This is a genomic window from Streptomyces sp. NBC_01433, assembly GCF_026340105.1.
GTDB lineage: Bacteria > Actinomycetota > Actinomycetes > Streptomycetales > Streptomycetaceae > Streptomyces.
The window spans coordinates 5,840,889-5,955,155 of sequence record NZ_JAPEPM010000001.1 but is presented as its reverse complement, the minus strand read 5'-3'; the positions used below and the strand labels follow the sequence as shown (position 1 = coordinate 5,955,155).

General features: G+C 70.5%; 104 protein-coding genes, 4 pseudogenes and 3 riboswitches (2 of these 111 running past the window's edge). Of the genes and pseudogenes, 62 read left to right on the top strand and 46 right to left on the bottom strand.

What is annotated here, in order from left to right:
- From OG413_RS26705 to OG413_RS26690, 4 genes are all read right to left on the bottom strand, one after another.
- Positions 1-373, bottom strand: the 5' portion of a protein-coding gene (locus tag OG413_RS26705) for an iron ABC transporter permease (RefSeq protein WP_266809453.1). Its footprint begins 650 nt before the window's first position; only the first 373 of its 1,023 coding nucleotides appear in the window; the start codon lies at positions 371-373; its stop codon lies beyond the left edge, outside the window.
- On the bottom strand, positions 370-1,368 hold the full coding sequence (locus tag OG413_RS26700; protein WP_266809452.1) for an ABC transporter substrate-binding protein: 999 nt from the start codon (positions 1,366-1,368) through the stop codon (positions 370-372). Before OG413_RS26700 ends, OG413_RS26705 begins: the two co-directional genes overlap by 4 nt.
- Before the next feature lie 104 nt (positions 1,369-1,472).
- A complete protein-coding gene (locus OG413_RS26695) occupies positions 1,473-2,324 on the bottom strand; it encodes a siderophore-interacting protein (protein WP_266809450.1) in 852 nt (283 codons plus the stop codon).
- Complete coding sequence (locus OG413_RS26690) at positions 2,321-2,560, bottom strand: phosphopantetheine-binding protein (RefSeq protein WP_266809448.1); 240 nt, start codon at positions 2,558-2,560, stop codon at positions 2,321-2,323. Before OG413_RS26690 ends, OG413_RS26695 begins: the two co-directional genes overlap by 4 nt.
- A gap of 559 nt (positions 2,561-3,119) precedes the next feature.
- Here OG413_RS26690 and OG413_RS26685 point away from each other — a divergent pair.
- Both OG413_RS26685 and OG413_RS26680 read left to right on the top strand, forming a co-directional pair.
- Complete coding sequence (locus OG413_RS26685) at positions 3,120-3,713, top strand: hypothetical protein (RefSeq protein ID WP_266809446.1); 594 nt, start codon at positions 3,120-3,122, stop codon at positions 3,711-3,713.
- A gap of 337 nt (positions 3,714-4,050) precedes the next feature.
- Positions 4,051-4,509, top strand: a complete 459-nt coding sequence (locus OG413_RS26680; protein ID WP_266809445.1) for a hypothetical protein — start codon at positions 4,051-4,053, stop codon at positions 4,507-4,509.
- A 111-nt stretch (positions 4,510-4,620) separates the two neighbouring features.
- On the opposite strand, the gene OG413_RS26675 is transcribed toward OG413_RS26680, so the two are convergent.
- The 6 genes from OG413_RS26675 to tsaD form a co-directional block, all read right to left on the bottom strand.
- Positions 4,621-5,403, bottom strand: a complete 783-nt coding sequence (locus OG413_RS26675) for an enoyl-CoA hydratase (RefSeq protein ID WP_266809444.1) — start codon at positions 5,401-5,403, stop codon at positions 4,621-4,623.
- Positions 5,400-6,329, bottom strand: coding sequence for a 3-hydroxyisobutyrate dehydrogenase (gene mmsB / locus OG413_RS26670; RefSeq protein WP_266809443.1), 930 nt, complete (start codon positions 6,327-6,329; stop codon positions 5,400-5,402). Before mmsB ends, OG413_RS26675 begins: the two co-directional genes overlap by 4 nt.
- Positions 6,326-7,393: an enoyl-CoA hydratase/isomerase family protein gene (locus OG413_RS26665; RefSeq protein ID WP_266809442.1), complete on the bottom strand. Its 1,068-nt coding sequence runs from the start codon at positions 7,391-7,393 to the stop codon at positions 6,326-6,328. The genes mmsB and OG413_RS26665 overlap by 4 nt, the downstream gene beginning before the upstream one ends.
- Positions 7,390-8,538: an acyl-CoA dehydrogenase family protein gene (locus OG413_RS26660; RefSeq protein ID WP_266809440.1), complete on the bottom strand. Its 1,149-nt coding sequence runs from the start codon at positions 8,536-8,538 to the stop codon at positions 7,390-7,392. Before OG413_RS26660 ends, OG413_RS26665 begins: the two co-directional genes overlap by 4 nt.
- 5 nt (positions 8,539-8,543) lie before the next feature.
- A complete protein-coding gene (locus OG413_RS26655; RefSeq protein ID WP_266809438.1) occupies positions 8,544-10,043 on the bottom strand; it encodes a CoA-acylating methylmalonate-semialdehyde dehydrogenase in 1,500 nt (499 codons plus the stop codon).
- A gap of 223 nt (positions 10,044-10,266) precedes the next feature.
- Positions 10,267-10,452: riboswitch (cobalamin riboswitch) on the bottom strand.
- 263 nt (positions 10,453-10,715) lie between these two features.
- Positions 10,716-11,786 (bottom strand): tRNA (adenosine(37)-N6)-threonylcarbamoyltransferase complex transferase subunit TsaD, encoded by a 1,071-nt coding sequence (tsaD, locus tag OG413_RS26650; protein WP_266810375.1) that lies wholly within the window; start codon positions 11,784-11,786, stop codon positions 10,716-10,718.
- A 229-nt stretch (positions 11,787-12,015) separates the two neighbouring features.
- A riboswitch (cobalamin riboswitch) is annotated at positions 12,016-12,233 on the top strand.
- 162 nt (positions 12,234-12,395) lie between these two features.
- On the opposite strand from tsaD, the gene metE reads away from it, so the two are divergent.
- Positions 12,396-14,714 carry a 5-methyltetrahydropteroyltriglutamate--homocysteine S-methyltransferase gene (metE, locus tag OG413_RS26645; protein WP_266809436.1) on the top strand — a complete coding sequence of 773 codons (2,319 nt, stop codon included), beginning with the start codon at positions 12,396-12,398 and terminating at the stop codon, positions 14,712-14,714.
- Positions 14,715-15,181: 467 nt separating this feature from the next.
- The gene (locus tag OG413_RS26640) at positions 15,182-15,772 is read left to right on the top strand and encodes a TetR/AcrR family transcriptional regulator (protein WP_266809434.1); all 591 of its coding nucleotides are present in this window, start codon (positions 15,182-15,184) and stop codon (positions 15,770-15,772) included.
- 14 nt (positions 15,773-15,786) lie between these two features.
- On the opposite strand, the gene OG413_RS26635 is transcribed toward OG413_RS26640, so the two are convergent.
- Positions 15,787-16,842, bottom strand: coding sequence for an SMP-30/gluconolactonase/LRE family protein (locus OG413_RS26635; RefSeq protein ID WP_266809432.1), 1,056 nt, complete (start codon positions 16,840-16,842; stop codon positions 15,787-15,789).
- A 202-nt stretch (positions 16,843-17,044) separates the two neighbouring features.
- Between OG413_RS26635 and OG413_RS26630 the strand changes: the two genes are divergently transcribed.
- Positions 17,045-18,853, top strand: a complete 1,809-nt coding sequence (locus tag OG413_RS26630; protein WP_266809430.1) for an NAD(P)/FAD-dependent oxidoreductase — start codon at positions 17,045-17,047, stop codon at positions 18,851-18,853.
- Between the two features lie 311 nt (positions 18,854-19,164).
- Entirely contained in the window at positions 19,165-19,725 is a 561-nt protein-coding gene (locus OG413_RS26625) for a hypothetical protein (RefSeq protein WP_266809429.1), read from the top strand.
- An 85-nt stretch (positions 19,726-19,810) separates the two neighbouring features.
- Here OG413_RS26625 and OG413_RS26620 read toward each other — a convergent pair whose 3' ends face one another.
- The 3 genes from OG413_RS26620 to OG413_RS26610 all read right to left on the bottom strand — a co-directional run bounded on the left by OG413_RS26620 (position 19,811) and on the right by OG413_RS26610 (position 24,237).
- Positions 19,811-22,066, bottom strand: a complete 2,256-nt coding sequence (locus OG413_RS26620) for a serine/threonine-protein kinase (RefSeq protein ID WP_266809427.1) — start codon at positions 22,064-22,066, stop codon at positions 19,811-19,813.
- 1,196 nt (positions 22,067-23,262) lie between these two features.
- Complete coding sequence (locus OG413_RS26615) at positions 23,263-23,682, bottom strand: FKBP-type peptidyl-prolyl cis-trans isomerase (protein WP_323137901.1); 420 nt, start codon at positions 23,680-23,682, stop codon at positions 23,263-23,265.
- A 132-nt stretch (positions 23,683-23,814) separates the two neighbouring features.
- Positions 23,815-24,237: a YjbQ family protein gene (locus tag OG413_RS26610; RefSeq protein ID WP_266809426.1), complete on the bottom strand. Its 423-nt coding sequence runs from the start codon at positions 24,235-24,237 to the stop codon at positions 23,815-23,817.
- Between the two features lie 92 nt (positions 24,238-24,329).
- Here OG413_RS26610 and OG413_RS47145 point away from each other — a divergent pair, with 92 nt between their 5' ends.
- The 6 genes from OG413_RS47145 (at position 24,330) to OG413_RS26585 (ending at position 29,787) form a co-directional block, all read left to right on the top strand.
- On the top strand, positions 24,330-24,413 hold the full coding sequence (locus OG413_RS47145) for a putative leader peptide (RefSeq protein ID WP_353962292.1): 84 nt from the start codon (positions 24,330-24,332) through the stop codon (positions 24,411-24,413).
- A gap of 196 nt (positions 24,414-24,609) precedes the next feature.
- Positions 24,610-25,509: an ABC transporter permease gene (locus tag OG413_RS26605; protein ID WP_266809424.1), complete on the top strand. Its 900-nt coding sequence runs from the start codon at positions 24,610-24,612 to the stop codon at positions 25,507-25,509.
- The gene (locus tag OG413_RS26600) at positions 25,482-26,249 is read left to right on the top strand and encodes an ABC transporter ATP-binding protein (protein ID WP_266809422.1); all 768 of its coding nucleotides are present in this window, start codon (positions 25,482-25,484) and stop codon (positions 26,247-26,249) included. The genes OG413_RS26605 and OG413_RS26600 overlap by 28 nt, the downstream gene beginning before the upstream one ends.
- 57 nt (positions 26,250-26,306) lie before the next feature.
- On the top strand, positions 26,307-27,335 hold the full coding sequence (locus OG413_RS26595) for an ABC transporter substrate-binding protein (protein ID WP_266809421.1): 1,029 nt from the start codon (positions 26,307-26,309) through the stop codon (positions 27,333-27,335).
- Entirely contained in the window at positions 27,332-28,540 is a 1,209-nt protein-coding gene (locus OG413_RS26590; RefSeq protein WP_266809420.1) for an LLM class flavin-dependent oxidoreductase, read from the top strand. The genes OG413_RS26595 and OG413_RS26590 overlap by 4 nt, the downstream gene beginning before the upstream one ends.
- Before the next feature lie 143 nt (positions 28,541-28,683).
- A complete protein-coding gene (locus OG413_RS26585) occupies positions 28,684-29,787 on the top strand; it encodes an NAD(P)-binding domain-containing protein (RefSeq protein WP_266809419.1) in 1,104 nt (367 codons plus the stop codon).
- 47 nt (positions 29,788-29,834) lie between these two features.
- Here OG413_RS26585 and mltG read toward each other — a convergent pair whose 3' ends face one another.
- Positions 29,835-30,683, bottom strand: a complete 849-nt coding sequence (mltG, locus tag OG413_RS26580; RefSeq protein WP_266809417.1) for an endolytic transglycosylase MltG — start codon at positions 30,681-30,683, stop codon at positions 29,835-29,837.
- Between the two features lie 368 nt (positions 30,684-31,051).
- Positions 31,052-32,857 carry an ABC transporter ATP-binding protein gene (locus OG413_RS26575; RefSeq protein ID WP_266809415.1) on the bottom strand — a complete coding sequence of 602 codons (1,806 nt, stop codon included), beginning with the start codon at positions 32,855-32,857 and terminating at the stop codon, positions 31,052-31,054.
- A 122-nt stretch (positions 32,858-32,979) separates the two neighbouring features.
- Between OG413_RS26575 and OG413_RS26570 the strand changes: the two genes are divergently transcribed.
- From OG413_RS26570 to OG413_RS26560, 3 genes are all read left to right on the top strand, one after another.
- Positions 32,980-33,423: a MarR family winged helix-turn-helix transcriptional regulator gene (locus OG413_RS26570; RefSeq protein ID WP_266809413.1), complete on the top strand. Its 444-nt coding sequence runs from the start codon at positions 32,980-32,982 to the stop codon at positions 33,421-33,423.
- Positions 33,424-33,481: 58 nt separating this feature from the next.
- A complete protein-coding gene (locus tag OG413_RS26565) occupies positions 33,482-36,412 on the top strand; it encodes an FAD-binding and (Fe-S)-binding domain-containing protein (RefSeq protein ID WP_266809411.1) in 2,931 nt (976 codons plus the stop codon).
- 407 nt (positions 36,413-36,819) lie between these two features.
- A complete protein-coding gene (locus OG413_RS26560) occupies positions 36,820-38,262 on the top strand; it encodes a Gfo/Idh/MocA family protein (RefSeq protein WP_266809409.1) in 1,443 nt (480 codons plus the stop codon).
- Between the two features lie 50 nt (positions 38,263-38,312).
- Here OG413_RS26560 and OG413_RS26555 read toward each other — a convergent pair whose 3' ends face one another.
- Positions 38,313-39,011, bottom strand: coding sequence for a hypothetical protein (locus OG413_RS26555; RefSeq protein WP_266809407.1), 699 nt, complete (start codon positions 39,009-39,011; stop codon positions 38,313-38,315).
- 194 nt (positions 39,012-39,205) lie between these two features.
- Between OG413_RS26555 and OG413_RS26550 the strand changes: the two genes are divergently transcribed.
- From OG413_RS26550 to OG413_RS26540, 3 genes are all read left to right on the top strand, one after another.
- Positions 39,206-41,059 (top strand): ABC transporter ATP-binding protein, encoded by a 1,854-nt coding sequence (locus OG413_RS26550; RefSeq protein WP_266809405.1) that lies wholly within the window; start codon positions 39,206-39,208, stop codon positions 41,057-41,059.
- Positions 41,056-42,837 (top strand): ABC transporter ATP-binding protein, encoded by a 1,782-nt coding sequence (locus OG413_RS26545; protein WP_266809403.1) that lies wholly within the window; start codon positions 41,056-41,058, stop codon positions 42,835-42,837. The genes OG413_RS26550 and OG413_RS26545 overlap by 4 nt, the downstream gene beginning before the upstream one ends.
- Before the next feature lie 162 nt (positions 42,838-42,999).
- Complete coding sequence (locus OG413_RS26540) at positions 43,000-44,361, top strand: NAD(P)/FAD-dependent oxidoreductase (protein ID WP_266809401.1); 1,362 nt, start codon at positions 43,000-43,002, stop codon at positions 44,359-44,361.
- Positions 44,362-44,450: 89 nt separating this feature from the next.
- Here the strand turns inward: OG413_RS26540 and OG413_RS26535 are convergent, their stop codons facing one another.
- Together OG413_RS26535 and OG413_RS26530 are read right to left on the bottom strand one after the other, a co-directional pair.
- Positions 44,451-45,986 carry an ATP-dependent DNA ligase gene (locus OG413_RS26535; protein ID WP_266809399.1) on the bottom strand — a complete coding sequence of 512 codons (1,536 nt, stop codon included), beginning with the start codon at positions 45,984-45,986 and terminating at the stop codon, positions 44,451-44,453.
- 157 nt (positions 45,987-46,143) lie between these two features.
- Positions 46,144-46,935, bottom strand: a complete 792-nt coding sequence (locus OG413_RS26530) for a metal-dependent hydrolase (RefSeq protein ID WP_266809397.1) — start codon at positions 46,933-46,935, stop codon at positions 46,144-46,146.
- A 138-nt stretch (positions 46,936-47,073) separates the two neighbouring features.
- Between OG413_RS26530 and OG413_RS26525 the strand changes: the two genes are divergently transcribed.
- Together OG413_RS26525 and OG413_RS26520 are read left to right on the top strand one after the other, a co-directional pair.
- Positions 47,074-49,587 (top strand): RNA helicase, encoded by a 2,514-nt coding sequence (locus OG413_RS26525; protein WP_266809395.1) that lies wholly within the window; start codon positions 47,074-47,076, stop codon positions 49,585-49,587.
- Between the two features lie 61 nt (positions 49,588-49,648).
- Positions 49,649-50,521 (top strand): acyl-CoA thioesterase II, encoded by an 873-nt coding sequence (locus OG413_RS26520; RefSeq protein ID WP_266809393.1) that lies wholly within the window; start codon positions 49,649-49,651, stop codon positions 50,519-50,521.
- Positions 50,522-50,546: 25 nt separating this feature from the next.
- On the opposite strand, the gene OG413_RS26515 is transcribed toward OG413_RS26520, so the two are convergent.
- Positions 50,547-50,801 (bottom strand): DUF6011 domain-containing protein, encoded by a 255-nt coding sequence (locus tag OG413_RS26515; protein ID WP_266809391.1) that lies wholly within the window; start codon positions 50,799-50,801, stop codon positions 50,547-50,549.
- A 101-nt stretch (positions 50,802-50,902) separates the two neighbouring features.
- On the opposite strand from OG413_RS26515, the gene OG413_RS26510 reads away from it, so the two are divergent.
- Together OG413_RS26510 and OG413_RS26505 are read left to right on the top strand one after the other, a co-directional pair.
- The gene (locus OG413_RS26510) at positions 50,903-51,496 is read left to right on the top strand and encodes a helix-turn-helix domain-containing protein (protein ID WP_266810372.1); all 594 of its coding nucleotides are present in this window, start codon (positions 50,903-50,905) and stop codon (positions 51,494-51,496) included.
- 14 nt (positions 51,497-51,510) lie between these two features.
- Positions 51,511-52,104, top strand: coding sequence for an N-acetyltransferase (locus OG413_RS26505; protein WP_266809389.1), 594 nt, complete (start codon positions 51,511-51,513; stop codon positions 52,102-52,104).
- Here OG413_RS26505 and OG413_RS26500 read toward each other — a convergent pair.
- The 3 genes from OG413_RS26500 to OG413_RS26490 form a co-directional block, all read right to left on the bottom strand.
- A complete protein-coding gene (locus tag OG413_RS26500) occupies positions 52,074-53,324 on the bottom strand; it encodes an amidohydrolase family protein (protein WP_266809387.1) in 1,251 nt (416 codons plus the stop codon). The two genes, OG413_RS26505 and OG413_RS26500, sit on opposite strands and share 31 nt — an antisense overlap.
- A gap of 53 nt (positions 53,325-53,377) precedes the next feature.
- Complete coding sequence (locus tag OG413_RS26495; protein WP_266809385.1) at positions 53,378-54,811, bottom strand: MFS transporter; 1,434 nt, start codon at positions 54,809-54,811, stop codon at positions 53,378-53,380.
- Between the two features lie 94 nt (positions 54,812-54,905).
- Positions 54,906-56,465: an amidase gene (locus tag OG413_RS26490; protein ID WP_266809383.1), complete on the bottom strand. Its 1,560-nt coding sequence runs from the start codon at positions 56,463-56,465 to the stop codon at positions 54,906-54,908.
- A 151-nt stretch (positions 56,466-56,616) separates the two neighbouring features.
- On the opposite strand from OG413_RS26490, the gene OG413_RS26485 reads away from it, so the two are divergent.
- Both OG413_RS26485 and OG413_RS26480 read left to right on the top strand, forming a co-directional pair.
- Positions 56,617-57,627: an Lrp/AsnC family transcriptional regulator gene (locus OG413_RS26485; RefSeq protein WP_266809381.1), complete on the top strand. Its 1,011-nt coding sequence runs from the start codon at positions 56,617-56,619 to the stop codon at positions 57,625-57,627.
- A 32-nt stretch (positions 57,628-57,659) separates the two neighbouring features.
- Entirely contained in the window at positions 57,660-58,148 is a 489-nt protein-coding gene (locus OG413_RS26480) for a glutathione peroxidase (RefSeq protein WP_266809380.1), read from the top strand.
- 98 nt (positions 58,149-58,246) lie between these two features.
- Here the strand turns inward: OG413_RS26480 and OG413_RS26475 are convergent, their stop codons facing one another.
- The gene (locus OG413_RS26475; protein WP_073718814.1) at positions 58,247-59,476 is read right to left on the bottom strand and encodes an acyl-CoA dehydrogenase family protein; all 1,230 of its coding nucleotides are present in this window, start codon (positions 59,474-59,476) and stop codon (positions 58,247-58,249) included.
- A gap of 175 nt (positions 59,477-59,651) precedes the next feature.
- On the opposite strand from OG413_RS26475, the gene OG413_RS26470 reads away from it, so the two are divergent.
- Positions 59,652-60,302, top strand: a complete 651-nt coding sequence (locus tag OG413_RS26470; RefSeq protein ID WP_266809377.1) for a TetR family transcriptional regulator — start codon at positions 59,652-59,654, stop codon at positions 60,300-60,302.
- A gap of 101 nt (positions 60,303-60,403) precedes the next feature.
- On the opposite strand, the gene def is transcribed toward OG413_RS26470, so the two are convergent.
- On the bottom strand, positions 60,404-60,949 hold the full coding sequence (gene def / locus OG413_RS26465) for a peptide deformylase (RefSeq protein WP_266809375.1): 546 nt from the start codon (positions 60,947-60,949) through the stop codon (positions 60,404-60,406).
- Between the two features lie 114 nt (positions 60,950-61,063).
- Between def and OG413_RS26460 the strand changes: the two genes are divergently transcribed.
- From OG413_RS26460 to OG413_RS26430, 7 genes are all read left to right on the top strand, one after another.
- Entirely contained in the window at positions 61,064-62,302 is a 1,239-nt protein-coding gene (locus OG413_RS26460) for a MurT ligase domain-containing protein (RefSeq protein ID WP_266809373.1), read from the top strand.
- Between the two features lie 34 nt (positions 62,303-62,336).
- Entirely contained in the window at positions 62,337-63,065 is a 729-nt protein-coding gene (locus OG413_RS26455; protein WP_073718811.1) for a type 1 glutamine amidotransferase, read from the top strand.
- 140 nt (positions 63,066-63,205) lie between these two features.
- Positions 63,206-64,231, top strand: a complete 1,026-nt coding sequence (locus OG413_RS26450; RefSeq protein ID WP_266809370.1) for a 6-phosphofructokinase — start codon at positions 63,206-63,208, stop codon at positions 64,229-64,231.
- A 109-nt stretch (positions 64,232-64,340) separates the two neighbouring features.
- The gene (locus OG413_RS26445) at positions 64,341-65,294 is read left to right on the top strand and encodes a cytochrome c oxidase assembly protein (protein WP_266809368.1); all 954 of its coding nucleotides are present in this window, start codon (positions 64,341-64,343) and stop codon (positions 65,292-65,294) included.
- 66 nt (positions 65,295-65,360) lie between these two features.
- Complete coding sequence (locus OG413_RS26440) at positions 65,361-65,519, top strand: hypothetical protein (RefSeq protein ID WP_266809366.1); 159 nt, start codon at positions 65,361-65,363, stop codon at positions 65,517-65,519.
- A gap of 298 nt (positions 65,520-65,817) precedes the next feature.
- Positions 65,818-66,528 carry a 1-acyl-sn-glycerol-3-phosphate acyltransferase gene (locus tag OG413_RS26435; protein WP_266809364.1) on the top strand — a complete coding sequence of 237 codons (711 nt, stop codon included), beginning with the start codon at positions 65,818-65,820 and terminating at the stop codon, positions 66,526-66,528.
- 64 nt (positions 66,529-66,592) lie between these two features.
- Positions 66,593-67,642 (top strand): NAD(P)-dependent oxidoreductase, encoded by a 1,050-nt coding sequence (locus tag OG413_RS26430; RefSeq protein ID WP_266809352.1) that lies wholly within the window; start codon positions 66,593-66,595, stop codon positions 67,640-67,642.
- Between the two features lie 145 nt (positions 67,643-67,787).
- On the opposite strand, the gene OG413_RS26425 is transcribed toward OG413_RS26430, so the two are convergent.
- The 9 genes and pseudogenes from OG413_RS26425 to OG413_RS26385 form a co-directional block, all read right to left on the bottom strand.
- Positions 67,788-69,368, bottom strand: a complete 1,581-nt coding sequence (locus OG413_RS26425) for an alpha/beta hydrolase (RefSeq protein WP_266809351.1) — start codon at positions 69,366-69,368, stop codon at positions 67,788-67,790.
- A 157-nt stretch (positions 69,369-69,525) separates the two neighbouring features.
- Complete coding sequence (locus tag OG413_RS26420; RefSeq protein WP_266809350.1) at positions 69,526-70,311, bottom strand: urease accessory protein UreD; 786 nt, start codon at positions 70,309-70,311, stop codon at positions 69,526-69,528.
- Complete coding sequence (gene ureG, locus OG413_RS26415; RefSeq protein ID WP_266809348.1) at positions 70,308-70,985, bottom strand: urease accessory protein UreG; 678 nt, start codon at positions 70,983-70,985, stop codon at positions 70,308-70,310. Before ureG ends, OG413_RS26420 begins: the two co-directional genes overlap by 4 nt.
- 27 nt (positions 70,986-71,012) lie before the next feature.
- Positions 71,013-71,675, bottom strand: coding sequence for an urease accessory protein UreF (locus OG413_RS26410; RefSeq protein ID WP_266809347.1), 663 nt, complete (start codon positions 71,673-71,675; stop codon positions 71,013-71,015).
- Between the two features lie 15 nt (positions 71,676-71,690).
- Complete coding sequence (locus OG413_RS26405; RefSeq protein ID WP_266809345.1) at positions 71,691-73,412, bottom strand: urease subunit alpha; 1,722 nt, start codon at positions 73,410-73,412, stop codon at positions 71,691-71,693.
- Positions 73,405-73,716, bottom strand: a complete 312-nt coding sequence (locus tag OG413_RS26400) for an urease subunit beta (protein ID WP_266809343.1) — start codon at positions 73,714-73,716, stop codon at positions 73,405-73,407. Before OG413_RS26400 ends, OG413_RS26405 begins: the two co-directional genes overlap by 8 nt.
- A gap of 15 nt (positions 73,717-73,731) precedes the next feature.
- Positions 73,732-74,034, bottom strand: coding sequence for an urease subunit gamma (locus OG413_RS26395; RefSeq protein WP_266809341.1), 303 nt, complete (start codon positions 74,032-74,034; stop codon positions 73,732-73,734).
- A gap of 138 nt (positions 74,035-74,172) precedes the next feature.
- Positions 74,173-74,325: pseudogene (locus OG413_RS26390) on the bottom strand (TetR/AcrR family transcriptional regulator); the annotation flags it as partial.
- 181 nt (positions 74,326-74,506) lie between these two features.
- On the bottom strand, positions 74,507-74,791 hold the full coding sequence (locus OG413_RS26385) for a type II toxin-antitoxin system Phd/YefM family antitoxin (protein WP_266809339.1): 285 nt from the start codon (positions 74,789-74,791) through the stop codon (positions 74,507-74,509).
- Between the two features lie 461 nt (positions 74,792-75,252).
- On the opposite strand from OG413_RS26385, the gene OG413_RS26380 reads away from it, so the two are divergent.
- From OG413_RS26380 to OG413_RS26360, 5 genes are all read left to right on the top strand, one after another.
- A complete protein-coding gene (locus OG413_RS26380; RefSeq protein WP_266809337.1) occupies positions 75,253-76,035 on the top strand; it encodes an MFS transporter in 783 nt (260 codons plus the stop codon).
- Positions 76,036-76,619: 584 nt separating this feature from the next.
- Positions 76,620-78,128 carry a hypothetical protein gene (locus OG413_RS26375; RefSeq protein WP_266809335.1) on the top strand — a complete coding sequence of 503 codons (1,509 nt, stop codon included), beginning with the start codon at positions 76,620-76,622 and terminating at the stop codon, positions 78,126-78,128.
- Positions 78,129-78,683: 555 nt separating this feature from the next.
- A complete protein-coding gene (locus OG413_RS26370; RefSeq protein ID WP_266809334.1) occupies positions 78,684-79,076 on the top strand; it encodes a hypothetical protein in 393 nt (130 codons plus the stop codon).
- A 220-nt stretch (positions 79,077-79,296) separates the two neighbouring features.
- Complete coding sequence (locus tag OG413_RS26365; protein WP_266810371.1) at positions 79,297-80,235, top strand: MerR family transcriptional regulator; 939 nt, start codon at positions 79,297-79,299, stop codon at positions 80,233-80,235.
- 85 nt (positions 80,236-80,320) lie between these two features.
- Positions 80,321-81,337 carry a transposase gene (locus tag OG413_RS26360; RefSeq protein WP_266809332.1) on the top strand — a complete coding sequence of 339 codons (1,017 nt, stop codon included), beginning with the start codon at positions 80,321-80,323 and terminating at the stop codon, positions 81,335-81,337.
- 339 nt (positions 81,338-81,676) lie between these two features.
- On the opposite strand, the gene OG413_RS26355 is transcribed toward OG413_RS26360, so the two are convergent.
- Complete coding sequence (locus OG413_RS26355; protein WP_266809330.1) at positions 81,677-81,832, bottom strand: hypothetical protein; 156 nt, start codon at positions 81,830-81,832, stop codon at positions 81,677-81,679.
- An 800-nt stretch (positions 81,833-82,632) separates the two neighbouring features.
- Here OG413_RS26355 and OG413_RS26350 point away from each other — a divergent pair.
- From OG413_RS26350 to OG413_RS26320, 6 genes and pseudogenes are all read left to right on the top strand, one after another.
- Positions 82,633-83,244: a hypothetical protein gene (locus OG413_RS26350; RefSeq protein WP_266809328.1), complete on the top strand. Its 612-nt coding sequence runs from the start codon at positions 82,633-82,635 to the stop codon at positions 83,242-83,244.
- Between the two features lie 288 nt (positions 83,245-83,532).
- A pseudogene (locus OG413_RS26345) lies at positions 83,533-84,258 on the top strand (transposase); the annotation flags it as partial.
- An 848-nt stretch (positions 84,259-85,106) separates the two neighbouring features.
- Positions 85,107-85,247 (top strand): annotated as a pseudogene (locus OG413_RS26335) (IS5/IS1182 family transposase); the annotation flags it as partial.
- 189 nt (positions 85,248-85,436) lie between these two features.
- Positions 85,437-86,072: an ATP-dependent Clp protease proteolytic subunit gene (locus tag OG413_RS26330; RefSeq protein ID WP_266809326.1), complete on the top strand. Its 636-nt coding sequence runs from the start codon at positions 85,437-85,439 to the stop codon at positions 86,070-86,072.
- A 7-nt stretch (positions 86,073-86,079) separates the two neighbouring features.
- Positions 86,080-86,388: a hypothetical protein gene (locus OG413_RS26325; RefSeq protein WP_266809325.1), complete on the top strand. Its 309-nt coding sequence runs from the start codon at positions 86,080-86,082 to the stop codon at positions 86,386-86,388.
- Between the two features lie 477 nt (positions 86,389-86,865).
- A riboswitch (cyclic di-AMP (ydaO/yuaA leader) is annotated at positions 86,866-87,052 on the top strand.
- 3 nt (positions 87,053-87,055) lie between these two features.
- The gene (locus tag OG413_RS26320; RefSeq protein ID WP_266809323.1) at positions 87,056-87,526 is read left to right on the top strand and encodes a C40 family peptidase; all 471 of its coding nucleotides are present in this window, start codon (positions 87,056-87,058) and stop codon (positions 87,524-87,526) included.
- Between the two features lie 18 nt (positions 87,527-87,544).
- Here the strand turns inward: OG413_RS26320 and OG413_RS26315 are convergent, their stop codons facing one another.
- Entirely contained in the window at positions 87,545-88,186 is a 642-nt protein-coding gene (locus OG413_RS26315) for a LysE family translocator (protein WP_266809321.1), read from the bottom strand.
- A gap of 72 nt (positions 88,187-88,258) precedes the next feature.
- On the opposite strand from OG413_RS26315, the gene OG413_RS26310 reads away from it, so the two are divergent.
- Positions 88,259-89,176, top strand: a complete 918-nt coding sequence (locus OG413_RS26310) for a LysR family transcriptional regulator (protein ID WP_266809320.1) — start codon at positions 88,259-88,261, stop codon at positions 89,174-89,176.
- Positions 89,177-89,197: 21 nt separating this feature from the next.
- Here OG413_RS26310 and OG413_RS26305 read toward each other — a convergent pair whose 3' ends face one another.
- Positions 89,198-89,629 carry an ATP-binding protein gene (locus OG413_RS26305; protein ID WP_266809318.1) on the bottom strand — a complete coding sequence of 144 codons (432 nt, stop codon included), beginning with the start codon at positions 89,627-89,629 and terminating at the stop codon, positions 89,198-89,200.
- Between the two features lie 236 nt (positions 89,630-89,865).
- On the opposite strand from OG413_RS26305, the gene OG413_RS26300 reads away from it, so the two are divergent.
- Both OG413_RS26300 and OG413_RS26295 read left to right on the top strand, forming a co-directional pair.
- A complete protein-coding gene (locus OG413_RS26300) occupies positions 89,866-90,723 on the top strand; it encodes a helix-turn-helix transcriptional regulator (protein WP_266809317.1) in 858 nt (285 codons plus the stop codon).
- An 86-nt stretch (positions 90,724-90,809) separates the two neighbouring features.
- Positions 90,810-91,016, top strand: coding sequence for a DUF397 domain-containing protein (locus OG413_RS26295; protein ID WP_266809316.1), 207 nt, complete (start codon positions 90,810-90,812; stop codon positions 91,014-91,016).
- Here the strand turns inward: OG413_RS26295 and OG413_RS26290 are convergent.
- Positions 91,009-92,169, bottom strand: a complete 1,161-nt coding sequence (locus OG413_RS26290; protein ID WP_266809314.1) for an 8-amino-7-oxononanoate synthase — start codon at positions 92,167-92,169, stop codon at positions 91,009-91,011. The two genes, OG413_RS26295 and OG413_RS26290, sit on opposite strands and share 8 nt — an antisense overlap.
- A 143-nt stretch (positions 92,170-92,312) precedes the next feature.
- Between OG413_RS26290 and bioB the strand changes: the two genes are divergently transcribed.
- The 4 genes from bioB to OG413_RS26270 are packed head-to-tail and all read left to right on the top strand — an operon-like array spanning position 92,313 to position 96,283.
- A complete protein-coding gene (gene bioB, locus OG413_RS26285) occupies positions 92,313-93,482 on the top strand; it encodes a biotin synthase BioB (RefSeq protein ID WP_266809312.1) in 1,170 nt (389 codons plus the stop codon).
- The gene (locus OG413_RS26280) at positions 93,475-94,827 is read left to right on the top strand and encodes an adenosylmethionine--8-amino-7-oxononanoate transaminase (protein WP_266809310.1); all 1,353 of its coding nucleotides are present in this window, start codon (positions 93,475-93,477) and stop codon (positions 94,825-94,827) included. The genes bioB and OG413_RS26280 overlap by 8 nt, the downstream gene beginning before the upstream one ends.
- A 1-nt stretch (position 94,828) precedes the next feature.
- Entirely contained in the window at positions 94,829-95,527 is a 699-nt protein-coding gene (gene bioD, locus OG413_RS26275) for a dethiobiotin synthase (protein WP_266809308.1), read from the top strand.
- Positions 95,528-95,587: 60 nt separating this feature from the next.
- Entirely contained in the window at positions 95,588-96,283 is a 696-nt protein-coding gene (locus OG413_RS26270) for a class I SAM-dependent methyltransferase (protein WP_266809306.1), read from the top strand.
- A gap of 155 nt (positions 96,284-96,438) precedes the next feature.
- Here OG413_RS26270 and OG413_RS26265 read toward each other — a convergent pair whose 3' ends face one another.
- Positions 96,439-96,810 carry a fic family toxin-antitoxin system, toxin component gene (locus OG413_RS26265; protein ID WP_073718785.1) on the bottom strand — a complete coding sequence of 124 codons (372 nt, stop codon included), beginning with the start codon at positions 96,808-96,810 and terminating at the stop codon, positions 96,439-96,441.
- Positions 96,807-97,034, bottom strand: a complete 228-nt coding sequence (locus tag OG413_RS26260; protein ID WP_073718784.1) for an antitoxin — start codon at positions 97,032-97,034, stop codon at positions 96,807-96,809. Before OG413_RS26260 ends, OG413_RS26265 begins: the two co-directional genes overlap by 4 nt.
- Before the next feature lie 244 nt (positions 97,035-97,278).
- Here OG413_RS26260 and OG413_RS26255 point away from each other — a divergent pair, with 244 nt between their 5' ends.
- From OG413_RS26255 to mug, 7 genes are all read left to right on the top strand, one after another.
- Entirely contained in the window at positions 97,279-98,160 is an 882-nt protein-coding gene (locus OG413_RS26255) for an LLM class F420-dependent oxidoreductase (RefSeq protein ID WP_266809302.1), read from the top strand.
- Positions 98,161-98,371: 211 nt separating this feature from the next.
- A complete protein-coding gene (locus OG413_RS26250; RefSeq protein WP_266809300.1) occupies positions 98,372-98,797 on the top strand; it encodes a GNAT family N-acetyltransferase in 426 nt (141 codons plus the stop codon).
- A gap of 218 nt (positions 98,798-99,015) precedes the next feature.
- Positions 99,016-100,353, top strand: a complete 1,338-nt coding sequence (locus OG413_RS26245; protein ID WP_266809298.1) for a hemolysin family protein — start codon at positions 99,016-99,018, stop codon at positions 100,351-100,353.
- A complete protein-coding gene (locus tag OG413_RS26240) occupies positions 100,350-101,369 on the top strand; it encodes a hemolysin family protein (protein WP_266809296.1) in 1,020 nt (339 codons plus the stop codon). The genes OG413_RS26245 and OG413_RS26240 overlap by 4 nt, the downstream gene beginning before the upstream one ends.
- Positions 101,370-101,541: 172 nt before the next feature.
- Positions 101,542-102,387, top strand: a complete 846-nt coding sequence (locus OG413_RS26235) for an SGNH/GDSL hydrolase family protein (protein ID WP_266809294.1) — start codon at positions 101,542-101,544, stop codon at positions 102,385-102,387.
- Positions 102,388-102,605: 218 nt separating this feature from the next.
- Complete coding sequence (gene purB, locus OG413_RS26230) at positions 102,606-104,048, top strand: adenylosuccinate lyase (protein ID WP_266809292.1); 1,443 nt, start codon at positions 102,606-102,608, stop codon at positions 104,046-104,048.
- 19 nt (positions 104,049-104,067) lie between these two features.
- Positions 104,068-104,622, top strand: a complete 555-nt coding sequence (mug, locus tag OG413_RS26225; protein ID WP_266809290.1) for a G/U mismatch-specific DNA glycosylase — start codon at positions 104,068-104,070, stop codon at positions 104,620-104,622.
- A gap of 112 nt (positions 104,623-104,734) precedes the next feature.
- Here the strand turns inward: mug and OG413_RS26220 are convergent, their stop codons facing one another.
- From OG413_RS26220 to OG413_RS26210, 3 genes are all read right to left on the bottom strand, one after another.
- Positions 104,735-105,172, bottom strand: coding sequence for a hypothetical protein (locus OG413_RS26220; protein ID WP_266809289.1), 438 nt, complete (start codon positions 105,170-105,172; stop codon positions 104,735-104,737).
- Between the two features lie 121 nt (positions 105,173-105,293).
- The gene (locus OG413_RS26215; protein ID WP_266809288.1) at positions 105,294-106,037 is read right to left on the bottom strand and encodes an ABC transporter permease; all 744 of its coding nucleotides are present in this window, start codon (positions 106,035-106,037) and stop codon (positions 105,294-105,296) included.
- Positions 106,034-106,972, bottom strand: a complete 939-nt coding sequence (locus OG413_RS26210) for an ATP-binding cassette domain-containing protein (RefSeq protein ID WP_266809287.1) — start codon at positions 106,970-106,972, stop codon at positions 106,034-106,036. The genes OG413_RS26215 and OG413_RS26210 overlap by 4 nt, the downstream gene beginning before the upstream one ends.
- A gap of 108 nt (positions 106,973-107,080) precedes the next feature.
- Between OG413_RS26210 and OG413_RS26205 the strand changes: the two genes are divergently transcribed.
- The 3 genes from OG413_RS26205 to OG413_RS26195 all read left to right on the top strand — a co-directional run bounded on the left by OG413_RS26205 (position 107,081) and on the right by OG413_RS26195 (position 110,171).
- Positions 107,081-108,256: a sensor histidine kinase gene (locus OG413_RS26205; protein WP_266809286.1), complete on the top strand. Its 1,176-nt coding sequence runs from the start codon at positions 107,081-107,083 to the stop codon at positions 108,254-108,256.
- A gap of 4 nt (positions 108,257-108,260) precedes the next feature.
- Complete coding sequence (locus OG413_RS26200; protein WP_073718773.1) at positions 108,261-108,911, top strand: response regulator transcription factor; 651 nt, start codon at positions 108,261-108,263, stop codon at positions 108,909-108,911.
- Positions 108,912-109,013: 102 nt separating this feature from the next.
- A complete protein-coding gene (locus tag OG413_RS26195; protein ID WP_266809284.1) occupies positions 109,014-110,171 on the top strand; it encodes an ROK family transcriptional regulator in 1,158 nt (385 codons plus the stop codon).
- A 117-nt stretch (positions 110,172-110,288) separates the two neighbouring features.
- On the opposite strand, the gene OG413_RS26190 is transcribed toward OG413_RS26195, so the two are convergent.
- On the bottom strand, positions 110,289-111,056 hold the full coding sequence (locus tag OG413_RS26190; RefSeq protein ID WP_266809282.1) for a GntR family transcriptional regulator: 768 nt from the start codon (positions 111,054-111,056) through the stop codon (positions 110,289-110,291).
- A gap of 283 nt (positions 111,057-111,339) precedes the next feature.
- The gene (locus OG413_RS26185) at positions 111,340-112,224 is read right to left on the bottom strand and encodes an RNA polymerase sigma-70 factor (RefSeq protein ID WP_266809281.1); all 885 of its coding nucleotides are present in this window, start codon (positions 112,222-112,224) and stop codon (positions 111,340-111,342) included.
- A gap of 122 nt (positions 112,225-112,346) precedes the next feature.
- On the opposite strand from OG413_RS26185, the gene OG413_RS26180 reads away from it, so the two are divergent.
- Positions 112,347-113,177 (top strand): alpha/beta fold hydrolase, encoded by an 831-nt coding sequence (locus tag OG413_RS26180; RefSeq protein ID WP_266809279.1) that lies wholly within the window; start codon positions 112,347-112,349, stop codon positions 113,175-113,177.
- A gap of 72 nt (positions 113,178-113,249) precedes the next feature.
- Here OG413_RS26180 and OG413_RS26175 read toward each other — a convergent pair.
- A pseudogene (locus OG413_RS26175) lies at positions 113,250-114,095 on the bottom strand (DMT family transporter); the annotation flags it as partial.
- Positions 114,096-114,241: 146 nt separating this feature from the next.
- On the opposite strand from OG413_RS26175, the gene OG413_RS26170 reads away from it, so the two are divergent.
- On the top strand, positions 114,242-114,267 hold the start of the coding sequence (locus OG413_RS26170) for a PLP-dependent aminotransferase family protein (protein ID WP_266810370.1). Its footprint extends 1,543 nt past the window's final position; the window shows 26 of its 1,569 coding nt (coding positions 1-26); its start codon is at positions 114,242-114,244; its stop codon lies beyond the right edge, outside the window.

Genomic DNA, 114,267 nt, shown 5'->3' with positions numbered 1-114,267 from the left:
CGGCCAGTCCGAGCGCCGAGCCGACGGTGACGGCGAACCCGGCGCCCGCGGTGACCCCGAGGATGCCGGGCTCGGCCAGGGGGTTGCGGGCCAGCGTCTGGATCATCGCGCCGGCCACCGCGAGCGCGGCGCCCACCGCGATGGCCAGCAGTGCGCGCGGCGCCCGGACGTCCCGCACGATCACGTGGTCGTCGGTGCCGTGGAAGTCCAGGAACGCCCGTACGACCTCGGCGGGCGGGACCGGGCGGGCCCCGACCCCCATGCTGAGCACGGCGACCGCTGCCAGCAGCACCAGTCCGCCGATCAGCAGTCCGGTCCGCGGTACGGCCCGTTCGGTTCCCGCCGCCCCGGACGCGCGGCCCGCGACGGTCACCGGTTCAGCAGCGGGGCGAGCGACTTGTCGATCGCGTCCAGGGTCTGCATGCCCTGCCCATAGGTCGCGGCCTCGGTGTAGCGGAGCGGGAATGCCTTCCCGGCCTTGACGGCGGGCAGGTTCTTCCACAGCTTCGAGTCCATGACGTACTGGACCGGCTTGGGGATGCTGCCGTCGGCGTTGACCGAGTACGTCATGACGTCGGCCTCACCGAACGCGGCCGGGAGCTCCTCGACGGACGGGTACTCGCTGACCGAGCGCGAGCCCGGACCGGACTCCTTGACCTTGCCGTAGTACTTCGCGCCGAGGTCCTCGGCGATGTTGGTGCCCCACGAACCGCCGAACTCGCGCTGGAAGGTGCCCTTGGCGACCTCTCCGTACGCGCCGACGTGGCCCAGCTTGAGCTGGGGCAGCACGTCCTTGTACTTCGTGGCCAGCTCGGCGGCCTTGGCCTCGTACGTGCCCTTCGCGGCGTCGAACCGCTTGAGCGCGCCCGCGGCGTCGGCCTGCTTGTGGGACAGCTCGCGCCATGCGGAGGGTACGGTCGGGCCGATCGCCACGACCGGGGCGATGGACTCCAGCCGCTTGATGTCGATGTCGCCGAGCACCGGGGCGGGCACCCCGATGACGATCAGGTCGGGTTCGGCCTCGGCCACGGCCTCGTAGTTGGTCTCGGCCGCCTGCTCTCCCGCCACCTTGGGGAGCTTCTTGTACGCGGCCAGGTCCTTCTTCGACATCATCGGCTCACCGCGCTTCCACGACGAGATCCCGACCAGCGGCGCGTCGGCCTCGATCATGACGGGCACGGCATAGCCGGTGGCCACCACACGCTTCGGGTTCGCCGGGATGGTGATCTTGCCGTTGTCCGCGGCGAACACCCGGGTCCCGCCGTCCTCCGAGGCGTCCGACCCGCCCTCCGAGGAGAACCCGCATCCGGCCAGGACGAGGGTCAGCGACACCGCGCCGACCAGGCCGAACGATCTGCGTATGGACATACGATTACCCCTTGATAGTTAGGTAAGGCTCACCTTAGTTGATGGCCTTTCGGCGGGACAAGTCAGGGAGCGGGCGTAACGCCCGCCCCGGTCCGGCCGGTTGATCAGTGGTCGTCCTCGTCGAAGTCGGCGACGCCGCGCTTCCAGTAACCGGAGATGTCGCTGTCGGTCTTGCCCAGGCACAACTCGTCGCGGACCCAGCGGCGCAGCGGCTTGATCTGTCCCGCCTCACCCGCGGCCCACACGTACACCCGCTCGCACTCGGGCACGGTCACCGACATCACGGCCCGCGCCAGCGCGTCGCCGGTTCCCGCCGGCAGGCCGCCGCGGTGCAGCCAGCGCACCTCGACGCCCTCGGGCGCGGACAGCGCGATCTCCTGTGCGGCATCGGCGACTTCGACGAACGCCCAGCCCTTCGCACTCCTGGGCAACTCCTCCAGCCGACGCGCGATCGCGGGCAGTGCCGTGATGTCGCCCGCCAGCAGATAGCGGTCGTAGGCGTACGGGACGATCAGCCCGCCGGGCGGCCCCGCGATGTGCATGACGGAGCCCGGCCGGGCCGCAAGTGCCCAGTCCGACGCGAGACCGCCGTCGTGCGGCGCGATATCGATGTCGATCTCGCCCGCGACGGGGTCGTAGCGGCGCACGGTGTACTCCCGCGAGATGAGCGCCGGGCGCGGCCAGCGCAGCATCGCCCCGTTCGGCTCGGGCAGCCGCAGTGAGCCGTCCGGATCCGGGAAGATCAGTTTCACGTGCTCATCCGGCGCGTGGGCCTCGAACCCCTCGGTGCCCGCCCCGCCCAAGGTCACCCGCAGCAGGCCGGAGCCGACCATGGCGGTACGTACGACCTCGGTCTCCCGGATGCCGATCGGGTAGCCCACCTTCTCGGCATGACGGCCCGCCCGGACCTCCGCCATCCGGTCCAGGTGCCGGTGCCGGTGATCGACGCGGCTCACGCGGCACAGCCCGTCAGCAGCGCGGTCCAGTGAGCCAGTTCGGGCTGCTCGGCCAGGTCGGGAAACTCCAGCGCGGCCGCCCCTGCGGCACGCCAGCGCTCGACCAGGATCATGATCCGCACCGAGTCCAGGCCGAGGTCGACCAGGTTCTCCTCGGGCGCGATGCCCGCGGGGTCGCGGTCGAGCAGCTCGGCGACGTCGGCGCGGACGCGTTCGGGCGACAAGGTCTGGTTCATCGGTTCGCTCCTGCGGGGATGTGCGCCGACAGCGCGGTCAGCGCGTCGACGGTGATGGTGGTGACGACGCCACAGCACTGGGCGACGCACACGCACGCCCGGTCATGGCGGACGCGGGAGAGACGCCTAGGCCCGTATCCGTGCGGGGCATCTCAGTGGTGGCGACGGGGGAAGGTGTCCGCGCGGCCCTCGACGACGTCGGCGCCCAAGCCCCGGCCCCTCACGTTCCAGGCCACCCCGAACCCCCTCCCACGTTCAACCAAGGCAAGGCTAACCTAACTTATGAGTGATGGATGCGTGAAAGCGGAATGGGCGCCGAACGACCTCGCGCGACGTGGCTGCACTTCGCATGACTCCCCGTCATACCTCTGTGAGGTCCCGCCGATCGCTCCCTTCCGGAGCGGCGGCGCACTCGACCACCAAGCCCGCCCACACCGCCGGGACGGACCTGCTTCAGGGCGAGGTGGCCCATGACCTGTCCGGAAGGAGTGCGCGGGTGGGATGCTTTGCGCAATGGATCGCGGGGCAGGGGGATGCCGTGAGTGCGGTAGGTGCACGTGTGGTCGTAACGCCGGACAATTCCGTCTATCGGCGGCGGTTGGCGATGTACGGGGTGATCGGCGTTCCCGCGCTCTGCTCCCTGGGGGCCATGACGATCGGCGAGTTCGGGCTGGGCTGGCTCGTACCGTTCGTGGTGCTGATCCTCCTGCCGGCGGTGACAACCCTCGTGATGATGGCCTTGCGCTCCTCCATGGCCCAGATCACGGTCATCGATGACGAACTCCGGATCGACAACGCCGTCGGAGTGAACCTCTTCAGCTCTCCCCTGGAATTCCTGACCGCGCTGCACCCGATCACGTTCGGCGCCGGCCCCTTCACCCCCACACCAGGACGCGTGGTCATCGCCTCGCAGTCCACCCGCCCCTATGTGCTCGACCTGCGACTGTGGCGCGCAGCCGATGTGGAGCGGTTGTCACGCCGACTGCGGGACATACCCGTGATGGACGAGCGGACTTTCTCGCCCAAGGAACTGAAGAGGCAATTCCCCCACGTGCGGCTGCCGTGGCGGCACGCCCGCCCCTGGGCCACCCTGCTCCTGCTGACCGCGTCGACGGTCACCTACTTCACCCTCGTGGGCCTGCTGTTCATGTGACACCAGCCGCACATTCCGCCACCGACGGAAGTCCTGGCGGCGCCGGACATGCGACGCACCGACCACGCCCGAGCACCATCGACCGACGAGACCGGCGTGCCGTCCGGACCGACCGCGGCAGAGCCGGGCCACAGGTCCCATCGGCGGTGGTCCGTACGCGACACACCCCGGTCAATTGACCGTTGCATGTCAAAAATCATGGCGGTGTGTCTTGTTGCCTCAAGGCGACCATGTCTCAATGGGGGACCACCTTGCTGACGGCTCGTCAGTAAGTTGGTTCCGGCGCGGCACGCAGCCCCGGCGCGCCGGCAGTCCCCCCACATGAAGGGCAAACATCATGAGGCACGGTTTACGGCGACTCGGTGTCTTTTCCGCCCTCGCCGCGGGCACGCTCGTTCTGGCCCCCACGGCCGGCGCGGTCGCCCCCACCACCGCCACCATCTCCTTCGACTGCGGCTCGTACGGCTCGGGCAGTGCGACCCTCACTGCCGCCCAGAACGGTACGGCCGCGACCATCAACGTCTCGACGTCCGCCATCACCGCCCCCATCAGTATCGGCGCGAACTCCGTCAAATCAACGCTTACGCTCACCAACAAGGGTGCGGGCTCGGTGACCTTCACCGGTAACGCGAACCCGGCCATCCCCGCCGGAAGTCCCGTGTCCACGGGGCCGCTCGGCGGGACGGTCGCTTCGGGAGACAGCCTGGCGGCCACATCCCTCAAGGTTGTGGTCTTCGGCATCACCGCGACCTGCAACGCAACCTCCGCGCAGTCGCCCGGCCCGTTCGTGTTCTGAACCGGTCCGAACTGACCGACGTGTCGGATCGGGACAGCGGATCGACGTGTCGGTGCGGCCGGACCGTGCCACCCGTCTTCAGCGGGTGGCACGGTCCGGCCGCCCCTTGCGTCAGGAGTGAGTGAAGCCGGGCTGTCGCTTGTCGACGAAGGCGGTCATGCCCTCCTTCTGGTCCGCGGTCGCGAACACGGCGTGGAAGAGCCGGCGTTCGAAGCGGACCCCCTCCGCGAGGGTCGTCTCGAAGGCCCGGGACACCGCTTCCTTCGCCATCATCGCGACGGGCAGGGACATCCCGGCGACGGTCTCGGCGACGGCGAGCGCCTCGCCGATGAGGTCGTCGGCGGGTACCACCCGCGAGACGAGACCGGCCCGCTCCGCCTCCGCGGCGTCCATGGTGCGGCCGGTCAGGCACATCTCCATGGCCTTGGCCTTACCCACCGCACGGGTCAGCCGCTGGGAGCCTCCGATACCGGGGATGACGCCCAGCTTGATCTCGGGCTGTCCGAACACGGCGGTGTCGGCGGCCAGCAGGATGTCGCACAGCATCGCCAGCTCGCATCCGCCGCCGAGCGCGTATCCGGAGACGGCCGCGACCGTCGGAGTCCGCAGCGCTCCGAGCCGGTCCCAGGCGGTGAACCAGTCGCTGAGGTACATGTCCATATAGCTGTGGGGCCGCATCTCCTTGATGTCGGCTCCGGCCGCGAATGCCTTGGGCGATCCGGTGAGGACGATGCAGCCGATGCCGGGGTCCCGGTCCAGGTCCGCCGTCGCGGCGACGACCTCGTTCATCACCTGGACATTGAGTGCGTTGAGGGCCTTGGGGCGGTCGAGCGTGAGAAGTGCGGTACGCCCCGTGCGTTCGACCCGGATCGTCTCGTAGGGCTCTGTGGTCATGCGCCGTCTCCGTCCCGGACCGTGTGCGGTGCCGACTTCTCCCTGATGGTTCCGACGATCCCGGAGAAGTCCCGGCCCGTCCCGGCCCCCTCGGCATAGGCCGCGTACACCTCTGCCGCTCTCATGCCGAGTTCCGCATGCACACCACCGGCCCTGGCGGCGTCGGCCGCGAGTCCCAGGTCCTTGGCCATCAGCTCGGCGGCGAAGCCGGGACGGTAGGCGCGGTTGGCCGGGCTGCCCCGGACGGGACCCGGCACGGGGCAGTTGACGGTCAGGGCCCAGCACTGGCCGGACGCGGTGGACGCCACGTCGAACAGAGCCTGGTGGGACAGGCCCAGGCTCTCGCCGAGGACGAACGCCTCGCTCACCGCGATCATCGAGATGCCGAGGATCATGTTGTTGCAGATCTTCGCGGCCTGCCCGGCGCCGGGCCCGCCGCAGTGCACCGCCCGCTTCCCCATGATCGCCAGCAGCGGGTCCGCCTCGGCGAACTCGGCCTCGCCGCCGCCCGCCATGAAGGTCAGGGTGCCGGCCTCCGCGCCGACCACTCCCCCGGAGACCGGGGCGTCCAGTGCCCGCATCCCCGCCGCGACCGCGGTCTCGTGGGCGCTTCGCGCGTCGGCCACATCGATGGTCGAACAGTCGATGAACAGGGTGCCGGGCCGGGCGGCGGCCAACGCCCCCTCCTCCCGGTAGAGGCCCAGGACATGGCGCCCCGCGGGCAGCATGGTGAGCACCACGTCCGCCGTCGCGGCTGCCTCCGCCGATGATCCGGCCGGTTCCACCCCGTTCGCCACGGCCGTGCTGAGCAGTTCGGGCATCAGGTCGTAGCCGATGACCCGGTGGCCGGCCCGGACGAGGTTGGCCGCCATCGGGCCGCCCATGTGGCCGAGGCCGATGAAGCCGATCGTGCGCCTGCTGTTCACCACGGCACCTCCTGTGCGGTTGCGGCCAGGTGGAGTCCGCCCCCGGCGGGCGGGGCGAAGTAGCGCGCCACGTCCGCGCCGGAGACCTCGGCCAGGGTGGCCGGTGTCCAGTGGGGGCTGCGGTCCTTGTCGATGACCTGCGCCCGGATCCCCTCCGCCAGGTCGTGCGAGGCGAGTGCGGCGCAGGAGATCCGGTACTCCTGCTCCAGAACGCGCTCCAACGGGCCGAGCCTCCGTGCCCGGTGGAGCGCGGCGAGCGTGACCTTCAGCGCGGTGGGCGACTTGGCGACCAGGGTGTCGGCGCTCTCCGCCGCGGCACGCGAGCCGTGGGCGCGCAGCCGGACAAGGATCTCCTCGACGGTGCCGGCCCGGTAGCAGGCGTCGATCCAGGGCCGGTGACCGGCCAGTTCGCCCGGCGGCGCCTCCCGCACGTACGAGGGGAGCACGTCGCGCACCGGTCGCGTGGCGAGGTCGCCGAGCAGCCGGGGCAGATCCGCGGAGGGAACGAAGTGGTCGGCGAGCCCGCACAGCAGCGCGTCGCCCGCGCCGATCCGCGCGCCCGTCAGCGCGAGGTGGGTACCGAGTTCGCCCGGTGCGAGGGCGAGCAGATAGGTGCCGCCCACGTCGGGGACGAAGCCGATGCCGGTCTCCGGCATCGCGATCCGGGAGCGCTCGGTGACGATGCGGACGCTGCCGTGCGCGGAGACCCCGACGCCGCCTCCCATCACGATTCCGTCCATCATGGCGACGTACGGCTTCGGGTAGTGGGCGATGCGGGCGTTGAGCCGGTACTCGTCCCGCCAGAAGCCGGCCGAGGCCGTGTTCCCGGCGCGCACGTCCTCGTAGATGGAGCGGATGTCGCCGCCGGCGCACAGGCCGCGTTCACCGGCACCGGTGATGATCACGGTCTCCACCGCCGGATCGTGCTCCCAGACGGTCAGTGCCGCGTCGATGCGCCGCACCATGGTGTGGGTGAGGGCGTTGAGCGCCTTCGGCCGGTTGAGCGTGAGGTGGGCCGCGCGGCCCTCGGTACGGAGCAGCACGTGCTCCTCGGCGGCGGTCACCGGAACGCCTCCGTCAGTCCGCGGGCCACGATGACGCGCATGATCTCGTTGGTTCCTTCCAGGATCTGATGGACCCGGAGGTCGCGGACGATCTTCTCGATGCCGTACTCGTTCACGTATCCGTAGCCTCCGTGGAGTTGGAGGGCACGATCGGCGACGGAGTAGCCCGTGTCGGTGGCGAAGCGTTTGGCCATCGCGCACAACTGCGGGGACTGCGGGTCTCCGCGGTCCAGGGCCTCGGCGGCCTGGTGGAGCAGGGCGCGGGCGGCGGCGAGTTCGGTCGCCATGTCGGCAAGGCGGAACTGCAGGGCCTGCTGGTCCAGCAGCCGGGCGCCGAACGCCTCACGGCCCGCGAGATACGACAGGCTCCTGCTGAGGGCGCTACGGGCGCCGCCCAGGGAGCAGGCGGCGATACCGAGCCGGCCGCCGTTCAGGCCGTTCATCGCGATGCGGAAGCCGTCGCCCGCCCGGCCGAGCAGCCGGTCCGCGGGCACTCGGACCCCGTCCAGGACCACCTGGCGGGTGGGCTGGGCGTTCCAGCCCATCTTCTTCTCGTTCGGCCCGAACGAGAGGCCGGGATCGTCCCGGTCCACGACGAACGCGGAGATGCCGTCTGGGCCAGCTCCCCCGGTGCGTGCCATGACGACGTACACCTGGGATGCGCCCGCTCCGGAGATGAACTGCTTGACGCCGGTGAGGAGGTAGTCGTCCGCGTCCCGCACCGCGCGGGTGCCGATCGCCCCGGCGTCCGATCCCGCGCCGGGTTCGGTGAGGCAGTAGCTGCCGAGGTCGTCCATGGCGCACAGCCGGGGCAGCCACCGTGCGCGTTGCCCCTCGTCGCCATAGGTGTCGAGCATCCAGGCGACCATGTTGTGGATGGAGAGGTAGCCGGCGATGGACGGGCAGCCGGAGGCCAGGGCCTCGAAGACGAGGACACCGTCGGCGCGGGAGAGGCCGCTGCCGCCCGCGTCCTCCCGTACGTACACGCCGCCGAGCCCGAGCCCGGCGGCCTTGCGCAGCGTGTCGAGCGGAAAGTGCTTGTCCTGGTCCCACTGGACGGCATGGGGGGCCAGGTGGTCCTGCGCGAAGTCGAGGGTGGTCTCGATCAGGGCCTGTTGGTCCTCGGTGAGCGATGTGGTGGTCATGGCGCTCATCCCATGGTGGGGAGGGTGAAGCTCGCGCCTTCCCTGGCGCCCGAGGGCCAGCGCGAGGTGACGGTCTTGGTGCGGGTGTAGAAGCGGATGGCGTCCGGGCCGTGCTGATTCAGGTCGCCGAAGCCGGATCGCTTCCAGCCGCCGAAGGTGTGATAGGCGACGGGGACCGGAATGGGGACGTTGACGCCGACCATGCCGGTGTTCACCCGGCGGGTGAAGTCGCGGGCGGTGTCACCGTCCCTGGTGAAGATCGCGACCCCGTTCCCGTAGGGGTGCTCGCTGGGCAGGCGCAGGGCCTCCTCGTAGTCGGCGGCCCGTACGACGCACAGGACGGGTCCGAAGATCTCCTCCCGGTAGATCCGCATCCGTGAGGAGACCCGGTCGAAGAGGGAGGCCCCGGCGAAGAACCCGTTCTCATGGCCGGGCAGGGTGAAATCCCTTCCGTCGACGACGAGTTCGGCGCCCTCTGTGACGCCGATGTCCACATAGCGGCGGACCCGTTCGAGGGCGTCCTGGCTCACCAGGGGGCCGAAGTCGGCCTCCGGGTCGTCGGAGCGGCCGATGCGGAGTGTGCCGATGCGTTCCCTGAGCGCGGCGACGAGCCGGTCGGCGGTCTCCTCGCCGACGGGCACGGCCACGGAGATCGCCATGCAGCGCTCTCCCGCGGATCCGTATCCGGCGCCGATGAGCGCGTCGACGGCCTGGTCGAGGTCGGCGTCCGGCATCACGATCATGTGGTTCTTGGCGCCGCCGAAGCATTGGGCGCGCTTGCCGTGGGCGGCGGCGGTGGCATAGATGTGGGCGGCGACGGGAGTGGAGCCGACGAAGCCCAGCGCACCGACCCTGGGGTCCTCCAGGAGGGTGTCGACGGCTTCCTTGCCGCCGTTGACCACGTTGAGGACACCGGGCGGCAGACCGGCCTCCAGGAACAGCTCGGCCAGGCGCAGCGGCACGGACGGGTCCCGCTCCGACGGCTTGAGGACGAACGCGTTTCCGCACGCGAGAGCGGGCGCCGCCTTCCACAGCGGGATCATCGCGGGGAAGTTGAACGGGGTGATTCCCGCGACCACTCCGATCGGGGAGCGCAGCGAGTGCACATCGATTCCGGTGCCCGCGTTGTCGGTGAACTCACCCTTGAGCAGATGCGGGATTCCGGCGGCGAACTCGACCACCTCCAGGCCGCGTTGGATGTCGCCGTGCGCGTCAGCCACGGTCTTGCCGTGCTCGGCGGACAGCATCCGTGCCAGGGATTCGCGCTCCGTCTCGACGAGCTGGAGGAAGCGCAGCAGGACGCGGGCGCGCCGCTGCGGGTTCCACCGGCCCCATTCCCGCTGCGCGTTGACCGCCTCGGTGATCGCGATCCTGGTGTCGGTATGGCCCGCGAGCGGTACGCGTGCCTGGACGGCGCCGGTGTTGGGGTCGTACACGTCGCCGAAGAGGCCGGACGTACCGGTGGTGTGCTTGCCGCCGATGAAGTGGGTGAGTTCACGGACCATGGATGCCTGCTCTCGTCAGGTGAGATCCGGGGATGGCACGGCGGGACGCCGTCGGGCGCACGGGTGGGCGCACCGCCGGGGAAGGCCGTGGGACAGCGAACAGCGGGGCCGGGGGCCTCGGAGGTCTATGAGCGCACGGTGGTTCGGGTACGCTCCGCCGGATCACCAGGGTCGTGGGTATGCGTACGGACCGGTGCCATGCGTGTCTGCTCCATCCTCGTGGAAACACGGAACATTCCGCGGCCGGTATCCTGACTCCCGGATCCCCGCGTGCTGCCCGCCTTCCCGGCAGACCTCGCCAGTGGCGTGTGGATGGCAGCACACTCCCCGGTCACAGTGGCGGGACCGTGCCGGATTCACACCGGCTTCCCTGCACCGCGGACCTTGTGCCACGAACATATAGTTGGACGTCCTAGTAAGTCCACCCCTCCACTCCCCGTGTCGTGACCGGCCGCTCGAACAGCCTTCCTGAGCAGCCGACTTGTGCCGTGACCGCGCGCCGGGCGCGCCTCGGAACCGGAGGGACCCGAGAGGGCGGAGGGGGCGGAGGGACCGGAGCGGGCGCGTGATCCACCCGGGGGCGAAACCGGCGACGTCCGCTCCTCTCGGCGCGCGGGACACCGGCGTGCGCGAGCAGTTACCCGCCTCGGAGAATCCTGACGCGGGCAGCCATCAGGCGGCCCTCGCCGCGGCCGCCCCGGGGGTCAGTGCCGCGTATTCCAGGGGCGCGGACGGGTCGATCGACACGTCGAGGGGGGCGGGCTCGGCTCCTGCTCGTACGAGGAGGTCGCCGACAGCCGCGATCATCGCGCCGTTGTCCGTGCACAGGGTCATCGGGGGCACGCGCAGTCGCACGCCCGCGGCCGCGCACCGCTCCTCGGCGAGCGCGCGCACCCTTGAGTTCGCGGCGACACCGCCGACCACGACGAGGGTCCTGACGCCGTGGTCCCGGCAGGCGGCCAGCGCCGTGCGGGTCAGCACATCCGCGATCGCCTCCTGGAGCGAGGCCGCGCCGTCGGCCACCGGCAGCTCACGGCCCCGGTGTCCCTCGGCCCAGCGCGCGGCGGCGGTCTTGAGACCGGAGAAGGAGAACGCGTAGGGGTCCCCCTTCCGCCCGGTCAGCGGGCGGGGGAAGGCCACCGCACGCGGATCGCCTCCCCGGGCGGCGCGGTCGATGGCCGGGCCTCCCGGATACGGCAGGCCGAAGACCCGGGCCACCTTGTCGAAGCACTCTCCGGCGGCGTCGTCCAGGGTGTCCCCCAGGTGCGTGATCGGATCGCGGGCCAGGTCCCGTACGAGCAGCAGGGAGGTGTGCCCGCCGGAGACGATCAGCACCACACAGGGATCGGGCAGCGGGCCGTGCTCCAACGTGTCCGCGGCGACATGCCCCGCCAGGTGGTGCACCCCGTACAAGGGGGCGTCGATCGCGTAGGCCAGGGCCTTCGCGCCCGCGAGGCCGACCTGGAGCGCCCCGGAGAGGCCCGGCCCCGTGGTGACCGCCACCGCGTCGATGTCGGACAGCCGCAGACCCGCCTGGTCGAGGGCTTGCCGGACGACAGGGGTGAAGGCGTGCAGATGCGCCCGTGCGGCGATCTCCGGGACCACGCCGCCGAACCTGGCGTGCTCGTCCATGCTGGACGCCACCGCATGAGCGAGCAGACGGCCCTGCGAGACGATCCCCGCGCCCGTCTCGTCGCACGACGACTCGATCCCCAGCACAATGCCCCCCGCCGCCACCGGCATCTCCTTCACAAACAGGCTTTCCGCACATGCAGTGTAATTGCAACTCATACGCAATAAGCCCGCCGGGCCGGGACGGTTTCGCGAGGGGCCCGCGGTGCGTGGAGAGCGGGGCGTGCGGCAGACAGCGGCCTGCGGCACGCTCCCTCCGGCCTGACCCGTCGGGCGGATCCCGTGTCTCACGTCACGTTCCGGATGGTGAACATCGGTGCCCCGGAGGTGGCCCGCCCTCTACTCTGGCGGTGCAGCTGGTTCGCCCTGTCCGCCAGGCAGACGCGTCGTAAGAGGGAACCCGGTGGGAATCCGGGACTGCCCCGCAGCGGTAAGTGGGAACGACCGCCGTCATACGCACTGGATCCGGTCGGATCCGGGAAGCGACGGCCACTAGGAATCTGCCCCCGGCAGATGTGCCCGCGAGTCCGAAGACCTGCCCGTTGCCCGTACGCGACCCCTCGTGTGCGGATATCCCGGTGACCTCGTGGGCGGGTCGGCGTACATGCCAGACGGAACTCCACGCCGGTGGCGTGCGCAGGATCCGTCCGGTTCGTCACCCCTTCGCGTCCGTGTCCCGTCTCCGGGATCTCAAGGAGTCATCTCGCGAAGGAGATTTCCGTGACAACCGAGCCCGCAGCCGCGGCAGCACAGGCCACTGTGTACGGCTACCCCCGCCAAGGCCCGAACCGGGAACTGAAGAAGGCGATCGAGGGCTACTGGAAGGGCCGCGTCGACGCCGACACCCTCCGCACCACCGCCGCCGACCTGCGCCGCACTAACTGGCAGCAGCTCACTGAAGCCGGCATCCACGAGGTCCCGACCGGCGACTTCTCGTACTACGACCACGTCCTCGACACCACCGTCATGGTCGGCGCGATCCCCGAACGCCACCGGGCCGCCGTCGAACTCGACGCGCTGGACGGCTACTTCGCGATGGCGCGCGGCACGCAGGAGGTCGCGCCGCTCGAAATGACCAAGTGGTTTGATTCGAACTACCACTACCTGGTGCCCGAGTTGGGCCCGGACACTGTCTTCACCACCGACTCCACCAAGCAGGTCGCGGAATTGAAGGAGGCCCTCGCCCTGGGCCTGGCCGCCCGCCCCGTCCTGGTCGGCCCGGTCACCTACCTCCTGCTCGCCAAGCCCGGGCCCGGTGTGCCCGCGGACTTCGATCCGCTCACCCTCCTGGACCGCCTGCTGCCCGTGTACGCCGAGGTCCTCGCCGACCTGCGCGCGGGGGGCGCGGAGTGGGTCCAGCTCGACGAGCCCGCGCTGGTCCAGGACCGCACCCCGGCCGAACTGAACGCCACCACCCGCGCCTACCGCGACCTCGGCACCCTCACGGACCGACCGAAGCTCCTGATCGCCTCCTACTTCGACCGGCTCGGCGACGCGTTGCCGGTGCTGGCGAAGGCTCCGGTGGAAGGCCTCGCACTGGACTTCACCGAGTCCGCCGCAGCCAACCTGGACGCCCTCGCCGCGGTGGGCGGACTGCCCGGCAAGCGGCTGGTCGCGGGCGTGGTCAACGGCCGTAACGTCTGGGTCAACGACCTCACCAAGTCCCTTTCCACACTGGGCACGTTGCTCGGTCTTGCCGACCAGGTCGACGTGGCCGCGTCCTGCTCGCTGCTGCATGTACCGCTCGATGCCGCAGCCGAGCGGGACATCGAGCCGCAGATCCTGCGCTGGCTCGCGTTCGCACGGCAGAAGACGAGCGAGATCGTCACGCTCGCCAAGGGATTGGCCCAGGGAACCGATACGATCGCCGCCGAACTCGCCGCCAACCGCGCAGACTTGGCCTCCCGCTCCGGCTCGGGGCTCACCAGCGACCCCGCCGTACGGGCCCGTGCCACCGCCGTCACGGACGCCGACGCTCGCCGCTCCCAGCCGTACACGGAACGGACGACGGCCCAGCGCGCGCACCTCGGGCTGCCTCCGCTGCCGACCACCACCATCGGGTCGTTCCCACAGACCGCCGAACTACGCACCGCGCGGGCCGACCTGCGGGCGCGGCGGATCGACACGGCCGGTTACGAGGAGCGGATCAGGACCGAGATCCAGGAGGTCATCTCGTTCCAGGAGAAGACCGGCCTGGACGTCTTCGTGCACGGCGAGCCCGAACGCAACGACATGGTCCAGTACTTCGCCGAGCAGCTGACGGGCTACCTCGCCACACAGCACGGCTGGGTCCAGTCCTACGGCACGCGGTACGTCCGGCCGCCGATCCTGGCCGGCGACATCTCCCGCCCCGAACCGATGACGGTGCGCTGGACGACGTACGCCCAGTCCCTCACCTCACGCCCGGTCAAGGGCATGCTCACCGGGCCGGTCACCATGCTGGCCTGGTCCTTCGTCCGCGACGACCAGCCACTCGGCGACACCGCCCGCCAGGTCGCCCTCGCCCTGCGCGACGAGGTCAACGACCTGGAAACGGCAGGGACTTCGGTCATCCAGGTCGACGAGCCCGCCCTGCGCGAGACGCTCCCGCTGCGGGCGGCCGACCGCCCGGCCTACCTGTCGTGGGCCACCGAGTCGTTCCGTCTCACCACCAGCGGCGTGCGTCCGGACACCCAGATCCACACCCACATGTGCTACGCCGAGTTCGGCGACATCGTCCAGGCCATCGACGACCTCGACGCCGACGTCATCAGCCTGGAGGCCGCCCGCTCGCACATGCAGGTCGCCCGCGAACTCGCCGCGCACGGCTACCCGCGCGAGGCGGGACCGGGTGTCTACGACATCCACTCCCCGCGCGTACCAAGCACGGCCGAGGCAGCGGCCTTGCTGCGCAAGGGACTTGAGGCCATTCCGGCGGAGCGGCTGTGGGTCAACCCGGACTGCGGCCTGAAGACGCGCGGCTGGCCCGAGACCAAGGCGTCCCTGGAGAACCTGGTCGCCGCGGCCCGCACGGTCCGCGGTGAGCTGCCCTCGGCCTGATCGGGAAGATCCCCGAGGGGCCGGGGTGCCGACCAGCACCCCGGCCCCAACGGGCGGCGCCCCGGGCCCGGCCCGACTAACGGCGCGCGGCGCGCGGCAGCGGAGGCGGAGGCGAAGGCGAAGGCGGAGGCAGCATCCCGTCGGGTCAGGACCGCCATGGCTTCAGGGTCGGACTGATCGCACGTACCGAGGCGAAGCTGGACGCCCTGGTCGATGAGCCGGCCGCGCCGGGCGTCACCGCCGCGGCCTTCCCCGCCGATATCCGCGACGGCACGTCCTGCCGGAGACGCGCGCCCGTGGCGAGCGCACGCCGCCGCTGACCAAGGACGTTTCCTCGACGGTCCCGGCTCCCTTCCGGGCCCTCGTCGGCCGGCGGGTCCGCGTGGCGCCGGACACCGCGGGTTCCGACGGCGGCGCACACCATCGGCAGGCCCGAGCCCGCTCCGTCCGGCCGGTACGCTTCCGGGGTGACGCAGCACCCCATGCCGGACGAACGGCGACCCGCGAACGACGGGCCGAAGGCCGCCGCCCGCAACCGGGCCGCTCTGGTCACCGCCGCCCGGGAGATCTACGCGGAGTACGGTCTGGACGCGCCGCTTTCCGCGATCGCGCGCCGGGCCGGGGTCGGACAGGGCGTTCTGTACCGGCATTTTCCCGACCGGGCCGCCGTGGCGACCGCCGTTCTGGAGGAGAACGTGCGGCAGGTCGAGCAGGCAGCCGCGGCCGAGGACGCGACCCTGGCCGACGCCCTCGGTGTGATGACGTGGCACCTTACGGAGTCGGCGGCTTTCATCGGCCTCTTACACGTTGAGGGAGCGGGCGGTCGCTCCGACATCCACGCGCACGCCCTGGCCCTATCCGAGCGGGTCGAGCGTGGTCTGCGGGGTCACCTGACGGATGGTCACCGACTGAGTGCGTCGGACGACCTCATGCTCGCGGTCGCCATGGTCTCCGGCGCCGTCACCGGCCCGACCCGTGAGGATCGGGAACGCCGAGCGCTGGCTGCCTGGCGGCTGCTCGGCGTCGAGGTGGGACCGGTGCGGCCCTTCAACGGGTGAGTGCGGGAGCGGTGTCAGCCGCCGTTGGACTGCCGGATGCCTTCCGCCGGGGCGTCGAAGGCGTACAGGTAGCCCCCGGCGGGCCCGCTGACGGTCATGTACGCCGTGGTTCCGCCGGGCGTGATCGCCACGTTCGTCACCGACTCAAGCCCTGTGTCGCGGGCGGGTATCTCGACCGTCGCCAGACGCTCACCGTGCTGGTCGTACACGACCATCGCGGCCCGGCCGTGCAGTCCCTGGTACAGGTTGCCGTCCGCGTCCACGGCGATCGAGTCGGTCTGCGCGATCCCCCCGTCGACGCGGACAGCGGTGTGCTGGGAAGCGACGCCTCCCTGCGCGTCGAGGCGGAGGTAGGAGATCCGGTTCTGTGTCAGCTCGCTGATCCACAGCCCTCGGTAGTCCGCGTCGAACGAGATGCCGTTCGTCGCGGCCAGATCCTCGGCCAGGACGGTGGCCTTCCCGCCGTCGCGCTCGATCCGCACCACACGCCCGTGCGCCTCGCCCTCGGCCAGGCCGCGTGAGTCGCTGACGTACAGGTCGCCCTCCTCGTCGAAGGCGATGTCATCGGGGTTCATCCGCGCTCCGTCGACCTTGCCGGAGAAGAAGGTCCGCGGATCACTGCCGTCCGGGGCCAGGCTCACGACCTCGCCGTGGGCGTAGTCGGTCAGGTAGAGCCGTCCGTCGTACGGGCTGAACTGTGCCGAGGTGTAGGCCCCTCGGCCGTCGGTGTGGACCGCCCGCGACGTCTTCTTCTCGACGTCGACGCATATCACCTTCGGCTTGCCCGCGGGGGCGGTGACGTCGACGACGAACAGGTGGCCGTCCTCGTCGAAGGTCGGACCCTCCAGCAGGGTCATCCCGGTCTCTTCGTGCACCCGCGTCAGCCGCATGACCTTGTGCGCGCGGATGGTCCTGTCCGCGCCGGTGAGGGCCGCTCGGTCGCTGACGTCACTGGGGCCACTGGGGCCACTGGGGCCACTGGGGCCACCCGGGTCCGTACCGCATCCGGTGAGCGCCAGCGCGCCCATCGTGGCGAGCACGGCAAGGGATCGGATCGGGAGTCGTCGCATGGGGGATCACTCTTCCTGTCCGCTGTGTGCGGGTGCCGCGGGCCGGGAGGTTCGCATGCGCCCCGACCGGGCGCGTGGACGTGTTCCGGCCGAGTGCCGCGGTACGCCCGCGCTTCAACCGGACACCGCTGTCCGGTAGTTGCTACCGTAGCGGACGGCCGTTCACTCCGGGGCGGCCCGATCGGCAGGATCGAGGCCCCACATGACACCCCCTCAAGCGTCGGCTCCCGACGACCTCACCGCGCTGAGGCAGCGATACCGCCTCGAACGCGAGCGGCGCGTACGGCCCGACGGCGCCCGCCAATACCGCGACGCCGAGACCGAGTTCGGCTACTACGCCGCCGATCCGTACGCGGGAGAGCCGGCCGCGCGTGATCCGCTGCGCGACACCGTCGATGTCGCCGTGGTCGGCGGTGGATTCGGCGGGATCCTCGCCGGGGCGCGGATGCGGCAACAGGGGGTGACGCGCGTCCGGATCGTGGAGAAGGGCGGCGACTTCGGGGGCACGTGGTACTGGAACCGGTACCCGGGCGTCCACTGCGACATCGAGTCGCACGTGTACCTGCCGATGCTGGACGAGACCGGATACGTACCGGAGTGGAAGTACGCTCCCGGTGAGGAGATCCGCCGCCACGCGGTGCGGGTGGCACGGCAGTTCGACCTCTACCCGGACGCCCTGTTCTCCACCGCGGTCACCTCGCTGACCTGGGACGGGGAATCCGGGACATGGATCGTGGCCACCGACCGCGGCGACGCGTTCCGGGCCACGTACGTCGTCACCGCCACCGGCACTCTCTCCGAGCCGAAGCTCCCCGGGATACCCGGCATCGAGGACTTCACGGGCCACACCTTCCACACCTCGCGGTGGGACTACGCCTACACCGGCGGCACCGCGGACGGCGGCATGACCGGCCTCTCGCGGAAGCGGGTGGGCATCGTCGGCACCGGAGCCACGGGCGTCCAGGTCATTCCCCTGCTGGCCGAGGACGCCGGACACGTCTACGTCTTCCAGCGCACCCCCTCCACCGTGGACGTGCGCGCCAACCGCCGCACCACCGCCAGGGACGTCGGCGCCGACCACGACGGCTGGGCACGCGAGCGCCGCGAGAACTATCTCCGTATCGTCTCCGGCGAGAGGGCCGAACAGGATCTCGTGGCGGACCGCTGGACCACGTCGGCGGGGCTCCTGGAGAAGCTCCTGCCGAGCTTCCACCGTCAAGGCGACCGGACAGCCTTCGAGGCCGCGTACGAGACGGCCGACGCCGCCAAGATGAACGAACTCCGCGCCCGCGTCGAACAGACCGTCACCGACCCGGACACGGCGGAGAGGCTCAAACCCTGGTACCGGTACGCCTGCAAGCGCCCCACCTTCTCCGACAGGTACTACCCGGCGTTCAACCGCGACAACGTCACCCTGGTCGACACGGCGGACACCCACGGCATCGAGCGCATCACCGAACACGGCGTCGTGGTCGGCGACACCGAATACGCGCTCGACTGCCTGATCTTCGCCACGGGATTCTCCGTCGGGACCTCCGGCATCCTCTCCGGCAAGCTCCCCGTCCACGGCCGGGGCGGCACCCCACTGCTGCACGCGTGGGCGCTACAGGGTCCGCGCACGCTGCATGGCTTCACCAGCAACGGTTTCCCGAACCTGATCCTGATGGGATCCCTGCAGAACGCCAGCAGCGTCAACTACACGCACATTCTGGACGAGCAGGCTGTCCATGCCGCCGCCCTCGTCGCCGCCGCCGAAGCCGGGGGCGCCCTCATCGAACCGTCCCGCGAGACCGAGGACGCCTGGATCGCCGCCCTGGCCGAGGACGCCCCCGACCACGAGTGGTTCCACGCCGAGTGCACCCCCGGCTACTACAACCGCGAAGGGCGCGGCCGGCCGAACGGCCCGTTCGCCTACCCCCACGGCGCGTGCGCCTTCCACGACCTCCTGAGGCGATGGCGCGAGGAGTCCATGGACGAGATCCTCCGGACCAGGACTCCCGCTCGTCCCTAGCGATCGGCCCGTCCTGGGCGCTCTTCCGGGCTGTGCGGCACACACCGGTCGCGAGTGGGGCGGTCATCGGCACTCTGCACCGGGACTCGTCCCGCAGGAATCTGTCGCCGATGCCCTCGGCGAGGGCCAGGACCGGGCCCAGGTCTGCTCGCACTTCTTCGCGGATCGTCGGGACACCGGTGAACCCGGCATTGGCACCCCACCCCCTCACGCAATTCGGCATCCACTCTCCCGGGCCTGCCGCCCCATCGTGCCGCCCGCCGGAACGGGGCGCTTCGGCGTTGTCCGAGGTTGCGGTTACGATCCCGGCCATGCGTCTTGAAGATCAGCTGGACATGTTGGCGGAACTGGGGCTGCCGCTCGCGACCGGCCGGACCGTGGAAGAGCTGCTGCACGCGTGGCCGCGGGAGGAGTACGAACTCAAGCCCTTCGACCTGGCGCTGTTCGCGCTGGGCTGCGCGGTCCAGGCCGAGCCGTGGGAGCGGTGGTTCTGCGACCGGGCATGGCACTTCGACACCGAGTGCGTCCGCGGGCCCGGATCGTACGTGGCGATCGCCCGGCAACTGTGCCGGATCGCCGGCCGGCCGGACGCCCTGTCCGGTCTGCGGGACCACGTCGACCTCGACACGGAGGAGGCGTGGATCGAGTACACGGCCGACGGCCGACGGGTCAACTGGCCCATCGATGTCAGGGACGACTGGGCCGACCTGTTGGTGGTCGGCTATCTCATCGACGAGTTGGAATACGGCGACCGGCGCTTCCATGTCCGGCACAACGGCCAGGCCATGACGCTCTTCTTCCTCGACGCCGACGCGGCCGCCCGGATCGACGCGCTGGCCGGCGGTCAGGCGGTCGCCCCGTTCCCCGGATAGCGCCCCCGCTCGCACCGGCCGGGTGATGGCCTTGTTCACGAGTCGGCACGGCAGGGAAGGCGGCCGACGGCCGGTTCCGCCGGGGTCAGCCCGACTTCGGCGGCTTCTGAGCGTCGAAGGCGAAAAGAGTGTTCTTGGCCGCGGCGACGATCACCGCACGCCCCGCGACGGTCACGCGCGGGCTTGCGCCCTGCTCGCCCGTCAAACCATCGGCCTGCGGATCCGTTGTCCACAGGGGTTCGCCATCGTACGGCGACAGCGCGACCACCCGGCCGGTGGCCGAGCTGAAATACACCGCGCCGGCTCCCGTCACAGGACCCGACGCGCCCTCCACGCCCGTCTGCCGGGACCACTTCTTCCGGCCGGTCGCGGGGTCGAGCGCCGTGATGAGACCGGTCTGCCCGCTCACGTAGATGGTGCCGTCCGCCATGCCGGGCGTCCCCGCGTATGTCTTGGCCAGCCGGGAGTACGTGACCTTCCGCGAGGCCGGGTCGACCCGCGCCACCCCGTCGTAGCCGGCCAGTGCCGTTCCCTCCATGTGCCTCTGAAGGAGTACGAGCCTGCCGTCGCCGACGCCCATCGGCACGGCGGGGCCGTTGACCGCGATGGGCCTGCCCAGTGTCCCCGAGGCGCGGTCGACCGTGTACAGGGTGGGGCGGCGAACCTCCAAGGCGTCCACCTCCGTGTCCGTCGCGCACATCGCGTAGAGCTGCGCGCCCGCCGGAACGGGGGCGCACCGCGTGCCCGCGGGGAACGGCGTCCTCCAGGCGACCTTGCCGCTGTGCGCGTCCCGGGCCTCGAAGCGGGAGTTGGAGGAGTCGACCGTCACGACGGCGGCGCCGACCACCACGGCGTCCTGGGTCCGCCCCGTAACAGCCGTCGACTGAGCGCCGGAGGGCACGGACCACAGCTCCCGGCCATTGTCCGCGTCGATGGCCACCACCTCACTGGGCGGGCCCTGCGGGGCGTCCTGGGCGGCGAAACGGTAACCGAGCACCGTGTCGTCGGTGGCGCCCACCAGGTGCATGCCCTGGACGGGGACGCCCGGACTCTTCGCCGTCCACGCCCGCGAGCCGTCCTGGGCGCTGATACGGGTCGCCACGACTCCGCCGCCCCCGCAGAACAGCGCGTCGCCGCGCGCGACGCAACGCAGCTCGTCGGGGATGTCCTCGCTGCCGCCCCGCACGGTCTCGCGCCACGGTGTGAAACCGGCCGGAAGCGCGGCACCAGGCGTCGCGACGCTGTTGCCCTTGTCGACGCCGTCGTTCCCCCCGAAGCTGTCGGCCGTCACCGCGGCGACCCCGCCGCCGATCGCTGCCACCGCGACCGCGGCCGCGAGCACGGGACGCCATCGGCGACGCAGACGGCGGCCGACCGGGGTGCCGGTGCTCCCTGTATCGGGACCGGCCTGGGCGGTGGCCGAGTCGGTGGCCGGGGCAGTCGGCGCCGGGGTGTCCGGCGTCGCGAAGTGATGCTGCGTGATCATGTCGCGGGTGCGGCCCGCGCCAACCGCTTGCGCGTCGGTCCCGCCGAGGTCGACCGGCAGGTCCCGCAGCAGCACGAGGAGTTCGTCCGCCGAGGGGCGCCCCTCGGGCTCCTTGTCCAGGCACGGCTCGACGACCGCGCGCAGAGCCGACGGCACGGCACCCAGCGACGGCTCCTCATGCACCACCTGATACGCCGTCAGGTACGGGCTGTCCGCGTCGAAGGGCCCTTGCCCCGTCGCCGCGTACACCAGCAGTGTCCCCAGCGAGAAGACATCGGACCGCGGCCCCACACCACGCGGCGCCTGCAACTGCTCCGGCGACATGAAGGGCGGCGTACCGATGACCCGTCCCGTCATCGTCAGCGTCTGCTGGTCCACGGCGCGCGAAATGCCGAAGTCGATGACGCGCGGGCCCTCGGGCGAGAGCACGACGTTCGAGGGCTTCAGGTCACGGTGGACAACCCCCACCCGGTGGATGTCGCGCAGCGCCTCCGCCAGCCCGATGGCGAGCCTTCGCAGCTCGGCTCCGTTCAGCGGGCCCTCCGCGGCGATGCGCTGGGCGAGCGTGTGCCCCTCGATATAGGTCGTCGCCATCCACGGCTGCTCGGCCTCGGGGGCGGCGTCGACCACGGCGGCGGTGAACGCGCCGCTGACCCGCCTCGCCGCCGCCACCTCCTGCCGGAAACGGATGCGGAACTCGTCGTCCCCCGCGAACTGCTGGTGGATCAGTTTGATCGCGACAGGTCGCCCCGAGCTCGTACGGGCCAGAAAGACCGTGCCCATGCCACCCGAGCCGAGCCGCGCCTCAAGCGGATAACCGCCGATCTCGGCTGGATCACCTCCGCGCAGCGACACTCTTCCCGACCTCCTGTCCCCCGTGCACCTCTGCCACCACGGGCCTGCGTATCCGTCCTGCACACAAACTAGTCGCAAGGCAGTACAGCAGAGCAAAGCGGGTGACGAACAGGGAGCCCGGGGCCGCTCCCGTGCCCACCATGCCGCACGCACACTTCTCATTCAGCACGGCCGGACCACCCCCGAGGTCCCACCGGACCGCCCCGCGGTCCCACCGAAGCGGCCCGCTGACCGCCGGCCGAAGAAGCTCAACCGTACCCGGCGGTGGGAATTGTCCACTTCGGTATCGGCCATCCTCCGTTAGAATCAGAGGAAACCGCAGGTCAGGTCCAGTCTTTCGTCTCCGCCCGGAGGCCACCGGGCGCGCAGAGCGTCACATGGGCATCACGGTGGAGAAACAATGGCGCGGTGACCCGGCAGGGAGTGCGCCAGACCCTGCCAACCGTGGTCAGGTTCAGCCTTGGCGCTCACACCGGAGAACGATGAGTCTCGGCCGCGGACCCACCCATCCATGTGGGCGATCTCGTCGGCTCCCCCGTAGATCGGAGCCACGGTGGTGACCTCGACATCAGCTTCGTCGAGGGCACGTCCAGTCCCGCGGGCGGCCGCGCGCCTGGGCTCATGGAGCGGATGACGTGCTTCTCTCCTCCTTCGTTCCGGCGACCGGAAGCACGTACTGACCGGCGAGACGCGTCAGGTGCAGCGGGAGGGGCCGCGGTCCGGTGGACGCGCGGGCCGAAGTGACATGGCGACCTCCAGACGACATCGCATCCACGGGGACGTCTGCCCAGTTCCTGCCGTGTGATGGCAACGGACCGGGCAGGATGGTCGAACTGCTCACCCGTGTGCCAACGCCCTCATCTGCATTGACTCAGCCACCAGGAGTCCGGGGCGCCAAGGTCGAGCAGTAGGCAGGGGAACGTCGTGCTGATCGTGTCCGTCAGGTACCGGACACAGGGTTCGGGCTGCGGGTCAAAGATGGGGTGCATCAGCTTTCAGGCGCGGAGGTGAGGTCGCATTACAGAAGCGAGGTTCACACCCGCGGCTCGATCGTGGTCGCCACGAACAAGACCCGCCCCCTTGTCCACTGAGCTCCCATGCGCCTACACCGCGAGGCTGAGGCATCGCACCCCGGTAAGTGCCACGTGGGGCGAGCCGAGCGACAGGGCATCACCGGCCCCTCAGGAGCGCCACGTTCAGACCGGGCCGGTCAAGCCTGACCTCGCTCCGGCGGGCCCGCCCGCAACGCTGAGCAGGTCCACGACGAAGATCAGCGTCGAGCCCGCCGGGATCAACGGAGAGGGTGACTGCCTGCCGTAACCGAGACGCGGCGGAACGATGATCTCGCGCCGGCCGCCGACCTTCATTCCCCTCACCCCCCGGTCCCAGCCCTTGATGACCCTGCCACCGCCCACGGAGAACTTGAACGGTCTGTCCCGCTCCCAGGAGGAGTCGAACTCCCTTCCGGACGCGAACGTGACCCCTACATAGTGAACCTGGACGACCCTGCCCGGCTGCGCCTCGGGTCCGTCCCCAACCACGAGGTCCCGGATCGTCAGCTCGGTTGGCGCGTCACCCTCCGGAACCTCGATCCTGGGCTTCGTCAGTTCGCTCATCACGTGTCCCATCACTCGCCGCCGGAATACCTCGCACGGGCCGGCCGGTCACATGGACATTCCATGCGGCAGGCGATCACGCTACCGGCAATGCCTGTGCACCGATAAGCCGCGCCGTGGGAGTGATCTTGATCAGCCCAGAAAGCTCAGCCGAACCTGACGGTTGACATTAGAGATGTTGGTGTCGACCAGGCACACCGACTGCCACGTCCCCAGCTCCAGGCGTCCGCCGATGACCGGCAGTGTGGCGTGCGGTGGGACGAAGGCGGGGACGACGTGGTCGCGTCCGTGGCCGGGGGTGCCGTGGCGGTGCTGCCAGCGGTCGTCGGCGGGCAGCAGCGTGTGCAGTGCGGCGAGGAGGTCGTCGTCGCTGCCCGCGCCGGTTTCCAGGACGGCGATTCCGGCGGTGGCGTGGGGTACGAAGATGTTGAGCAGCCCGTCCCGGCCGACCGCGTTGCGGGTGAGGAACTCCTCGCAGTCGCGGGTCAGATCGGTGACGGTCTCCGTCGCGCCGGTGGTGACGTGGAGAACACTCGTGGTGAAGGTATCGGCCATGCCCCCATCCTGCCGCCCGCACGGCGAGATGGCGCGTCCACGTGCCGAGACACCATTGACCCGTTCCGGACCGCGTCGCTACGTTCGGCGACATGTTCCGATCAGCTCTGCTCACTGCGCGCGGTCACATCGACCTGCTGCGGGTGGCTTCCGCCGCGTGTTGTCGCGGCTGCTGACGTTCTCTCAGCCCATGTGGCGCCCGGTCCGACCGGGTTCGCGCCACTGTGCCGTACGTACCCCCGCGTCGCGGTTCACCGAACCCGTGGCGTGAGTCCCGTGCCGCTGCCGTAGTCGGCCGGCGGGCGCGTGCGGTCCCGGCGGCGTCATGCCGCCCTTCCTCGCTCCCTTCCGTGGACTGCCCGTGGAGCCCTCATGACCATCGGCCATGCCCCCGCATCGTCCCCGCCACCCGGCATCACCGTCGAATCAGGAAAAACGCCCGGTCCATGGCCGCGGGTGCTCGACCTGGAGCCCGTCGTTCCGGCGTCCGTGCGCACCGCGCGCCTGCCCTCCGTACCCCGGTGGCTTCGCCGTACGATCGGTCCGCTGCTGCTCCTCGCGCTGTGGCAGGTGTTCAGCGCCACGGGTGTGCTGCACCCGGACGTGCTCGCCTCGCCCGGCACCATCGCGCGGGCCGGGTCCGGCCTGATCGCCGACGGGACCCTGCCCTCCGCCATGGCCGTGTCGCTCCAGCGGGTGGCCATGGGGCTGCTGCTCGGCGGGATCGCCGGGACCGTACTCGCGTTGGTCTCGGGACTCTCCCGGCTGGGCGAGGATCTCGTGGACGCGACCGTACAGATGCTGCGCACCGTCCCCTGGGTGGGGCTCATTCCGCTGTTCATCATCTGGCTCGGCATCGGTGAGGCGCCGAAGGTGGCGCTGATCGCTCTCGGGGTCGCCTTCCACCTGTATCTGAACGTGTATGCCGGTATCCGGGGCGTGGATGCCGAACTCATCGAGGCAGGACAGTCGTTGGGGCTCGGCCGGTGGGGGCTGGTGCGGCATGTGGTGCTTCCGGGGGCGTTGCCGGGCGCCATGACCGGGCTGCGGTATTCCCTCGCCACCGCCTGGCTGGCACTCGTCTTCGGCGAGTCCATCAACGCCGACGCCGGAATCGGGTTCCTGATGAACCAGGCACGGGAGTTCTTCCGCACCGATGTGATCGTCGTCTGCCTGGTCGTCTACGCCTTCCTCGGTCTCAGCGCCGATGTCATCGTCCGGACTCTCGAAAGGCTGCTGCTGCAATGGCGACCGACCTTCACGGGCCAGTGACCGCCCGTTTCCCGACGCCGCCCGAGGAACCGGAGGCCGCTGTACGGGTCCAGGGGCTGACGCGCGCCTTCGACGGCCGGCCGGTGATCGACGGGCTCGATCTCACCCTTCGGGCCGGGGAGTTCACCGCTCTGCTGGGGCGCAGCGGTTGCGGGAAGTCCACCCTCCTGCGGGTGCTGGCCGGACTCGACCGGGAGATCAAGGGCACCGTTCTCGTACCCCGACGGCGTGCCGTGGCCTTCCAGGCACCGCGGCTGATGCCCTGGAAGCGGGTCTGGCGCAACGTACTGCTCGGACTGCCCGGCAAGCCCGAACGGGCCGTGGCGGAGAAGGCGTTGGCCGAGGTCGGGCTCGCCGAGCGGGCCGGGGCCTGGCCCAGGACACTCTCCGGCGGCGAGGCCCAGCGGGCGTCCCTGGCCCGCGCTCTCGTACGCGAACCGGATCTGCTGCTGCTCGACGAACCGTTCGGCGCACTGGACGCGTTGACCCGGATCAGGGCGCAGCGGCTGGTGGCCGAGCTCTGGCAGCGGCGCGGCTGCGCGGTGCTGCTGGTCACCCATGACGTCGACGAGGCCCTGCTGCTCGCCGACCGGGCGCTGGTGATGCGGGACGGGGAGATCGCGTACGACACTCCGGTCGCCCTGGACCGGCCGCGCGGTCCCGGCAGCCCCGGGTTCGTCGCCCTGCGCTCCCGGCTCCTGGCCGAGCTCGGTGTCGAGGCCCCGGACGTGGCCGCCTGAGTCCCGCACGCACCGTCCCTCCGCTCTCCTTCCGCACGGACCCACTGGAGAAAGATCATGAGACGCCGCACCCTGCCCGGCCTGCTCCTCCCCTTCGCCCTGCTGCTCACCGCCTGTGGTGGCGCCTCGTCCGCGAACACGGCGGGCAACACCGACGGGAAGGGCGGTGTCGTCCTCGACATCGGTGACCAGAGGGGAGGTTACGAAGCCATCCTGCGGGCTTCCGGAGAGCTGGACGATCTCGACTACCGCGTCACCTGGTCGACGTTCACCTCCGGGCCACCGCTCCTGGAGGCTGTCAGCGCCCGGGCGGTGGACCTGGGCGGGGTGGGGAACACACCGCCCGTCTTCGCCGCGGGGTCCGACTCGAAGATCGTCGTGGTGGGTGCCACGCACGGTTCGTCGGCGGGCGAGGCGATCGTGGTGCCGGAGGACTCCCCGCTGAAGAAGCCCGCCCAGCTCAAGGGCAGGTCGATCGCCGTCGCCCAGGGCAGCTCCGCGCACTATCAGCTGGTGGCCTCGCTCAAGAGTGCCGGACTCCGCATCTCCGACGTGAAGTTGAACTACCTTCAGCCCGCCGACGCGCTCGCCGCGTTCAGCCGCGGCAAGGTCGACGCCTGGGCGATCTGGGATCCGTACACCTCACAGATCCTGCGGACCGCGAAGGCCCGGGTGCTCACCACGGGTGAGGGGGTGGTCAACGGGCTCGGGTTCCAGGTGGCCTCGCCCGCCGCGCTCAAGGACAGGAAGAAGTCCCGGGCCATCGGCGATCTGCTCATCCGCCTTCAGCGCGCACAGGAGTGGGTCTTCGAACACCCGGAGGCCTGGGCGAAGGTCTGGGCGAAGGAGACGGGCATGCCGTACGAGGTGGCGCTGGACGCCGTGAAGCTCACCCACGGGACCCGTGTCCCGGTGGCCGTCGACGCGGCCGCCATCGCCTCCGAGCAGCAGATCGCCGACACCTTCGCCGAACTCGGTCTGATCCCGCGCCGCTTCTCCTTCGAGGACTACGTCGACACCCGTTTCAACCGCGACCTCCCCGCGTCGTCCGCGGCTCCCCGCTCGTACGGAAAGGCTTCCTCGTGAACGTTCATCTGCACTGGTTCCTGCCCACCGGCGGTGACGGCCGCACCCTCGTCGACCGGCACGCGTACACCGACGGCGGTATCAAGCGTGACCGGATCACGCCGGTGAGCGGGGTGCGCGCTCCCGACATCGAGTATCTGGCGCAGATCGCGAAGGCGGCGGAGCAGCTGGGTTTCGAGGCCGTGCTGACACCCACCGGGACGTGGTGCGAGGATGCCTGGCTGACGACGGTCGCGCTGGCCCAGCACACCGACCGGCTGAAGTTCCTGGTGGCGTTCCGGCCCGGTGTGATCTCGCCGGTGCTGGCCGCCCAGATGGCCGCGACGTATCAGCGGATCACGCGTGGACGGCTGCTGCTCAACGTGGTGACCGGCGGCGATTCGACGGAGCAGCGACGGTTCGGTGACCATCTGGACCATGACCGGCGCTACGCGCGGACCGCGGAGTTCCTGTCGGTGGTGCGGGGCGCGTGGAGCGGGCGGCCGTTCGACTTCGACGGCGAGCACTATCAGGTGGAGGGCGGGCTGACGGCCCTGCCGCCGGACCCGTTGCCGGACATCTTCTTCGGCGGCTCGTCGGCGGCGGCCGGTCCGGTGGCCGCCGCGCACGCCGATGTCTATCTGACCTGGGGCGAGCCTCCGGCGGCCGTGAAGGAGAAGATCGACTGGATTCGCGGGCTGGCGGAGGAGCGGGGCCGCACGGTGCGGTTCGGCATCCGGCTGCACACCATTTCGCGGGACTCCTCCCGCGAGGCATGGGCGACGGCCGACCGGCTGCTCGGCGATCTCGATGCGGAGACGGTCGCGGCGGCGCAGCAGGCGCTGGGCCGGAGCGAGTCGGTGGGTCAGCAGCGGATGCTGGCGCTGCACGGCGGCTCCCGCGACAAGCTGGAGATCGCGCCGAATCTCTGGGCGGGCGTCGGTCTGGTGCGGGGTGGCGCGGGCACCGCGCTGGTCGGCAGCCATGCGGAGGTCGCCGACCGGATCGAGGAGTATCACGAGCTGGGCGTGGAGCACTTCGTGCTCTCCGGGTATCCGCATCTGGAGGAGGCGTACTGGTTCGGCGAGGGCGTGACTCCTGAGCTGGCGGCGCGTGGGCTGCTGTCGACCGTTCCGGCGTCTCCGCTGCTGGGGGTGCCCGCGGTCAATGGCCGTCCGGCGTCGGCACCCGGCGGGGCGCCGCTGCTGTTCGCCGGGGGGCGCTGAGGCGGACGCGCTCAGCCGGGGCCCGTGAGCCGGGGTGCTCAGCCGGTACGCGAAGGCGACAGGCGGGCCGCGTGGGTCTCTGGGCTTCCTTCCGGGCGGGAAGATCCGGGAAGATCCAGGAACCCCCCGCAGTTAGTAGAAGCGTGAATTACTTTGGGGTGCGCGAGCTGGACGTGGTCGTGATCGGCGCCGGGCAGGCGGGCCTGTCCGCCGCCTACCACCTGCGGCGCTCGGGGCTGGAGCCGGACCGCGACTTCGTGGTTCTCGACCACGCGCCCCGCCCCGGCGGCGCCTGGCAGTTCCGCTGGCCCTCGCTGACGTACGGGAAGGTCCACGGGATGCACGCGCTGCCCGGCATGGAACTGGCCGGCGCCGACGACAGCCGGCCCTCGTCCGAGGTTATCGGTGAGTACTTCGACGCGTACGAGCACCGCTTCGGCCTGCGGGTGCACCGTCCGGTCGAGGTGAGCGCCGTACGCGAGGGGGACGGTGGGCGACTGCTCGTCGAGACGTCCGAGGGCGGGTATGCCACGCGCACGCTGATCAACGCGACGGGCACCTGGGACCGGCCCTTCTGGCCCCGCTACCCGGGGCAGGAGACCTTCCGGGGGCGGCAGCTGCACACGGCGAACTACCCCGGACCCGAGGAATTCGCCGGGCAGCGGCTGATCGTCGTCGGAGGCGGCGCCTCCGGTACACAGCATCTGATGGAGATCGCCGATGTCGCCGCCGCGACGTACTGGGTGACGCGACGCCCCCCGGTCTTCCGGGAAGGGCCCTTCGGCGAGGAACAGGGACGGGCCGCCGTGGCGATGGTGGAGGACCGGGTACGACGCGGACTGCCACCGCAGAGCGTCGTGAGCGTCACCGGCCTGCCGGTCACCGACGCCGTCCGGCGCGCCCGTGAGCAGGGGATTCTCGACCGGCTCCCGATGTTCGACCGGATCACTCCGACCGGGGTGGTCTGGGACGACGGACGGGCGGTCGAGGCCGACGCGATCCTCTGGGCGACCGGCTTCCGGGCCGCCGTCGACCATCTGGCGCCGCTGAAGCTCCGCGAGCCCGGGGGCGGCATCCGGGCCGAGGACACCAGGGCCGTACGGGACGGGCGCGTGCATCTCGTCGGGTACGGGCCGTCTGCCAGCACCATCGGGGCCAACCGGGCTGGACGGGCGGCGGTCCGGTCGGTCCGGCGGCTGCTGGACTCGGCCGGGCGTCAGGAGACCCCGGCGTCCGTTCCGGCCTGACCGCGGCACGGTGATTCCTCGGGGCCGATCGGGCCGTGGCCGCGCGGTCAGTTCGACGTGGCGGCGCGGCGGTTGCGGTTGAACTCCTCGACGTTCTTCAGCTGCTCCGCATAGTTGTCGGTGAAGCGGGTGTCCCCCGGTGCGACCGTGACGAAGTACAGCCAGGGGCCGGGCGCGGGGCTGATCGCCGCCCGCATGGCCTGTTCGCCCGGATTGCCGATGGGCGTCGGCGGGAGCCCCTTGCGCTCATAGCTGTTGTACGGGCTGTCGATCCGGGTGTCGCCGGTGGTGGTGTCCAGGGTGGAGCGCTTCAACGCGTAGTTGAGCGTGGAGTCCATCTGGAGGGGCATGTCCCGGGCCAGCCGGTTGTAGACGACGCGGGCCACCTTGCCCATGTCGGAGGCGGTGTCGGCCTCCGCCTGCACCACGCTGGCGATCGTGACCGACTGGTAGACGGAGACGCTGTTGCGTTGCGCCCCGGCGGTGATGTGGTCCGCCCCGAACCGATTGAGCGCGGTGTCCACCATGTAACGCAGCAGGCTCTTCGGGGTGGTGGCGGAGCCGACGGGATACGTGGCCGGGAAGAGATACCCCTCCGGGTTGCCCTTGGCCTCGGCCGGGAGGGCGAGGTCCGCGGACGGCACCGCCCTCTCGATGGTGCCTGCCGCGACGCCGAGGGACTTGTCGGCCGCCGCGTACACCTGGGAGGCCCGCAGACCTTCGGGGATCAGCAGTGACCGCGTTTGCTCCTTCTCCCCCTTCGTCCCGCTGATCAGCAGGGGAACCACCACCGCTGCCGCCACGACGAGCATCGCGCCGATGATCAGGGCCAGTCGTCCGCGACGCGTCGGACGGAGTCTGCGGCGGGGCCGGACGTCCGGGGACTCGTTCACCATGCGGGCACGTTAACCCGCGCCGCCACCGCGGTCCGGTAGCCCGACATCGGCGACACGCGCACCGCCGAGCAGAACCAGAACACACGAACAAGGGATCGGGTGTTCGCTGGAACGCGTGATCGTATCGGTTTTCGTTGCTCATCACCCGTACGAGGCCTGATGATTACAGAGCGCAGGCAACGGGCTGCAGACCGCGACTGCGCAGTCCCACAGATGCACCACGCACAAGGAGAAAGCACCAGATGAACTTCCTCACCAACCTGCTCGCCGGCGTCATCCACTTCGTGGGTTGGCTCGTCTGACGATCGCATCACCTGACGCCGTCGCTCCCCGTCCCACGGGAGCGGCGGCGTCGCCGTGTGCGCCGCTCACGGGGCCACCGGGACCAGTCGGGCGTCACGGCGGACCAGGGCCGCGTATCGGCCGTCCTGGCCGAGCAGGTCCTCGTGCGTGCCGCGCTCGGCCGTGCGTCCGCCGTCCAGGACGACGATCTGGTCCGCGTCGCGGACCGTGGAGAGCCGGTGGGCGATGGTGATCGTCGTGCGCCCCGCGGAGAGGGCGTCGATCGCCTGCTGCACGGCATGTTCGGTACGGGTGTCGAGGGCGCTCGTCGCCTCGTCGAGGATCAGTACCGGCGGGTCCCGGAGGATCGTGCGGGCAATGGCCAGCCGCTGCTTCTCGCCCCCCGAGAAGCGGTAGCCGCGCTCCCCGACCAGCGTGTCGTACCCATCGGGCAGGGACGCGATGTGGTCATGGATCTGCGCGGCGCGGGCAGCGTCCTCCATCTCCTGGTCGGTGGCGTCCGGCTTGGCGAAGCGCAGATTCTCGGCGACCGAGGCATGGAAGAGATAGGTCTCCTGCGAGACCACGCCGACGGCCCGCGCGAGGGTGTCGAAGTCCAGGTCCCTCACGTCGACCCCGTCGAGCGTGACCCGGCCTCCGGTGACGTCGTACAGGCGCGGCACCAGATAGCTGAGGGTGGACTTGCCGGAGCCGGTGGGTCCGACGACGGCCAGACTGCCGCCCGCCGGTACGGCCACATCGATTCCGGAGAGCGTCGGGCCGCTCTTCTCGTCATAGCTGAAGTCGACGTCCTCGAAGGCGATCTCGCCCCGGATCTTCTCCAGCCGTACGGGCTTCTCGGGCTCGGTGATGTCCACGTCCAGGTCGAGATACTCGAAGATCCGCTGGAAGAGCGCGAGGGAGGTCTGCATCTGCACACCGGTGGAGAGCAGACTCACGACCGGACGGAACAGGCCCTGCTGGAGCGAGACGAACGCGACCAGCGTGCCGATGGAGACCGCCGTGCCGCCGGACTGGAGGGTGAGCCCCGCGGCCCAGTAGATGACGGCGGGCATGGCGGCCATGACGATGCCGATCGTCGACATCCGCCACCGCCCGGCCATGTTGGAGCGCACTTCGAGGTCGACCAGTCGCTCGGACTCCTCGGCGAAGCCCTTGGTGAGGGAGTCCGAGCGGCCCATGGTGCGGCCGAGCAGGATGCCGCTGACCGAGAGCGATTCGGTGACCGTGGCGGCCATGGCGGCCATCTGCTTCTGACGCTGCGTGGTGATCTTCTTGCGCTCCCGGCCGACGCGTCGGCTGATCCAGACGAACACGGGCAGCAGGAGCAGTGAGACGACGGTCAGCCGCCAGTCGAGCGCGAGCATGGCGACGACGGTGGCGATGACCGCGGTGAGGTTGGAGACCAGCGACGTCGCGGTGGAGGTGACCGTCGCCTGCATGCCGCCGATGTCGTTGGCGATGCGGGACTGCACCTCGCCCGTGCGGGTCCTGGTGAAGAAGGCCAGCGGCATCCGCTGCAGCTGGGTGTAGACGGCGGTGCGCAGATCGTGCATGACCCGCTGGCCGACCGTGGTCGATATCAGGGTCTGCAGGACGCCGAAGACGCTGTTCATCACGGCGGTGAGGATCATGCCGAGGGCGAGCAGCGTGAGCAGGCCGGTGCGCCCCTGCGGGATGGCGGTGTCGAGGATCTCGCGGAGCAGGAACGGAGAGGCGACCGATACCAGCGACGAGGCGCCGACCAGCAGCCCGACCAGCGCGAGCCGGCCGCGGTACGGATGGAAGAGACGGAAGATGCGGCGCAGCTCGGCGGGCGGCTGGGCGGCATCTCGGGGCGGGGGTGTCCACGTGGGTTCGTCGGGTTTCATGTGCTCCTTCGCCGGGCGTGAGGTGGCGGACATGCGATCACGGAGAAGCATGCCGAACTTTTGAGAGCATAGCTCATTGTTACCTATACTCACAATGAACAAGGTCCTGTTATTGTTCTCTCATGGACTCCCCCGACTCCGACGGCCTGCTGGCCGAGCAACTGCTGCGGCTGACGCGCAGGCTCCACCGCATCCAGAGCCGCCAGCTGGAGCCGATCGGCATCACGCCCGCGCAGTTCCGGCTGCTGCGCACCGTCGCGCAGTACGACGCCGCGCCCCGGATGGCGGATCTCGCCCAGCGCCTGGACGTCGTGCCGCGCGCCGTGACCACCGTGGTCGACGCCCTGGAGGCGAGCGGCCGGGTGCGGCGGGCCCCGGATCCGGACAGCCGCCGGGTGGTGCGCATCGAGATCACCGATGAGGGGCGCGCCACGCTCCGGTCCCTGCGCAGCGCGCGGCGGGCCGCCGCGGAGGAGATCCTGGCTCCATTGACCGCCGATCAGCGCGAGGTGCTCGGCGGGCTGCTGTCCGCCCTGGTCGACGGAATGCCGGAAAGACATTGCTGACATGCTGAAACCGAACGGGCGCGGTGTACCGCGCCGAGCCGCTTGAGGGGACCCTGACATGCCGTTGCTGGAGCCGAACCCGGAATCCCTTCGTCCCGGTACGGCGCGTGAGCCCTCGCCCGACCGGGTACCCGACCGGAACGCGCAGGGCACCCCGGAGCCGCTGCGCTCCGATCTGACCGCGCTGCTCGGCGCCGACAAGGTGCTGTGGAAGGTCTCCGACCTCGTGCGGTACGCCTCCGACGCCAGCCCCTACCGGTTCCTCCCGCAGGTCGTCGTCGTCCCCGAGGACATCGACGACGTCTCGGCGATCCTGTCGTACGCACACGGCAAGGACCGCGACGTCGTCTTCCGGGCGGCGGGCACCAGCCTGAACGGGCAGGCGCAGGGCGAGGACATCCTCGTCGACGTACGGCATCACTGGACGGGGATCGAGGTCCTGGACGACGGGGCACGGGCCCGGATCCGGCCCGGGACCACCGTGATGCGAGCCAATGCCACGCTCGCCCGGCACGGGCGCCTGCTGGGTCCCGACCCGGCGAGCGCCATCGCCTGCACCGTCGGCGGTGTCGTCGCCAACAACGCCTCCGGGATGACGGCCGGGACGACCCGCAATTCGTACCGCACCGTCTCCTCGCTCACCTTCGTCCTGCCGAGCGGCACGGTCGTCGACACGGCTGATCCCGATGCCGACGCGACGCTGGCGCACGCCGAGCCGGGCCTGTGCGAAGGACTCCTGGCACTGAAGGCGGAGATCGAGGCGGACGACGCGCTCACCGCCCGGATCCGCGCCAAGTACGAGATCAAGAACACCAATGGCTACCGCCTCGACGCGTTCCTCGACGGCTCGACGCCCGTGGAGATCCTGCGCGGGCTGATGGTCGGCTCCGAGGGCACGTTCGGCTTCATCTCCGAGGTCGTCTTCGACACCCTTCCGCTGGACCGCAGGATCTCCTCGGCGCTGCTCTTCTTCCCGTCCCTGACCGCCGCCGCGGCGGCCGTTCCGCGCTTCAACGACGCGGGCGCCATCGCGGTGGAGCTGATGGACGGCAATACGCTGCGCGCCTCGGTCAGCGTCCAGGGCGTTCCTGCGGACTGGGCGGCGCTGCCGAAGGAGACCGCCGCGCTGCTGGTGGAGTTCCGTGCCCCCGACGAAGCCGGCCAGGAGGAGTACGAGCGGGCGGCGGACGCGGTCGTCGCGGGTCTCGACCTGGTCGCACCGGCCGCCTCCGTCACCAATGAGTTCACCCGGGACACCAAGGCCATCTCCGGCTACTGGAAGGCCCGCAAAGCCTTCGTCACCGCGGTCGGCGGCTCCCGCCCCTCGGGTACGACACTGATCACGGAGGACTTCGCGGTCCCGCCGTCCCGGCTCGCCGACGCCTGCGAGGCCCTCCTCGGGCTCCAGGCGGAGCACGGCTTCGACGCCGCCGTCGCGGGCCACGCGGCGCACGGCAACCTGCACTTCCTGCTCGCCTTCGACGCCGCGCAGCCCTCCGACGTCGAGCGGTACGCCGCGTTCATGGAGGATTTCTGCACCCTCGTCGTGGACCGTTTCGACGGGTCGCTGAAGGCGGAGCACGCCACCGGCCGCAATATCGCCCCCTTCCTGGAACTGGAGTGGGGGCCGAAGGCCACGGCGCTGATGTGGCGAACGAAGCAGATCATCGACCCCGCCGGGGTCCTGGCTCCCCGTATCGTCCTCGACCGCGACCCCCGGGCCCATCTGCGCGGCCTGAAGACGATCCCGAAGGTGGAGGCGGTCGCCGACCCGTGCATCGAGTGCGGCTTCTGCGAACCCACCTGCCCCAGCCAGGATCTGACCACCACACCGCGCCAGCGGATCGTGCTGCGCCGGGAGATGATGCGGCAGCCGGACGGCTCCCCGGTGGAGACCGCGCTGCTCGACTCGTACGGATACGACGCCGTGGACACCTGCGCCGGCGACTCCACCTGCAAGCTGGCCTGCCCGGTCGGCATCGACACCGGCGCGATGATGAAGGACTTCCGCCACCGTCGGCACTCGCCGCGCGAGGAGCGCGTCGCCGCCCTCACCGCGAAGAACTTCAAGTCCGTCGAGGTCTCGGCACGGCTCGCGGTCGCGGCGGCCGACAGGATCGGTGACCGGCTGCTGGAGTCCGTGACCGGGCTGGCCCGCAAGGCCGTGCGCCCCGACCTCGTACCGGAATGGCTTCCGGAGATTCCCGGTGCCGCCGCCCGGAAGCTGCCCCGTACGGCGCGGGTCGGTGCGAGCGCCGTGTACTACCCGGCGTGTGTGAACCGCATCTTCGCGGGCCCCGACCGGCACCGGGAGCCCTCGCTGCCCGAAGCCGTCGTAGCCGTGTCCGCCCGCGCCGGAAAGCCGGTGTGGATCCCGGAGGACGTCGCGGGGACCTGTTGCGCGACGATCTGGCACTCCAAGGGGTACGACGCGGGCAACGCGGTGATGGCCAACCGCATCGTGGAGGCGGCATGGGGCTGGACGGCGGGCGGAAAGCTGCCGCTGGTCGTCGACGCATCGTCGTGCACGCTCGGTATCGCCCATGAGGTGGTGCCGTATCTCACCGAGGACAACCGGGAGTTGCACCGGGAGCTGACGGTCGTCGACTCCCTGGTCTGGGCCGCCGATGAACTGCTGCCGGAGCTGACGGTGCTGCGAAAGGCCGGTTCGGCGGTCCTCCATCCGACGTGCTCGATGGAACACCTGGGCGACGTCGAACAGTTGCGCACGTTGGCCGAGGCGTGTGCGGATGAGGTGGTCATTCCGGACGATGCCGGATGCTGTGCCTTCGCGGGCGACCGAGGCATGCTGCACAAGGAGTTGACGGATTCGGCGACCGCGAAGGAGGCCGCCGAGGTCAACAGCCGGGAGTACGACGCCTATCTGTCGGCGAACCGGATGTGCGAGATCGGGATGGACCGGGCGACCGGCCGCGAGTACTACTCGGTGCTGATGGAGCTGGAACGGGCCACCCGGCCGTCCGCCTGAGCGATCGACGGCCGCCGGGCGGGCGGGGTGGAGCCGAGGTCGGCCGGGTGACCGTGGTGGGTCCCGGCATCGGGTGAACGTAGCCGCACGCCCGTGCACCGGCACACTCCGTACACCGGTGCACCCCGTACGACCGTGCCCTCACGCCGGTGCGCCCGCTCTGTGGCGCACCGGCCTTTCGTGCTGCGCGCACGCATCCCGTTCGTGCCGCGCGCACGTATCCCCTACGGCGTAACTGCCCGCCGCCGGGACGAAAGTCCATGGTTTCGGCGCGAGAGTCCAATTGCCTCTCTTGCGCATCACCAGCCTCACCGTCCAGGGTCCTTACCGAGGTTCGGCCCCGTCGCACAGCCGGGTTCCGGATCCGCACGCGCACCGTCAGAACCCCCACCCCACCTGGAGGCTCGATGAACGACGACGCACAGCACGAGAACGATCCGCAGGAAGCGAACGGTGGCTCACCGAGCCGCCGTTCGGTGCTCTGGACCACGGCGGGAGTGGCCGGTGCCGGGCTCGGCCTCGGCGGCCTGGGCGGCGGTACCGCGTCCGCCGCTTCCGCCACCGGATCCCGGGGCCCGGAAGCCGGTGCCGTACCCGCGCGCAAGGGCCGCACCATGGTCTCCGTACCCTTCGAGGGACGTTCCACCGTCCGGGTCGGCATCGTGGGCCTCGGCAACCGCGGCGGCAGCATGATCGATCTCTTTCTCGCCGTCCCCGGAGTGCGGGTCGTGGCCGTCTGCGACCCGGTCAAGGCCAAGGCCGAGAGTGCGTCCGCCAAGGTCATCGCCGCCGGTCAGCCGGCGCCGGCCGTCTACACCAAGGGTGAGGACGACTACGAGAACCTCTGCAGGCGCGGGGACATCGACTTCGTCTATGTGGCGACGCCCTGGGACTTCCACTTCGAGATGGCGAAGACCGCCATGCTCAACGGCAAGCATGTCGGTGTGGAGTGTCCGATCGCTCTGCGGCTCGACCAGCTCTGGGAGTTGGTCGACCTCTCCGAGCGCACCCGGCGGCACTGCATGCAGTTGGAGAACTGCTGCTACGGCCAGAACGAGATGCGCGTCCTGCGCATGGCGCACGCCGGTCTCTTCGGCGATCTGCTGCACGGCGCGGGCGCCTACAACCACGATCTGCGCGGCCTGATGTTCGACCCCGACTACTACGAGGGGCCCTGGCGCCGGCTCTGGCACACCCGACTGCGCGGCGACCTGTACCCCAACCACGGGTTCGGGCCGGTCTCCAACTACATGGACATCAACCGCGGGGACCGCGCGGTGAGCATCACCAGCGTCGGCTCCCCCGCGCTCGGCCTTGCCGCGTACCGCAAGGAGCACATGCCGGCCGGTGACCCCAGCTGGAAGGAGACCTATATCGAGAGCGACCGGACGATCAGTCTCGTCCAGACCGCCAAGGGCCGGGTCATCCGGCTGGAGCACGACGTGTCGACGCCGCACCCGTACTCGCGCATCAACAGCCTCGGCGGCACGAAAGGTGTCTTCGAGGACTACCCGGCCCGTATCTACATCGAGCCCGACCACACCAACGACGAGTGGGCGGACTTCTCCAAGTACGCCGAATGGGACCACTGGCTGTGGAAGGAGCATGCCAACCCGCCCGGTGGCCACGGCGGTATGGACTACATGATGGTGTTCCGGCTGATGCAGTGCATGAGGCTCGGGCTCGTTCCCGACTTCGATGTGTACGACGCGGCGACCTGGACGTCGCCCGTACCGCTCAGTCATCTGTCCATCAAGGCCAAGGGCGCCCCGCAGCAGATTCCGGACTTCACCCGCGGTGAGTGGAAGAAGGCCCGTTCCGGCATGGACTCGGAGAACCCAGAAGCGTGACGGCTCGGGGGTTCCGCGCCGACGCGCGCGCGGGACCCCCACCCGCACGGTCAGGCCTTGAGAGTGGCCCGGTCACCCATGACGACGACCGGGTGCTGACGCGGGTCGAGGGTTCGCAGCAGCATCCGCATGGCGGATTTCGGCACGCTCACACACGCCGATGTGCCGCTGCCGTGGTCCATGTGAAGCCAGATACTGCCGCCCTTCGCCTGTCCCCGCGGGCGCGTCGGCTCGTTGGGCGGGGTGCCCTTGAGGCGGTTGTAGTCGATGGCGATGACGTAGTCGAAGTCGTGCCAGTGGCTCTTGGACCAGTAGTGCGGTGCCTGGAAGGAAGCCGACTCGGAGTACGGAAGGCGGGCGCCCGGGTCCGGCAGGACCCCGCCCGCGTCGCTGAGCGTGAAGACACCGACCGGGCTGCGCTTGTCGTTCTCGCGGTGGTCGGTGGTCCAGCCCTTCTTGCCGTTGTGGGCGGCCCATCGGCCCGACGGCTCCCAGTCGGCGCCGTCCTTCGTGAAGAGCACGACGGTGGCGTCCGGGGAGTCCTTGCCCGCCCCGTACACCGCGACGACCTGGCGCGAGTTCTTCGGAATCTCCGACCGCAGCCGGTCACCGACGCCCGGTACGCGCTTCGGAGCCGTGGCCCGCGACTTCCCGTTCCCCGCATCGCGGTGACTCGTGCCGCCCTGCGGCGCACCGCAGGAGGTCAGGGGGACGAGCAGCGCGCCGCAGACTCCCGCGGCGACTGCCATGCGCACTGTACGTTTCCTCGGCATCCGCCCATGGTCGCACCCCCGCCGACCGGGACGGAGACCGGCCGAAGTCCACGGCGCGGAAAACCTGTTGCCCCGGACCCGGGCGAGAAGCGAACCTTGCACGGTTTGATCCCCCCACCCGTTTTTCGAGATCCTTCACAGATCTCCGCCCTTCCGAGCCCTGGGACGTCATGCAGATTCGCGATCTTCCGTACTCAGATCCCGGCGATCCCGATGTCCGTTCAGGCCCACGTTTCCTGTTCTGGCTCGGGCGCAATCAGCTCGCCGGGCAACTGAGGTCCCTCGCCTGGGGGCTGCTCCACCAACTGGCGATCGCCGGGCTCCCGCTCGCCGTGGGCATCGCCGTCCAGGCCGTCATCGACAGGTCCGGCGGACGGCTCGCGCTGTCCGGCGGGCTGATCGTGGTTCTCGGCGTACTCATCGCGGTCGGCGACACCATGCACCACCGGACCGCGGTCACCAACTGGATCACCGCGGCCGCCCGGGTGCAGCAACTGCTGGCCCGCAAGACCGCCACGCTCGGCTCCGCACTGACCCGGCGGGTCGCCGCGGGTGAGGTCGTCGCCGTCTCCACGGGCGACGTGGAGAAGATCGGCTGGTTCGTCGAGGCGCTCTCCCGTTTCGCCGCGTCGGCCACCGCCCTCATCCTGATCTGTGTCGGCCTCGTCCTCTATCTGCCCTCCCTCGGCGTCCTGGTGGCGATCGCCACACCGGTACTGGCACTGACCGTGCTGCCGCTGCTCCCCCGCGCCACCCAGCGCGCCGACCTCCAGCGCGAGAAGGCGGGCAAGGCCACCGAGCTGGCCTCCGACACGGTTGCCGGTCTGCGGGTCCTTCGTGGCATCGGCGGCGAGGAACTGTTCCTCGGCCGCTACCGGCGCGCCTCCCAGGAGGTCCGCAAGGCCGCCGTGCGCAGTGCCCGCATGTGGGCACTGATCTCGGCGATCCAGGTGCTGCTGCCGGGTGTTCTGCTGATCTCGCTGGTCCTGTACGGGGCGACGCTGGCCCGGGACGGGCGGATCGACGTCGGTCAGCTGGTCACGGTGTACAGCGCGGCGACCCTGATGCTGTTCCCGCTGAGACATTTCGAGGAGATCGCCATGGCGTACTCCTTCTCACGGCCGTCGGCGCAGCGCGCGGTACGGGTGCTGTCGCTGCACCGCGGCACGCGGACCGCCACGATCGACGGCCCGGCCCCGCCGGGCGATCTGTACGACCCCGCCACGGGCCTGATGGCCCCCCAGGGCCTCTTCACCGCCGTGGTCTGCGGCGATCCGGACGAGGCGGGCCGGCTGGCCGAGCGGCTCGGCGGGCACGCGCAGACCGGCGAGGACGCCGACGACGACCTGGCCGGGGCCGCCGCGACGACTCCTTCGGTGCTGCTCGGTGGCGTACCGCTGGACGAACTGCCGCTGGACTCGGCGCGGGCCGCCGTTCTGGTGCAGGACAAGGACCCGGTGCTGCTCTCCGGAACGCTCCGGGAGCTGCTCGACGTTCCCTCGTCCGGTCGGGTGTCCGCCGAGGACGCACTGGACGCGGCCCAGTGCGGCGACGTGCTGGACGCACTGGCCCAGGCGTCGCTCGAAACGGACGGCGATCCGATGAGGACCCGGATCACCGAGCGCGGCCGGTCGCTCTCCGGTGGCCAGCGCCAGCGGCTGGCACTGGCCCGTTCCCTGGTCACGGACCCGGAGGCACTGGTACTCGACGAGCCGACGTCCGCAGTCGACTCGCACACGGAGGCCCGGGTCGCGGCAGGGATCAAACAACTGCGCCGGGGCCGTACGACGGTCGCGTTCGCGTCGTCACCTCTGGTGCTCGACCTCGCCGACCGGGTGGTGCTGATCCACCAAGGCACCGTGGTGGCCGTCGGCGTCCACCGCGAACTGCTGAGCGAGGAACCGCACTACCGGGCGGTCGTCACCCGCGAGACCGACGACGAAGTCGCGGCGTCGGCCGCACAGGACAGGATCGCGGACATCGAAGCGATCACCACGATCGAGGAAATCGAGGAGAGGGCATGATCGGCGTCGCACCACCGGCGTACGACCCGGACGCCCCGGAGTCGGCGACGACCCTGCCGGTCGGTACGCCGACGACCGTACAGGCCTACGTACGTGAGCTGCTGCGGCGCCACCGCAAGGCGTTCGTCCTGCTCGTCTCGGTGAACGCGGTGGCGGTGATCGCGTCGATCGTCGGGCCGTATCTGCTGGGCGGGCTGGTCGAGGACCTGTCGAACGGGGTGACCGACCTTCATCTGGAGCGCACCGCCGCGGTGTTCGCGACCGCGCTCGTCATCCAGACACTGTTCACCCGGACCATGCGGCTGCGTGGCGCGATGCTCGGTGAGGAGATGCTGGCCGATCTGCGCGAGGACTTCCTCGTACGGTCGGTCGGGCTGCCGCCGGGTGTCCTGGAGCGGGCCGGTACGGGTGATCTGCTCTCCCGTATCACCACGGACATCGACCGGCTGGCCAACGCGATGCGCGAGGCCGTGCCGCAGCTCGCGATCGGGGTGGTGTGGGCCGGGCTGTTGGTCGGCGCGCTCACGGTCACCGCTCCGCCGCTGGCGCTGGCCGTGCTGATCGCCATGCCGGTGCTGATCCTGGGCTGCCGCTGGTACTTCCGGCGTGCCCCGTCCGCGTACCGCTCGGAGGCCGCCGGATACGCGGCGGTCGCCGCGATGCTCGCCGAGACCGTGGACGCCGGGCGGACCGTGGAGGCGCACCGGCTGGGGGCCCGGCGGGTGGCGCTCTCGGACCGGCGGGTCAAGGAGTGGTCGGCCTGGGAGCGGTACACCCTGTTCCTGCGCTCGGTGCTGTTCCCCGTCATCAACGCCACGTACGTGACGATCCTCGGTGCCGTGCTGATGCTCGGCGGCTGGTTCGTCATGGAGGACTGGATCACTGTCGGGCAGCTGACGACGGGGGCGCTGCTGGCCCAGATGATGGTCGACCCGATCAGTCTGATCCTGCGCTGGTACGACGAGCTCCAGGTGGCCCAGGTGTCGCTGGCCCGGCTGGTCGGCGTGCGGGAGATCGAGCCGGACGCGGGCGACGCCGGGGTGGGTCCCGACGGCCGTGAGGTGCGGGCCGACGAGGTGCACTTCGGGTACCGGGCGGGGGTCGACGTGCTCCACAAGGTGACGCTCGACGTCGCGCCGGGCACCCGCCTCGCCCTGGTCGGTCCTTCGGGCGCGGGCAAGTCCACGCTCGGCCGGCTGCTGGCCGGGATCTACGCTCCGAGGACCGGTGAGGTGACGCTCGGCGGCGCCGAGCTGTCCCGGATGACGGCGGAGCGGGTACGCGCGCATGTGGCCCTGGTCAACCAGGAGCACCATGTCTTCGTCGGCTCGCTCCGCGACAACCTGCGCCTCGCCCGCAACGGCGCGGGCGACACGGAGCTGTGGGCCTCGCTCGCCGCGGTCGACGCGGACGGGTGGGCGAAGGCGCTGGAGGAGGGCCTGGACACGGAGGTCGGTTCGGGCGGTCTGGCGCTCACCCCGGCGCAGGCGCAGCAGATCGCGCTGGCCCGGCTGGTGCTCGCGGATCCGCACACGCTCGTGCTGGACGAGGCGACCTCGCTCCTGGACCCGAGGGCGGCCCGTCATCTGGAGCGTTCGCTGGCCCGGGTGCTGGACGGGCGGACGGTCGTGGCGATCGCGCACCGGCTGCACACCGCCCACGACGCGGATGTGATCGCGGTGGTGGAGAACGGACGGATCAGTGAGCTGGGCAGCCACGACGACCTGGTGACGGCGGACGGCGCGTACGCGGCGCTGTGGCGCTCCTGGCACGGCTGAGCCTCGCGGGAGGAGGCCCGGGGCGATCGGCCGGGCCACCGCCCCGGGGTGGCCCGGCGCCGGGAGGCGAATTCAGCGGTGCCCGGTGAGGATGAGGTGACCGGCCCGGAATACGGGGCAGGCGAGCTCAGGACCGCGTAAGCCCGAGAAGGGACGCACACCGTGGCACCACCCAGGATTCTCGTTGTCGGCGCCGGCTTCGCCGGTATCGAATGCGTACGCCGTCTGGAGCGCCGGCTCGCCCCCGGGGAAGCAGAGATCACGCTCGTCACCCCGTTCTCCTATCAGCTGTATCTGCCGCTGCTGCCCCAGGTCGCCGCCGGGGTGCTCACTCCGCAGTCGGTCGCCGTTTCGCTGCGGCGCAGCAGTCGGCACCGCACCCGGATCGTTCCCGGCGGTGCCATCGGCGTGGACACCGCGGCGAAGGTCTGCGTCATCCGCAAGATCACCGACGAGATCGTGAACGAGCCCTACGACTACATCGTGCTCGCCGCGGGCAGCGTCACCCGGACGTTCGACATCCCCGGTCTGCTGGACAACGCCCGGGGCATGAAGACACTCGCCGAGGCCGCCTACGTCCGGGACCATGTCATCGCCCAGCTCGATCTGGCGGACGCCAGTCAGGACGAGGAGGAGCGGGCCTCCCGGCTGCGGTTCGTCGTGGTCGGCGGAGGCTACGCGGGCACGGAGACCGCGGCCTGTCTGCAGCGGCTCACCACGAACGCCGTCAAGTACTACCCGCGGCTGGACCCGAAGCTGATCAAGTGGCATCTGATCGACATCGCTCCGAAGCTCATGCCGGAGCTCGGCGACAAGCTGGGGCTGAGCGCTCTGGAGGTGCTGCGCAAGCGCGGTATCGAGGTGTCGCTGGGGGTCTCGATCGCCGAAGCCGGACCGGAACAGGTGACGTTCACCGACGGCCGGGTGCTGCCCTGCCGCACGCTGATCTGGACGGCCGGGGTGGCGGCCAGCCCGCTGATCGCCACGCTCGGCGCGGAGACGGTACGCGGCCGGCTCGCCGTGACACCCGAGCTGAAACTGCCGGGCTCGGACGGGGTGTTCTCGCTCGGTGACGCCGCGGCGGTGCCGGACCTGGCCAAGGGCGACGGCGCGATCTGCCCGCCGACCGCCCAGCACGCCATGCGCCAGGGCCGCACGCTGGCGGACAACCTCATCGCGTCGTTGCGTGGCCGCCCGTTGCGGAACTACGTCCACAAGGATCTCGGTCTGGTCGTGGATCTCGGCGGCAAGGACGCGGTGTCCAAGCCGCTCGGCATCGAGCTGAGGGGGCTGCCCGCGCAGGCGGTGGCGCGCGGCTACCACTGGTCGGCGCTGCGGACGAATGTCGCCAAGACCCGGGTGCTGACGAACTGGATGCTCAACGCGGTCGCCGGCGACGACTTCGTACGGACCGGATTCCAGTCCCGCAAGCCGGCCACGCTGCGGGACTTCGAGTACACGGACTCCTATCTGACGCCGGAGCAGATCAAGGAGCACACCGCGTCGGCGGTGATCCGCCACTGACGGCCGGTCCGCCCCGGTCCTACGGCAGGGCCGCGTTCCGCCCTCACGGCGGGACGCGGCCCCGTGTCACGGCCGGGCGCGGCCCTGTGTCAGTTCTGCCGGGAAAGGACCGTTTCCAGGGTGTCCGCCTCCTGCGGCCGCTTGTCCTCGCGGTAGCGCAGCACCCGGGCGAAGCGCAGGGTCACCCCGGCCGGATAGCGGGTGGAGCGCTGGAGTCCGTCGTAGGCGATCTCCACGACGAGTTCCGGGCGCACGGTCACCACGAATCCGTCGTCGCCGGTGGCCAGCTCGCTCAGCCGCTCGGTCTGCCGGCTGAGCATCGTGTCGGTCAGTCCCTTGAAGGTCTTGCCGAGCATCGCGTACGAGCCGTCCGGCAGCCGGGCCCCCAGGTGCAGGTTGGACAGCTTGCCGGTGCGCCTGCCGTGTCCCCATTCGGCGGCCAGCACCACCAGGTCCAGGGTGTGTACCGGCTTCACCTTCAGCCATGAGGCGCCGCGCCGGCCGGCGCTGTAGGGCGCGGTGAGACCCTTGACGACGACGCCCTCGTGGCCGCGTTCCAGGGTGTCGGCGAGGAAGGTCTCGGCGGCCAGGAGGGCTGCCTCGCCGTCCGGGTCGGGCACCAGGGTGCGCCGTACCCGCAGCGCCTCGGGGACCAGCCGGGCCAGTGCCGCGTGCCGGACCGTGAAGGGCAGGTCCAGGAGTGCCTCGCCGTCGACGGACAGCGCGTCGAAGAAGACGGGGACGACCGGGACGTGCGCCGCCGCGCCCGGCACGTCACGCCGGGAGCCCACCCGGGCGGCGGTCTCCTGGAACGGGCGCGGCCTGCCGTCGTCCCCGAGCGCGATCACCTCGCCGTCGAGGATGAACCGGTCCCCCGGGAACCCGGCCACGGCGGTGACCACGTCGGGCAGCCGCTCGGTGATGTCGTCGAGAGTGCGCGTATAGGCGCGTACGCGAGGGCCGTCCCGGTGCACCTGCACCCGGATGCCGTCGAGCTTCTCCTCGACGGCGCACGGCCCGAGCCGCTCGACCGCCTCGGTGACCGAGCGTGCGGTGTGCGCGAGCATCGGCTGGACCGGGCAGCCCACGGTGAGCCGGAAGGCGCCGAGCGCGTCCGGCCCGTCCGCCAGCAGGGCCCGCGCCACGTCCTGGAGCGACCCGGCGAGCATCACGGCGCGCCGCACCTCTGCGGGCGGCGCTTCGGCGGCCCGCGCCAGGGCGTCGACGGCGACGGCGTCGAGCGCGCCCTGGCGTACCTCGCCGGTGAGCAGTGCCCGCAGGAAGTGCTGTTCGTCGGCGGTGGCCGCGCCGAGCAGGGCGCGCAGGCGCTCGCCGCGCACGGCCCGGGAGCCCGTGCCGGACAGGGCGCCGAGCGCGGTGAGCTCGGCGTCGACCCCGGTCACGGTGAGGGTGGGAGCGGCGGCGGGCGGCACCGGGTCGCCCAGCGTGCGCCACCCGATGCCCAGCCGCCCCTGCGGCAGACGGCCCGCGAGGTACGGGATCACGATCGGTACGTCGTCCGGCCCGGCGTCCCGGAACAGCTCGGCCAGCAGGGCCACCTTCCGGTTCCGCGCGGACGTGGCGGCGACCTGGAGGGACACCTGGGCGAGCCGGGCGAGCAGCATGGGTTCATCGTGCTACGCCGCCGGACGGACCGCCCCCGCAGAATCTCCGGCAGGCGGCACATCCCGTGCCCGGACCGGACCGGGCCGCGCCCCCGCCTCCGTACGCCCCCGTCGATCCAGGGCCGCGCCCCGCCCCCGTACGCCCCGTACGCCCCCGTCAGATGAAGTTGAGGGCGGCGGCCCCGCCCACTCCCCCGAGCACCATGAACGCGGGCATCAGCACCTTCAGCTCCACCCAGCTGCCCGCCCGGAATCGCAGGGCCTTCGGCGGTCCGATCGGGTACCAGCGCCTGCGCCCCAGGGGGATCGGCCACAGGATCGGGCAGCCCGAGACGGTGAGCGAGTCGCCGATGTCATGGACGAGGGCGCCCAGCACGATGGGCAGCCCGAGCCACAGGTATTCCTGGCCCGGGGCGTCGAACAGCCAGCCGGAGCCGTTGCCCGGCTTGTCCAGGACGCCCGCCAGGATCCAGGCGCTGGTGGCGCCGAGCAGCCACACCAGGACGTCGCTGGACATCCGGGCGGCGCGCCAGAGCAGGCCCTCGACCGCGAGCACCAGGTGGACGAAGAGGATCGCCAGGACCGCCCAGCGGCCGCCGGTGATCGCGGCGACCGAGGCCCCGCCGCCTATCAGGACCGCCCACAGCCAGGTGTGGGTCAGCGTCCGGTGGCCACCGTTCCTGCGGGGGTCGCCGGGGCCCCTGGTCGCCTTGTAGACCGCGTGCGAGAGCTTGTCGACGATCTCGCACAGGCCGCGCGAGACGGGGCCGAAGGCGCGCGAGATGGTCGCGGACTTGTGGTCGAGGTCGGGGGCGAGCGCGGCGCCCGCGCAGATCAGCGCCCCGACGACCAGGACGGGCCAGGGCATCGTGTGGCCCGCGGCGGCTGCCGCCGCGCCCACCCCCAGCCAGGCCGCCGCCCCTGACAGAGAGTGTGCCGGTCCCATCATGGTCGTTCCCGCCCCCAGTACGGTGGTGCGGCCATCGCCGTTGCGGCGCGGCCGAGTTGAGTGGGAAGCGTATCGTCCGTGATCTTCGTGCGGTCCTCCGGTTCCCTCATCGGGGTGGAAGACAGGCAAGATGGGGGCGTGACCCTCATCGATCAGCTGCCCCCGACCGACGACCCCGACGCCCTCTTCGAGGCCTTCTCGTCATGGACGGAGACCCAGGGCATTACCCTCTATCCCGCTCAGGAGGAGGCGCTGATCGAGGTGGTCTCCGGGGCGAACGTGATCCTGTCCACCCCCACCGGCTCCGGGAAGAGCCTGGTCGCGGCCGGTGCGCACTTCACGGCACTGGCCCAGGACAAGGTCACCTTCTACACCGCCCCGATCAAGGCGCTGGTCTCGGAGAAGTTCTTCGACCTGTGCAAGCTCTTCGGTACCGAGAACGTCGGCATGCTCACCGGCGACGCCTCGGTCAACGCCGACGCCCCGGTCATCTGCTGCACGGCCGAGGTGCTGGCCTCCATCGCGCTGCGCGACGGCAAGCACGCCGACATCGGCCAGGTCGTGATGGACGAGTTCCACTTCTACGCGGAGCAGGACCGCGGCTGGGCCTGGCAGATTCCGATCCTGGAACTGCCGCAGGCACAGTTCATCCTGATGTCGGCGACGCTCGGCGACGTAGCGATGTTCGAGGAGGACCTGACCCGGCGCACCGGCCGCCCCACCTCCGTGGTGCGCTCCGCGACCCGGCCGGTCCCGCTCAGCTACGAGTACCGGCTCACCCCGATCACCGAGACGCTGACCGAACTGCTGGACACCCGGCAGTCCCCCGTCTACATCGTGCACTTCACACAGGCGGCGGCCGTCGAGCGGGCGCAGTCGCTGATGAGCATCAACATGTGCACGAAGGAGGAGAAGGAGAAGATCGCCGATCTGATCGGCAGCTTCCGCTTCACCACCAAGTTCGGCCAGAACCTCTCCCGGTACGTACGCCACGGGATCGGTGTGCACCACGCGGGCATGCTGCCGAAGTACCGGCGCCTGGTGGAGAAGCTCGCCCAGGCGGGCCTGCTGAAGGTGATCTGCGGCACCGACACCCTCGGTGTCGGCGTCAACGTACCGATCCGCACGGTGTTGTTCACCGCGCTCACCAAGTACGACGGCACCCGGGTCCGTACGCTGCGCGCGCGTGAGTTCCACCAGATCGCGGGCCGCGCGGGGCGGGCGGGCTTCGACACGGCGGGCTTCGTCGTCGCGCAGGCGCCCGAGCACGTCATCGAGAACGAGAAGGCCGTCAAGAAGGCGGGCGACGACCCGAAGAAGAAGCGCAAGGTCGTCCGCAAGAAGGCTCCCGAGGGCTTCGTCGCCTGGTCGGAGACCACGTTCGACAAGCTCATCCAGTCGGATCCGGAGCCGCTGAGCTCCCGCTTCCGGGTCACCCACACGATGCTGCTCGCGGTGATCGCGCGCCCCGGCAACGCCTTCGACGCGATGCGGCATCTGCTGGAGGACAACCACGAGCCGCGCAGGGCTCAGCTGCGGCACATCCGCCGGGCCATCGCCATCTACCGCTCGCTGCTCGACGGCGGTGTGGTGGAGCAGCTGGACACGCCGGATGCCGAGGGCCGGATCGTGCGGCTGACCGTGGACCTCCAGCAGGACTTCGCACTGAACCAGCCGCTGTCCACGTTCGCCCTGGCCTCGTTCGATCTGCTGGACGTCGAATCTCCCTCGTACGCGCTGGACATGGTCTCCGTCGTCGAGTCGACGCTCGACGATCCCCGGCAGATCCTCGCAGCCCAGCAGAACAAGGCGCGCGGCGAGGCCGTGGGGCAGATGAAGGCGGACGGCGTCGAGTACGAGGAGCGGATGGAGCTGCTCCAGGACGTCACGTACCCCAAGCCGCTGAGTGAACTGCTGTGGCACGCCTACGACGTGTACCGCACGAGCCACCCGTGGGTCGGCGACCACCCGGTGTCGCCGAAGTCGGTGATCCGGGACATGTACGAACGGGCCATGACGTTCACGGAGTTCACCTCGCACTACGAGCTGGCCCGTACCGAGGGCATCGTGCTGCGGTATCTGGCGAGCGCGTACAAGGCCCTTGAGCACACGATCCCCGACGACCTGAAGTCCGAGGACCTGGAGGATCTGATCTCCTGGCTCGGCGAGATGGTCCGCCAGGTGGACTCCAGTCTGCTGGACGAGTGGGAGCAGCTCGCCAACCCCGAGGTGGAGACCGCCGAACAGGCGCAGGAACGGGCCGACGAGGTCAAACCGGTCACCGCCAATGCCCGCGCCTTCCGGGTGCTGGTGCGCAACGCGATGTTCCGCCGGGTGGAGCTGGCCGCGCTGGACCGGGTCCGCGACCTGGGCGAGATGGACGGCGAGTCCGGCTGGGACGCGGACGCCTGGGGCGAGGCGATGGACGGGTACTGGGACGAGTACGAGGACCTCGGCACCGGCCCCGACGCGCGCGGGCCGAAGCTGCTGAAGATCGAGGAGGACCCGGAGCACGGTCTTTGGCGGGTCTGGCAGGCTTTCGCCGACCCGAACGGGGACCACGACTGGGGCATCAGGGCGGAGGTCGATCTGGCGGCGTCCGACGAGGAGGGCCGGGCGGTCGTCCGGGTCACGGCCGTGGGCCAGCTGTGAGCACGTACCCGATGAGGCGGGCGGCCACCGCGGACCGCGCGCGGGAGTGGAGACGAACGGCATGACGAACCCGGCGGAGCGCCTGGTCGACCTTCTCGACCTGGAGCGGATCGAGGTCAACATCTTCCGCGGCCGCAGTCCGCAGGAGTCCCTGCAACGGGTCTTCGGCGGGCAGGTCGCGGGCCAGGCGCTGGTGGCGGCCGGCCGGACCACCGACGGGGAGCGGCCGGTGCATTCGCTGCACGCCTACTTCCTGCGGCCGGGGCGCCCCGGGGTTCCGATCGTGTACGAGGTGGAACGGGTGCGGGACGGCCGGTCCTTCACCACCCGCCGGGTCACGGCCGTCCAGCAGGGCCGGACGATCTTCAATCTGACGGCGTCCTTCCACCGCCCCGAGGCGGGCGGCTTCGAGCACCAGTTGCCGCCGGCTCGCACGGTCCCGGACCCGGACGAGCTGCCGACCGTCGCCGAAGAGGTCCGTGAGCATCTGGGCGCGCTTCCGGAGGCGCTGGAGCGGATGGCCCGGCGCCAGCCCTTCGACATCCGTTACGTCGACCGGCTGCGCTGGACGCGGGAGGAGATCAAGGACGCGGATCCGCGCAGCGCGGTGTGGATGCGCGCGGTCGGCCCGCTGGGCGACGACCCGCTGGTGCACACCTGCGCGCTGACGTACGCGAGTGACATGACGCTGCTCGACGCGGTCCGGATCCCGGTGGAACCGCTGTGGGGCCCGCGCGGTTTCGATATGGCCTCGCTGGATCACGCCATGTGGTTCCACCGGCCGTTCCGGGCGGACGAGTGGTTCCTGTACGACCAGGAGTCGCCCATCGCGACGGGCGGCCGGGGCCTGGCGCGCGGCCGGATCTATGACCGTGAGGGCCAACTGCTGGTGTCCGTGGTGCAGGAGGGGCTGTTCCGGCGCCTGGACGTGTAGGGGTTTCCCCCGGGCCGGGACCGGCTCAGATGCCGGGCAGCGGGTCCTGGTCGACCTCGTGACGGCGGGTGCGGATGTCCGGCGGAGCGGGGTGCAGTTTGGCGTCGCAGGACGGTCCGAGCGCCTTGCGCCGTGACCCGGCGCCGATGAGCGGGCGGCCGCAGAGCCGGCAGCGCACGGGGCGGCGTACGGGACCGCCGTCGGACGTCGCCGTCCCGGCGGCCTCGGCGTTTCCGGCGGTCCGGGGCAGCGGTTCGGGGAAGGGTTCGGCGGACTCCACGGTGTGATCCTCTCAAACGGGGACGGCGGCGAGGAGCGGTGCGCCTTCACAGCGTGTCCCTGATATGGGATATCGTCTCTCAGGTGAGACACGCTGAGGATATGGCCCCCGGCTCCAGCTCCGACACCGACTCCGACTCCGACTCCTTCGATACGGGGCTCGCCCGGCGGCTGGGCGAGCTGCGCGGCGAACGGGGCTGGTCCCTGGACGAACTGTCCCGGCGCAGCGGAGTGAGCCGTTCGACGCTCTCCCGGCTGGAGCGGGGCGAGCTGAGCCCGACCGCCACCCTGCTGGGACGTCTGTGCACGGTGTACGGGCGGACGATGTCCCGGCTCCTGATGGAGGTGGAGGCCGAGCCTCCGCCGCTGGTGACCGTGGATCAGCAGCCCGTGTGGCGGGACGAGGCGGCCGGGTTCGTCCGGCGGTCGGTCTCGCCCCCGCACGCCGGACTGCGCGCCGAGGTCATCGAGTCCACGCTCGAAGCCGGTGCCTCGCTCGCGTACGAGAACGCTCCCGTGCCCGGTGTGGAGCAGCACATCTGGGTGCTGGAGGGGACGGTGGAGATCACCGTCGACGGAACCGCGTACCGCGTGGGCCGCGGTGACAGTCTGCGCTTCCGGCTGCGTGGCCCCTCGCACTTCCACTGTCCGGGCCCGGATCGGGTCCGCTACGCCCTCGTGATCGTTCTGCCGTGAAAGGACCCTGCCCCATGACCGAGATCGTCCCCGTGTCCGGCCCCGAACTGGTCACGTACGCCGATGAGCTGGCCGCCCTCCTGGTGGAGACCGTCGAGGAGGGGGCGTCGGTGGGCTTCCTCGCCCCGCTGGGCCGTGAGGTCGCCGCCGCCTGGTGGCGCGAGCGGGCCGCGGCGGTCGACGCGGGCGGCCTCGGCGTCTGGATCGCCCGCGACGGGGAGCGGGTGGCAGGCACCATCGGTCTGGTCCGGGCTCCGCTGCCGAACGCCCGGCACCGCGCGGAGGTCGCCAAGCTGATGGTCCGCCCGACCGCACGCGGCCGGGGGGTCGGCCGGTCGCTGCTGGCCGCCGTCGAGCAGTGGGCGGCCGGCTCCGGGGTGACGCTGCTGATCCTGGACACGGAAACGGGGAGCCCCGCCGAGCGGCTCTACCGCGCGGCGGGCTGGACCGCGTGCGGGACGGTTCCGGCGTACGCCGGTGACCCGGCGGGGGTGTTGAAGCCGACCACCTTCTACTACAAGGAGGTCGGCTCCCCCGCGCCCGGCCGGCTGGCGGGAGCGGCCGACCGGGCGACGGATCAGGCCGCGAGCCCGTCGACGTCCTTGTAGGCGACACCGTCCTTCATCACGAGCAGGATGTTCTCGGGCCTGCCGAGCGCGTGGATGTCGGTCAGCGGGTTGCCGCGGGCGATGACGACATCGGCGCGCTTGCCGGGTTCCAGGGTGCCGATCTCATGGGCGAGGCCGAGGAGTTCGGCGGCTTCGCTCGTGCCCGCGCGCAGCGCGCCCATGGGGGTCATCCCGCAGTCCACGAGATGGCCGAGCTCGCGCAGATTGGTGCCGTGCTCGGCGATGCCGCAGTCGGTTCCCATGGCCACCCGCACCCCGCGTTCGATGGCGTGCGGGATGTGGGTGCGGGCGACCTCCTGCCAGTGCCTCTTCTTCGCGTACGCCCAGGGCGCCGCCTTCTTCGGGTCCGGGTCGGTGTTGGCCGTGGTGAGGGTCGGGACGAGGAAGGTGCCGCGCTCCAGCATCAGATCGATGGCCTCGTCGTCGATCTCGTAACCGTGCTCGATGCTGGCGACCCCGCCGCGCACGGCGTTGAGGATGCCGCCCCGGCCCTGTGCGTGGGCGGCGACCTTCTTGCCCCGGTGTCCGGCCGCGATCTCGGTGATCGTACGGATCTCGTCCTCCAGGAATCCATCGTCGTCCGGCTGGTCGGTGGGGCTCCACACTCCCCCGGTCGCGGCGACCTTGACGCAGTCGGCGCCCTGGCGCAGCACCCCGCGCACGGCCTTGCGGCACTCCGCGGGTCCGTCGGCGAGGCGGCCCATGGTGCTGTCCACCGCGCCGTCGTTGTTGGCGGCACGGAAGTCGCCGTGGCCGCCGGTCGGGCTGAGCATGGCGACGGCGATCAGCAGCCGGGGGCCGACCAGGAGTCCCGATTCGACGGCGTGCCGGTGCCCGGCGTCGGCTCCGCCGAGGTCGCGGGCCGTGGTGACACCCGCTTCCAGGGTCTGCTTCATCCGGGGCGCCGCCAGGAACGTGAGGAGGCTGCGCGGCATGGTCGCGATCTCCGCGTGGCTCATCGCGGTGCCCGGGGCGGCCATATGGACGTGGCAGTCGATGAAGCCGGGCAGGATCGTGTCGCCCCGCACGTCGATCCGGCGGGTGTGGTCGGGGAGTGCGGGGTGCTCGGCGGTCGGGCCCGCCCACTGGACGGTCCCGTCCACGACGAGCACCGCGCCGTCCCGGACCGGTTCGCCCCCGGTGCCGTCGATGAGCAGGCCGTTGTGCAGGAGTACGGGAGTGGTGGCGGGGGCGGGCATGGCACGGTTCCTTCTCTGGAGAGGGGTGATTGCGGGGTGCGTGCGCGGGGCGCTCAGGGGGCGGTGTCCGCGCGGGGCCGGGCCACGACCGCAGCGGCGACGGCGACCAGGGCCGACACGGCGGCGCAGCACCACCAGACGGTGGTGTAGGCGTCGATGGTCGGGATCTCGGTGCCCTTGAAGGTGATCGCGGTGAGGACGGCGGCGAAGACGGCGCCCGCGACGGAGCCTCCGACGGTCTTCGCGGTGTTATAGATGCCGGTGGCGACGGCCGTGCGCTCCTGCGGGCTGGCGTCGACGATCAGTACGGGCATCGCGCTGAGCGCGAGTCCGATGCCGAGACCCACGACGCCGTTGACGACGACGAACTGCCAGGGCTCGTCATGGGCGGCGATCAGGAAGAGGTAGCCGGCCGCCATCAGCACCCCGCTGAGTGCCAGGGCGCCGCGGCCTCCGATGCGCTTGAAGAGCCGGGCGGCGAACAGTGAGGCCACGAAGGCCATCCCACCGGAGGGGAGCATCAGCCAGGCGATGCCGAGCGCGTCGTACCCGAAGCCGTAGCCCAGCTTCTCGGCGGGCGAGGAGACGAACAGCACGGCGGCGGTCTGGGCGCCGAAGAGGGCGGTACCGAGCAGGAAACTCGCCGCGTACACCGGGAGCAGGGTGCGCCGGACGGTGAGCCGGATGTCGACGATCGGCTCGGCGACCCGGAGTTCGACCAGGACCCAGGTCACCAGGGCGAGCGCGGCGACCGTGAACAGGGTCAGCGTCCACGCGTCGGTCCAGCCCCACTTGGGGCCCTGCGAGATGGCGAGCAGCAGGGTGGCGAGCCCGACGCTGAGGAGCCCCGCTCCGGCCCAGTCGACCTTGCCCCGGGCGCGGGTGGTGGATTCGGGGACGAGGAAGAAGACCACGGCCGCGCACACGGCAGTGGCGGCGGCCGGGATCCACAGGACGCCGTGCACGGAGGAGATGACCTCGCGCAGCAGTCCGGCGATGACCATGCCCGCGCTGGCGCCGAAGGTGAGCGAGCCGACCAGCATGGCGATGGCGCCGCGGCTGCCTGCCGCGTCGAGCCGGTTGCGTACCAGGCCGATCTCCAGCGGGAGGAGGGCGGCGAGGGGGCCCTGGAGGACCCGGCCGACGAGGAGCACCTCGAAGGAGGGTGACCAGGCCACGAGGACGGAGCCGACGGCGAGGCAGAGCACGGCGATGCGGAGCAGTCGCCGGTGGCCGTACATGTCGCCGAGGCGTCCGAAGACCGGTACGGAGACGGCCGCGGCGAGCAGTTGCGCGGCGTTGACCCAGTTGAGGTCACCCGCGCCGACGTTCAGGACGGCGCCGAGCTCCGGCAGGAGCGTCGGCATCATCCCTTGGATGATGCCGCTGGTCAGTTCGACGAAGACGAGGAATCCGACGACGGCGGCGACTCTCGGGCCGTCGGGGCCGGGCGCGCCGGTGCCCTTGACGGGCTGGATACGCGACATGGGTTCTCCACTGGGGAACGGCCGCATCGGAATGCGGCGGTTGAGGCAGGAGGTGAAGCGAAGGGGGTGGGGCGGGTACGGGGAGGCCCCGGCGTCAGCCGGCCGGGCGTGTTCCGGCGTTCAGCAGTGCGTGGGCGACCGCCCGTACGGCGGCCAGATCGGCCGGTCCCGGGGTGATGCCGACGGCGGCCAGTGCGGCCTCGATGCCGGCGGGTTCCGGGGCCTGGGCGGGAGCGGACGGTACGGGGGGCTTCGGGTCGGCCCCGGTGGCGTCCGGGTCTCGGAGCGGGGCGGGCCGGTGCCGGGGGTCGGGCGCGGCCCGGCGCAGATGCCAGGTGGTGACGGACTGGAAGGCCCCGCCCGCGGCGAGCAGGGTGCTCTCCGCGTGGGGGCGGCCGGCCAGTTGGAGGGAGAGCGGCAGTCCGGCCGGGTCCGCGCCCATGGGGAGCGCGAGGGCCGGGAAGCCGGTGGGGTTCCAGATCGCGGTGAGGTTGAGCTCGTCGCCGGGCGCCGCTTCACGCGCGTACGGGCGGGCGGGCGCGGGCCAGGTGGGGGTGGCGATCACATCGACGCCGCCGGGCGAGTCCAGGCGGGCGAGGAGGCGGGCGGTGAGCTGTTCGCGGGTCCGCTGGGCGCGGAGGTAGAGGTGTGCGGGCAGCACTGCCCCGGCGGCGGCCAGCCTGCGGAATCCGCGCCCGTGTCCGTGCCAGTGGGCGGCGAGGCGTTCGCCGTGCACGGCGAACGCCTCGGCGAGCATGGTCACGGCGTTCACGGCAAGCAGGGGGCCGAACTCGGGAAGGTCGAACTCCCGTATCTCCGCGCCGAGTTCCCTCAGTTCACGCAAGGATCGGTGGAAGGCTGTGCGGCACTCCTCGGTGACGCCCGGCCCCTCGACGAGGCCGTACGGGACACCGATGCGGAGACCTCGCACCCCGGCGACCGGGGCCGCGGGCCGCGGCCGTCCGGTGAGCGCGTCGAGCAGCAGGCCGCAGTCGCGGGCGCTCACGGCCATCGGGCCGAGGACGTCCTGCGAGGGGCTGAGCGGTACGCAGCCCTCGGCGGGCAGCAGGCCGTAGGTGGTCTTGAGGCCGGTGGTGCCGCACAGGGCGGCCGGGAGCCGGACGCTGCCGGAGGTGTCGGTCCCGAGGGCGCCGAGGAAGAGTCCGGCGGCGATCCCCGCGCCGTTGCCGGTGCTCGATCCGCCGGTCCAGCGCTCGGGGTCCCACGGGTTGCGGGGCACCGGGAAGGTGTGGGCCGGGTCGGGCCGGCCGATGGCGTACTCGGCCATGGTGGTCTTGCCGAGGACGACCGCCCCGGCGCCGCGGAGCCGGGCGACGGCGGGCGCGTCCTGTCCGTGCCACCAGCCGGGGTCGTGCACGGGACTCTGCGCGGTGGACGGGCCCTCGACGGTGGCGAGGTTGTCCTTCACGGCGAGCGGCAGTCCGTGCAGCGGACCGCGGTCGCCGCTCCGCCGGGCGTCGGCGGCGTCGGCCGCCGCGAGCGCCCGCTCCGGGAAGCGGGTCACGTACACACCGAGCAGCGGGTCGAGCCGTTCGGCGTCACTCAGGGCCGCCTCGACGAGTTCCCGGCTGCCGACGGCACCCGAGCGCAGGCTGTGGACCGCCTCGGTGAGAGTGGTGAAAGGCTGCTGCACGACGCACCTCCGGACGCTGAAAGTGGCTGGATCTGATGGGGTACGGCGATGCTAGTCTCCGATCAAGAGGCGGCCGGGAATTGCTGATCCCTGTCACCGCTCAACATCAAATGCAGCAATTTCCCATGACGGCCCAGGATGCGGATCACCGATGACCGAAACTCTGCCCCCGCTCAGCGAGCTCGATCTGGCCCTGATCAACGCCCTCCAGATCAATCCGCGCGCACCGTGGACCGAGCTGGCCAAGGCCCTGGACGTCGACGCGGCGACGGTGGCGCGGCGCTGGGAGCGGGTGCGGACGGCCGGGCACGCCTGGGTGACGGCCTATCCGTACGGGGACGCCGGCGGCGGTGCGCTGATCGAGATCGACTGCGCGCCCGGTCGGGCGGGGGCGGTGGCGGCGATCCTGTCGGCGGACCCGCACGCGGTGACCGTGGAACACGCGGCGGGCGGACGGGACCTGCTGATCACGGCCATGGCCACGAGCTTCGGCGCCCTCTCGCGGTACATCGTGGACCGGCTCGGCACCGTCCCCGGCATCATCGCGACCCGGGCGCATCTGGTCACCCGCAGCTATACGGAGGGCAGCGTCTGGCGGCTGACGAGCCTGAGCCGCTCGCAGCAGGAGGTCCTGGCCGCGTCCCGGCGGGCGGCGGCGGGCAACTCGAACGAACTTCCCGAGTACGCCGATCTGGTCACCGCGATCGGGGAGAACGGGCGTATGTCGCTGAGCGAACTCGCCGATCAGCTGGGGATCTCGGTGAACACCGCGAGCCGCCGGCTCAACCGGCTGCTGGAGTCCGGGAAGCTGGTGCTCCGCTGCGACCTGGCCCGTTCGCTGTCGGGCTCACCGGTCGCCGTGACGTTCTTCGGGACCGTGGCGGCCGAGCACCTGGACGCGACGGCGCGGGAGCTGGCGAAGCTGCCCGAGATCCGGCAGTGCCTGGGACTTGCCGGGCCGCAGAATCTGATCGCCACAGTCTGGGTATCGTCCCTGGTGGACGCCCAAGCCCTGGAGGTACGTCTGGCCGCCGCCCTGCCCCATCTGCGCATCGCCGACCGGGCGGTCGCCCTGCGCGCGGTCAAGCTGATGGGCAGGCTGCTGGATCCCGAGGGGCGGGCCGTCGGCTTCGTTCCCATGAACCTCTGGGCGTCACAATGAACACCGACGCATTGGACACGAGGAGCGATTCCATGACGCTGCACGACATCCCGCTGCACACCCTCACCGGCGAGCCGACCACGCTGGGCGCCTACAGCGGCCAGGCGCTCCTGCTGGTGAACGTGGCTTCCAAGTGCGGGCTCACCCCGCAGTACGAGGGCCTGGAGCGGCTCCAGAATCAGTACGGGGACCGCGGCTTCACCGTCCTGGGCGTGCCCTGCAACCAGTTCGCGGGCCAGGAGCCGGGCAGCGCGGAGGAGATCCAGACCTTCTGCTCGACGACGTACGGGGTCAGCTTCCCGCTCCTGGAGAAGCTCGACGTCAACGGGGACGGCCGGCACCCGCTGTACGCGGAGCTGACGAAGCTCGCCGACGCGGAGGGCGAGGCCGGGGACGTGAAGTGGAACTTCGAGAAGTTCGTGATCTCACCGGCGGGTGAGCCGGTGGCCCGGATCCGTCCCGGCACCGAGCCGGAGGCCCCCGAGGTCGTCGCGGCCATCGAGGCCCAACTCCCCTCCTGAGCCGACGTCGTGTGCCGCGCGGGAGCGTGCTCCCGCGCGGCACACGGCCGGGCACGTCAGGGCCAAGGGCCCGCCCGTAATCCCCGGCGGGACAGCCCTCAGCGGATCGGCATGCCCGACAGGGTCCGGGCGATCACCAGCCGCTGGATCTCACTGGTGCCCTCGAAGATGGTGTAGATGGCCGCGTCCCGGTGCATCCGCTCCACCGGGTACTCCCGGGTGAACCCGTTGCCGCCGAGGATCTGGATCGCCTGGGCGGTGACCTTCTTCGCGGTCTCGCTCGCGTAGAGCTTCGACATCGAGCCCTCGGCCGAGGTGAACGGCTTTCCGGCGGACGCCATCCAGGAGGCGCGCCAGACCAGCAGACGGGCCGCGTCGATCTGCGTCCGCATGTCAGCGAGCTGGAAGGCGATGCCCTGGTTGTCGATGATCGGGCGGCCGAACTGCGTGCGGGTCTTCGCGTAGTCGAGGGCGACCTCGTACGCGGCGCGGGCGGTGCCCACGGCCATGGCGCCGACGGCCGGGCGGGATGCCTCGAAGGTGGCCATCGCCGCGTTCTTGACGCGCTCTCCGCCACCGGCCCTGGCCCGCTCGCGGGCGCGGGCGAGGCGCTCGTCCAGCTTCTCCTTGCCACCGAGCAGGCAGTGGCCGGGGACGCGCGCGTCCTCCAGGACCACTTCGGCGGTGTGCGAGGCCCGGATGCCGTGCTTCTTGAACTTCTGGCCCTGCGAGAGACCGGGCGTGCCCGGCGGCACGATGAACGAGGCGTGTCCCTTGGAGCCGAGCTCCGCGTCGACGACGGCCACGACGACGTGGACGTTGGCTATGCCGCCGTTGGTCGCCCAGGTCTTCGTACCGTTGAGGACCCACTCGTCCTTGGCCTCGTCGTAGACGGCACGGGTGCGCATCGAGGCGACGTCGGAGCCCGCGTCCGGCTCGGAGGAGCAGAACGCGGCGACCTTCACGTCGTCGGCGTCGCCGTACATCTGCGGGATCCAGGTGCCGATCTGCTCCTCGGTGCCGTTGGCGAGGACGCCGACGGCCGCCAGGCCCGTACCGACGATCGACAGGGCGATGCCCGCGTCGCCCCAGAAGAGCTCCTCCATGGCCATGGGGATGCCGAGGCCCGTCGGATCGAAGAACTGCTGGGCGTAGAAGTCGAGGGAGTAGATGCCGATCTTGGCCGCCTCCTGGATGACGGGCCAGGGCGTTTCCTCACGCTCGTCCCACTCCGAAGCGGCCGGACGGATCACGTCCTCGGCGAAGCCGTGGAGCCAGTCGCGGACCTGCTTCTGGTCGTCGTTGAGATCAAGCGTGAACTCGGCCATGTTCCCCTCCATGCACTGCCGTCAAAAGCGTGCGTTACTTGCGGTAACAACAGTCTGTTACCGGCAAGTAGCCCCTGTCAACAGCCAAGATGCCGATCGGCACCGTCCCGGGGCAGGGTGTTACGTTGCCCCGGCGTGAAGAAACTGCAAGGCCAGGGGTGGGGAGAGACACGACATGGAGACCACGCGACAGGCCGAGCGGCAGCGCAGCGCGGCCGAACGCCGCCGCCGCGAGTTGTTGGAGGCCGCGGACCGGGTGGTGCTCAGGGACGGGCCGAAGGCGTCGATGAACGCGATCGCCGCCGAGGCCGGGATCACCAAGCCCATCCTCTACCGCCACTTCGGGGACAAGGGCGGGCTCTACCGCGCACTCGCCAAACGGCACACCGACGCGCTGCTGAGCGCGCTGCGCTCGGCGCTCGACGCACCGGCGGAGCGCCGTGAACGGGTGGAGGCCACGCTCGACACCTACCTCGCCGCGATCGAGGCCCGCCCGCAGGTCTACCGCTTCCTGATGCACCCCTCCGACGACGCCGCCCCCTCCCCCGAGCAGGGCTTCGACGTCGGCCGGCACTCCGCGCCCCTGCTGCGCCGCCTCGGCGAGGAGCTCGGCAAGGTCATCGCCGAGCGGGTGGACCTGGGCCCGGACAGCGAACAGATGGCGCGCATCTGGGGCCACGGCATCGTCGGCATGATGCACGCGGCGGGCGACTGGTGGCTGGGCGACCGGCCCTGTTCCCGCGCCCAGTTGGTGCGCAGCCTCGCCGATCTGCTGTGGGGCAGGCTGGCCGGGGCGGGCGACCGGCCCGGCGGCCCCGGCTTCTGACCCCGGCCCGGCGGACCCGGTTCCCGGCCCCGGCCCGGCGGACCCGGTTCCCGGCCTCCGCCCGGCGGTCCCGGCTTCCGGCCCCCGCCCGGCACCGCCGCTCAGCCGCCGCTCGCCCAGGGCGCCCGCCGCGCCGCCCGCAGCGCCCTGGCGCGGCGCAGCCCGGTCAGCCGGTCGGTGTAGACCGTGCCGCCGAGGTGGTCGCACTCGTGCTGGAGGCAGCGGGCGAACCAGCCCGTGCCGGTGATCCGCAGCGGTTCCCCGGTCATCGTGAACCCTTCGACGACCGCGCGGTCGAAGCGTGACGTACCCGCCTCGATACCCGGAAGTGAAAGACACCCTTCCGGTCCGCGTACGGTAAGGCCGTCCGCCTCGACCAGTTCCGGATTGACGATGTGCCCCAGGTGCCGGACATCGTCGTCGTCCGGACAGTCGTAGACGAACACCTTGAGCGGGACGCCGATCTGGTTGGCGGCGAGCCCGACACCCTGCGCCGCGTACATGGTGGCGAACATGTCCTCGACCAGCCTGGCGAGCGGGGGCCCGAAGTCCATGACGTCCTCGCAGGCGCTGTGGAGCACCGGGTCGCCGAGCAGACTCATGGCACGGATGAGTCCGGAACTGCCGGGGATCGGGCGGTTTCGCATGCCGGCAAGCGTACGTTCCGCCGCGGCCACGGACTTCCCGTGGTGCCGCGGTGCGGTCGTCGCACCGGACATCGATAGGCTGGGCGCGGACCGATGCAAGGAGGATCTAGGACGATGGCAGGCAACACGGAGCCGTTGTCGCCGCGGGCCAAGCTGGCCGTGACGGCGGGCAAGGCCGCGGCGGCGGTGTCGCGCGCCGCGGGGCGCGGCAGCGGATCGGTGATCGGCGGCCGGGTGGCGCTCAAGCTCGACCCCGACCTGCTGGGGCGGCTGGCGCAGCACCTGGACGTGATCCTCGTGTCGGCGACGAACGGCAAGACGACCACCACACGGCTGATCGCCGAGGCACTGCGGGCCGCTGGGCCCGTCGTGTCGAACGCGCTCGGCGCGAACATGCCCGCGGGCATCACGTCGGCGCTGGCCGGCGGCTCGGACGCGAAGTACGGCGTGATCGAGGTCGACGAGAAGTACCTCGCCGGTGTCGCACGCGACACGACGCCCAAGGTGATCGCGCTGCTCAATCTCTCCCGCGACCAGCTGGACCGCGCGGCGGAGACCCGGATGCTCGCGGAGCACTGGCGCGAGGGGCTGTCCGGCTCGAAGGCCGTGATCATCGCCAACGCCGACGACCCGCTGATCGTGTGGGCGGCGTCCTCCTCCCCCAATGTGGTGTGGGTGGCGGCCGGTCAGGCGTGGAAGGACGACGCGTGGTCCTGCCCGTCCTGCGGCGGTGTGATGCAGCGGCCGGGCGACGACTGGTTCTGCGGGCAGTGCGGCTTCCGCCGTCCCGCCCCGAGCTGGGCGCTGAACGGCGACTACGTGCTGGACCCGCACGGTTCGGCATGGCCGATCCACCTCCAGCTGCCCGGCCGGGCGAACAAGGCGAACGCCACCAGCTCGGCCGCCGTCGCGGCCGTCTTCGGCGTGCCGCCGCAGGTCGCCCTGGAGCGCATGTACCAGGTGCAGGCCGTCGCCGGCCGCTATGACGTGGTCTCCTTCCAGGGCCGTGAGCTGCGGCTCCTGCTGGCGAAGAACCCGGCGGGCTGGCTGGAGACGTTCTCCCTGATCGACCCGCCGCCGACGCCGGTGATCCTGTCGGTCAACGCCCGTGGCGCGGACGGCACGGACACCTCCTGGCTGTGGGACGTCGACTACACCCAGCTCGCCGGCCACCCGATCTTCGTGCTCGGCGACCGCAAGCTGGACCTCGCGGTCCGGCTCGAAGTGGCCGGTCTCGACTTCCGGGTCTGCGAGACCCTGGACGAGGCCGTGCAGCTGGCTCCGCCCGGCCGTATCGAGGTCATCGCCAACTACACCGCCTTCCAGGATCTGCGCCGTCGTGTCGGCAACTGACCCCGGCGCCGGCCACCTCCGGAGAGGACGAAGCATGAGCAACAACGGTCTGCGTCTGGTCTGGGTCTACCCCGACCTGCTCAGCACGTACGGCGACCAGGGCAACGCCCTGGTCGTGGAGCGCCGGGCCCGGCAGCGCGGTCTGGACGTGCAGCGCGTCGACGTGCGCAGCGACCAGCCGGTCCCGACCTCCGGCGACATCTATCTGATCGGTGGCGGCGAGGACCGGCCGCAGCGGCTGGCGGCGGAGCGGCTGCGCCGCGACGGCGGGCTGAGCCGGGCCGCGTCCAACGGCGCGATCATCTTCTCGGTGTGCGCGGGCTACCAGATCCTCGGGCACGAGTTCGTCAACGACCTCGGTGAGCGCGAGGCCGGTCTCGGTCTGCTCGATGTGGTGTCCACCCGGGGCGAGGGCGCGCGGTGCGTCGGCGACGTACTGGCGGACATCGACCCGCACCTGGGGCTGCCGCCGCTGACGGGGTTCGAGAACCACCAGGGCGTCACCCATCTCGGCCCCACCGCACGGCCGTTCGCCCGGGTCCAGTTCGGCCGGGGCAACGGGACCGGGGACGGCACCGAGGGCGCGTACAACGACACCGTCTTCGGTACGTACATGCACGGTCCGGTGATGGCCCGCAACCCGCAGATCGCGGATCTGCTGCTGAAGCTGGCGCTCGATGTGAACGCGCTGCCGCCGACGGACGAGCGCTGGTACGACGCGCTGCGCGCCGAACGGATCTCCGCGGCGACACAGCCCGCCTGAGGCAATTTCCGCTCAGCTGAGCGGAGTCCAGCAGGCGGACGCCCGGTTCGGTCCCGCCACCCTGCGCCGGTAGGGTGGCGGGGATCCAACCGGACGACGTGGTCCGGTCGTCGGCCCACGTTGCAAAGGTTTCCCGGGCAATGCGAATTGGTGTGCTCACCTCCGGCGGCGACTGCCCCGGCCTCAACGCAGTCATCCGTTCCGTCGTGCACCGCGCGGTGGTCGACCACGGCGACGAGGTCATCGGCTTCCACGACGGCTGGAAGGGACTGCTGGAGTGCGACTACCGCAAGCTCGACCTGGACGCGGTGGGCGGCATCCTGGCCCGCGGCGGCACGATACTCGGCTCCTCCCGGGTCCAGCCCGCGCATCTGCGTGACGGGGTGGAACGGGCCCGGGGCCATGTCGCGGACCTCGGCCTGGACGCGATCATCCCGATCGGCGGCGAAGGCACGCTGAAGGCGGCCAATCTGCTCTCCGAGGCGGGTCTGCCGATCGTCGGAGTGCCGAAGACCATCGACAACGACATCGCCTCCACCGATGTGACCTTCGGGTTCGACACCGCGGTCGGTGTCGCCACCGAGGCCCTCGACCGGCTGAAGACCACCGCCGAGTCGCACCAGCGGGTACTGATCGTCGAGGTCATGGGGCGGCACACCGGCTGGATCGCCCTCCACTCGGGCATGGCCGCCGGTGCGCACGCGATCGTCGTCCCCGAGCGCCCCTTCGACATCGACGAGCTGACCGAGCTCGTCGGCAGGCGTTTCTCGGCGGGCAAGAAGTTCGCGATCGTCGTGGTCGCCGAGGGCGCCAAGCCGCGCGCGGGCTCCATGGAGTTCGAGCAGGGCACCAAGGACATCTACGGGCACGAGCGCTTCGCCGGGGTGGCCACACAGCTCTCCATCGAGCTGGAGCAGCGCCTCGGCAAGGAGGCCCGCCCGGTGATACTCGGCCATGTCCAGCGCGGCGGCACCCCCACCGCGTACGACCGGGTCCTCGCCACCCGCTTCGGCTGGCACGCCGTGGAAGCGGCGCACCGCGGCGAGTTCGGCATGATGACGGCGCTGCGCGGCACGGACATCACCATGGTGCCGCTGGCCGCCGCCGTGGAGACGCTGAAGACGGTCCCCGCCGAGCGGTACGCCGAGGCGGAGTGCGTGCTCTGAACGACCTGACCTGAGGAACTGCCCCCGGCCGCAACCGCGGCCGGGGGCAGTTCTACTCTGGACCGGACAACCGGCACGAAACGGGGACGTCCCCATCGGGAGTGAACAGATGGATCACAGCGGGCACGGCATGAACATGGATCTGCCGCCGTTCACGCTGGGTCGTGGGCTCGAATTCTCCGCGGACCCGTTCTTCTTCATCGGCTGCCTCGTCGCCCTCGCCCTGTACGGCTATGGCGTGGTGCGGCTGCGCAGGCGCGGGGACAGCTGGCCGGTCAACCGGATCATCTTCTTCGTCATCGGTGTGCTGAGCATCGCCCTGGTGATGTGCACCAAGCTCAACGACTACGGCATGGTCATGTTCAGCGTGCACATGGTGCAGCACATGGTGATCAGCATGCTGTCGCCGATCCTGCTGCTGCTGGGCGCCCCGGTGACCCTCGCGCTGCGGGCGCTGCCGGTCGCGAGCCGGCGTGGGCGTACCGGGCCGCGCGAGCTGCTGCTGAAGCTGCTGCACAGCCGCTACATGAAGATCATCACGCACCCGGTGTTCACGATCCCGCTGTTCATCGCCAGCCTGTACGGGCTGTACTTCACCCCGCTCTTCGACTTCCTGATGGGGTCCAAGCCCGGCCACATCGCGATGATGGTGCACTTCCTCGCGGTCGGCCTGGTGTTCTTCTGGCCGATCATGGGCATCGACCCGGGCCCGCACCGGCCCGGCTATGTGATGCGGATGCTGGAGCTGTTCGCCGGCATGCCGTTCCACGCGTTCTTCGGCATCGCGCTGATGATGGCGACCACGCCGATGGTGAAGACGTACGAGAACCCCCCGGCCTCGCTGGGCATCGAGGCGCTGAGCGATCAGGGCTGGGCCGGCGGCATCGCCTGGGCGTTCAGTGAGATCCCGTCGGTGCTGGTGCTGATCGCGCTGGTCTTCCAGTGGTACCGCTCCGACCAGCGGATCGCCAAGCGCGCGGACCGGGCCGCCGACCGGGACGGTGACCAGGAGCTGGCGGCGTACAACGCCTATCTGGCCTCTTTGCAGGCTCGCGGACAGTAGCGCCGGGCACGCCGGTGGGGTGACCATGGGCTCAACGGCCGTGTGGCCGATGAGGAGCGTGCGCTCATGTCCGGATCGACGAAGACCATGGGAGTCATGACCGTCGGGGCGCTGGTCGCGGTGACCGCGTACACCGTGGCGCTGGGGAGCAACGGCTGGCTCTGGTTCGGCTGGGTGGTGCTGGGTCTGGCCACGCTCGGGGTGCTCGCCACGCGGGACACCTGACCCGGCTCCGCACCGCCCGGCACGCCGCAGGGCGTACCGGGCTGTGCGTCGGGGTCGCGCTCCGTCGAGGCCAGGTCGGCGCGGGCCGCCGCGCCGCGGCGGCCCGCGTCCGGGCGGGACGCGTGCCCCGCGGAAGTACGGGCAGGCGTGAGAGGTGACCGGGCCGTGACCGGTCGGTACGGTCACACCGCGCCACCGGGGACCCTAGACTGACGGTCCTCCGCACCACGATGACCTGGTACGACGCAGCCCCGACCCAGCCCTGACGCCGACCCCGGCAGAGCGAGGTGCACTCTCCGTGTTCTATTACGTCCTGAAATATGTCGTACTGGGACCCGTTCTGCGGCTGCTGTTCCGCCCCCGGATCGAGGGACTGGAACACATTCCGGCGGACGGCGCGGCCATCGTCGCGGGCAATCACCTGTCGTTCTCCGACCACTTCCTGATGCCCGCGATCATCAAGCGGCGCATCACCTTTCTGGCGAAGGCCGAGTACTTCACGGGGCCGGGTCTGAAGGGCAGGCTGACCGCCGCGTTCTTCCGCAGCGCGGGGCAGATTCCGGTGGACCGGTCCGGCAAGGACGCCGGTCAGGCCGCGATCCGCGAGGGTCTGGGCGTGCTGGGCAAGGGCGAACTCCTGGGGATCTACCCGGAGGGCACCCGCTCGCACGACGGCCGCCTGTACAAGGGCAAGGTCGGGGTCGCGGTGATGGCGATCACGGCGCGGGTACCGGTGGTTCCGTGCGCGATGGTCGGGACGTTCGAGATCCAGCCGCCCGGTCAGGTCGTCCCGCGGATCAAGCGGGTCACGATCCGGTTCGGTGAGCCGCTGGATTTCTCCCGCTACGCGGGCCTGGAGGACCAGAAGGCCGCGATCCGGGCCGTCACCGACGAGATCATGTACGCGATCCTCAATCTCTCGGGCCAGGAGTACGTCGACGAGTACGCGGCCAAGGTGAAGGCCGCGCAGCCCGCGCAGCCGAAGAGGTTCCCGAAAGTGCGACGCTGACCGCGAATTCGCGATCGGCGAAGACACCTCGCCCGGCCGGCCGGGCACGCCTAGCGTTCCCCGCATGATCAAGGGAAACGCGTGGGTACTCGGAGCGACCGGACAGATCGGACGGGCCGCTGTGCGGGCCCTGGTCGAGGACGGCTGGGAGGTGACCGCGGCCTCGCTCGGAGGCGGCCGTGACGAGCGGTGGGCCGACGGAGTACGTACGGTGCGCCTCGACCGGAACGACGACGGTGCGCTCGCGTCGGCGCTCGGCGCGGGCTGTGACGTCCTGGTCGACCTGGTCGCCTTCGACGCCGCCCACGCCCGGCAGCTGACCGGTCTCGCCGGCCGGATCGGTTCGGCGGTCGTCATCTCCAGCGGCGCGGTGTACGAGGACGACGAGGGGCGCGGCTTCGACACCCAGCAGCGGCCCGGTGGTGCCCCGGTCTATCCGGTGCCGATCGCGGAGACGCAGCGCACGGTGGCGCCCGGGGACACGACGTACGGGACCCGGAAGATCGAGCTGGAGCGGCTGTTGCTGGCGGCGGACGAGGACCTGCCGGTGACCTTGCTGCGGGCGGGCGCGATCCATGGACCGTACTGCCGCACCCCCCGCGAGCTGTACTTCGTGAAGCGTGCACTGGACGGCCGCGGGCGCCGGGTGCTGGCGTACGGCGGGAAGAGCGTCTTCCATCCGGTCCACGCGTCGAATGTGGCCGAGCTGATCCGGCTGGCCGCGCTGCGGCCCGCCTCGCGGGTGCTGAACGCCGGGGACCCGCAGACGCCGACGGCCGCGGAGATCGGTGCGGCGGTCGATGAGGTGCTGGGCCGGGAGACGGAGACCGTGCTGGTGGCGGGGGCGCCGGGTGCGGACGGGGTCGGGGACACGCCGTGGGGTACCGAGCATCCGGTGGTGTACGACATGTCGGCGGCCGAGCGGGAGCTGGGGTACCGGCCGGTGACCGGCTACACCGAGTCGCTGCCGGAGACCGTCGAGTGGCTGTCCGCGCAGCTCGCCGGGCGGGAGTGGACGGAGGCGTTTCCCAAGATGCTCGAGAACTACGGCCCGGGGCTCTTCGACTACGCGGCGGAGGATGCCTGGCTGGCGCGGTACGACGGGAGGGCGTGAGAGCGCGGGAGCTCGGGGCCCGCGGGCCTGAAACGGCCCGACCGTTGCGGCCGGCCCGATGCGGCCCGATAGCGCGGCCTGTGCGGACGAACGGGGCGGGTGGCCGGAGAAGACTCCGCCCACCCGCCCCTGCCGTGCCGGGTACTTACGGCTTGGGCGTGGCGTGCGGAGCGCACGTCACGTCGCGCCGGTCGGTCGTCCCGCTGAGCAGGTAGGCGTCCACCCGCTCGTTGACGCAGGGGTTGACCAGTCCGGTGACGCCGTGCGATCCGGCGCCCTTCTCGGTGATGAGACGCGAACCCTTGAACCGCTTGTGCAGCTCGACGGCGCCCTGGTACGGAGTGGCGGCGTCACGCGTGGACTGCACGATCAGGACCGGCGGCAGACCCTTGCCGGTCTTGACGTCGAGCGGGGACTGCTGCTTGGACGACCAGGTCGCACAGGGCAGGTTCATCCAGGCGTTCGCCCAGGTCATGAACGGGTAGTCCTTGTGCAGCCGGGTGTTGTCGCGGTCCCACTTGCGCCAGCTGGTGGGCCACTTGGCGTCCGCGCACTCGACGGCCGTGTAGACGGCGTTGCCGTTCTCCGAGGAGATGTTGCCCGCGATGTCCGACATGTCGGGGCCGGCGGCGTCGACCAGCGCCTGGGTGTCGCCACCCAGGTAGTCGCTCCAGGTCTGGGCGACGAGCGCCCAGGTGGAGTCGTAGTACGGCGCGTTCTGGAAGAAGCCGATGAGCTCGGCGGGTCCGACGACGCCACCGATCGGGTTCTTCTTGGCGGCCGCGCGCAGCTTCAGCCACGCCTTCTCGACCTTCGCGGGCGTGTTGCCGATGTGGTAGGCGGCGTCGTTCTCGGCGACCCACGCCTTCCAGTCGTCCCAGCGGGACTGGAAGGCGATGTCCTGGTTCAGGTTGGCCTGGTACCAGATGTTGTCCTTCGACGGATCGACCACGCTGTCGACGACCATGCGGCGCACATGGCCCGGGAACAGGGTGCCGTAGACCGCGCCCAGGTAGGTGCCGTAGGAGACACCCAGGAAGTTGAGCTTCTTCTCACCGAGCGCGGCGCGGATGACATCCAGGTCGCGTGCGGTGTTGGGCGTGGTCATGTGCGGCAGCATGTCGCCGCTGCGCTCGGCGCACCCGTCCGCGTACTCGGCGGCGAGCTTGCGCTGGGCGCGCTTGTCGGCCTCGCTGCCGGGGACCGGGTCGGCCTTCGGAGCCTTGACGTACTCCTGCGGGTCAATGCAGGAGATCGGCGCCGAGTGGCCGACACCTCGCGGGTCGAAGCCGACGAAGTCGTACGCGTTCGCGACCTTCGTCCACAGCGGGTTCTTGGTGACGATCCGCTTCGGGAACGCCATGCCGGAGCCGCCGGGGCCACCCGGGTTGTAGACGAGCGCGCCCTGGCGCTCCGCCTTCGTGCCGGTGCTGACGTGGCGGTCGACGGCAAGCTTGATCTTCTTGCCGTTCGGCTTGGCGTAGTCGAGCGGAACGGTCACCCAGCCGCACTGAATCGGCTTGGCGATCGCCCAGTCGGCCGGACAGTCGGTCCAGTCGATCCCGGCCCTAGCCGCTCGCTCGGCGGCGAGCTGGACGCCGCGCGCCTCGGAGCCGTTGTTGTGGTGGCGTCCGTCGGCTGTGGCCGCCGGTGCGGCTATCGCGCCCGCTATGAGCGTGCCCGCGATCAGAGTGCCGGCCGAACCGAGCACTGCGGTGCGTCTCAAGTGGAACCTCCCCCATCTATCCGATGCGCCGCCGGTGGCGGCGCAGTTCATCGGGACTTCCCCGGGATCCTTTCGTCTGTGGGGTTCCTGAGAACAGTGCGTACACATGTTTCTTTACCGAACCAATAACCGGTGCCCGCTGTCCCGCTGAGCGGACTCACTCAGCGCGACCGGACCGCAACCCGTCCAGTACGTCGGCCAACGCCGCGTCCAGGACGCCTCGCAGCAGGCGCGCGTCGGCGGCCACGGCGGTCACCAGCACGGCGGGCCCGGCCAGCGGGGTCAGCGCGGCGGTGTCGCCGATGAGCCGCGGCAGAGCGGGAGCACCCTCGAAGTCCGGGTCTACGAAGAGGAGTTGACCGACCGCGCGATGGCCGCCGAGGACGGCCGCACCGTCCCAGCCACCGGGCGCGCCGGGCCCGTAGGCGAGCTGCTGGTCGAGCAGCGGGCGGCCCGCCCGGCGAACGGTGAGCCGGGTGGTCAGCCCTCCCGTGCTCTCGCCGTGACGGCCGAGGACCTGCTCCTCGCGCAGCACCAGCCGTGCGGTGGGGGCGAGTTCGACCCTGGTGCCCATGCGCAGCTCGCTGCCGCACGCCGAGATGAGCTGTTCCGGCAGCCAGCGCAGTACCGCCCCCTCCCCCACGGACAACTCCAGCTCGTACGAGGCCGGTTCGGGGTCCGGTCCCGCTCCCGGCAGCGCCACCGTGGCCGCCGCCGAGTCGACCGTCAGCCGGGCGCCGTCCTCGACGCGCGCCTCAATGGTGAGCCGGTCACCGCCCAGGGGCGCGCTCATCGCGCCGACGACCGTGACCCTGGCGCAGGAGTCGGCGACGGACCGGGTGCGGCGCAGGGCGAGCGGCCCGTCGCTCTCCAGCACGGGGAGTGCGGTGGAGCCCCGGCCGTCGGGGGCGGCGACGATCCGGGCGGTCGCCCGCACGCTCACGCGGTCCAGGCGGCGAGCTGCGCCCGTACCCAGTCCGCGACCGGTCCGACGCCCTCGGCGGAGGTCAAGGAGGTGAAGACGACGGGGAGTTCGCCGCGCTGCTCGGCCGCGTCGTGGGCCATTTGGTCCAGGTCGGAGCCGACGTACGGGGCGAGGTCGGTCTTGTTGACGACCAGAAGGTCGGCGGTCGTCACGCCGGGGCCGCCCTTGCGCGGGATGTCGTCGCCGCCCGCCACGTCGATGACGAAGATCTGGGCATCGACCAGCCCCTTGGAGAAGGTGGCGGTGAGGTTGTCGCCGCCGGACTCGACCAGTATCAGGTCGAGCGGGCCCACGGCGTCCTCCAGGTCCTCGACCGCCTCGAGGTTGGCGGATATGTCGTCCCGGATGGCCGTGTGCGGGCAGGCGCCGGTCTCCACGGCCTGGATGCGCTCGGGCGGCAGGACGGCGTTGCGGAGAAGGAAGGCGGCGTCCTCGCGGGTGTAGATGTCGTTGGTGACGACGGCGATGGACACCCGGTCGCGCAGGGTGCGGCACAGCGCGGCGACGGTCGCGGTCTTGCCCGAGCCGACCGGTCCGCCGAGTCCGATCCGAAGGGCCCGGCGGGTGCCGTCGGGGCGTGCGGCGTCCGCGGCGACGGCGGCGGGTCCGTCGTGGAAGTGGTCGAGGTGCATGGGATGCGGCTCCTGGTTCTTGCGGTGTTACGAGGCGAACAGCCGGACCGGCCAGGCCGCGTGTGCTTCGGCGGTGATGTCGAGCAGCGGGGCCGAGGCGGCAGGCAGGGCGTCGATGCCCTGCCGGGCGGCAGCGGCGGCCCGCGCGGCCACCCGGTCGAGTTCGGGGGCGAGGCGGGCGAGGACGGCGGTGGCCTCGAAGGGGTCGAGGGAGAGCAGCCGGACCACCGCGGTGGCCGGTCCGCTGACCGTTTCGTACGCGACGCAGTGCGCCGCGTCCTGTGGTCCGAGCCCCGCCGCGCGTGCGGTGAGACCGAGGACGACGGGCTGGTGGGCACCGCGCGGCCGGGCGGTGGCGAGCGCGGCGAGTTCGGGGCTCGGCCAGGTGGCACGGGCGGCCCGCATCAGCTGCCGGCCCAGTTTGCGCGCGGTCGCCCGCAGGGCGGGTGACGGGGTGCGGGCATCGGCGGCCTCGTCCAGCGCGAGCGGGTCGAGGCCGTGGGCGGCCGCCGCGGCGAGTGCCGCGGCGGTGAGTCCGCTGGTGTGCAGGCGGCCCCGGCAGAAGTCCGCGAGGTCGTCGGCGTCGCGGATGCGTCCCGCCTTGACGGCCGGTTCGGCGCCGCCGGAGTGGGCATGCCCTCCGGCGGGGAACCGGCCGTCGGCCAGGACGAGCAGAGCTGCGCGTGACATGGTCGGTTCCGCCGGTCAGAAGAGGAAGTAGCGCTGGGCCATGGGGAGCTCCGCGGCGGGTGCGGGTTCGACCGGATCGCCGTCGATGGTGACGGCGAAGCTGTCGGGGTCGACATGGACGTGCGGCAGGGCGTCGTTCTGCCGCATGTCCGCCTTGGTGACGCCGCGGGTGCTGGTGATCGGGACGAACCTCTTGCCGAGAGCGAGCCGTTCGGGCAGCCCGTCCTCGATCGCGGTGGCCGAGACGAAGTTGAAGGAGTTGGCGGCGGGCGCCCTGCCGCGTGCGCCGAACATCGGGCGCGGCAGCACCGGCTGCGGGGTGGGAATGGAGGCGTTCGCGTCGCCCATCTGCGCGTACGCGATCTGGCCACCCTTGATGACGGTCTGCGGCTTGACGCCGAAGAAGGCCGGGTCCCACAGCACGAGATCGGCGAGCTTGCCGGTCTCGACCGAGCCGATCTCCCGGTCCAGGCCCTGCGCCACCGCCGGGTTGATCGTGTATTTGGCGACATAGCGACGGACCCGGTGGTTGTCGGCCGTCCCGTCTCCGGGCAGTGCGCCGCGCCGCCGCTTCATCACATGGGCGGTCTGCCAGGTCCGCAGGACGACCTCGCCGATGCGGCCCATCGCCTGGGCGTCGGAGGAGATGATCGAGATGGCGCCGAGGTCGTGCAGGATGTCCTCGGCGGCGATGGTGGAGGGCCGGATCCGGGACTCGGCGAACGCGAGGTCCTCGGGTACCGCGGGGTTGAGGTGGTGGCAGACCATCAGCATGTCGAGGTGTTCCTCAAGGGTGTTGATGGTGTGCGGCCGGGTCGGATTGGTGGAGCTCGGCAGGACGTAGGGCTCGGAGACCACGGTGATGATGTCGGGGGCGTGCCCGCCGCCCGCGCCTTCGGTGTGGTACGCGTGGATGGAGCGCCGGGCGATCGCGGCGAGGGTGTCGGCGACGAATCCGGCCTCGTTGAGCGTGTCCGTGTGGATGGCGAGCTGGGCCCCGGTCTCCTCGCAGACGTTCAGGCACGCGTCGATGACGGCGGGGGTGGCCCCCCAGTCCTCGTGGATCTTGAATCCCAGCGCGCCGCCGCGCAGTTGTGAGTACATCGCGTCGCGGGACATCGTGTTGCCCTTGCCGAGCAGCCCGATGTTGACCGGGTACGCCTCCAGCGCCTCGAACATCCGGGCTAGATGCCAGGGGCCGGGCGTGACGGTGGTGGCCTTGGAGCCCTCCGCGGGACCGGTGCCGCCGCCGACCAGTGTCGTCACCCCGCTGGAGAGCGCCTGGTCGATGACGGTCGGTGAGATGAAGTGGACATGCGCGTCGACGGCGCCCGCGGTGAGGAACTTGCCGTTGCCCGCGATGATCTCGGTCTCGGGCCCGATGATCAGGTCGGGATGGATCCCATCCATCGTGTCCGGGTTTCCGGCCTTCCCGATGCCGGTGATCCGGCCGTCACGGATGCCTATGTCGGCCTTGACTATGCCCCAGTGGTCGATGATGACGGCGCCCGTGATGACGGTGTCGGGGGCACCCTCGGCACGGGTGGTGCGCGCCTGGCCCATCGATTCGCGGATCACCTTGCCGCCCCCGAACACGGCCTCGTCACCGGCGAGTCCGGGGCCGCCGCAGCGGTCCTCCTCGATCTCCACGAGCAGGTCGGTGTCGGCGAGCCGGATGCGGTCGCCGGTGGTGGGCCCGAAGAGATCGGCGTACACGGCGCGGTGGAGTTCAGGCATCGAGGGGACCTCCGGTCGCACCGCGCAGGCCGGGAACGATCCGGCGGCCGGTGAGCGGGACAAGTTCGACGTCGACGGGAATGCCGGGTTCGAAACGGACTGCCGTACCGGCGGCGATGTGGAGCCGCAGCCCGTGCGCGGCGGCACGGTCGAAGCGGAGCCCGGGGTTGACCTCGGCGAAGTGGTAGTGGGAGCCGACCTGGACCGGGCGGTCGGCGGCGTTGAGGACGGTGAGGCGGGTGACGGCACGGCCCGCGTTGATGGGCACGGCCCCGTCCGCGTACAGGATCTCTCCGGGAATCATCGGCCGCGCTCCTCGTCAGACGATCGGGTCATGGACGGTGACGAGCTTGGTGCCGTCCGGAAAGGTGGCCTCGACCTGTACGTCGTGGAGCATCTCGGGTATGCCGTCCATGACGTCGGCCCGCGTGAGGAGTTTGCGTCCGGACGCCATCAGTTCGGCCACCGTACGGCCGTCCCGGGCGCCTTCCAGCAGATGAGAGGTGATCAGGGCGACGGCCTCGGGGTGGTTGAGCCGCAGCCCGCGTGCCCGGCGCTTCTCGGCCACGTCGGCGGCCACATGAATGAGCAGACGCTCCTGCTCGTGCGGGGTCAGTTGCACGCTTCCACCTCATCGTCTTCCGCCCAGTACCGGCCCTGGGCGCAGCGGGAACCTATCCGCCATCAACAGTCTGTTGAAAGATGAATGAGGGTCCTGCGGCGAGGTATTGCACGTTAGGGCGGAAATTTTTCCACCGCGTTAACTGATCTTTGGGGAATCCATGAACATCGGGCCGCGCAACCCGTTCTCCAGCACTTCGGGCCGTACGTCCCCGAAGAGCCCCTCCTGGGCGATGAAACCCCGGGCCGCGGCGATCACTGTGCGCGTCATGTCGTCGGCGGGTACGGCGGAGTGCGGATGACCGCCATCGAGGATGGTGTCGTATACGGCTCGGCCGTGGCCGCCCCGAAGGTCCCGTAGACAGCCGTGCGTCCCCGCCGTGGCGGACGGGGAGGCGCGGCCTTTCCGTTCCGGGCGGGCGAGCCTGGGGAGGATCCTGGGATCCCTGGGGTCCGTGGGGCCCCGAGGATCCTCAGTCGTTCCGGTCGTGATGTCCGCGGTGCTCGGCGGCGATGCCGAAGCGGCGCCGGTCGCCCGGAGCGGACGTCACCGACCCGATCGAGGACACCGAGCTGATCACCTGCTCCTCCGCAGCGGCTTCCTCACCCTCAAGTCGCTCCAGGTCAGCGGCGGAGACCAGCGCGACGAGCGGCTTGCCGTGCCGCGTCACGACGACACGCTCACCGCCGTACACGACACGGTTGATCAGTTCGGCGAGCTCCGCCCGGGCTTGCGTCACCGGAATCTCGTAGGCCATGGTCCCCAGCCTATGCAATGTCCACCTGGTCCGCCGCGGTCCGTGGCGACAGCGATTGTCCAGGTCAGAGGCTCCCGTGAGCTCCCGCGCGCTCCCGTCTGTGAGAGATGTGTGAGACGGGGTGAGACTAGGTAAGACGAAGAGTTTCCTGGTCGCACGGATCCTGGCAGGCGCCGCTGCCGGTTTCGGCGGGCAGGCGATGAGCGGATCGGCACCACTGGTGGCGCGTTCCAGCGGTGAAATACGGTTCCCGGTAGCGGCAAAGTCCGGGCGGGGCTCGCGCTCTCGGCACACCGGCTTTGCGGTAGTGCCCGGTGCGTCTCTTTCTCTCGTGATCTTTCTGGGAAAGGGACCTCTGTGTCTGACTTTCCCGTGGACGGCGTAGTCGTCCGCACCCCCGTCCCCCCTGCCCAGGAGCGGGACGCCGCGCACCGTACCGGTGGCGCCGGGTCGCTCTGTGAGTGCTGCTCGCCGCCGAGGCGGTGGACATGCTGGACGTGCAGATCGCCAATGTCGCCGCGCCTTCGATACGGGCCGACCTGGGCGGCGGCGCTGCCACGGTGCAGTGGCTGGGAACCGCGTACGCGCTGGCGATAGCGGTCGGCCTGATCACCGGCGGACGTCTCGGTGACATCGCGGGCCGCAAGCGGATGTTCCTGATCGGCGCACTCGGCGTCACCGCCGCCTCGCTGCTCTGTGCGGTGTCCTGGTCGCCGGGGATGCTGATCGGCGCCCGCGCACTCCAGGGCCTGTTCGGCGCGGTGATGGCCCTGTCGACCGTGGGCGCAGCTGAAAGTTCCTGTCTGAGTCACGCTCCGCGCAGCGGCCCCGGCTCGGCCTCGCGGGCGCCGCTCCGGCTTCACTGGCCGCGCCACTGCTGGTGTTCTTGCTGGTGCGGTGCCGCGAACTCGGCCGGCCCCCGGACATTCCATAAGAAGCCGGACAGTCTCGCAGCCGACAAGGCATACAGCGACGGCCCGTGCCATGAGTACCTGCGGCGTCGCAGCATCCGTCACGCGATTCCCGAAAGGACTGACAGCCAGGCGGCCCGACTCCGTGAAGGCTCACGTGGAGGACGACCACCGGGCTTCGACGAAGAGCGGCACAAGAGGCGCGACACCGTCGAACGGGCGATCAACCACTCGAAGCGGTTTCACGCGGCGGCCACTCGCCACGACAAGCGCGGCTATGTCTCCCTCGGCACCGCCACCGCCGCAGCCCTGGTCATCTGGCTCCGGACCTGACGATCGCATCGGCATGGAGGTCCGGGCGCAGCGGAGCCAGGTCGGCCATCCGCTCCCGGCTCGTACGCCGACAGAAATGTGAGCGCTCTGCCACCTCGACGGTGAAATCGGCCACTCTAACGGGGTAATGCCCGACAGATCACGGGATAGTACATTAGGGATGGCAACGAAGAAGACAAGTGACTGGGCTTCAGGTCCTACGTCCGAGCGCCCAACGCGGTTTGCCCAGTACCAGTAGCAAAATCGCGAAGAGGGGCCGACACGGCCGCTTCTGTTTCCCACCCAAGGACATGACCGGCTGCGGGAACACGTAGTTGGATGACGATCGACGCCATGTCAGCCACGGCCCGGCGAGCGGTCCGCCGGACAGCCTTCTTCCGCTCCCCGGTTGCGCGGCCGACTTCAGGTCCGTCGGTATTCCCCAACGCACCTGCCCCAGCTCGACTTTCATCTGTTTCGGCCGACGAGCCGGCGTACCACCCCCTCGCACACCAAGCGCGCGCAAGTGGCATGCGCACACCGCCACTGCCATTGCCATTGCCATTGCCATTGCCACCACTCCACCTCACAAAAGGAGTTGACCCATGAGCGGATGCGGCTGCGGGCAGTCCCCAATCGCCATCGGCGGCTGTCAGCCCTCCAAGCCGGCCTGTCCCCCCGTTGCTTGTCCCGGCTCCAAGCCGTGCGAGCACTGCGAGACGACCCCACTGCGCGACTCCGCGCCGTACCGGGTCGCAGCGACCGCGAGCAGCACCGACCCGACGCCGTACTACACCATCGCCAACACCCATGCCGCACTGGACCCTGTCGTCGCCCAGACCATCCTGAACAGCGGCACGGGCACGTTCCCGGCCGACGACGGGACGCACAACGGCCAGCACACCTGGCTCGCCGGCGTCGTGCACATCGACCCTGCGTCACTGCGCGGCAACCCCACCAGCGTCACGATCAGCGCCTCGGTCCATGTCCACAACGACGGCGCGAACACGGCCTGCCAGCTCTACGGCCGCTTCGCCCTGTGGAACGGCACGACCCCGATCCGCACCGATCTCCTGGGGCCACCCGATCTACCGGCGGGTGGTGACGACAACGGCGTCATCCCACCGACCACCGTGTCCCTCGCGGACGTCCTCGCGGGAAAGATCGTCGTCGAACTCAACCTGGAAACAGGCAACGACGACGCCTGCCGAGTCGGCCCCAAGCAGTGGACCGTCGACAGCTTCGTCCTGACCGTCCAGGCGTCCGCCCCGGGCTGCGGCAGGCCGTTCCTCCGTACGACCTGCCGTAACTGCGACGGCACGGTCACCTGCACGACCGACACCCTCGACGGCTCGACTCCCTACGCCGCGGTCCCGCCGGTCATCCCGGTCGCCTCCTGCCAGGATGGATGCGCCACCGCCCGCCCCCCGTGCATCTCCACCGACCGGGGCAACGCCATCACTCGGGGCAGCGACGGGTGTCTGTACGCGCCCGACACGCCTGCTCTGGACCCGTCCCCGTGCAATGCCGCACGGAACACGACCGGTGGACTACTCGTGCCGCGGATCGACCTGACGGGTATCGCTCCTGGCGGCAACAGCAGCACCGAACGGTCGGTGGACATCGACGTCACCGGCACGCCCGGCTGCCCCGAAAGGTGGAAGATCGGCGCCCGCCTCACGCCGGTGAGCGCGTTCCTCAACACCGAGCGGCAGAACGCCAACCTCCTGGCCCAGGCCGGTACCGACGTGCCGATCCCCGAGTCCGACATCGTTCTCCCGGAAGCCGGGGTGTACCACATCGACAGCGATGTACGGTACGCGCTCGGTACCGCCACCGGCGGCAGCGGCTACATCATCGGCTGGCTCAGGGACGAGACCACGGACACCCTCCTAACGAGCTTCACCCAGATCGCGGCGATCAACGCGGCGAGGCAGGAGCAGCAAGGCGGAACCACACACATCATGACCGAGTACACGGTCGCCTCCGGCCCCCGGACGGTCCGCCTGCACCTGATGTTCGTCCTCACCGGCGGCAAGATCTCCAACGCCGAGGCCGGCGGCACCGACAGCAATGGCGCGACCCGGATGCGTTCCCTCAAGGTCAGGGATTAGGACGTCGCTTCGTTCGGTGAGTGGGCGTTGGCCGAGTGACGGTGTCGCGCTCGTAGCCGCGGTCGAGCGCGACGATGCCCCAGCGGCCGTCGCGCGCTCCAGGCGGTAGAGGATGCACGCGTTCGTCACCACCTGCTCGCACACGGCTTGCGCCTGGGCGGCGAGGTCGCGTTCGCGCTGGTCCAGGCGGACCAGGACCGCACCGAGGGTCAGGTCATTGTTGTTGATGCTCAACGCCAGGCCAGGGTTGAGCGCCGGTCAGGCGGCGCTGCAACAACAGGATGCGACCCGAGCACGGAGCAGTCACACGATCGGTCGGACAAGCCCTAGTAGTGCTTCGTTACCTTGAGTGATCTTGCCTGGTGGTGGGCATCTTCAAAGGAAGTCGCTCACGAGCTGAGCGTCGAGCCCCACCAGCCGGATCACGGCAGGCTCGGACGGCCGGCGCTTCCCCGTTACCGGACGGCGCCCCGGCCCCTTTCCCTCCACGCGGCCGATGCCGATGCCGCCGACCGGCTCACCGAGGTGGCCTGGCGGCAGGGCGGCAAAGGACCGATGACCCCACGGTTCACGGTCATGGCCCTCCGCCCGGCGGGCAAGCAGTCCCTGACCGCCGCCCAAGCGACAGGCAGCGGATGCAACCAGCGGAACGGAGTCCCGCCCTCTTCCACCGTGCTGACGGCACGGCCCGCCGACCAGGATGGGCCGACGGGTTACTGGATATCGAACCTGCCGCCCGATACTCCGACCGCCGGCCTGGTGCGGTGGGCGAAGATGCACCGGCGGATCGAACACGACGACCGCGAGCTCAAACACGGCCTCGGCCTGGACCACTTCGAAGGCCGCACCCGGCGCGGCCGGCACCACCTGCAAGCGCCCCCTGCCCCCTGCCCCCTGCCCCCTGCCCCGCAACAGAACCAGACCCAGAACCTGACGAAGCACTACTAGATGATTGAGTCCAAGGGCTCGTAGCCGTAGGCCGCCAGCGAGAATGGTCGCATGTCGCTGCCATCGCCCGCCCAGCACGTGCAAGACGTGCCCGTTTCATTTCGGAGGTCAGCGGAGAGTACGCGACTCATGCTTCAACGACTCGGTGGACGTCTGGGACGCGGCCCGGCTGGGGAATGGCCTTGAGTCTCCAGTGACTGGAGACAGCAGAGTGGGGGACATGGACGTTACGACCCTCTACTCGATCGGGGAGCTTTCCCGGCGGACCGGATTGTCTGTGAGGACCATCCGGTTCTACTCCGATTCGGGGGTGGTAGCGCCGACCACCCGTAGTCCCGCCGGTTATCGGCTCTACGACCTCGACGCGCTGCTTCGTCTGGAACTCCTCCGCACACTGCGCGAGTTGGGCATGGACCTGGCCACGATTCAACGGGTACTGGACCGCGAGCTCTCGGTGGCGGAAGTCGCCGCGGCGCACGCCGACGCCATGGACGTCCAGATCCGGATGCTGCAACTGCGTCGGAGCGTTCTGCGAGTCGTGGCCAGACGCGGCTCCAGTCCCGAGGAGACCAGGCTCATGCACAGGCTCACGCAGTTGTCCGGCGAGGAACGCCGACGTTTGATCGACGATTTCGTGGATGGCACCTTCGGCACAGTGGATGCCGACCCGGCCGCGGTGGCCATGGTTCGCGCTGCCACTCCAGACCTCCCCGATGATCCGTCCAGCGAGCAGGTCGCCGCGTGGGTGGAGCTCGCCGAGCTGGTCGGCGACGAGGATTTCCGTGCCCGGATGTGCCAGGCGGCCGTACGTCAGGCCACCGGGCGCCCGTTCGGCATCGAACGCGATGCCGGCGAGGAACTGATGGAATATACCCGTCAGAAGGTGGCCGAGGCCACGGAGTCGGGCATCGACCCGTGCAGCGACAGGGTCGCACCCGTCATCGACGACCTCGTGCACCGCTTTGCCGAGGTGTTCGCGCGCACCCCCGACACGGAATTCCGGGACTGGATGGCCCAGCAGTTCGAAGAGGCGCACGATCCCCGGGTGGACCGGTACTGGCGGCTGGTGTGGATCACCAACGGCTGGCAGGTAGTACCGAACCTGATCCCGGTGTACCCCTGGCTCATCCAGGCCCTGCGAAATGACCGTGACGCGTAGTCACGCAGAGGGCACCGCCCCGGATCCTTGAATGAGTCCAAGAAATCGCCTGCGGATATGAGACGAGGGCGTCCAACGTCGATGTGTGACTAGCGACCTGGACACCCTCGCAACGGCACTCTATGCCCGGATTGACGACGAGTTGAGGGCTTCGCCGTGGCTCGCGCCGTGGCGGCCCGCCGTCGGGATCACGCCCAAGCTCACCGACGCCGAGCTGATCACGCTCGCGGTCATGTCAGCGCTGCTCGGATACGCCTCTGAGCGGCGCCGGCTTCGCCGCGTCGGGCGGGACTTCGGCCACCTGTTTCCCTACGTGCCCCAGCAGTCCGGCTACAACAAGGGGCTGTGCGCCGCGTTCTCACTGCTCACCAGCATGATCCGGATCGTGGCCCGCGATACCTCGCTGTGGAGCGACGATGTGTGGCTGGTCGACTCCACGCCGGTCGGTTGCGGTTGCTCCCGCGAGACGGCCAAACGCTCTGACCTGGCAGGCTGGGCCCAGTACGGCTACTGCGCGTCACACTCGCGATACTTCTGGGGGCTGCGTCTGCACCTGGTGTGCACACTCGGCGGACTGCCGGTCCTGTTCGCGCTCACCGGGGCCAAGGCGGACGAGCGCGAAACGCTGCGCGACATGCTCGATACCGCGCCAGACGTCCTCGCCGTTCACCCCGGGCAGACGATCATCGGGGACAAGAACTACTTCGGCCGCGAGTTCGAGCACAGCCTTGCCGAGCGTCACCTGAAGTTGCTGCGGCCGGCCCGCAAGGGGGAAGCCGAGCCACCCGGGTCACACCTGTTCAAGCCGCTGCGGCAGGTCATGGGGACTCCTGTTGACGAGAGTGGGCGGGTGCCCGGTCCGCTCTCGTCAACGCACCGGTCCCTGAGCGGATGCGGTCCGCCGCACCGCTTCACCCTCCCGCACCGCACCCCCGCCCCGCGACGGAAAACCCCACCGGGCGGGACTGGCCGGACCACCCCGTCACACCAGCCACAGATTCGTTCGGCTCGGCACTCCCCGGCCCCCGTTCGGAGGGGCGCCTTGGACGGGAGAGACCCCGGACCGACCGCAGGAGAACCACCATGCAGCACAAAACCGTGACCGCTCAGCGCTACTGGCACACCCGGGCCCGCCTCAGGATCAGCCCGCGACTACACAGCGTGAGCCGTGGACCCTGGACGTCCAGCGGTACATCGCCGTGGGCGAGGAACTCACACTCATCCGGTAGGGCGTCGCCGGCCATCCCATCGGGACCCAGTGGTGAATCTCCCAGGACATCGACGGCGCCCACAGCATCCCGAACAGCCACGTCGAGATCCTGAAAGTCATCGAGCGCATCTCACCCATTGAGTGAGCCATCGGGCGCCCCGCGGCCGCAGGGCCCACCAGGGCCCCGCCCGGCTGTGCTGCCGGGACAGGTCCTGTCAGCCGTCGGCGCGGCTATTCCTCTCGTTCCAACTCGGCCTGGGCCCGCTGGGCGTCCAGGTCGTCCTGAGCGGTCTTGTAGATGTCGCGCACGAGCTCGGCGCTTTCCTCTTCGGATGCGCCCTTGAGGCCCTGCATTCGATCGGCCCAGGTTTCATCAGGCTGAGTCATCTCGGTCTCCAACCCTGGAGGACACGGACATACGACAGGCTCAACAGGTGGCAACGTACAAAAGACACATCCACCATTGCCCTACTTGCGACGATATCGCGCTATTTACCCGAACTCCACCCGCCCACGGACGAGAGCGACGTCGAGGCAGCCGCCCGGCAGATCCACCATCCAGTCTGGCTTTGTCGACGTCTCCCGAGAGCAGTTGATGACGACCGCGGGAGGCTGCCTGCCGAGCCGGGATGTCGCTGTCGACGAAAACAGACGGCAGCCGAGCTGCCGGCAGCCGTCCGCGTCTCCCCCGCCGCAGTCCGGGCCCGGCCCGCGATCCGGAACATCGTCACCCAGCTCCGCACCCCCCACAGCCAGGTCACAGGGTCCGGGAGCAGGTCGGAACCGTCGGTACGAGCACCTCCACCGCCGTCATACCAGCGCTGTTCAGGACGGTGGCACGCGCCGGTCCGCACGTGCCGCATGAGAGCTTCCACGCTGCGTCGCGGTCGCCGCCCGCCGCGCGATGAACGCCGCAGTTGCCGCGGTGGTCCGGGAACACCCGTCTCGCGTTCAGCTTCGCGCTGGCGGAGAAGAAGCCGGTGCACCAACTGTGGCGCGACGGAGGCGACGCCCTGGTCGAACAGGGACCCCGGAGACGACGGCCCGGAAGAAGATCGGCTGGTGATGTGCCCGGCTTCAAGAGAGCCATGGGTCGTCTGCCCCCTGTCCGGGCCCGGCGGTGTAAACGCCGCCGGGCCCGGACGTAGTCTGATCAACCCTTCACACAGAATCCGAGGAATCCACTCATGTTGCGCTATTGGCTCGCGACCGTGCGTCGCACCGCCGTGGCCGCCGCCTCGCTCGCCGTTGTCATTGCGGCGGCCATGGCCGGTGTACTGATATCGGAGGACGCGAACGCCTGGTCGGCCGCGCTGCTCCAAGGGGCGCTCGCCGGCCTCCTGGTCGGCGTCGTCCTGGCCGTCGTGATCGCCACGTCGAACACGTGGCGTGCCTGGCGTACGGCCTCGCGTCATGGTCTGACGCTGGCCGCCGAGGCCGCGGCTGTGTCCTGCACCGCCGAGTTCCGAACACCAGTGCCCGCCGGCACCACCGCCTACCAGCTCACCGACAGTGTGCTGCACGCCCTCAAGAAGGTGCCGTTCCCCCGGATCGATGAGGTCACGGAGTTCACGCACGGCAAGCTCACCCTCGTCTGCGCGAGTTCGCTCGCCAGTCCGGTGAGGCTGCACATCTCCATCGAGACAGACCGGGACACCGCGACGGTGACCATGGACGCCCGCCCTGTGACCACATGGAAGCGTCTTGACGGCGGCGCCAGCTGGAGCGTCCTCACAGCTTCCACACCGCATGTCAGAGATGCCATCCATGATGAAGCGGGCGGCACGAGCACAACCTGAGCGCGGTCGACAACGGCCTTCTTGACCTCGGCTATTCAGGTCGTGGGTGGTCGGGGGATCTGTCGGTCAGCCGGCCGAGCGGGGCAGGGGCAGGGGCCGCGAGTCGGTGGAAGGCGGTGACGAGCTCGTGTCGCCAGGGCCAGGCGGCAGCTATCCGCAAGCACAGACGGCAGCCGTCGGCGGCCTGCGACCGACGGGACTTGCCTAGGGTCCGGGTCGTCGCATGAAAGAAGCACTCCTCAGGTGAAGAGACGTATCGGGTCCTATCCGTGTGTCCGCATCGAGGACATCGACACTCTCGCCGCGGCCGGGGCCGTGGCCCTGACCGCGGTCCGCTCGGCACGGGCCGAAGTACGCGAGCGTCTGTGGACGTTGGCCAGGGACGCGGCGCCGGATGTGGGCGGCCAGGTGATCGTGGACCTGGACGGAGTACTGGTCCTGGCCCACTCCGACAAGCAGGACGCGGCCGCGACCTGGAAGAAGTCGTTCGGACACCACCCTCTGATGGGCTTCGTCGACCACGGAAGCAATGGCACCGGCGAGCCAGTGGCAGTCCTGTTGCGGCCCGGGAACGCGGGCTCCAACGCCGCCGCCGACCACATCACCGCCACGCGGCTCACCCTGGCCCGGCTCCCCAAGCGCCACCGGCGCGGCCGGTCGACACTGGTCCGTAGCGATTCCGCGGCGGTACCCATGGATTTCTCGCCCGGGTTACGCAACGGGGCCGGTGGCTGTCGTACTCGGTCTCAATGACCATCACCGAGCAGATCCATCAGGCCGTGCTGAAGGTCCCGGGCTTCGCCTGGGACCCGGCGGCCGAGCCGGACGGCGAGATCCGCGAGGGCGCCTGGGCCGCCGAACTCAACGGCGACGTCCTCCAGGGCTGTCCGAAGGGCATGCGGCTGATCGTCCGCGAGAAACGCCCCCACCCCGGAGCACAGTTGAGGTTCACCGATGCCGACGGCCCTGCGGCTCACCGCGTTCGCCACCAACACCACCGACGTCCCGATCGCCGCCTCGAACTGCGACACCGTCAAGCGAGTGGCCGCCCGCCATGGTTCCCGCGGTCGTGCGACGAGATCGGCCTGGGCTGCTTGGTTCCTCGGCGGGCGGGAAGCCGGCCCCGGCTGCTACGTCAAGACGCGCCCCACCCGGATGCCGAGCACATCCTCACACTCATGGCCCAAGGCGCCCTCGCCGGGAGGAGATCCCAACGGTGGCGTTCCTCTTTGACGGTCCGTGAGCTGTCTGGCCGACGGCCTCGGACCCGCTGGTACAGGGTCCGGAAACGGGCACTCATACGGATGCCCACGCCTGACTGTTCAGGCGGTCCGGTCGCCGGTGCGTCCTGGGGCCGGTCGAGGCGTACGTGGACGGCGCGGGCGTGACCGGTCAGTTGCAGGGCGATCTGTTCGTAGTCGTGCGGGGCGAGGGTGGCGGGGTCGGCCCAGGACACGACGGCGGCGACCAGGCATTCGAAGGGGACGCGTCCCAGGGGCAATTGCGCTCCGAGGAACCCGTACGGTCCTCAGGGCGTTGCGGCCGCCACCCGTGGGTCCTGGGTCGGGCCGCGGGTGGGAGATCGCCGACCAGATCTCCCACCTGTACTCCCGGTTCCCCGAGCACTTCGGCCCCCTCGCCGGTCGTTCGGGTCCATCGTGGGGCGGCCCGCCTCCGCGATGCGTACCCATGTCGGAGCGGATCCGGTGGTCCATCACATGCCCGGCAGCGCGTCCCGCCCGCACGGCGCCCTGTACACCGTGCAGCGGCTGCGCGAGAAGGGGGTGCGGCACTACGGCTGGGACCCGGCGCACTGGAAAGACCGCACGTTCGCGAAGTGGACGAAGAAAGGCGTGGTCGTCCAGCTCAACGGCCTGCTCAGGCAGTTCTTACGGCAGAGGGAAGGCCGGGACGCCGAACCGTCGGCCTGCGTGATCGACGCTCAGAGCATCAAGACCGCCACCAACGTCCCGGCCTCCACGCAGGGCGCCGACGCCGGAAAGAATGAAGATCGCGAGATACCCACCTTCGATAAACAGCCAAAAACTCCCCTGACTTGGGACTTTTAGTCGATCACCAGGATCGGACTCCATCCGAACATTCTGTACGTCCTGTACATTTTTTACAGGCATGCGGCAGCTGAAGCGCGCATGCGGACCGAGGCCTGCGCAGATCCCAGGAGAGGCACCGCGATGATCCGACCTGCCGCCCGTTATGTCCTGCCCGAGTTCACCGAGCGCACCGCGACCGGGACCCGGACTCTCGACCCGTACTCCAAGCTGCTCTCCGAGCGGATCATCTTCCTCGGCACCCCGGTGGACGACACCGCGGCCACCGACCTGATCGCCCAGTTCATGTATCTGGAATACGCCGAACCGGACCGGCCCGTCTCGCTGTACATCAACTCTCCCGGCGGATCGTTCAGCGCCATGGCCGCGATCTACGACACGATGCAGTACCTGGCCTGCGACGTGGAGACCTTCTGCCTCGGCCAGGCCCACTCCAGCGCGGCCGTGCTGCTGGCGGCAGGGGCACCGGGCCGCCGACATGCCCTGCCCGGCGCCCGGGTAGTCATCCGTCAGCCCATGCTGAACGAACCGGTGCAGGGCCAGCCGTCCGATCTCGAAATCGAAGCACGCGAGTTGATGCGGGTACGCGAGATGCTCGCGGCCATGCTGGTCCGTCACACGGGCCGGTCCACCGAGCAGATCACCGCCGACATCGAGCGCGACACCATCCTCGACGCACGGGCCGCGAAGGCGTACGGGCTGGTCGACCACGTCGTGGAGAACCGCAACCCGCCCCGGCCGCCGCACCCCGCGAGGTGAACCGACGATGCTGCCACCCGAATTCCCACCGCTCCCCGCCCTGACCCGCGCCGAAGGGGAGTTCATCGACCGCTACCTGGAAGTCCTCGACCAGCTGGGACGGATCAACCCGGCCCGCGGCAGCGACACCTACGGCGCCCTCCGCGCCGCCCAGGCACTGGCCTCCCGGGCCGCGGCACTGCGCGACGCGCTGGCGCTGATGCACGAGCGGGGCGAAGCGCAGATCCACGCGACCACCCTGGCACGGGCGCTGCGCCTGCTCGACGGGGAACGGCGCGCGGGCCGGGTCACGGTACCCCCGCCACCGGCGGGTTGACCCGCCCCCTGCCTCACACCCCGGTCCCAGCTCTCACACCCCGACCCCGGCCCTGGCCCCTGCCGCTCCCCGCGGCTGAGGCCGGGGTCGGGGTCGGGGCGTGAGAGGAGTCCGTGAGGGGAGTCGGGGCCGAGGTCGGGGCGTGAGGGAGTCGGAGCCGGGGCCTGCCGCGCCGCGCCGACACGCCCGGTCAATTGATCAATTTTCCTCGCTCGTTCGGCGTAGCCAGTCCCCCTCACGAGGGACACCCCAACTTGCGCTCAGCGCGTGGACGGTACTCGGAATATGTCCTTCCGTCGCTGGTACGAGACTGGTCGGGCAGCGCCGCCGAGGGCTCGAATCCGCCCCGTCCACCCGAACGGATCAGTCGTGATGAGCCTCACAAATCACTGTTTCGCCTCGGAAATCCGGCACTTCGTGAGTCAAGATCCCTGGGACGACAAGCCCCCGCCACCGCGGCGGGGCGGTCCGGGCGGACGCCGAGTCCTGCCGCTGCCCGGATGACTGGTCGACAGAAGTGGATCGGCAGGAGTGGAGGACCCGAGCACAACGGGTCGACCGGGCAACCGGTCGCCCCTCGGGGTGAAGCCGCCAAGTGCGGCCGGGCAACTTCGCCAGCCCGAACCCGACAGGTCATCCTTCACAGGCGGCTGACGAAGGGTTGCGCATGACTGCGCAGGTACATGTCCCGTCTCTGCTTGCCCGGGTCGGTACGGCCTCGGTTCTCACTCTCGCCGTCGGCAGCACCATGCTGGCGCCGGGTCTGGTGACCGATGCCGAGGCCGCCACTCACTCGACGAAGGCGCTCAAGATCGCCGCCTCGAAGAAGGGATCGCCCTACAAGTACGGAGCATCCGGCCCCCGCCGGTTCGACTGCTCGGGGCTGACTCTCTACTCGTTCAAGAAGGCGGGCAAGAAGCTCCCCCGCACGGCCCAGCAGCAGTACAACAAGACCCGCCACATCTCCTCCTCGAAGCGGAAGAAGGGCGATCTGGTCTTCTTCCACTCCGGCCGAAGCGTGTACCACGTGGGCATCTACGCGGGTAAGGGGAAGATCTGGCACTCCCCCAAGACCGGGTCGCTGGTCCGCCTGGAGAAGATCTGGTCGAACAGCGTCTGGTACGGACGGGTCCGCTGATCCCCGGCCGGAACCGCTTCAGCGCAGCAGTGGTCCGGTCACCAGCGCGAGCCCCAGTGCGGTGAGCGCCGCGCCGCTGCCGCCCTCGATCGCACGGGCGGTACGCGGCCGGCGCAGCCACCGGCCCAACCGGTCCACCAGCAGGGCCACGGCCGGGAACCAGACGAGCGCCAGCACCACGACGACAGCGGCGAGCAGCAGGGTCCTGGGCAACGGCGGCTGCCCGTCGGGGACGAACTGGGGCAGCAGGCTGAGGAAGAGCACCGGCGCCTTGGGGTTCAGCGCGTTGGTCAGGAAGCCCTGGCGCAGTGAGCGGCCGAGCTCCTTCGGCGCGGGGCCCGGCGCCTGTGCCGGTACCCCGTCGGTCGCCGCGGGCCGTCGCCGTACCGCGTACAGGGCGCTCAGACCGAGATAGAGCACATACGCCCCGCCGAGCAGCTGGACGGTGCGGAAGAGCACGGGCATCGTCACCAGCACCGCGGCCAGCCCCGCCACGGCCAGCGCGGTGTGCACCAGCAGTCCCCCGGCGACTCCCAGGGCGGTGGCCACCCCGGCACGGCGTGAGGCCAGCGCGTTGCGTACGACGACGGTGAAGTCGGCGCCGGGCAGCGCGACCATGCCTGCGGCGACTCCCGTGAAGGCGAGCAATTGTGCGTCCATGCGTACACCCTGGCCCGAAGTAGCCTTTAGCGTGTACTTGCAATCTTCTGGGTCTGCCAAAAGGAACGCTTAATGTACGACCCGACACGGCTCGCGGCGCTGGTGGCGGTCGCCGAGGCCGGATCGATCACTCGGGCCGCGGCCCGCCTGGGCTACACCGCGCCCGCCCTCTCCCAGCAGCTGGCCAAGCTGGAGCGCGAGGCCGGTGCGGCGCTCCTGGTACGCCACCATCGTGGCGCCCGGCTCACGTCCGCCGGTGAGCTACTGGCGGGCCGGGCCAGACGGGTCCTGGACGAGCTTGACCAGGCGCGGCACGAGCTGGCCCAGCTCGCGGGGCTCTCCGGCGGGCGGCTGCGGGTCGGCACGTTCACCACGGCCGGAATCCATCTGCTGCCGCCTGTCCTGAGCGCGTTCCGGCGCGCCCACCCCGATGTCGAGCTGGCGGTGACCGACTACGAGCCGCCCGGCACGGTCGCGGCGGTGGCCGCCGGGGAGGTCGATCTCGCCCTGACCCACACGTACGAACCGGCGGCCGCCGATCCGCCTCCCGCAGGCGTCACCATCGAGCCTCTGCTGGTCGAGGAGCTGGTCCTGATCACCGCGGTCGGCCACATGCTGTCCGAGGGCACGGGCCGGCTGCCCGTCGCGGAGCTGGCGGGCCGGCCGCTGATCAGCAGCGCACCCACGCATCCGCCCCGGCGCGGGGTGGAGCGAGCTCTGGCGGAGGCCGGGGCCAGCCCTGCCGTGGTGTGCGAGTCGCCCGGCTACGCCCTGGTGTGCGCGTTGGTGAGCGCGGGGCTCGGGGTGGCCGTGGTGCCGGAGATGGTCGCCGCCATGTCCCCGACCCCGCTGTCGGTGCGACGGCTGGAGCCCGCGGCCTTCCGGCGGACGATCTCCGTCGCGCACCGGGGCGACCGGGCGAGCGCCGCGGCGTCGACCCTGATGGCACTGATGCGCAGCGGTTTCGGCCGCGGTGCCGCGGCGCGTTAGGACGGCGGCGACCGGCCGGGGTCAGCCCTGGACCGGGAGCGTCCAGGGCAGGGCGATCCAGACGGTCTTGCCGCCCTCCGCGGTGGGAGTGACGGTGAGCCGTCCTCCGAACTCCTTGGCCAGGGCCCGGATGATCACCATGCCGCGTCCGTTGTCCTGCTGCACGGCGGCAGGCAGCCGTTGGGGCCAGCGGGGGTGACTGTCCGTCACCCCCAGGTGCAGTTCTTCTTCCCGGTCCAGCCGGAGGTCCACCGTGAAGGTGGGCGACTGCCCGAACGTGTGCTGCACGGCGTTGGTGGCGAGCTCCGAGACGATCAGCCGGATGGTGTCGGCGAGCTCGGTGCCGTCGGACATGCCCCACTCGGCCAGCGTCCGGGCGACGTACCTGCGGGCCGAGGAGACCGATACCGGATCGCTCGGCAGAGTGACGGTTGCTTCCTGATGGTCTGCCATGGCGACGCCGTCCCTTCCCGCCCCGGCCGACCCGCGATCGGCCAGGATTGTGCTTCGCGCCAGATTGCCACTGATGCTGCCCTCTGTAACGACGATCGACCAAGATATGCATATATCTGTCGCTCGAAGCGGTGAACTCTGCTCCGGCGGGGCTCGAACGCGCGGCACACTGACCTCTCTGCGGGCCGGACCCCGGTGCGGGCCGGCTCTCCCTGTATGAGCGGAAGGAGGCCGGCATGCAGCACGGCCCCGTGGTACGCCGACGCAAGCTGGGCGAGGAGTTGCGCGGTCTTCGCCATTCGTCCGGGCTGACCAGCCGGGACGCGGCGCGCCTGCTCGGCTGGCACCAGTCGAAGGTGAGCCGTATCGAGACCGGCGCGAGCGGGGTGAGTCCTGCCGATGTGACCCGGCTGCTGGACGCCTACGGCGTACGCGACACGCAGCTGCGCGCTCTCCTCGAAGTGCTCGCCGGTTCGGCGGGTGGCGGCGGTACGGGGTGGTGGCACGCGTACCGGGGCCTGATCCCGCCCCAGTACCGCGACTTCATCAGCCTGGAGTCCCAGGCGAGGACCGCGCGGACGCTGGAGACGTCGGTGGTGCCCGGACTGCTCCAGACCGCCGAGTACGCACGTGCCGTGACCCGGGCGTCGCTGGACGGGCTGCCGGCCGGGCAGCTGGATTCGCTGGTGGAGGTGCGGCTGACCCGCCAGCGGGTTCTGTGGGCGAAAACGCCACTGCATTTCACCGCCGTGCTCGACGAGGCGGTACTGCGGCGCGAGGTGGGCGGGCCCGAGGTGATGAAGGACCAGCTGACCCATCTGACACGTGTGGCCCAATTACCGCACGTACAACTCCAGTTACTGCCGTTCAACGTCGGCGGCTACATCGGGCTCACAGGTCCTTTCGTTATTTTCTCCTTTCCGAACATTTCTGATCTGGATGTGGTCGTTCTTGACCATTTGACGAGTAGCCTCTATCTGGAGCGGAAAGAAGACCTTGAGGCGTACAGCTCGGCCTTCCGCACCTTGCAGGCTCACGCGCTGTCGCCGGAGCGTTCGTTGGACCTCATCGCCGCGGTCAACCGCGGCGACTAGGGGGAGATCGGGCAGGACCTGCCGGGCTGTCGGGCCGGACCCGCCGGGCTCCCCCTTGGACCTTCCGACTGCCCGAGGGGTGCATCATGTCCGACCGCCTTGCACAGCCCGCGTTACGGTGGCGCCGCAGCAGCCGCAGTACCGGAATGAACAACTGCGTGGAGACCGCGCCGCTCAACGGTGAGCAGCTGGCCGTACGGGACTCCAAGGACGTGGGCCGGCCGGCGCTGCGCTTCTCCGCGACAGCCTGGACGTCGTTCGTCACAGGGCTGCACGACCGCCCGGTCAGCTGACCGGGACAGCCTCCGCCCGGGGAGCGGTGCGTACGACCGTGTCCACCGCGGTCGTGATCTGCTCCTGGGTGAGGTCGGCCCGCGCGGTCAGCCGAAGACGGGAGATGCCGTCCGGCACCGACGGCGGACGGAAACATCCCACCATCAGCCCGGCCGCGCGGCAGTCGGCCGCCCAACGCACCGCCGCGTCCGCGGAGGGCGCGCGCACGGAGACCACCGCGGCGTCGGGCCGGACGGCGGTCAGTCCGGCTTCGGTCAGCCGTTCGTACAGGGCGGCGGCGACCGCTCGGGCCCGGTCCGCGCGTTCCGGTTCCCGGCCCAGCAGTCTCAGCGCGCCGAGGGCTCCGCCCGCCGCCGCCGGAGCGAGTCCGGTGTCGAAGATGAACGTACGGGCCGTGTTGACCAGGTGGTCGATGACCCGGGCCGGACCGAGAACCGCTCCGCCCTGGCTGCCCAGGGACTTGGAGAGGGTGAGCGTGGCGACGATGTCTTCGCCGCCCGCGAGTCCGGCGGCGGCGAGCGCGCCGCGTCCGCCGTCCCCGAGCACACCCAGACCGTGCGCGTCGTCGACGAGCAGTGCGGCGCCCTCGGCGCGACAGGCGTCGGCGAGCGCGGGCAGCGGGGCGGCGTCGCCGTCGACCGAGAAGACCGAGTCGGTCACGGCGAGGGCCCGCCCGCCGTGCGTGTGCAGCGCCTTGCTCACCGCCTCGGGGTCCGCGTGCGGAACGATGGCGGTCTCGGCCCGGGAGAGGCGGCAACCGTCCACGATCGAGGCGTGGTTGCCCGCGTCGGAGACGATCAGCGAGCCACGGGCGGACAGCGCGGTAAGGGCCGCGAGGTTGGCCGCGTATCCGGAGGAGAGCACCAGGGCCGCTTCGAAGCCGCAGAAATCGGCCAGCTCGCGTTCGAGTTCGGCGTGCAGCGCGGTGGATCCGGTGACCAGCCGCGAACCGGTGGCACCCGCGCCCCAGCGGTGCGCCGCTCCGGCGGCGGCGGCGGTGACCTCGGGGTGCCGGGTGAGGCCGAGATAGTCATTGCTCGCGAGGTCGAGGACGTCCGGTTCGGCGGGCCGCGGGCGGAGCGTGCGGACGAGTCCGGCGGCGGCGCGGCGGCGGGCCTCGTCGTCGATCCAGTCGAACGGGGCGAAGGACATGAGGCGGTCCCTTTTGTAGGCAGCTCACAGACCCTAGCCGGGTGCGCAGCAGGTCAGGGTGTGGCAATACACACACGCTCACCCGGCTCTCCTGTCTGGTTCCTCCTTGGCCGGAGACCCCGCCGTAGGCCAGGATCGAGGCCATGGACCTGCTGAACACGCTGGTGGACAAGGGGCTGCGGCGCGAACTGCCGACCCGCGAAGAAGCGCTCGCCGTGCTGGCGACCTCCGACGACGAACTGCTCGATGTGGTGGCCGCCGCAGGGAAGGTGCGCCGCCAGTGGTTCGGGCGGCGCGTGAAGCTCAACTATCTGGTCAACCTCAAGTCCGGGCTCTGCCCCGAGGACTGCTCCTACTGCTCGCAGCGGCTGGGGTCGAAGGCGGAGATCCTCAAGTACACGTGGCTCAAGCCCGACGAGGCGTCCAAGGCCGCGGCCGCCGGGGTGGCCGGCGGGGCGAAGCGGGTCTGTCTGGTGGCGAGCGGACGCGGGCCGACGGACCGCGATGTCGACCGGGTGTCGCGGACCATCGAGGCGATCAAGGAGCAGAACGAGGGCGTCGAGGTCTGCGCCTGTCTCGGTCTGCTCTCCGACGGGCAGGCCGGCCGACTGCGGTCGGCGGGAGCGGACGCGTACAACCACAACCTCAATACGTCCGAGGGGACGTACGGAGACATCACGACCACGCACACCTACGCCGACCGGGTGGAGACCGTCCAGCAGGCGCAGGCCGCGGGGCTCTCGGCCTGTTCCGGGCTGATCGCCGGTATGGGTGAGAGCGACGCGGACCTGGTGGACGTGGTCTTCTCGCTGCGGGAGCTGGACCCGGACTCCGTTCCGGTGAACTTCCTGATCCCGTTCGAGGGAACCCCGCTCGCCAAGGAGTGGAACCTCACCCCGCAGCGCTGCCTGCGCATTCTGGCCATGGTCCGCTTCGTCTGCCCCGACGTCGAGGTCCGGCTCGCGGGCGGGCGCGAGGTACATCTGCGCTCGATGCAGCCGCTCGCCCTGAACCTGGTGAACTCGATCTTCCTGGGTGATTATCTGACCAGTGAGGGCCAGGCCGGCCAGACGGACCTGGACATGATCGCCGATGCCGGTTTCGAGGTGGAGGGCGCGGGAACGACGACGCTGCCCGAGCACCGGGTGCCGGCCGGTGGCGGCTGCGGTTCGCACGAGGGCGGCTGCGCACCCTGCGGTGACACGGCCGCGGCGGGCGAGAAGTCCGTTCCCGCCGAGGTCCCGGCGGCGCGCACGGATCTGGTGGCGGTCCGCCGCCGGGGCGCCGGTACGGATCTCGCGCCCAATGCCTGAGACCTACGCCCCCGAGTCGTCCGTAGCACTCCCGCTCCCGCGCACGCCCGCGCTCGCCCCCGCCGAACTGCGCGCCCTGGACCGGGCGCACGTCTGGCATCCGTACGGTCCGATGCCGGGCCGGCAGGAACCGCTGGTCGTGGAGTCCGCGTCCGGCGTACGGCTCCGGCTCGCCGAACCCGCATACGGGCAGAGCGAGTTGGTGGACGGCATGTCGTCCTGGTGGTCGGCGGTGCACGGCTACAACCACCCGGTGCTCAACGACGCGGCGCGCGGTCAGCTGGACCGGATGAGCCATGTGATGTTCGGCGGGCTCACCCATGAGCCCGCCGTGCGCCTGGCGACACGGCTGGTGGAGATCACCCCGGAGCCGCTGCGGCACGTCTTCCTCGCCGACTCGGGCTCCGTCTCCGTCGAGGTCGCGGTGAAGATGTGCCTCCAGTACTGGCGATCGGCGGGGCGACCGGCCAAGCACCGGCTGCTGACCTGGCGCGGCGGCTACCACGGGGACACCTGGCAGCCGATGTCCGTGTGCGATCCCGAGGGCGGGATGCACGAGCTGTGGTCGGGGGCGCTCCCCCGGCAGGTGTTCGCCGACGCGCCACCGGACGGTTTCGACGCGGAGCCGGACCCCGGCTACATACGCCACCTGCGGGAACTGATCGCGTTCCACGCGGATGAACTCGCCGCGGTCATCGTGGAACCCGTGGTGCAGGGTGCGGGCGGTATGCGGTTCCACTCGCCCGCGTATCTGCGGGTTCTGCGCGAGGCGTGCGACGAGAACGACGTCCTGCTGATGTTCGACGAGATCGCTAGCGGCTTCGGCCGCACCGGAAAGCTGTTCGCCGCCGAACACGCCGGGATCTCCCCCGATGTGATGTGTGTCGGCAAGGCGCTGACCGGCGGTTATCTGACCATGGCGGCGACGCTGTGCAGCTCCCGGGTGGCGGAGGGCATCTCTCGCGGCGAGGTTCCGGTGCTGGCTCACGGCCCGACGTTCATGGGCAATCCGCTGGCCGCCGCGGTGGCGTGCGCGTCCGTGGATCTGCTGGTCGGCCAGGACTGGGAGCGGGAGGTCGGGCGGATCGGCGCCGGGCTGCGGCACGGCCTGGCCGCCGCGGCCGGTCTGTCCGGTGTCGTCGATGTGCGGGTGCTGGGCGCCATCGGTGTCGTACAGCTCGATCACGAGGTGGACATGGAGGCCGCGACCCGGGCGGCCGTACGCACGGGTGTCTGGCTCCGGCCGTTCCGCGATCTCGTGTACACGATGCCGCCCTATGTGACCGGTGATGACGATGTGGCGCTGATCTGCCGGGCCGTGTGCGCGGCGGCCGAGGAGGGCTGAGATGACGATTCTGGTGGTGTCCGGTACGGGTACCGAGATCGGCAAGACGGTGGTGACCGCCGCCATGGCCGCGGCCGCCCGGGGCCGCCGGGTCGCGGTGCTCAAGCCCGCCCAGACCGGCCTCAAGCCCGGGGAGCCGGGGGATACCGCCGAGGTGGTGCGCCTGGCGGGCGCGCATGTGACGGCGGTCGAACTGGCGCGGTTCCCCGAGCCGTTGGCCCCGGCGACAGCGGCGCGGCGGGCCGGTCTCGCGCCGGTGCGCCCGTACGAGGTCGCCGAGGCGGCCGAGAAGCTGGCCACCGAGCACGATCTGGTGCTGGTGGAGGGCGCGGGCGGGCTGCTCGTGCGGTTCGACGACGAGGGCGCCACGCTCGCGGACGCGGCCCGGCTGCTGGCGGCGCCGGTGCTGGTGGTGGCGCAAGCGGGTCTCGGCACGCTCAATGTCACGGCGCTGACCGCGGAGGCCCTGCGGGCACGGGGCCTGACGTGCCTCGGTGTGGTGGTGGGCAGCATGCCGGCCGAGCCGGATCTGGCCGCACGGTGCAATGTGGACGACCTGCCGGTGGTGGCCGGTGCCCCGCTGCTGGGCGCCGTCCCGGCCGGGGCGGGGGCGCTGACACCCGCCGACTTCAGGGCGCGGGCGGCCAGTTGGCTGGCTCCGGAGCTCGGCGGGGTCCGTACCTGGACGACGGGGGGCTGAGCGGGCCGGTACGGGGGAGAATCGAAGGCAGCCGCTGCTTTCCCGCCACGGAGGCCCGTCATGCATCTGCGCAGCACGAAGATCCCCCGGGACGCCGTGCACCACCCGGTCTTCGCCCGGTTCTATGCCCGGATGAGCGTGAGCGCCGATCAGCGGGGCGGCATCGCCGCGTACCGCCGGGAGTTGCTGGCCGGGGCGTCCGGCCGGGTGATCGAGATCGGCGCGGGGAACGGGCTGAACTTCGCGCACTACCCGGCCGCCGTCTCCGAGGTGGTGGCGATCGAACCGGAGCGCACCCTGCGGCAACTGGCGGTCCGTGCGGCACTGCGGTCCGAGGTGCCGGTGGATGTCGTGCCCGGCGCGGCGGAGGCACTGCCGGTCAAGAGCGAGGCGTTCGACGTGGCCGTGGCCTCACTGGTCCTGTGCACGGTACGGGACCTGCCCCGGGCGCTCGCCGAGCTCAAGCGCGTCCTGCGGCCCGGTGGGGAACTGCGCTTCTTCGAACACGGGCTGGCCCCGGGCCGGGCGCTGGCCGCGGCACAGCGTGCCGCGGACCGGACCGTCTGGCCGTTGCTCTTCGGGGGCTGTCACACCGCGCGCGACCCCCTCGCCGCGATCGAGGCCGCGGGCTTCGAGACGGGGACGTACCGCAGGCTGCGAATTCCGGAGAAGGGCGTGCAGGTCCCGTCCTCCCCCTGCGTCCTGGGCGTGGCCCGTCGGCCCTTCACGGTGGACGGGCCCGGCGCGACGGAATGACGGTGCGGACGTACGGGTGGCCGTACTGCGGGGGTGGGTCGCCGTACTGGCGCAGGGCAGCCGTCAGGGCGCGGAGCGGCCGTCCGGTCCCACGTCGACCGGACGGTCGTACGGCGACCGATACCGGCCGGGTGGGAGGCCTCGCGGGAGGGCTCTCACACACTCCACTGCCGGAGCTCGTCCGCGATGGCCCGCACGTCGGCCTTGCCCTCCTTGACGAGCCGGGCCAGATCCCGCACCTGCTCGGGCGAGGTGATCACCTTCAGCCCTGAGGCGACGAGATAGCCGTACGCCACGGCCGAGGCGAACATGGCGTTGGAGCGTTCGAGCGCGGGAACGTGGAGCAGCAGTTGCAGCAGGGCCGCGGCCCGGGAATGCGGGTCGCTGTAGACGGGGCTGCCGAAGATCTCCGCCTCGTGGCGGCTCACCGCGGCGACGAGCGCGCCCCAGTCGACGACCTGCGGATCACCGGGCGTCTTGTGCTCGGCGACCATGAGCAGCCAGGAAAGGTCGATCCGTAGGTTCAACGGGTACCTTCGCGCTCCGGGCCGAACTCATCGGCGAACACCGATTCGTACTGTTTCATGAAGTCGGCCGCCGCTTCGACGAAGGTGTGTCCTACTTCGCCCGCGTCCTGTTTGACGAGCTCTTCTATATAGCGGTTCACGCTCATCCCCCTCTGCAACGCGCGCTGCCGCGCGGCCTCGGCGGTGGCCTCGTCCACTCGAACGTTCAGCTGAGTCTTGGGCACAGCCTCACGCTAGCGCGACTCCGCTAGCAGCGGCAAGAGGGAGCCGGAGGTGCCCCGTACACCGTTCTCGCGCCACGGATCACGGGATTCTCCGGTTCGGCGGACGCCCCGCCGTGCGCTTGGCATGGTGGGTGGCGAGGCCATCGATCGGACCATCCACCGGTCCACCGCCGTTGTGCGCCCCGGCGCACCGGCGTTCCGTACCGCCGGGGCTCTCGGGGCACCGGCGGAGTGAGGAGACGGTATGACCAGGCCGTTCCGCTTCGGCGTGAACATGTTGACACTGACCGGCAGCGTGGAGTGGCGCGATCGCTGCCGCCGGGCGGAGCAGCTCGGATTCGACGTGATCCTGGTCCCGGACCATCTGGGCATGCCCGCGCCCTTTCCCGCCCTGGTCGCGGCCGCCGAGGCCACGGAGCGGCCCCAGGTCGGCACGTTCGTACTGAATGCCGGTTTCTGGAATCCGACGCTGCTGGCCCGTGAGGCGGCCGGGACGGACGCGCTCACCGAGGGCCGCCTGGAGCTGGGCATCGGCACCGGATACGTACGTGAGGAGCACGAACAGGCAGGTCTCCCCTTCCTCTCCCCCGGCGGCCGGGTGGACCACCTGCGGCGCACGGTCGAGGAGGTGGACCGGCTCCTGCGGGACGAGACCCACCTGCCCGCCGCCGTGCGGCGGCCCCGGCCCCCGCTGATGATCGGCGGGAACGGGGACCGGGTCCTGCGACTCGCGGCCGAGTACGCCGACATCGTGGCGTTCACCGGAGCGGCGGCGGGGAGTGACGGCTCACTCACCATGATCACCGCCGAACAGCTCGACGAGCGGGTCGCCGCGTATCACGGGTTCGCGAGTGACCGGACGACCCCGGCAGAGCTGAATCTGCTCCTCCAGAAGGTCGCGGTGACCGGGGACCGACGTGGGGCCGTGAGCGACCTGCAGCCGCCCTTCGCCCACCTCGCCGACGAAACGCTGCTGGAGCTGCCGCTGTTCGCGGTCGGCACCGTGCGGCAGATCGCCGACCAGCTGCGCGAGCAACGGGAACGGTTCGGCTTCTCGTATCTGACCGTGCTGGAGCCGTCGATGGAGGCGTTCGGACTGGTGATCGAGGAGTTGGCGGGCAGCTGACCGCGCGGGCGGCAGCACGGAGTTCCATACCTGAATATGTCGGAATATGTCGGAACACATCACGCGCTCGAAACACGTTGAATTCTTACGGAATATGTCGGAATTCGCTGGAATACGCCTGAGTGTTACGGAATGCGACCTACCGGGCACGGGAGGTATCGCATTCCGAAACACTGTCGACGCCCCGGCCGCCCGGTGCTGGGATTGCCGCATGGATGATCTTTCGATACGCACCGCGACGCCCGCCGACCTGGACGAGGTTCTCGCCTTCTGGAAGGTGGCGGCCGAGGGCACCAGCATCAGTGACGACCGGGACGGCATCGCACACCTGGTGGAACGCGACCCCGAGTCCTTGATCCTCGCGAAGCGGGACGGCGCCCTCGCCGGAACCGTGATCGCGGGTTTCGACGGCTGGCGCTGCCATCTGTACCGGCTCGCGGTCCACCCGGATCAGCGCCGCCGGGGCGTCGGTGGCGCACTGCTCGCGGCAGCGGAGGAACGGTTCGTCCGGCTGGGCGGGCGACGGGGAGACGCCATGGTGCTCGACCGTAATGATCTCGCGCGGCGTGCCTGGCGAGCCGCGGGATACGCCCCGGAACCCCAGTGGAGCCGGTGGGTGAAGCACCTGACCGGATGACCCCCGAGGAGGAACCGACTACCCTCGATCGACCACCCGCATACGACATCGACCACCCGCATGCGACTTTGCCGATCCTTTACTATGGGATCTCATTTCGACCGCCCCCTCTTCGAAAGGTGTGAGCGTCCGCCCATGGGCGAGCCTCCCAGTAGCCGACATCGCCGACATCGCGCGATCCTCCTGACCCTGCCCGATCATGGGACGGAGGTGAACCGATGACCGAAGTGCTTCTGCTGCTCGTCGCGGTACTGCTCGCCCTGGCCTGTGGCGCCTTCGTCGCCGCGGAGTTCTCTCTGACCACGGTGGAGCGAGGCGAGCTCGAACGGGCCGTGGAGCGGGGCGACCGGGGCGCGTCGAGTGCTCTGAAGGCCGTTCGCAGCCTCACCTTCCAGCTCTCCGGCGCACAGCTCGGCATCACGGTCACCAACCTGGTGGTCGGCATGCTCTCCGAACCGTCCGTCTCCAAGCTGATCCGCGGACCGGTGGAGGCGATCGGCCTCTCACCCGGCGTGTCGTCCTCGATCGCCCTCGTGATCGGTACGGCCCTGTCCACCGTGGTCCTGATGGTGGTCGGCGAACTCGTCCCGAAGAACTGGGCGATCTCCTCCCCGTTGGCCGTGGCCAAGGCGGTCGCGACACCGCAGCGCGCGTTCACCGCGGTGTTCCGCCCCTTCATCAGCCACCTCAACAACACCGCCAACAGGATCGTCCGCCGCTTCGGTCTCGAACCGGCGGAGGAACTGGCCTCGGCCCGCAGCCCCCAGGAGCTGGTGGCACTGGCCCGGCACTCCGCCAAGGCGGGCGCGCTGGAGGCGGACACCGCCGAGCTCTTCGTCCGCACCCTCAACCTTGGCGAACTGACAGCGGAGAACGTGATGACGCCGCGGGTCCAGGTCACCGCCCTTGACATGCAGGCGACGGCCGAGGATGTGGCCAACGCCACCCGGGCGACCGGGCTGTCCCGCTTCCCCGTCTACCGGGGCAGCCTCGACACGGTCGTCGGCGTGGCCCACATCAAGGACGTGCTGGCGATCCCGGCGGAGCAGAGGTCCCGCAGACGAGTCTCGGAGATGCTGCGCGAACCCCTTCTCGTACCGGAGACACTCACCGTGGACCGGCTGCTGGACCGGCTGTCCGGCAAGCTCGCCATGGCCGTCGTGATCGACGAGTACGGCGGCACGGCCGGCGTGGTGACGCTGGAGGACATCGTCGAGGAGGTTGTCGGCGAGGTGCGCGACGAGCACGACCCGCACGAGACACCGGACCTCGCCCCCGCCGGTGAGGACGCCGACGGACGCACCCTGTGGTCGGCCGACGGCGCGGCCCGCACCGACCAGCTCCGCACCATCGGGCTGCGGGTGCCGGACGGACCGTACGAGACGCTGGCCGGGCTGATCGCCACCGAGGTCGGCCGCATCCCGGCGGTGGGTGACACCGTCGAACTGGCCGACTGGCGGATCGATGTGGTGGACGCCTCCGGGCGCCGCGCCGCCCGTGCCCTTCTGCACGCCCCGCTGCCCGGCTCCGAGGAAGACATGGAGGACGCGCGATGATCGCCCTCCAGCTCTTCATCGGCCTCTTGACCCTCGTGGTCAACGCCTTCTTCGTCGGCGCGGAGTTCGCGCTGATCTCCGTACGCCGCAGCCAGATCGAACCGGAGGCGGAGGCCGGGAACCGGCGGGCCCGCAGCGTCATCTGGGGCCTGGAGCACGTATCGGCGCTCCTCGCGGCGGCCCAGCTCGGCATCACGCTCTGCACGCTGGTGCTGGGCATCGTCGCGGAGCCGGCCATCGCGCATCTGCTGGAGCCCGTCTTCGACTCGGTGGGTGTGCCGCAAGGACTGGTCCATCCGATCTCGTTCGTGATCGCCCTGTCCGTGGCCACGTATCTGCACATGCTGCTGGGCGAAATGGTGCCCAAGAACATCGCGCTGGCCGAACCGGCCCGTAGCGCGCTGCTGCTCGGTCCGCCCCTGGTGGCCCTCGCCCGCACCCTGCGCCCGGTGATCTTCACGATCAACGCCTTCGCCAACGCGCTCCTGAAGCTTCTGCGGGTGGAGACGAAGGACGAGGTGTCCGCGACCTTCTCGGACGACGAACTCGCGCGGCTGGTGAAGGACGCCGGGGATGCCGGGCTGGTCGACGACCGCTCGGCGGAGCGGCTGCGGCACGCCCTGGAACTGGGCCGTCGCCCGGTACGGGACGTGGTCATGCCGGTCGACCGGGTGGTCTACGCCCGGATCGGCACCACGCCCGAGGAACTGGAACGCCTCTCCTCCAAGTCCGGCTTCTCCCGCTTTCCCGTGATGGACACCGAGGAACGCATCCTGGGCTACCTCCATGTGAAGGACGCGCTGGACGCGACACCGCGTGATGTCCCCTTCCCGGTGACCGCGATGCGGCCGATCGCGCGGGTGCGCGCGGCGACCCCGCTCGATGACGTGCTCACCGCGCTGCGGCGCAGCCGTACGCACCTGGCAGCCGTCCTCGACGAGGACGACCGGCTGGCGGGCATGGTCACGATGGAGGACGTACTGCGCGAGCTCGTGGGCAGGCCACAGGCTCGCTGAGTCACCAGGAGGGGCGGGGACAGCTGGTGTGTGCGGCAGCTGTCCCCGCCCCTTTCCCCTTTCCCCTTTCCCCTTTCCCGTGTCCCCTGTCCCGCGTCCCCTGCCTCAGCCCCCGGCACCGGCCCCGGACGCCCGGACCCCGGCGCGGCTGCCACGGTACGATCGCAGGGCCATGGAATTGAATGCCTCCTACACCAGTCTTGTCGCGGTCGGCGACTCGTTCACCGAGGGCATGTCGGACCTGCTGGCCGACGGCACGTACCGAGGGTGGGCCGATGTCCTCGCCTCCCGGCTCGCGGCCCGGTCCCCCGGATTCCGGTACGCCAATCTCGCCGTACGCGGAAAACTGATCGGCCAGATCGTCGACGAGCAGGTGGCCCCCGCGGCGGCCATGCAGGCGGATGTGGTCACCCTCGTGGGCGGTCTCAACGACACGCTGCGGCCCAAGTGCGACATGGGCATGGTGCGCGGACGGCTCGAAGAGGCGGTGGAGCGGCTGGCTCCGTCCTGCAAGCAGTTGGTACTGATGCGCAGCCCCGGTCGCAACGGCCCGGTGATGGAACGTTTCCGTCCGCGCATGGAGGAGCTGTTCTCGCTGGTCGACGACCTGGCCGACCGGTACGGCGCACTGGTGGTGGACCTGTACGGTGCGCCGTCGCTCGGCGATCCCCGGATGTGGGACGTCGACCGGCTGCACCTCACCGCCGAAGGGCACCGCAGGGTGGCCGAGGCGGTCTGGCAGACGCTGGGTCTCCCCTCCGAGCTCGACTGGCGGACGCCGATGCGGGCGACGCCGCCTCCGCGCTGGCCGACGCGGCGGGTCGACGACCTCCGCTTCGCCCGGCAGCATCTGGTGCCCTGGATAGGGCGTCGGCTCACCGGCCGGTCGTCGGGGGACGGGCGGTCGGGGGCTCAGTTCAGCGCCGAAACGGGCCGGGCTTTCTGGATCACGCCCGACGACTCCGCCACTCCGGGCCCGGTGACGAGCTGGCGCCGGGTGGAGGACTCCGCACACTGACAGCACCTCGGATGCCGGTGCACCGGCATCCGAGGCTCTCTCGGGTATCCGACGCCTCTGGGCATCCGCCGCCTCCGGGTGCAGGCGGTGGGACTCACCACCCGACGGCAGGGGATCGCGGCCCCACTCGTCGCTTCCGTCCTCTGCGCGCGTTCGTAGCAAGCCACAAACAGGCCTGCGGCGCTGGCCTGCACAAACCGCCAGTAGAATCTGTTTACGTGACTGCTGTGTCTGCGAAGCCTCGCATCCCCAATGTCCTGGCCGGCCGCTATGCCTCCACGGAGCTGGCCGTCCTCTGGTCCCCCGAGCAGAAGGTGAAGCTGGAGCGTCAGCTGTGGCTGGCGGTGCTGCGCGCCCAGAAGGACCTCGGGATCGAGGTCCCCGACGCGGCTCTCGCCGACTACGAGCGCGTCCTCGACCAGGTGGACCTGGCCTCGATCGCCGAGCGCGAAAAGATCACCCGGCACGACGTGAAGGCCCGGATCGAGGAGTTCAACGCTCTCGCGGGCCACGAGCAGGTCCACAAGGGCATGACCTCCCGGGACCTGACCGAGAACGTCGAACAGCTGCAGATCCGGCTCTCACTGGAGCTGATGCGCGACCGTACGGTGGCTGTCCTGGCCCGTCTCGGCAAGCTGGCGGCCGAGTACCGCGAGCTGGTCATCGCGGGGCGCTCGCACAACGTCGCCGCTCAGGCGACGACCCTCGGCAAGCGCTTCGCCACCGCGGCGGACGAACTGCTGGTGGCGTACGGGCGGCTGGAGGACCTCCTCGGCCGCTACCCGCTGCGCGGCATCAAGGGCCCGGTCGGCACGGCGCAGGACATGCTCGACCTGCTGGGCGGAGACGCCGGGAAGCTCGCCGACCTGGAACAGCGCATCGCTGGGCACCTCGGCTTCGCCCAGGCCTTCACCTCGGTCGGCCAGGTCTATCCCCGCTCACTCGACTACGACGTGGTGACCGCGCTGGTCCAGCTGGCGGCGGCCCCCTCGTCGGTGGCGAAGACCATCCGGCTGATGGCCGGCCACGAACTGGTCACCGAGGGCTTCAAGCCCGGCCAGGTCGGCTCGTCCGCGATGCCGCACAAGATGAACACCCGCTCCTGCGAGCGTGTGAACGGTCTGATGGTGATCCTGCGCGGCTATGCCTCGATGACGGGTGAGCTGGCCGGTGACCAGTGGAACGAGGGCGATGTGTCCTGCTCCGTGGTCCGCCGGGTGGCCCTGCCGGACGCCTTCTTCGCGTTCGACGGCCTGCTGGAGACCTTCCTGACGGTGCTGGACGAGTTCGGCGCGTTCCCGGCTGTCGTGGCGCGGGAGCTGGACCGCTACCTGCCGTTCCTGGCCACCACCAAGGTCCTCATGGGCGCCGTACGGGCCGGGGTGGGCCGCGAGGTCGCTCACGAGGCCATCAAGGAGAACGCGGTCGCCTCCGCGCTGGCGATGCGGGAGCAGGGCGCGGAACGCAACGAGCTGCTGGACAAGCTGGCCGCCGACGGGCGCATCCCGCTGGACCGCGCGCAGCTGGACGCCCTGATGGCCGACAAGCTGTCCTTCACCGGTGCGGCGGGTGACCAGGTCACCGCGCTGGTGTCCCGGATCGAGGACATCACGAAGCAGCACCCGGAGGCCGCGGCCTACACCCCCGGCTCCATCCTCTGACGGTCACCACAATCGCCTGATGACACCCGAAGAGCTCCAGGCCGCCCGCGATCGCGTCGTTCCCGATGTGGTCGCGGGCGGCCTGCGTGTGCTGTTCTGCGGAATCAATCCGAGCCTGATGACGGCCGTCACGGGCCACCACTTCGCCCACCCCGGCAACCGCTTCTGGCCGGTGCTCCACCTCTCGGGCTTCACGCCCCGTCGGCTGAAGCCCGCGGAACAGGGCGAACTGCCGGCCCACGGACTCGGCATCACCAACGTGGTGGCCCGTGCGACGGCTCGGGCGGACGAACTCGGCGCCGACGAGTTCCGGGAAGGCGGCCGGATCCTGGCGGAGAAGACGGAACGGCTCGCCCCGCTGTGGCTCGCCGTGGTCGGTATCACCGCGTATCGCACAGCCTTCGGTGAACGCCGTGCGCGGATCGGCCCGCAGGACCGACGGATCGGCGGCGCACGCGTCTGGGCCTTGCCCAACCCCAGCGGCCTCAACGCCCACTGGACCGTCCACACCATGGCCGACGAGTACGCCCGTCTCCGTGAAGCCGTCGAGTGGCCCCCTTCAGCCTGTCCCTGAACGCCGCGGAAACCGAGCCCTCACCCAGGTGCCTCGGGGCCCACGAGCCCTCGCCATCCCGTCAGCCCCGGGCCGGAGAGCCGGATCTGTACATTCCTTGCGGGTAAGCCGATCAGGGCGGGTCGATCACGGTCACCAGGACAGTCAGCTCGAAGCCGGGGCCGCCCTCCTCCAGGAAGAGTCCCACCGCGATCCACCGGTCCTCGATCCGCCAGAGCTGAAGGTACTCGCAACCGGCGACCGGATCGGCCCACGGTTCGGGTATCACCTCGCCCGCCATCATCCGCTCCTGCGCGCTCCACAGGCTCATCAACTGCGGCTCGCCCCAGCGCGAGGTGAGCAGTGTCAGCAGCGCGTCGTGCTCCGCGAGACACTGGGCCCGGTGCTCAGGGCCTCCTGGCTCGTCGTCATCCCAGTGCTCCTCATCCGTGTGCAGGGAAGCAGTGTGATATCCGGGTCCGCTGACTCCCGAGCCCCATGGGATGCGCTCCGCGGGAAACTCCCTGGTGCGCATCCCATCGATGAGGTGGAGGTGATGTGCGGTCGTCATGCCATCAGTAAACCGCCTGGCACTGACAAGTGGCATCTTGGCCCGCGCCCGTGAAGCACGCCAGGAGAACTGGAGCAGCTTCGTCTCCCGGGTTCTCTCCCTCTCCCCGCGTCTCGGGGCTTCACGCGTCCCGGTTCCGTATCGCACACCAGCCTGCCAGCAGCGCGGCCGCGGCCCAGGCCGCTGTCACCAACAGTCCGGTCCACGGTCCGAGGCTGCCGTCGGGATTCTGGTGCAACACCAACTGGCCCGCCCGGTCCGGAAGATATTGAGACACTCTGCCCGCGATGTCCCCGATCACGAAGGAGACGATCAGGATGAAGGGTATGAGCAGGCTGAGCACTGCCGCAGCACTGCGAAACAGCGCCGCCAGCCCTGCCGCGAACAGCGCCATCAGCGCGAGGTAGACACCCCCTCCGAAGGCCGCCCGCAGTGCGCCCGGATGCCCGAGGCCGATCGCGAAGTCCCCCATGAAGAGCTGTCCCACCAGAAACGTGGTGAAGCTGGTGATGAGCCCCACGCCAAGGGCCGGGCCGCCCACGACTGTCATCTTGGCCAGGTAGAAGAGGCCGCGGCGCGGGACAGCGCACAGCGATATCCGCAGAGCGCCGTTGCGGAACTCCGAAGAGAGTGCGGTCGCACCGAAGCTGATGGCCGCGATCTGTCCGAAACTCAGGGCGTAGAAGGCGTCGAAGACCGGCTCGGCATCCGCGTTGCCCGCCTCCGCCCGGCCGATCGTGGCGAACGTGAGAACAGTGGCGACAAGCGTCGCGACGAAGACCGCGGACAGCGAACCGGACACGGACCGCATCGATCTGATCTTGATCCACTCGGAGTGGAGCACTGCGGCCGGGGACATGGTCACACCTCCTGGCGACTCATGGGCGACGCCGTGGCGGCCGCGAATTCCGTCTCGTCCCTCGTGAGATCGAGGTATGCCTGTTCCAAGGTCATCTGCTCGTCGATGAGTTCAAGGAGAGGGATGCCTTCGGAAGCGGCCAGGACGCCGATCTCCGCCGCCTTGGCGCCGTCGACCGTCCAACTCCCGTCGTCGCCTTGCGCGGATGGGTGGCCTTTCCGGGACAGCATGTCTCGGAGCCTGCTGGATTCCGTCGTGCGCATTCGCACCCGGGGCCGACTGCGGGAGTCGAGGAACTCCCGCGTCGTCATGTCGATGAGGAGTCTGCCTCTGCCGAGGACCACCAAGTGGTCGGCGAAGGACGATGTCTCGTTCATGAGATGGCTGGAGATCAGAACCGTACGGCCTTCGCGGGCCAGCCGCTTCATCAGCTCCCGGATCCAGACGATGCCTTCCGGATCCAGTCCGTTGGACGGCTCGTCCAGCATCACCACCTCCGGGTCGCCGAGCAGCGCGGCCGCGATTCCGAGGCGTTGTCGCATACCGAGAGAGAAGGTCTTGATCCGCTTTCTCGCAACTTGTCCGAGTCCGGCCTCCTCCAGCACGGCGTCCACCCGGGCGGCGGCTATGCCGTTGCTGGTGGCATGGGCGAGCAGGTGGTTACGCGCGGTGCGCGATCCGTGAGCCGCGTGGGCGTCGAGCAGCGCACCGACCCGATTCAGCGGATTGTGCAGCGCGGCGTAGCTTTTCCCGCCCACGGTTGCCGTGCCACCGGTCGGCCGGTCGAGGCCGAGGACGAGCCGCATGGTGGTGGACTTTCCCGCACCATTCGGACCGAGGAATCCGGTGACCCGGCCGGGCAGCACACTGAACGTGAGGCGGTCCACGGCACGGGTGGAGCCATATTCCTTGGTGAGTTCGTGCACGTCGATCCTGGTCATGTCCTCAGCCTGGCCCCCGCACCCGCTGCTCTGCCTCCCCCGGCCGGGGGGTTCGTCTCCCTCGCTCGGGGGAGCCGTCGCGTGCTGCCCGGCTGACACGATGACGGCATGCGCCGCTTCCTCACTCCGCTGGCCAGGCCGGTCACCTACACCCGCTGGCTGCATCTGCTCATTCCGGCCGCCGTCGTCAGTGTGTGGCTGTTCATCTCGATGGACACACCGTGGATGCCGGTGCTCCTCGCGGTGCCGGTGGGGCTCATCCCCGCGATGCGCCTCGCGGAAGGGGTCCAGGCGCAGTTGCTCCTCACCCCTGACGAGCGCGGCAGTCCGGATGCCTCGATCTCCGCGGCTGTCACGGCTACGTGGGCGGACCGTTGGCGGACCGTTCTGTGGCTGGAGGTGCGGTTGGTGCTGGCCCTCGCGGCGGGGGGAGCGACGATCTGGCTGCCCGCCACCACGGTCGACCTCATCCTGATCGGCCTGGGCAAGGACCCCGGCGACAACGGACTGCTCGCGTACTTCGATCCGCACGGATGGTCCGCTTTGCTGCTCGCTCCCCTGCCGATGGTGCTGCTGTTCCCCGTGGTCGTTCTCGCGGGGGCGCTCGCCACAACGGCCGCCCGTCAGCTGCTCGGGCCTTCACCGGCGGAGCGAATGACCGCTCTGGAAGAGCTCACCGAGCAGTTGCTGGAGCGCAATCGCATCGCCCGCGAGCTGCATGACTCCATCGGGCATGCGCTGACGGTCGCCGTGGTGCAGGCGGGTGCGGCACGGACCGCGAACGATCCGGAGTTCACCGAGCGAGCACTCGCCGCCATCGAGGAAACGGGGCGTGATGCGCTGGACGATCTGGAGCGGGTGTTGGGGGTGCTGCGGGAGTCCGGTACGCCGGTGAGCCGGCGGCCGACGCTCGGCGAGGCCGACCGGCTCCTCGACTCGGCCCGCGGCTCCGGGGCCACGGTGGACGCGGAGATGTCCGGAACCCTGGACCAGGTACCGGGCCCGGTGTCCCGCGAGGGGTACCGCATTCTTCAGGAGTGCCTCACCAATGTGCTGCGTCACGCCGGGTCGGTCCCCGTCCGGGTGAGGATTGCCGTGATGAGCGGGTGCCTGGAGCTGGAGGTGGCCAATCCGCTGACGGAATCGTCCGGGCTGCCGGGCAGCGGAAGTGGGCTGCGCGGCATACGTGAACGGGCCGCGCTCCTGGGTGGAGAGGCCAGAACAGGGCCCTGTGACGGCGAGTGGAGAGTGCACGTGAGCCTCCCTCTGGACCGCATACGCTGAACCGATGCCGGTTACCGTTCTTCTGGTCGACGACGAACCTCTCGTACGCGCGGGCCTGCGTGCCGTCCTTGGGGCTCAGCCCGATATCGAGGTGGTGGGCGAGGCGGCCGACGGCGCCGCGGTGATCCCTCTGGTGCGTCAGCTGCGGCCCGATGTGGTGGCGATGGATGTGCGGATGCCCCTGATGGACGGCATCGAGGCGACCCGGGTAGTGCTGCGGACGGTGCCGGATCCGCCGAAGATCCTGGTGGTGACGACGTTCGAGAACGACGAGTACGTCTACGAGGCGTTGCGGGCGGGAGCCGACGGGTTTCTGCTCAAGCGCGCCCGGCCCGCCGAGATCGTGCATGCGGTGCGCCTGGTGGCCGAGGGCGAGTCGCTGCTGTTCCCCGCGGCGGTCCGGCAGCTCGCGGCCGAGTACGGCACGAGCAAGGCCAGGGCGGCCATGGACCGGGCGGCGCTCACGGAGCGCGAGGGCGAGGTGCTGAGGTTGATGGCCCGGGGGCTGTCCAACGCGGAGATCGCGGGCAAGCTGGTGGTCGGCGTCGAGACGGTGAAGACGCATGTCAGCGCCGTGCTGGGCAAGTTGGGCGCGCGGGATCGGACGCAGGCGGTCATCGCCGCGTACGAGTCCGGTTTCGTCGCTCCGCGATGACGTAGGTTGCGGCTCGGTACCGGCTGCGGCTGCGGGTCGCCGAGCCCCTGGCCAGCGAGTACGATCCGGCAGACATGCGCGCACGAGGTGGGAGGACACACGGTGGGCCGGCTGACCGGTGGGGACCCTTCGCTGTTGCGGCGGATCAATTCCGCGGTGGTGCTGCACGCCCTGAGAGGGGCCGGCACTCCGACCTTGACTGATCTGACCCGGATCACCGGTCTGTCCCGGCCGACGGTCGAGGGCGTGGTCGAGGGGCTGTTCGAAGCGGGTCTGGTCGTCGAGGCCGTGCCCGACGAGAGTGAGGCCCGGCGTCAGGGGCGGCCGGCACGACGGTTCCGGTTCCGTGCCGAGGCGGGGCATCTGCTGGGTATCGAGATCGGGCCGCACCGGGTCTCCTCGATGTTGTCGGGGCTGGACGGCCGGATCATCGGTGCCGGGTCGCGTGCCGTGTCCGAGACCGCGGGCGCGGACGACCGGCTTGACCAGGTCAGGGCCGTGATCGCGGATGTCCTGCGGCGCACGGGGGTGGCCAGGAGCAGTCTGCGCGCGGTGGGTGTGGGCAGTCCGGGCATCGTGGATGCGGATGGGACTGTGCGGCTGGGAACCGCACTGCCGGACTGGACCGGCCTGCCGCTCGGGGAGCGGCTGCGGCGTTCTTTCCGTTGCCCGGTGCTCGTGGAGAACGACGCCAATGCCGCGGCGGTGGCCGAGCACTGGAAGGGTGCGGCGACCGAGTCCGACGACATCGTCTTCGTACTGGCGGGACTGAGCCCCGGGGCCGGGTCGCTGATCGGCGGACGCCTGCACCGGGGTTTCGGTGGTGCGGCAGGTGAGATCGGCGCCCTGCATCTGCTGGGCAGGGATGTGACCCCGGAGCATCTGTTGTCGACGACGGACACACCGCTGGTTCCTCTGGACGAGCACGCCGTGACGGCTGTTTTCGCCAAGGCCCGGCACGGCGATGCCGGAGCGCGGGCGGCGGTCGAGCGGTTCATTCAGCGGCTGGTGCACGATGTCGCGGCTCTGGTCCTGGCGCTCGACCCGGAGTTGGTGGTGATCGGGGGCTGGGCGGCCGGTCTGGACGGTGTCCTGGACCCGCTCCGCAATGAGCTGGCGCGCTACTGTCTGCGCCCTCCGAGAGTGACGCTGTCGCTCCTGGGTGAGGCGGCTGTCGCCACCGGTGCCCTGCGGCTGGCACTCGATCATGTCGAGGAGCAGTTGTTCGCGGTGGACGGCACGGTAACGGCCCGCCGCTGAGTGCGACGGGCCGTGCGCTGCGATGTGTAGCCGGTGGGGCGGGGTGGCTCGATCACCCAGGAACCGCGCGTACTGAACCCGGGCGGCTCGGGCTGCCCGGCGCGGAGCCGGGCGGCGTCAGGATGCCTGGCGCGCCTGCTCGTCGTGGGTGATCTCCAGCGCGCCCGAGTCACCGAAAGTGAGCCGGCAGGTGTCGGCCCGGTAGGTGGCGACGGAGACGGCCGCGGTGCCGCCCGCGGCGAAGTAGCGGGTGGTGACCACGAGGACGGGCGCGCCGGGGAGCCTGTCGAGCTCCTTCGCGTCGTCCGCGCGGGCCGATCCGAGCTCGACGGAACGGTCCTGGCCTTCGAGGCCCAGCCGGTGCAGCTCGCGCAGCACGCTCCGGGCGCGGGCGGGACCGGACGGTGAGTCGATCGCGGAGAGTTCCGGCACCGACGATGCCGGGATGTACAGCAGCTCCGCGGCGACCGACTGGCCATGGGTGACACGGATCCGGCGCACCACGTGGACCTGCTCCTCCGCGCTCGTGTCGAGCATGGCGGTCACCGCGGCCGGGGCCGTGTCGGTGGCGCAGTCGATGGGCTGCCACGCCTCGTCGGCGACTCCGCCCGTCCAGTCGTGCTGCGCGGTGGAGACCGCGATGCCCACGCGCGGCGGGGCGACGGTCGTCCCCACGCCACGGCGGCGGTGCAGCCTGCCTTCGAGTTCGAGCTGCTCCAGTGCCTGGCGGAGCGTGGCTCGTGCGACACCGAACCGTGCCGCGAGGTCACGCTCGTTGGGCAGGACCGCTCCCACCGCAAAGTCCGAGTCGAGTGCCTCGCTGAGCACGGTCTTGAGGTGCCAGTACTTCGGCTCCTGAACCGATTCCAGCTGCGTGGTCCCCACCCTGTCCTCCGCAATCGCCCAGCGTCTATTCCGCGACGTTATTTATTAAAGGTTCCTGTCTTAAGGTGACCTTAGGGTGACGCACCCCCTTGGTCAAGACCAATCCTTATTCGGTAACGGAGCGAAACGGGGCTTTGGCGCAGAGCGTTCACAGGACGTTCTTGACACGGTGAGCCGCGCGCAGCACAAAGCCCCGCGGGCGGGGTCGCCCGTGGGGCTCTGACCAGGCACATTAGGAACCTGTGAGGCGCGGGGAGTCAGCCCTTACCACTGAGGCGGGCGACTATTCGATGGACAGACCGGAGAGCTTGTCCGGATTTCGAATAATATAGGCGCATTGAATGGCTCCGTCACGAACATCCACCTGGAAGAAACTGTCGGGCTTTCCTCCGGAGAACAGCACCACGCCCGGACCGCCGTTGAACTCCGCGAACCGGACCTCCATACCCGGCTCCATGTCGTGCGCCACCGCGAAGAGGAACCTGCCGACCTTGTCGGCGGTCTCGATGATCCGCCTCGGGGCCTTCGCCTTGCCCCCGCTGTCGCTGACGAGCCGGACATCGGGGGCCAGCAGCGCGAGGAGCTGCTCGACGTCACCGCCGGACGCCGCCGCCAGGAACCGTTCGGTGAGGTCGCGCCGTTCCGCCGGATCCACGTCGTAGCGCGGCTTGCGCTCCTCCACATGGCGCTTGGCGCGCCCGGCGAGCTGGCGTACGGCGGCGTCGGTGCGGTCCAGGGCGAGCGCGATCTCGGCGTACGGGAACCCGAAGGCCTCGCGCAGGACGAAGACGGCACGCTCAAGCGGCGAGAGCGATTCGAGGACGACCAGCACGGCGAGGGACACGGAATCGGCGAGGACCGCCTGTTCCGCGGTGTCGGGCACGGACGGCCCGAAGCCGGTGACGACCGGTTCGGGCAGCCAGGGCCCGACGTATGCCTCGCGGCGTGAGCGGAGATGCCGGAGCCGGTCGATGGCGAGGCGGGTGGTGATCCGCACGAGGAACGCCCTCGGTTCCCGTACGTCCTCACGCGCCGTGGACGACCACCGCAGCCACGCCTCCTGCACCACATCCTCGGCGTCCGCGACGCGGCCGAGCATGCGGTAGGCGACCCCGGTGAGCACGGGACGGTGTTCTTCGAAGAGGTCGGTCGCGGTGTCGGCTGTCACTCCCCCATCCCAGCCGACCCGCCGGACGCTGTCCAGCGGGAATCGCCGGGCCCCTTGAACTGCGGTCTACCGAACGGTAATTGTTGTTGACGCGACGTCTACCCACTTCAGGGAGCAGCGATATGGCCACCACGGTCTCGTTCACCATCGAATCGGCCCACGGCCCCCGCCCGGTCTCCGTGACGTACGAACGGATGGGTTCCGGCGAACCGTTGCTGCTGCTCCATGGCATCGGACACCACCGTCAGGCGTGGGACCCGGTGCTGCGGATCCTGGCCACCGAGCGCGATGTCATCGCCGTGGACCTGCCGGGATTCGGGGCTTCCCCGGCGCTGCCGGACGGTGTCCCGTACGCCTTGGAGTCGGTGACCCCCGTTCTCGGCGCCTTCTGTGCGGCGCTCGGCCTCGACCGTCCGCACGTGGCGGGCAACTCGCTCGGCGGGCTGCTCGCCCTGGAGATGGGCCGCGAGGGGCTCGCCCGCTCGGTGACCGCGCTGTCCCCGGCCGGATTCTGGACGGAGCACGAGCGGCGCTACGCCTTCGCGACCCTGCGCGCGATGCGCAGGGGAGCACTGTCGCTGCCGTTGACGATGATCGAGCGGATGTCGCGGAGCACGGCCGGGCGGGCGGCACTCACCAGCACCATCTACGCGAGGCCCGGCCGGCGTTCACCCGAGGCCGTGGTCGCCGAGACCCTCGCCCTGCGCGAGGCGACGGGATTTCACCAGACGCTGGCCGTCGGCCGGAATGGCGGCTTCACCGATGATGTGCCGGGGCTTCCCGTCACCGTCGCCTGGGGCAGCCGCGACCGGTTGCTGCTGCGCCGCCAGGGGATCCGGGCCAAGCACCGGATCCCCCGCGCCCGGCTCGTGCGGCTGCCCGGTTGCGGCCACGTCCCGATGAACGACGACCCGGCGCTGGTCGCGCGCGTCGTCCTCGACACGAGCCGCTGACCCGGCGGCACGCCCCGCCGAGGCCGCAGCGGGCGTGCGGCGTCCCAGGACACCGGAGCCGAGCGCCACTCCGGCACCGACCAGCAGACTGCCCACGCCCTGAGCGATGCCGTACGAACCCGCTCCGACGAGGGGCGCGGTGAGGGCGGCCGAGACCGGGATCAGACCGGAGAAGAGCGTGGCGCGTTCGGCGCCGATGCGCTGGATCCCGCTGTACCAGCAGACGAAGCCGATGACCGTGACGACGGCGGCCTGCCAGAGCAGTGCCGTCGTCTCGCCGGGCGTCGGCATCCGCACGAACCCGCCGCCGTCCAGCAGGACACCGAGCAACGCGGCCTCCAGGGCGGCGATGCCGCAGACGGTCGCCGACAGCAGTTTCGGTCCGAGCGGGCGCAGCACCGGCACCGCGAGCACGGCGAACCCCACCTCACCCGCGAGCGCGCCCACCGAGCACAGGATGCCCGCGAGGTCCGTACGCCCCCAGCCCTGGACGGTGAACGCCCCGGCCGCCACGAACCCGGCCGCGTACAGGACGGCGCGGGACGGGCGGCGGCCCTCCAGCACCGGTACGAGCACGCCCACGACGATGGGCGCGCAGCCGACGAAGACGCCTGGAACCGCTGGTTCCGCCGATCGTTCGGCGGCCAGCACGGCCAGGTTGAAACCGACCATGCCAACTGCGGCGAGAAGAGTGAGCCTGCCCCATTGGCGTCGGGTGAGGGTACGGAGCTGAGCGAGGCCGGAGCGTCCGTCGCGGCGCAGCAACGGCACGAGCAGCAGTGCGGCCAGGCCGTAGCGCAGTGCCTGGCCTCCGGCGTACGGGTAGTCGCCCAGCACGCTGTTCGCCGTGAAAGAGGCTCCCACGAGGACGCAGGCAAGGGCTGCGAGGAGTACCCCGCGTACAGAGGGTGCGTTCATGCCGCTGACGCTAGATTCCGAACCGGCTCGGCTTAAGGTCCACTTCCATGACGTCTTCGGGGACCAATTCGCCTGTCGGCAGCGTGGGAAGCGATGGCCGGGCAGCCGGCTGCGTACCGCTGGACTCCGCCTCCGCGGCGTGGGAGCTGCTGCTCCCCGCCGTTGCCGCACC

Coding starts and splice junctions, on each gene's coding strand:
- OG413_RS26700 (WP_266809452.1), bottom strand. CDS start 1,368: ATGTCCATACGCAGATCGTTCGGCCTGGTCGGCGCGGTGTCGCTGACC.
- OG413_RS26690 (WP_266809448.1), bottom strand. CDS start 2,560: ATGAACCAGACCTTGTCGCCCGAACGCGTCCGCGCCGACGTCGCCGAG.
- OG413_RS26680 (WP_266809445.1), top strand. CDS start 4,051: ATGAGGCACGGTTTACGGCGACTCGGTGTCTTTTCCGCCCTCGCCGCG.
- OG413_RS26675 (WP_266809444.1), bottom strand. CDS start 5,403: ATGACCACAGAGCCCTACGAGACGATCCGGGTCGAACGCACGGGGCGT.
- OG413_RS26660 (WP_266809440.1), bottom strand. CDS start 8,538: ATGACCACCACATCGCTCACCGAGGACCAACAGGCCCTGATCGAGACC.
- OG413_RS26655 (WP_266809438.1), bottom strand. CDS start 10,043: ATGGTCCGTGAACTCACCCACTTCATCGGCGGCAAGCACACCACCGGT.
- tsaD (WP_266810375.1), bottom strand. CDS start 11,786: ATGCCGGTGGCGGCGGGGGGCATTGTGCTGGGGATCGAGTCGTCGTGC.
- OG413_RS26635 (WP_266809432.1), bottom strand. CDS start 16,842: ATGCGACGACTCCCGATCCGATCCCTTGCCGTGCTCGCCACGATGGGC.
- OG413_RS26630 (WP_266809430.1), top strand. CDS start 17,045: ATGACACCCCCTCAAGCGTCGGCTCCCGACGACCTCACCGCGCTGAGG.
- OG413_RS26625 (WP_266809429.1), top strand. CDS start 19,165: ATGCGTCTTGAAGATCAGCTGGACATGTTGGCGGAACTGGGGCTGCCG.
- OG413_RS26615 (WP_323137901.1), bottom strand. CDS start 23,682: ATGAGCGAACTGACGAAGCCCAGGATCGAGGTTCCGGAGGGTGACGCG.
- OG413_RS26610 (WP_266809426.1), bottom strand. CDS start 24,237: ATGGCCGATACCTTCACCACGAGTGTTCTCCACGTCACCACCGGCGCG.
- OG413_RS47145 (WP_353962292.1), top strand. CDS start 24,330: ATGTTCCGATCAGCTCTGCTCACTGCGCGCGGTCACATCGACCTGCTG.
- OG413_RS26605 (WP_266809424.1), top strand. CDS start 24,610: ATGACCATCGGCCATGCCCCCGCATCGTCCCCGCCACCCGGCATCACC.
- OG413_RS26600 (WP_266809422.1), top strand. CDS start 25,482: ATGGCGACCGACCTTCACGGGCCAGTGACCGCCCGTTTCCCGACGCCG.
- OG413_RS26595 (WP_266809421.1), top strand. CDS start 26,307: ATGAGACGCCGCACCCTGCCCGGCCTGCTCCTCCCCTTCGCCCTGCTG.
- mltG (WP_266809417.1), bottom strand. CDS start 30,683: ATGGTGAACGAGTCCCCGGACGTCCGGCCCCGCCGCAGACTCCGTCCG.
- OG413_RS26575 (WP_266809415.1), bottom strand. CDS start 32,857: ATGAAACCCGACGAACCCACGTGGACACCCCCGCCCCGAGATGCCGCC.
- OG413_RS26570 (WP_266809413.1), top strand. CDS start 32,980: ATGGACTCCCCCGACTCCGACGGCCTGCTGGCCGAGCAACTGCTGCGG.
- OG413_RS26565 (WP_266809411.1), top strand. CDS start 33,482: ATGCCGTTGCTGGAGCCGAACCCGGAATCCCTTCGTCCCGGTACGGCG.
- OG413_RS26560 (WP_266809409.1), top strand. CDS start 36,820: ATGAACGACGACGCACAGCACGAGAACGATCCGCAGGAAGCGAACGGT.
- OG413_RS26555 (WP_266809407.1), bottom strand. CDS start 39,011: ATGGCAGTCGCCGCGGGAGTCTGCGGCGCGCTGCTCGTCCCCCTGACC.
- OG413_RS26550 (WP_266809405.1), top strand. CDS start 39,206: ATGCAGATTCGCGATCTTCCGTACTCAGATCCCGGCGATCCCGATGTC.
- OG413_RS26545 (WP_266809403.1), top strand. CDS start 41,056: ATGATCGGCGTCGCACCACCGGCGTACGACCCGGACGCCCCGGAGTCG.
- OG413_RS26535 (WP_266809399.1), bottom strand. CDS start 45,986: ATGCTGCTCGCCCGGCTCGCCCAGGTGTCCCTCCAGGTCGCCGCCACG.
- OG413_RS26530 (WP_266809397.1), bottom strand. CDS start 46,935: ATGATGGGACCGGCACACTCTCTGTCAGGGGCGGCGGCCTGGCTGGGG.
- OG413_RS26520 (WP_266809393.1), top strand. CDS start 49,649: ATGACGAACCCGGCGGAGCGCCTGGTCGACCTTCTCGACCTGGAGCGG.
- OG413_RS26510 (WP_266810372.1), top strand. CDS start 50,903: ATGGCCCCCGGCTCCAGCTCCGACACCGACTCCGACTCCGACTCCTTC.
- OG413_RS26505 (WP_266809389.1), top strand. CDS start 51,511: ATGACCGAGATCGTCCCCGTGTCCGGCCCCGAACTGGTCACGTACGCC.
- OG413_RS26500 (WP_266809387.1), bottom strand. CDS start 53,324: ATGCCCGCCCCCGCCACCACTCCCGTACTCCTGCACAACGGCCTGCTC.
- OG413_RS26495 (WP_266809385.1), bottom strand. CDS start 54,811: ATGTCGCGTATCCAGCCCGTCAAGGGCACCGGCGCGCCCGGCCCCGAC.
- OG413_RS26485 (WP_266809381.1), top strand. CDS start 56,617: ATGACCGAAACTCTGCCCCCGCTCAGCGAGCTCGATCTGGCCCTGATC.
- OG413_RS26480 (WP_266809380.1), top strand. CDS start 57,660: ATGACGCTGCACGACATCCCGCTGCACACCCTCACCGGCGAGCCGACC.
- OG413_RS26475 (WP_073718814.1), bottom strand. CDS start 59,476: ATGGCCGAGTTCACGCTTGATCTCAACGACGACCAGAAGCAGGTCCGC.
- OG413_RS26470 (WP_266809377.1), top strand. CDS start 59,652: ATGGAGACCACGCGACAGGCCGAGCGGCAGCGCAGCGCGGCCGAACGC.
- def (WP_266809375.1), bottom strand. CDS start 60,949: ATGCGAAACCGCCCGATCCCCGGCAGTTCCGGACTCATCCGTGCCATG.
- OG413_RS26460 (WP_266809373.1), top strand. CDS start 61,064: ATGGCAGGCAACACGGAGCCGTTGTCGCCGCGGGCCAAGCTGGCCGTG.
- OG413_RS26455 (WP_073718811.1), top strand. CDS start 62,337: ATGAGCAACAACGGTCTGCGTCTGGTCTGGGTCTACCCCGACCTGCTC.
- OG413_RS26450 (WP_266809370.1), top strand. CDS start 63,206: ATGCGAATTGGTGTGCTCACCTCCGGCGGCGACTGCCCCGGCCTCAAC.
- OG413_RS26445 (WP_266809368.1), top strand. CDS start 64,341: ATGGATCACAGCGGGCACGGCATGAACATGGATCTGCCGCCGTTCACG.
- OG413_RS26440 (WP_266809366.1), top strand. CDS start 65,361: ATGTCCGGATCGACGAAGACCATGGGAGTCATGACCGTCGGGGCGCTG.
- OG413_RS26430 (WP_266809352.1), top strand. CDS start 66,593: ATGATCAAGGGAAACGCGTGGGTACTCGGAGCGACCGGACAGATCGGA.
- ureG (WP_266809348.1), bottom strand. CDS start 70,985: ATGCACCTCGACCACTTCCACGACGGACCCGCCGCCGTCGCCGCGGAC.
- OG413_RS26410 (WP_266809347.1), bottom strand. CDS start 71,675: ATGTCACGCGCAGCTCTGCTCGTCCTGGCCGACGGCCGGTTCCCCGCC.
- OG413_RS26405 (WP_266809345.1), bottom strand. CDS start 73,412: ATGCCTGAACTCCACCGCGCCGTGTACGCCGATCTCTTCGGGCCCACC.
- OG413_RS26400 (WP_266809343.1), bottom strand. CDS start 73,716: ATGATTCCCGGAGAGATCCTGTACGCGGACGGGGCCGTGCCCATCAAC.
- OG413_RS26385 (WP_266809339.1), bottom strand. CDS start 74,791: ATGGCCTACGAGATTCCGGTGACGCAAGCCCGGGCGGAGCTCGCCGAA.
- OG413_RS26375 (WP_266809335.1), top strand. CDS start 76,620: ATGAGCGGATGCGGCTGCGGGCAGTCCCCAATCGCCATCGGCGGCTGT.
- OG413_RS26370 (WP_266809334.1), top strand. CDS start 78,684: ATGACCCCACGGTTCACGGTCATGGCCCTCCGCCCGGCGGGCAAGCAG.
- OG413_RS26365 (WP_266810371.1), top strand. CDS start 79,297: ATGGACGTTACGACCCTCTACTCGATCGGGGAGCTTTCCCGGCGGACC.
- OG413_RS26355 (WP_266809330.1), bottom strand. CDS start 81,832: ATGACTCAGCCTGATGAAACCTGGGCCGATCGAATGCAGGGCCTCAAG.
- OG413_RS26350 (WP_266809328.1), top strand. CDS start 82,633: ATGTTGCGCTATTGGCTCGCGACCGTGCGTCGCACCGCCGTGGCCGCC.
- OG413_RS26330 (WP_266809326.1), top strand. CDS start 85,437: ATGATCCGACCTGCCGCCCGTTATGTCCTGCCCGAGTTCACCGAGCGC.
- OG413_RS26325 (WP_266809325.1), top strand. CDS start 86,080: ATGCTGCCACCCGAATTCCCACCGCTCCCCGCCCTGACCCGCGCCGAA.
- OG413_RS26320 (WP_266809323.1), top strand. CDS start 87,056: ATGACTGCGCAGGTACATGTCCCGTCTCTGCTTGCCCGGGTCGGTACG.
- OG413_RS26315 (WP_266809321.1), bottom strand. CDS start 88,186: ATGGACGCACAATTGCTCGCCTTCACGGGAGTCGCCGCAGGCATGGTC.
- OG413_RS26310 (WP_266809320.1), top strand. CDS start 88,259: ATGTACGACCCGACACGGCTCGCGGCGCTGGTGGCGGTCGCCGAGGCC.
- OG413_RS26305 (WP_266809318.1), bottom strand. CDS start 89,629: ATGGCAGACCATCAGGAAGCAACCGTCACTCTGCCGAGCGATCCGGTA.
- OG413_RS26300 (WP_266809317.1), top strand. CDS start 89,866: ATGCAGCACGGCCCCGTGGTACGCCGACGCAAGCTGGGCGAGGAGTTG.
- OG413_RS26295 (WP_266809316.1), top strand. CDS start 90,810: ATGTCCGACCGCCTTGCACAGCCCGCGTTACGGTGGCGCCGCAGCAGC.
- OG413_RS26290 (WP_266809314.1), bottom strand. CDS start 92,169: ATGTCCTTCGCCCCGTTCGACTGGATCGACGACGAGGCCCGCCGCCGC.
- bioB (WP_266809312.1), top strand. CDS start 92,313: ATGGACCTGCTGAACACGCTGGTGGACAAGGGGCTGCGGCGCGAACTG.
- OG413_RS26280 (WP_266809310.1), top strand. CDS start 93,475: ATGCCTGAGACCTACGCCCCCGAGTCGTCCGTAGCACTCCCGCTCCCG.
- bioD (WP_266809308.1), top strand. CDS start 94,829: ATGACGATTCTGGTGGTGTCCGGTACGGGTACCGAGATCGGCAAGACG.
- OG413_RS26270 (WP_266809306.1), top strand. CDS start 95,588: ATGCATCTGCGCAGCACGAAGATCCCCCGGGACGCCGTGCACCACCCG.
- OG413_RS26255 (WP_266809302.1), top strand. CDS start 97,279: ATGACCAGGCCGTTCCGCTTCGGCGTGAACATGTTGACACTGACCGGC.
- OG413_RS26250 (WP_266809300.1), top strand. CDS start 98,372: ATGGATGATCTTTCGATACGCACCGCGACGCCCGCCGACCTGGACGAG.
- OG413_RS26245 (WP_266809298.1), top strand. CDS start 99,016: ATGACCGAAGTGCTTCTGCTGCTCGTCGCGGTACTGCTCGCCCTGGCC.
- OG413_RS26240 (WP_266809296.1), top strand. CDS start 100,350: ATGATCGCCCTCCAGCTCTTCATCGGCCTCTTGACCCTCGTGGTCAAC.
- OG413_RS26235 (WP_266809294.1), top strand. CDS start 101,542: ATGGAATTGAATGCCTCCTACACCAGTCTTGTCGCGGTCGGCGACTCG.
- mug (WP_266809290.1), top strand. CDS start 104,068: ATGACACCCGAAGAGCTCCAGGCCGCCCGCGATCGCGTCGTTCCCGAT.
- OG413_RS26220 (WP_266809289.1), bottom strand. CDS start 105,172: ATGACGACCGCACATCACCTCCACCTCATCGATGGGATGCGCACCAGG.
- OG413_RS26210 (WP_266809287.1), bottom strand. CDS start 106,972: ATGACCAGGATCGACGTGCACGAACTCACCAAGGAATATGGCTCCACC.
- OG413_RS26205 (WP_266809286.1), top strand. CDS start 107,081: ATGCGCCGCTTCCTCACTCCGCTGGCCAGGCCGGTCACCTACACCCGC.
- OG413_RS26200 (WP_073718773.1), top strand. CDS start 108,261: ATGCCGGTTACCGTTCTTCTGGTCGACGACGAACCTCTCGTACGCGCG.
- OG413_RS26180 (WP_266809279.1), top strand. CDS start 112,347: ATGGCCACCACGGTCTCGTTCACCATCGAATCGGCCCACGGCCCCCGC.